Annotated in this window: 85 protein-coding genes and 1 tRNA gene (1 of these 86 running past the window's edge); 39 read left to right on the forward strand and 47 right to left on the reverse strand. The window is 41.8% G+C overall.

Annotated elements, in window-relative coordinates; all coding sequences use genetic code 11:
- A partial coding sequence (locus DUT71_RS08810) for a T9SS type A sorting domain-containing protein (RefSeq protein ID WP_205313891.1) occupies nucleotides 1-1,086 on the forward strand: 1,086 nt, incomplete at its 5' end.
- Between the two features lie 470 nt (nucleotides 1,087-1,556).
- Here the strand turns inward: DUT71_RS08810 and DUT71_RS08815 are convergent.
- Complete coding sequence (locus tag DUT71_RS08815) at nucleotides 1,557-3,137, reverse strand: L,D-transpeptidase family protein (protein ID WP_240186888.1); 1,581 nt, start codon at nucleotides 3,135-3,137, stop codon at nucleotides 1,557-1,559.
- 271 nt (nucleotides 3,138-3,408) lie between these two features.
- Here DUT71_RS08815 and hisG point away from each other — a divergent pair, with 271 nt between their 5' ends.
- The 8 genes from hisG to hisIE all read left to right on the forward strand — a co-directional run bounded on the left by hisG (nucleotide 3,409) and on the right by hisIE (nucleotide 11,692).
- Nucleotides 3,409-4,260, forward strand: a complete 852-nt coding sequence (gene hisG, locus DUT71_RS08820; RefSeq protein WP_113662179.1) for an ATP phosphoribosyltransferase — start codon at nucleotides 3,409-3,411, stop codon at nucleotides 4,258-4,260.
- Between the two features lie 327 nt (nucleotides 4,261-4,587).
- Nucleotides 4,588-5,874, forward strand: coding sequence for a histidinol dehydrogenase (gene hisD / locus DUT71_RS08830; RefSeq protein ID WP_113662181.1), 1,287 nt, complete (start codon nucleotides 4,588-4,590; stop codon nucleotides 5,872-5,874).
- A 91-nt stretch (nucleotides 5,875-5,965) separates the two neighbouring features.
- A complete protein-coding gene (hisC, locus tag DUT71_RS08835; RefSeq protein ID WP_113662182.1) occupies nucleotides 5,966-7,006 on the forward strand; it encodes a histidinol-phosphate transaminase in 1,041 nt (346 codons plus the stop codon).
- On the forward strand, nucleotides 7,006-8,139 hold the full coding sequence (hisB, locus tag DUT71_RS08840) for a bifunctional histidinol-phosphatase/imidazoleglycerol-phosphate dehydratase HisB (RefSeq protein ID WP_113662183.1): 1,134 nt from the start codon (nucleotides 7,006-7,008) through the stop codon (nucleotides 8,137-8,139). Before hisC ends, hisB begins: the two co-directional genes overlap by 1 nt.
- A gap of 515 nt (nucleotides 8,140-8,654) precedes the next feature.
- The gene (gene hisH, locus DUT71_RS08845) at nucleotides 8,655-9,269 is read left to right on the forward strand and encodes an imidazole glycerol phosphate synthase subunit HisH (protein WP_113662184.1); all 615 of its coding nucleotides are present in this window, start codon (nucleotides 8,655-8,657) and stop codon (nucleotides 9,267-9,269) included.
- A gap of 88 nt (nucleotides 9,270-9,357) precedes the next feature.
- The gene (gene hisA / locus DUT71_RS08850; protein ID WP_113662185.1) at nucleotides 9,358-10,107 is read left to right on the forward strand and encodes a 1-(5-phosphoribosyl)-5-[(5-phosphoribosylamino)methylideneamino]imidazole-4-carboxamide isomerase; all 750 of its coding nucleotides are present in this window, start codon (nucleotides 9,358-9,360) and stop codon (nucleotides 10,105-10,107) included.
- Between the two features lie 117 nt (nucleotides 10,108-10,224).
- Entirely contained in the window at nucleotides 10,225-10,980 is a 756-nt protein-coding gene (hisF, locus tag DUT71_RS08855; RefSeq protein WP_113662186.1) for an imidazole glycerol phosphate synthase subunit HisF, read from the forward strand.
- 106 nt (nucleotides 10,981-11,086) lie between these two features.
- A complete protein-coding gene (gene hisIE / locus DUT71_RS08860) occupies nucleotides 11,087-11,692 on the forward strand; it encodes a bifunctional phosphoribosyl-AMP cyclohydrolase/phosphoribosyl-ATP diphosphatase HisIE (protein WP_113662187.1) in 606 nt (201 codons plus the stop codon).
- 176 nt (nucleotides 11,693-11,868) lie between these two features.
- Here the strand turns inward: hisIE and DUT71_RS08865 are convergent, their stop codons facing one another.
- From DUT71_RS08865 to DUT71_RS08900, 8 genes are all read right to left on the reverse strand, one after another.
- Nucleotides 11,869-12,570 carry a lycopene cyclase domain-containing protein gene (locus tag DUT71_RS08865; RefSeq protein ID WP_113662188.1) on the reverse strand — a complete coding sequence of 234 codons (702 nt, stop codon included), beginning with the start codon at nucleotides 12,568-12,570 and terminating at the stop codon, nucleotides 11,869-11,871.
- Entirely contained in the window at nucleotides 12,567-13,049 is a 483-nt protein-coding gene (locus tag DUT71_RS08870) for a sterol desaturase family protein (RefSeq protein ID WP_113662189.1), read from the reverse strand. Before DUT71_RS08870 ends, DUT71_RS08865 begins: the two co-directional genes overlap by 4 nt.
- Before the next feature lies 1 nt (nucleotide 13,050).
- Nucleotides 13,051-13,515 (reverse strand): SRPBCC family protein, encoded by a 465-nt coding sequence (locus tag DUT71_RS08875; RefSeq protein ID WP_113662190.1) that lies wholly within the window; start codon nucleotides 13,513-13,515, stop codon nucleotides 13,051-13,053.
- Entirely contained in the window at nucleotides 13,512-14,045 is a 534-nt protein-coding gene (gene idi / locus DUT71_RS08880; RefSeq protein ID WP_113662191.1) for an isopentenyl-diphosphate Delta-isomerase, read from the reverse strand. Before idi ends, DUT71_RS08875 begins: the two co-directional genes overlap by 4 nt.
- Nucleotides 14,042-14,545: a hypothetical protein gene (locus DUT71_RS08885; protein ID WP_113662192.1), complete on the reverse strand. Its 504-nt coding sequence runs from the start codon at nucleotides 14,543-14,545 to the stop codon at nucleotides 14,042-14,044. Before DUT71_RS08885 ends, idi begins: the two co-directional genes overlap by 4 nt.
- Nucleotides 14,535-15,389 (reverse strand): phytoene/squalene synthase family protein, encoded by an 855-nt coding sequence (locus tag DUT71_RS08890; RefSeq protein ID WP_113662193.1) that lies wholly within the window; start codon nucleotides 15,387-15,389, stop codon nucleotides 14,535-14,537. Before DUT71_RS08890 ends, DUT71_RS08885 begins: the two co-directional genes overlap by 11 nt.
- A 4-nt stretch (nucleotides 15,390-15,393) precedes the next feature.
- Nucleotides 15,394-16,878, reverse strand: a complete 1,485-nt coding sequence (locus DUT71_RS08895; protein ID WP_240186889.1) for a phytoene desaturase family protein — start codon at nucleotides 16,876-16,878, stop codon at nucleotides 15,394-15,396.
- Between the two features lie 130 nt (nucleotides 16,879-17,008).
- Nucleotides 17,009-17,890, reverse strand: coding sequence for a MerR family transcriptional regulator (locus DUT71_RS08900; protein WP_113662194.1), 882 nt, complete (start codon nucleotides 17,888-17,890; stop codon nucleotides 17,009-17,011).
- A gap of 115 nt (nucleotides 17,891-18,005) precedes the next feature.
- Between DUT71_RS08900 and DUT71_RS08905 the strand changes: the two genes are divergently transcribed.
- Nucleotides 18,006-18,932, forward strand: a complete 927-nt coding sequence (locus DUT71_RS08905; protein WP_240186890.1) for a WD40 repeat domain-containing protein — start codon at nucleotides 18,006-18,008, stop codon at nucleotides 18,930-18,932.
- A 3-nt stretch (nucleotides 18,933-18,935) separates the two neighbouring features.
- Here DUT71_RS08905 and DUT71_RS08910 read toward each other — a convergent pair whose 3' ends face one another.
- The 7 genes from DUT71_RS08910 to DUT71_RS08940 all read right to left on the reverse strand — a co-directional run bounded on the left by DUT71_RS08910 (nucleotide 18,936) and on the right by DUT71_RS08940 (nucleotide 33,711).
- Nucleotides 18,936-19,838 (reverse strand): PorP/SprF family type IX secretion system membrane protein, encoded by a 903-nt coding sequence (locus DUT71_RS08910; RefSeq protein ID WP_162795996.1) that lies wholly within the window; start codon nucleotides 19,836-19,838, stop codon nucleotides 18,936-18,938.
- A gap of 25 nt (nucleotides 19,839-19,863) precedes the next feature.
- Nucleotides 19,864-21,858 carry an InlB B-repeat-containing protein gene (locus DUT71_RS08915; protein WP_162795997.1) on the reverse strand — a complete coding sequence of 665 codons (1,995 nt, stop codon included), beginning with the start codon at nucleotides 21,856-21,858 and terminating at the stop codon, nucleotides 19,864-19,866.
- Nucleotides 21,859-21,871: 13 nt separating this feature from the next.
- Nucleotides 21,872-22,810 (reverse strand): DUF5017 domain-containing protein, encoded by a 939-nt coding sequence (locus DUT71_RS08920; RefSeq protein ID WP_162795998.1) that lies wholly within the window; start codon nucleotides 22,808-22,810, stop codon nucleotides 21,872-21,874.
- Between the two features lie 12 nt (nucleotides 22,811-22,822).
- Entirely contained in the window at nucleotides 22,823-24,412 is a 1,590-nt protein-coding gene (locus DUT71_RS08925; RefSeq protein ID WP_113662199.1) for a RagB/SusD family nutrient uptake outer membrane protein, read from the reverse strand.
- Nucleotides 24,413-24,423: 11 nt separating this feature from the next.
- Complete coding sequence (locus DUT71_RS08930; protein WP_113662200.1) at nucleotides 24,424-27,561, reverse strand: SusC/RagA family TonB-linked outer membrane protein; 3,138 nt, start codon at nucleotides 27,559-27,561, stop codon at nucleotides 24,424-24,426.
- Nucleotides 27,562-28,174: 613 nt separating this feature from the next.
- Nucleotides 28,175-30,142 (reverse strand): FG-GAP repeat domain-containing protein, encoded by a 1,968-nt coding sequence (locus tag DUT71_RS08935; RefSeq protein WP_205313893.1) that lies wholly within the window; start codon nucleotides 30,140-30,142, stop codon nucleotides 28,175-28,177.
- A 2-nt stretch (nucleotides 30,143-30,144) separates the two neighbouring features.
- A complete protein-coding gene (locus DUT71_RS08940) occupies nucleotides 30,145-33,711 on the reverse strand; it encodes a T9SS type A sorting domain-containing protein (protein WP_113662201.1) in 3,567 nt (1,188 codons plus the stop codon).
- A gap of 394 nt (nucleotides 33,712-34,105) precedes the next feature.
- Here DUT71_RS08940 and DUT71_RS08945 point away from each other — a divergent pair, with 394 nt between their 5' ends.
- Nucleotides 34,106-34,315: a DUF3820 family protein gene (locus tag DUT71_RS08945; RefSeq protein ID WP_113662202.1), complete on the forward strand. Its 210-nt coding sequence runs from the start codon at nucleotides 34,106-34,108 to the stop codon at nucleotides 34,313-34,315.
- A gap of 323 nt (nucleotides 34,316-34,638) precedes the next feature.
- On the opposite strand, the gene DUT71_RS08950 is transcribed toward DUT71_RS08945, so the two are convergent.
- A complete protein-coding gene (locus DUT71_RS08950) occupies nucleotides 34,639-37,035 on the reverse strand; it encodes a TonB-dependent receptor (protein WP_113662203.1) in 2,397 nt (798 codons plus the stop codon).
- 649 nt (nucleotides 37,036-37,684) lie between these two features.
- Here DUT71_RS08950 and DUT71_RS08955 point away from each other — a divergent pair.
- From DUT71_RS08955 to DUT71_RS08965, 3 genes are read left to right on the forward strand one after another with little or no spacing between them, the layout of a single operon-like run.
- The gene (locus DUT71_RS08955) at nucleotides 37,685-38,269 is read left to right on the forward strand and encodes a DUF1572 domain-containing protein (RefSeq protein ID WP_113662204.1); all 585 of its coding nucleotides are present in this window, start codon (nucleotides 37,685-37,687) and stop codon (nucleotides 38,267-38,269) included.
- Nucleotides 38,266-38,655 carry a DUF1801 domain-containing protein gene (locus tag DUT71_RS08960; protein WP_113662205.1) on the forward strand — a complete coding sequence of 130 codons (390 nt, stop codon included), beginning with the start codon at nucleotides 38,266-38,268 and terminating at the stop codon, nucleotides 38,653-38,655. Before DUT71_RS08955 ends, DUT71_RS08960 begins: the two co-directional genes overlap by 4 nt.
- 56 nt (nucleotides 38,656-38,711) lie before the next feature.
- Entirely contained in the window at nucleotides 38,712-39,104 is a 393-nt protein-coding gene (locus DUT71_RS08965; RefSeq protein WP_113662206.1) for a VOC family protein, read from the forward strand.
- A 121-nt stretch (nucleotides 39,105-39,225) separates the two neighbouring features.
- Here the strand turns inward: DUT71_RS08965 and DUT71_RS08970 are convergent, their stop codons facing one another.
- Together DUT71_RS08970 and DUT71_RS08975 are read right to left on the reverse strand one after the other, a co-directional pair.
- Nucleotides 39,226-39,765, reverse strand: coding sequence for a hypothetical protein (locus tag DUT71_RS08970; protein WP_113662207.1), 540 nt, complete (start codon nucleotides 39,763-39,765; stop codon nucleotides 39,226-39,228).
- Nucleotides 39,766-40,083: 318 nt separating this feature from the next.
- On the reverse strand, nucleotides 40,084-42,765 hold the full coding sequence (locus DUT71_RS08975) for a valine--tRNA ligase (RefSeq protein ID WP_113662208.1): 2,682 nt from the start codon (nucleotides 42,763-42,765) through the stop codon (nucleotides 40,084-40,086).
- A 785-nt stretch (nucleotides 42,766-43,550) separates the two neighbouring features.
- Here DUT71_RS08975 and aqpZ point away from each other — a divergent pair.
- Nucleotides 43,551-44,240 carry an aquaporin Z gene (aqpZ, locus tag DUT71_RS08980; RefSeq protein ID WP_113662209.1) on the forward strand — a complete coding sequence of 230 codons (690 nt, stop codon included), beginning with the start codon at nucleotides 43,551-43,553 and terminating at the stop codon, nucleotides 44,238-44,240.
- A gap of 155 nt (nucleotides 44,241-44,395) precedes the next feature.
- Here aqpZ and DUT71_RS08985 read toward each other — a convergent pair whose 3' ends face one another.
- Nucleotides 44,396-46,264 (reverse strand): TonB-dependent receptor plug domain-containing protein, encoded by a 1,869-nt coding sequence (locus DUT71_RS08985; RefSeq protein ID WP_162795999.1) that lies wholly within the window; start codon nucleotides 46,262-46,264, stop codon nucleotides 44,396-44,398.
- Nucleotides 46,265-46,401: 137 nt separating this feature from the next.
- On the opposite strand from DUT71_RS08985, the gene DUT71_RS08990 reads away from it, so the two are divergent.
- The 3 genes from DUT71_RS08990 to ettA all read left to right on the forward strand — a co-directional run bounded on the left by DUT71_RS08990 (nucleotide 46,402) and on the right by ettA (nucleotide 50,592).
- Entirely contained in the window at nucleotides 46,402-47,877 is a 1,476-nt protein-coding gene (locus DUT71_RS08990) for an aminotransferase-like domain-containing protein (RefSeq protein WP_113662211.1), read from the forward strand.
- Nucleotides 47,878-48,044: 167 nt separating this feature from the next.
- Complete coding sequence (locus DUT71_RS08995; RefSeq protein ID WP_113662212.1) at nucleotides 48,045-48,623, forward strand: hypothetical protein; 579 nt, start codon at nucleotides 48,045-48,047, stop codon at nucleotides 48,621-48,623.
- A gap of 289 nt (nucleotides 48,624-48,912) precedes the next feature.
- Nucleotides 48,913-50,592: an energy-dependent translational throttle protein EttA gene (ettA, locus tag DUT71_RS09005; RefSeq protein WP_113662214.1), complete on the forward strand. Its 1,680-nt coding sequence runs from the start codon at nucleotides 48,913-48,915 to the stop codon at nucleotides 50,590-50,592.
- A 5-nt stretch (nucleotides 50,593-50,597) separates the two neighbouring features.
- Here the strand turns inward: ettA and DUT71_RS09010 are convergent, their stop codons facing one another.
- On the reverse strand, nucleotides 50,598-50,786 hold the full coding sequence (locus DUT71_RS09010) for a hypothetical protein (protein ID WP_113662215.1): 189 nt from the start codon (nucleotides 50,784-50,786) through the stop codon (nucleotides 50,598-50,600).
- A 94-nt stretch (nucleotides 50,787-50,880) separates the two neighbouring features.
- Between DUT71_RS09010 and DUT71_RS09015 the strand changes: the two genes are divergently transcribed.
- On the forward strand, nucleotides 50,881-51,456 hold the full coding sequence (locus DUT71_RS09015) for a MarC family protein (protein WP_113662216.1): 576 nt from the start codon (nucleotides 50,881-50,883) through the stop codon (nucleotides 51,454-51,456).
- Nucleotides 51,457-51,483: 27 nt separating this feature from the next.
- A complete protein-coding gene (locus DUT71_RS09020; RefSeq protein WP_205313894.1) occupies nucleotides 51,484-52,074 on the forward strand; it encodes a hypothetical protein in 591 nt (196 codons plus the stop codon).
- 497 nt (nucleotides 52,075-52,571) lie between these two features.
- Here the strand turns inward: DUT71_RS09020 and DUT71_RS09025 are convergent, their stop codons facing one another.
- The 8 genes from DUT71_RS09025 to DUT71_RS09060 form a co-directional block, all read right to left on the reverse strand.
- The gene (locus DUT71_RS09025) at nucleotides 52,572-53,747 is read right to left on the reverse strand and encodes an RsmB/NOP family class I SAM-dependent RNA methyltransferase (protein ID WP_113662218.1); all 1,176 of its coding nucleotides are present in this window, start codon (nucleotides 53,745-53,747) and stop codon (nucleotides 52,572-52,574) included.
- Between the two features lie 109 nt (nucleotides 53,748-53,856).
- Nucleotides 53,857-55,182 carry an ABC transporter substrate-binding protein gene (locus DUT71_RS09030; protein WP_240186891.1) on the reverse strand — a complete coding sequence of 442 codons (1,326 nt, stop codon included), beginning with the start codon at nucleotides 55,180-55,182 and terminating at the stop codon, nucleotides 53,857-53,859.
- Nucleotides 55,139-56,665 (reverse strand): glutamine-hydrolyzing GMP synthase, encoded by a 1,527-nt coding sequence (guaA, locus tag DUT71_RS09035; RefSeq protein ID WP_113662219.1) that lies wholly within the window; start codon nucleotides 56,663-56,665, stop codon nucleotides 55,139-55,141. The genes DUT71_RS09030 and guaA overlap by 44 nt, the downstream gene beginning before the upstream one ends.
- Nucleotides 56,666-56,887: 222 nt before the next feature.
- Complete coding sequence (locus DUT71_RS09040) at nucleotides 56,888-57,361, reverse strand: sensor histidine kinase (protein ID WP_162796000.1); 474 nt, start codon at nucleotides 57,359-57,361, stop codon at nucleotides 56,888-56,890.
- Between the two features lie 35 nt (nucleotides 57,362-57,396).
- Nucleotides 57,397-58,830: a hypothetical protein gene (locus DUT71_RS09045; protein WP_162796001.1), complete on the reverse strand. Its 1,434-nt coding sequence runs from the start codon at nucleotides 58,828-58,830 to the stop codon at nucleotides 57,397-57,399.
- Between the two features lie 140 nt (nucleotides 58,831-58,970).
- Nucleotides 58,971-59,399 carry a deoxycytidylate deaminase gene (locus DUT71_RS09050; protein WP_394341142.1) on the reverse strand — a complete coding sequence of 143 codons (429 nt, stop codon included), beginning with the start codon at nucleotides 59,397-59,399 and terminating at the stop codon, nucleotides 58,971-58,973.
- 110 nt (nucleotides 59,400-59,509) lie between these two features.
- Nucleotides 59,510-60,799: a sugar MFS transporter gene (locus tag DUT71_RS09055; protein ID WP_240186892.1), complete on the reverse strand. Its 1,290-nt coding sequence runs from the start codon at nucleotides 60,797-60,799 to the stop codon at nucleotides 59,510-59,512.
- A 150-nt stretch (nucleotides 60,800-60,949) separates the two neighbouring features.
- Nucleotides 60,950-62,380 carry a sugar MFS transporter gene (locus tag DUT71_RS09060; protein WP_113662223.1) on the reverse strand — a complete coding sequence of 477 codons (1,431 nt, stop codon included), beginning with the start codon at nucleotides 62,378-62,380 and terminating at the stop codon, nucleotides 60,950-60,952.
- A gap of 341 nt (nucleotides 62,381-62,721) precedes the next feature.
- Here DUT71_RS09060 and DUT71_RS09070 point away from each other — a divergent pair, with 341 nt between their 5' ends.
- Both DUT71_RS09070 and DUT71_RS09075 read left to right on the forward strand, forming a co-directional pair.
- Entirely contained in the window at nucleotides 62,722-63,342 is a 621-nt protein-coding gene (locus tag DUT71_RS09070; RefSeq protein ID WP_113662225.1) for a LysE family translocator, read from the forward strand.
- A gap of 14 nt (nucleotides 63,343-63,356) precedes the next feature.
- Nucleotides 63,357-63,614 (forward strand): hypothetical protein, encoded by a 258-nt coding sequence (locus DUT71_RS09075; protein WP_113662226.1) that lies wholly within the window; start codon nucleotides 63,357-63,359, stop codon nucleotides 63,612-63,614.
- On the opposite strand, the gene DUT71_RS09080 is transcribed toward DUT71_RS09075, so the two are convergent.
- The 5 genes from DUT71_RS09080 to DUT71_RS09100 all read right to left on the reverse strand — a co-directional run bounded on the left by DUT71_RS09080 (nucleotide 63,611) and on the right by DUT71_RS09100 (nucleotide 69,703).
- The gene (locus tag DUT71_RS09080) at nucleotides 63,611-64,090 is read right to left on the reverse strand and encodes a hypothetical protein (protein WP_113662227.1); all 480 of its coding nucleotides are present in this window, start codon (nucleotides 64,088-64,090) and stop codon (nucleotides 63,611-63,613) included. The genes DUT71_RS09075 and DUT71_RS09080 overlap by 4 nt on opposite strands.
- Nucleotides 64,091-64,220: 130 nt before the next feature.
- Complete coding sequence (locus DUT71_RS09085) at nucleotides 64,221-65,252, reverse strand: FAD:protein FMN transferase (protein ID WP_205313896.1); 1,032 nt, start codon at nucleotides 65,250-65,252, stop codon at nucleotides 64,221-64,223.
- Between the two features lie 239 nt (nucleotides 65,253-65,491).
- On the reverse strand, nucleotides 65,492-67,687 hold the full coding sequence (locus tag DUT71_RS09090) for a PepSY domain-containing protein (protein WP_113662229.1): 2,196 nt from the start codon (nucleotides 67,685-67,687) through the stop codon (nucleotides 65,492-65,494).
- 3 nt (nucleotides 67,688-67,690) lie between these two features.
- Complete coding sequence (locus DUT71_RS09095) at nucleotides 67,691-68,176, reverse strand: DUF2271 domain-containing protein (RefSeq protein WP_113662230.1); 486 nt, start codon at nucleotides 68,174-68,176, stop codon at nucleotides 67,691-67,693.
- Nucleotides 68,177-68,206: 30 nt separating this feature from the next.
- The gene (locus DUT71_RS09100) at nucleotides 68,207-69,703 is read right to left on the reverse strand and encodes an ankyrin repeat domain-containing protein (protein WP_113662231.1); all 1,497 of its coding nucleotides are present in this window, start codon (nucleotides 69,701-69,703) and stop codon (nucleotides 68,207-68,209) included.
- A 332-nt stretch (nucleotides 69,704-70,035) separates the two neighbouring features.
- Here DUT71_RS09100 and DUT71_RS09105 point away from each other — a divergent pair.
- Together DUT71_RS09105 and DUT71_RS20455 are read left to right on the forward strand one after the other, a co-directional pair.
- Nucleotides 70,036-70,111 (forward strand) — tRNA-His (locus DUT71_RS09105).
- Between the two features lie 188 nt (nucleotides 70,112-70,299).
- Nucleotides 70,300-70,374 (forward strand): hypothetical protein, encoded by a 75-nt coding sequence (locus DUT71_RS20455; RefSeq protein WP_240186898.1) that lies wholly within the window; start codon nucleotides 70,300-70,302, stop codon nucleotides 70,372-70,374.
- Nucleotides 70,375-70,579: 205 nt separating this feature from the next.
- Here the strand turns inward: DUT71_RS20455 and DUT71_RS09115 are convergent, their stop codons facing one another.
- Nucleotides 70,580-72,355 (reverse strand): M1 family aminopeptidase, encoded by a 1,776-nt coding sequence (locus DUT71_RS09115; RefSeq protein ID WP_113662232.1) that lies wholly within the window; start codon nucleotides 72,353-72,355, stop codon nucleotides 70,580-70,582.
- Nucleotides 72,356-72,763: 408 nt separating this feature from the next.
- On the opposite strand from DUT71_RS09115, the gene DUT71_RS09120 reads away from it, so the two are divergent.
- Complete coding sequence (locus tag DUT71_RS09120) at nucleotides 72,764-73,585, forward strand: alpha/beta fold hydrolase (protein ID WP_113662413.1); 822 nt, start codon at nucleotides 72,764-72,766, stop codon at nucleotides 73,583-73,585.
- A 147-nt stretch (nucleotides 73,586-73,732) separates the two neighbouring features.
- Here DUT71_RS09120 and DUT71_RS09125 read toward each other — a convergent pair whose 3' ends face one another.
- Nucleotides 73,733-74,386 (reverse strand): DUF2711 family protein, encoded by a 654-nt coding sequence (locus DUT71_RS09125; protein ID WP_113662233.1) that lies wholly within the window; start codon nucleotides 74,384-74,386, stop codon nucleotides 73,733-73,735.
- 6 nt (nucleotides 74,387-74,392) lie between these two features.
- The gene (locus DUT71_RS09130; protein WP_113662234.1) at nucleotides 74,393-75,370 is read right to left on the reverse strand and encodes a GlxA family transcriptional regulator; all 978 of its coding nucleotides are present in this window, start codon (nucleotides 75,368-75,370) and stop codon (nucleotides 74,393-74,395) included.
- Nucleotides 75,371-75,505: 135 nt separating this feature from the next.
- On the opposite strand from DUT71_RS09130, the gene DUT71_RS09135 reads away from it, so the two are divergent.
- The 7 genes from DUT71_RS09135 (at nucleotide 75,506) to DUT71_RS09165 (ending at nucleotide 88,300) form a co-directional block, all read left to right on the forward strand.
- Nucleotides 75,506-75,928, forward strand: coding sequence for an SRPBCC family protein (locus tag DUT71_RS09135; protein ID WP_113662235.1), 423 nt, complete (start codon nucleotides 75,506-75,508; stop codon nucleotides 75,926-75,928).
- Between the two features lie 2 nt (nucleotides 75,929-75,930).
- Complete coding sequence (locus DUT71_RS09140; RefSeq protein WP_113662236.1) at nucleotides 75,931-76,299, forward strand: DoxX family protein; 369 nt, start codon at nucleotides 75,931-75,933, stop codon at nucleotides 76,297-76,299.
- A gap of 5 nt (nucleotides 76,300-76,304) precedes the next feature.
- Complete coding sequence (locus DUT71_RS09145) at nucleotides 76,305-76,754, forward strand: SRPBCC family protein (protein WP_113662237.1); 450 nt, start codon at nucleotides 76,305-76,307, stop codon at nucleotides 76,752-76,754.
- Between the two features lie 10 nt (nucleotides 76,755-76,764).
- Nucleotides 76,765-77,163: a VOC family protein gene (locus tag DUT71_RS09150; protein ID WP_113662238.1), complete on the forward strand. Its 399-nt coding sequence runs from the start codon at nucleotides 76,765-76,767 to the stop codon at nucleotides 77,161-77,163.
- A 280-nt stretch (nucleotides 77,164-77,443) separates the two neighbouring features.
- On the forward strand, nucleotides 77,444-82,993 hold the full coding sequence (locus tag DUT71_RS09155; RefSeq protein ID WP_113662239.1) for a hypothetical protein: 5,550 nt from the start codon (nucleotides 77,444-77,446) through the stop codon (nucleotides 82,991-82,993).
- 11 nt (nucleotides 82,994-83,004) lie between these two features.
- Nucleotides 83,005-87,588 (forward strand): hypothetical protein, encoded by a 4,584-nt coding sequence (locus tag DUT71_RS09160; RefSeq protein ID WP_162796002.1) that lies wholly within the window; start codon nucleotides 83,005-83,007, stop codon nucleotides 87,586-87,588.
- 16 nt (nucleotides 87,589-87,604) lie between these two features.
- Entirely contained in the window at nucleotides 87,605-88,300 is a 696-nt protein-coding gene (locus tag DUT71_RS09165; RefSeq protein WP_113662241.1) for a hypothetical protein, read from the forward strand.
- A gap of 185 nt (nucleotides 88,301-88,485) precedes the next feature.
- Here DUT71_RS09165 and DUT71_RS09170 read toward each other — a convergent pair whose 3' ends face one another.
- The 5 genes from DUT71_RS09170 to DUT71_RS09190 are packed head-to-tail and all read right to left on the reverse strand — an operon-like array spanning nucleotide 88,486 to nucleotide 98,577.
- Nucleotides 88,486-90,840, reverse strand: coding sequence for a GAF domain-containing protein (locus DUT71_RS09170; protein ID WP_113662242.1), 2,355 nt, complete (start codon nucleotides 90,838-90,840; stop codon nucleotides 88,486-88,488).
- Between the two features lie 3 nt (nucleotides 90,841-90,843).
- Entirely contained in the window at nucleotides 90,844-94,434 is a 3,591-nt protein-coding gene (locus DUT71_RS09175) for a metallophosphoesterase (RefSeq protein WP_113662243.1), read from the reverse strand.
- A 3-nt stretch (nucleotides 94,435-94,437) separates the two neighbouring features.
- The gene (locus tag DUT71_RS09180; protein WP_205313897.1) at nucleotides 94,438-95,325 is read right to left on the reverse strand and encodes an SdiA-regulated domain-containing protein; all 888 of its coding nucleotides are present in this window, start codon (nucleotides 95,323-95,325) and stop codon (nucleotides 94,438-94,440) included.
- Complete coding sequence (gene ppk1, locus DUT71_RS09185) at nucleotides 95,322-97,370, reverse strand: polyphosphate kinase 1 (RefSeq protein WP_240186893.1); 2,049 nt, start codon at nucleotides 97,368-97,370, stop codon at nucleotides 95,322-95,324. The genes DUT71_RS09180 and ppk1 overlap by 4 nt, the downstream gene beginning before the upstream one ends.
- The gene (locus DUT71_RS09190) at nucleotides 97,354-98,577 is read right to left on the reverse strand and encodes a Pycsar system effector family protein (RefSeq protein WP_113662245.1); all 1,224 of its coding nucleotides are present in this window, start codon (nucleotides 98,575-98,577) and stop codon (nucleotides 97,354-97,356) included. The genes ppk1 and DUT71_RS09190 overlap by 17 nt, the downstream gene beginning before the upstream one ends.
- A 298-nt stretch (nucleotides 98,578-98,875) precedes the next feature.
- Here DUT71_RS09190 and DUT71_RS09195 point away from each other — a divergent pair, with 298 nt between their 5' ends.
- The 4 genes from DUT71_RS09195 to rnhA all read left to right on the forward strand — a co-directional run bounded on the left by DUT71_RS09195 (nucleotide 98,876) and on the right by rnhA (nucleotide 104,743).
- Nucleotides 98,876-99,895 (forward strand): SDR family NAD(P)-dependent oxidoreductase, encoded by a 1,020-nt coding sequence (locus tag DUT71_RS09195; RefSeq protein WP_113662246.1) that lies wholly within the window; start codon nucleotides 98,876-98,878, stop codon nucleotides 99,893-99,895.
- A 21-nt stretch (nucleotides 99,896-99,916) separates the two neighbouring features.
- Nucleotides 99,917-100,756, forward strand: a complete 840-nt coding sequence (locus DUT71_RS09200; protein WP_240186894.1) for a helix-turn-helix domain-containing protein — start codon at nucleotides 99,917-99,919, stop codon at nucleotides 100,754-100,756.
- A gap of 123 nt (nucleotides 100,757-100,879) precedes the next feature.
- Nucleotides 100,880-104,116 (forward strand): S41 family peptidase, encoded by a 3,237-nt coding sequence (locus tag DUT71_RS09205; protein ID WP_113662247.1) that lies wholly within the window; start codon nucleotides 100,880-100,882, stop codon nucleotides 104,114-104,116.
- A gap of 153 nt (nucleotides 104,117-104,269) precedes the next feature.
- Complete coding sequence (gene rnhA / locus DUT71_RS09210) at nucleotides 104,270-104,743, forward strand: ribonuclease HI (protein WP_113662248.1); 474 nt, start codon at nucleotides 104,270-104,272, stop codon at nucleotides 104,741-104,743.
- A 176-nt stretch (nucleotides 104,744-104,919) separates the two neighbouring features.
- On the opposite strand, the gene DUT71_RS09215 is transcribed toward rnhA, so the two are convergent.
- From DUT71_RS09215 to gloA2, 5 genes are all read right to left on the reverse strand, one after another.
- Nucleotides 104,920-105,438: a DUF2911 domain-containing protein gene (locus tag DUT71_RS09215; protein ID WP_113662249.1), complete on the reverse strand. Its 519-nt coding sequence runs from the start codon at nucleotides 105,436-105,438 to the stop codon at nucleotides 104,920-104,922.
- A gap of 84 nt (nucleotides 105,439-105,522) precedes the next feature.
- Entirely contained in the window at nucleotides 105,523-106,572 is a 1,050-nt protein-coding gene (fbp, locus tag DUT71_RS09220) for a class 1 fructose-bisphosphatase (protein WP_113662250.1), read from the reverse strand.
- Between the two features lie 23 nt (nucleotides 106,573-106,595).
- Nucleotides 106,596-107,087, reverse strand: coding sequence for a metallophosphoesterase family protein (locus tag DUT71_RS09225; RefSeq protein WP_113662251.1), 492 nt, complete (start codon nucleotides 107,085-107,087; stop codon nucleotides 106,596-106,598).
- A gap of 372 nt (nucleotides 107,088-107,459) precedes the next feature.
- On the reverse strand, nucleotides 107,460-108,164 hold the full coding sequence (locus DUT71_RS09230) for a tRNA1(Val) (adenine(37)-N6)-methyltransferase (RefSeq protein ID WP_113662252.1): 705 nt from the start codon (nucleotides 108,162-108,164) through the stop codon (nucleotides 107,460-107,462).
- A gap of 1 nt (nucleotide 108,165) precedes the next feature.
- Nucleotides 108,166-108,549 carry an SMU1112c/YaeR family gloxylase I-like metalloprotein gene (gene gloA2 / locus DUT71_RS09235; RefSeq protein WP_113662253.1) on the reverse strand — a complete coding sequence of 128 codons (384 nt, stop codon included), beginning with the start codon at nucleotides 108,547-108,549 and terminating at the stop codon, nucleotides 108,166-108,168.
- 174 nt (nucleotides 108,550-108,723) lie between these two features.
- On the opposite strand from gloA2, the gene purL reads away from it, so the two are divergent.
- The 3 genes from purL to porU2 form a co-directional block, all read left to right on the forward strand.
- The gene (purL, locus tag DUT71_RS09240; RefSeq protein ID WP_113662254.1) at nucleotides 108,724-112,389 is read left to right on the forward strand and encodes a phosphoribosylformylglycinamidine synthase; all 3,666 of its coding nucleotides are present in this window, start codon (nucleotides 108,724-108,726) and stop codon (nucleotides 112,387-112,389) included.
- A gap of 115 nt (nucleotides 112,390-112,504) precedes the next feature.
- Entirely contained in the window at nucleotides 112,505-113,428 is a 924-nt protein-coding gene (locus DUT71_RS09245; protein ID WP_113662255.1) for a glycosyltransferase family 2 protein, read from the forward strand.
- A 34-nt stretch (nucleotides 113,429-113,462) separates the two neighbouring features.
- Nucleotides 113,463-115,343: the beginning of a putative type IX secretion system sortase PorU2 gene (gene porU2 / locus DUT71_RS09250; protein ID WP_162796003.1), read on the forward strand. Its footprint extends 2,994 nt past the window's final position; the window shows 1,881 of its 4,875 coding nt (coding positions 1-1,881); the start codon lies at nucleotides 113,463-113,465; the stop codon falls past the right edge of the window.

Consider the following 115,343-nt stretch of genomic DNA (forward strand, 5'->3'; position numbering starts at 1 on the left):
ACCGATTTTAACGGCTGCCAGATCACCAGATCGGTGACCGTTGGACAGCCGACGGCGGCGCTTGGCGGAACAGCCTCCAAAACTGACGTAAGTTGCAACGGTGGATCAAACGGTACCGCTACCATCCTGGCAACGGGAGGAACAACCCCATACTCCTACTCCTGGGCCCCGTCCGGTGGCAGCAATGCTACAGCTACAGGACTGGCCTCAGGCACCTACACCGTAACCGTAACCGATTTTAACGGCTGCCAGATCACCAGATCGGTGACCGTTGGACAGCCGGCAACGGCTGTAACTATGAGTTACGGTGGCAGTACTGCCATCAGTAAAAATGCAGCCTTTAGCTATACCTTTACGGCTACAGGCGGCACTCCAAGCTACATCTATAGTACTACGGGAACTAGACCTACCGGACTAAACCTTTCTGTGGGCGGCGTACTATCGGGCACTCCTACCGCAACAGGAACATTCAACTTCAATGTCACTGCTACGGATGCCAATTCCTGCTCCTGGTCTGTACCGGTCACGATCACCGTGGTAGACCCACTTCCGGTAACGCTAACCAACTTCGCGGCCAAATCCGTTTCTGGAGGTGTAGAAGTTTCATGGAATACCGTTTCGGAAACCAACTCCTCGCACTTTGAACTGCTGCACGCTACAGAAAATGGAAAGTTCAGCATCATTAACAGACAAGATGCCCTTGGCAACTCCAATACTGGAAAGCGCTATTCGTTTGTACATAAACAGCCAAGCAACGGCAACAATTACTACCAGCTGTTGCAACTGGACAATAATGGGGACCGCAAGGACTACGGTATCAAAACAGTATATTTTACTGCGGTGACCAAGGATGGTGTGACCTTGCATCCAAATCCGGCAAGACATACGGTAACGATAACTTTTGAACCAAAAGCCTATACCCAAGTACAGTTAACAGACATGCTGGGCAAGGTGGTGAGAAGTCAAAAGATTGGCACGGCCGATACCGAGCAAGCCATTGATGTAGCGGCGCTACCTCCTGGAACCTATACGATTGTGCTTATCGGCGAGGGTAAAAAGAGTGTACACAAGCTTATTAAACTTTAAGTAGCAGGCCCAAAACAATCCAAAAAGCCCCGCGGTATTTTACTACGGGGCTTTTTAGATGGAAAAATTTCCAATATTCTGTCTTTGGTGTTGGTACGGGTAATTTTCTGACGTGCATGTCGCTAAGTAAGCATGAGAGAAGGCAGGGATACCTTCTTTTCGCTGTCCTAATTATAAATCACTCTTACTTCACTTTTTGCCATGGCTGTGCATACACCAAAGAGTCTACATAAGTGGATAAAGCACTTTTATGATAAATTCAATATTCACCTCAGAAAGCATGGCGAACAGGGAGTGTATTCCATGAAAATTTTAATGGAATGAGTTCGTGGTAAGCCTTTAGTGATTTTTCATCATCTCAATCCGTAGCAAAGCTTCTTCGTTCTACTAAAATCGAGCTTGCAATGCCGCAATGTGGCTATATTGCTATTCAATAAACTACATAGACACATCATGCCTCAATCTAGAAATTACATATATCTTTTCAATGCCTCCCAAAGAATTGGATCGTACTCGTAAACGTCTGGCCTGAATTGGACATTTCCTTTACCATCGGCCCATGCCGTATAATACGCAATAAATACACCAATACTCTTGCGGGGCGAATACCAAGTGGGTTTCAACTGGAACACATTTAACGTATCCGTTTTCTTGGCTAATTTCTTTTTAAAGATCTCGTTTTTGGTGGTATCAATCGGCGGCAAATCCACGTCCATACGTAATTTATCGTATTGATACTTGTCTTTTACCATCAGCTCTGCAAATTTTAAAGGTTGCTCAATACGCACACAACCATGGCTAATGGCACGATTGGCCAACTTAAACCCGTATTTGTTGTTGGTATCGTGCAGGTAAATGCTCGAACTATTGTCGAACACAAACTTGAACTTGCCCAATGCATTGCCCTCTCCAGAACCTTGCTTAAATTTAAATGGCAGTTTTTCGCGTGGATATTTGTTCCAATCAATGGTATCGGGGTCGGCCACTAATTTGTCTTTGTAATAAACCTTGATGTTGTTATTCGAAAGATAAAAAGGGTCTTTTCTGGCCATCCAGTAAATTTCGCTCTTGGCAATACTCACCGGAATGTTCCAGATGGGGTTTACCTGTATGGCATTAAAAACACTGAACAGTTGGGGCGTTTCGTGGTTTTTAGGTTTATCGTCCAACTTGCCCGATTTCAAAAAGACTTTCATCTTTTCGGCATAGGTTGCTTCACGCTTAGCTCCTACACAAACATTCATATGCGCCAAGGTATCGCTTTGTTTAAACCAGGTGAGCGTAAAATCAGGAATATTTACCACCACCAACTCCTCCGTTTGTAGCGGCAAACGCCAGCGCATGCGCTCCAGGTTCATCTTAATGGCTTTTACTGGTGGCGCGTCATCAGTACCCAAGCTATCGCGATAACGGGCCAATGCTTGTTTAAGCGCCAAATAAGCGCTCGTAGCAGGCTGTGCCTTTTTTAATTTAGCCACCAAATTGTCGGTGTTCAATACCGAGTCCATTTTCAGGCTATCAGGACGTTGTACCTGAATATAAAACCGGTTAAAGAAGTTTCGCGGATTGATACTTCCATAGCCCATAAAATTGGTGTACTTGTTTAAAGCATAGGCAGTGCTTAATTCAAGATCAGCTACGGCACCATAAACCTCATCAATGTTTTTAAACTGGTTTCGGTTAAGTACTTGCAATTGCTTCTCGTAAGCAGTGTAGTTAAATATCTCTGGATTAAAACCATCCAACTTGCTATTGAATAGATAGTTTTTCAAACTGTCTAACTGTCCGTTCACGTAGAAACGGGTCACTAATTGGGGCAAATATTCATGCTTTTCATAAAAGGCAGTAATGACCTTAGGATTCAAAAAGCCTTTGCGCTGTGCTTCTAATTTTGCTTTAAAGATGGGCTTATATACAGCGGTGTCAAATTTGTTGTACAGCTTATTGTTAAAATGTTCAGTCAGTACTACAGCAATTTCCGGTTTTTCCTTAAACCAGCTACACGCACATAAAACACTGCAAAAAAGAGAAATAAGTAGCGTTTTCTTCAAACTTAGCGGGGGATTAATCAACATTAATTTATCTTAGATGAGCATTCAATACAAATAAAATGCCATTATTTTTTGCATTGTATACTAAACTAGTATATATTTGCCGTACGTTCCTGCAAAATTAAGGAAAAGAAAGTTAGTATAATGATTCAATTTTTAAACCATCACGTACATTACCACCATCGCCATTGCGGCGATATGTAATGTGATGTTCTGTACTTCAGAGCGGTTTAAAATAGATTTTATATTTCTTATCCTTTAATTTTAGCAAGTGAAAACTCTTAAAATAGCTATCCAGAAATCGGGTAGATTAAACGAAAAATCAGTAGAAATTCTTAAAAACTGTGGTTTATCTTTCGAAAACTATAAAAGCTCGTTGATTTCAACAGTAACCAATTTTCCCTTGGAAATTCTGTTCCTTAGGGATGATGATATCCCCGAATACGTGCAAGACGGCATTGCCGATTTGGGCATTGTGGGCGAAAATGTGATTGTTGAAACAGAAGCCAAGGTATCTTACCTTCAAAAGCTAGGTTTTGGCAAGTGCACGCTAAAAATTGCCGTTAAAAACGACAGTGAAATCAATAGCGTAGCGCAGCTAGACGGCAAGGTAATTGCCACTTCGTACCCCGTGATTTTGAAAAAATTCCTAAAAGCTAATCAAGTAGAAGCGCAAATCAGGAATATTTCGGGTTCGGTAGAAATTGGTCCGGGCTTAGGCTTAAGCGATGCCATTTTCGACATCGTATCTACTGGCGGCACCTTAAAAAACAACGGCCTTAGGCCTTTCACTAGCGTGATGGATTCGCAGGCGGCACTGATCTGTACACCAGGCCTGGAATTCAATACCGAAGTATTAGAATTGGTGCAAAGAATCCAATCGGTGCTAAGGGCCAGAACGACCAAATATGTGGTGCTTAATGTGGAGAAGAAAAACCTTAAAGCAGTAGTTGAATTATTACCTGGGGTAAAAAGTCCAACGGTAGTTCCCTTGTTCGAGGACGATTGGGTAGCCGTTCATTCGGTAATTAATGAGCAAGATTTTTGGGTAAAAATCAATAGCCTAAAAGCCGCAGGGGCACAAGGTATCGTGGTGATGCCTATCGAGAAAATCATTACGTAAGTTTGAAATATTGGAACCACATAAACGCATAGAAAGCAGTTTCAAAAAAGGAAGCCAAACTCGTTTTTCTTCCCGTGTTAGTTCAGAAAATTACAGGCTAATGAATAAAGAAACAAGTATCGCTTTTCGTCATTTCGAGCGTAGTCGAGAAATCTTTGAACAAGAATTTAAACCCATTTTCAAAGATTTCTCCACTCGCTTTGCTGCGGTCGAAATGACGACCGACTTAAAAAAAATGACATGCCTATATGTGTTAAAAAGGAATAAAACCACTCAAAATATTTAATTTTTACTATTAACTATTAGTTAATTTAAAATTTTAAAACATTGAAAATCTACAACTTTAAAGATTTAACTCAACAAGAACTGAAAGAACTGTGCTCCCGAAGCATTTCCGACGACAATTTGGTTAAATCGAGGACAGAAGAAATCATCAACAACGTAAAAAGCAATGGCGACAATGCCTTGTTCAGTTACGCTCAACAGTTCGACAACATTGAACTTTCTTCGCTCTTTATCGACAAAAACGAACTGGCCGAAATCGCGAAACAAATTCCTTCATCGGTTAAAAATGCCATCGATACCGCCTACCAAAATATCCACACCTTCCATGCTTCACAACTTAGGCAAGAGAACAAAGTAGAAACCATGCCAGGGGTAATTTGCTGGCGTGAGGCAAGAGCAATTGAACGGGTGGGCCTGTATATCCCGGGCGGCACCGCGGTATTACCAAGCACTTTCTTAATGTTGGGCATCCCCGCTAAAATTGCGGGCTGTAAAGAAATTGTGGTTTGCTCCCCACCCCAACAAAACGGCAAGGTAAACTGCTACATTGCTTATGTGGCTACCCTACTCAACATCGAAAAGGTTTACCTGGTTGGCGGCGCCCAAGCCGTAGCAGCTATGGCCTACGGTACCGAAAGCATTCCCCAGGTTTACAAAATTTTCGGTCCCGGAAACCGATATGTTACCGAAGCCAAAAAACAGGTCCAAAACAGCGTTGCCATTGACATGCCTGCTGGCCCATCAGAGGTTTTGGTGCTCGCCGATGAGACTGCCATTCCGTCATACGTTGCCGCAGACCTTTTAGCTCAAGCAGAACACGGAACTGATAGTCAGTCGATTTTAACGATTACCTCAAACAATACTGCAAATAAAGTTATAGCCGAATTGGAAAAGCAATTGCCCGCTTTACCAAGGAAAGACATCGCCGCAGCGGCCATCGCCAATTCTTATGTAATGCTGGTTGAAAACCTTGCCCAAGGCATGGAATTTAGCAACCTTTATGCGCCAGAACATTTGATATTGGCCACAGAAAAATACGAAGAGCTCATCCCAGCCATCAGTAATGCGGGCTCTGTATTCCTGGGCAACCTAACCCCCGAAAGCGCAGGAGATTATGCTTCGGGAACTAACCACACCTTACCTACAAGTGCCTTTGCTAAAGCTTACTCTGGGGTTTCTGTTGATACTTTCATGAAGAAAATCACGTTTCAACATCTATCTGTCAATGGTTTAAAAAATATTGGCGGTACGGTTGAAGTACTTGCAGAAGCCGAGGGCCTACAGGCGCACAAAAATGCAGTGAGTATTAGACTTAAGAGCAAAGAATAACGAGCAAAGAACAAAGAAGTAGATACTGGACAAATTATTATTTCAGTCTTTTATCTTTTTCCTTGCTCTTTAATCCCAAAAAACAACCCACATGGACATAAGAGACCTACAACGAGAAAACATTAAAAACCTTAGCCCCTACTCTACCGCCAGGGACGAGTTTAAGGGACAGGCCAGTGTTTATTTAGACGCCAATGAGAATAGCTTTGGCTCACCACTGCCCGCCGACTATAACCGCTATCCAGATCCCCTGCAATTGGACCTAAAGGATGCCATCAGCAAAATCAAAGGAGTTCCCATCGAAAACACCTTTTTGGGCAATGGCAGCGACGAGGCGATTGACCTACTTTTCAGGGCTTTTTGCAACCCTGGGAAAGACAATGTGATTATCCTACCGCCTACCTACGGCATGTACGAAGTGTCGGCAAACATCAATGACGTTGAAGTGAGAAAAGTGAACCTTACTCCCGATTTCCAATTGGACCTGGAGAAGATTGCCGAAACGATTGATGCCAACACCAAAATCATTTTCATTTGCTCGCCCAACAATCCTACAGGAAACTCTATAAACAGAAGCGATATAGAGACGATTTTAGCCAACTTTAAAGGCCTGGTGGTGATTGATGAGGCTTACATCAATTTTGCCAAGCAGAAGACCTTTATTCAAGAATTAACGGAATATGCCAACTTGGTAGTACTGCAAACCTTTTCGAAAGCCTGGGGCCTGGCGGCTCTACGTTTGGGCATGGCATTTTCTTCGACCCATGTAATTGACATCCTGAACAAGGTAAAGCCTCCCTACAACATTAACCAAGCTACCCAGGATTTGGCCTTGGCAGCATTGGAAAACATCCAACAAGTAAATGACTGGATAAGATTAACGGTAAACGAGAGAGAGCGATTAAGCAACGCATTGGGCAGATTACCAAACGTTAAAAAAGTTTACCCCTCGGATGCTAATTTTATTTTAGCACAAATTGACCATGCACACTGGACCTACCACCAATTGGTAGACCGGGGCATTATTGTACGGGACCGCTCCAAAGTAGTGCTTTGCGACGACTGCCTGCGCATTACCATTGGCACCATTGAAGAAAACAACCAACTTTTAACCGCATTAGAAAAACTATAATGACCAAAATCCTATTTATCGATAGAGACGGCACCCTTAATCTTGAACCTGAAGATGAACAGGTAGACAGTTTCGCAAAGCTGAAATTTTACCCTAGGGCGTTATATTACCTTTCCAAAATTGCCAAAGAGCTAGACTATAAATTAGTGATGGTAACCAATCAGGATGGATTGGGCACCCTGTCGCATCCTGAAGAAAATTTTTGGCCCATACATAATTTTATTGTAGATACTTATGCCGCGGAAGGTGTAGTATTTGATGAGATTGTAATTGATAAAACTTTTGCGAAAGACAATGCGCCAACCCGTAAACCAGGTACTGCCCTACTGACCAAATATTTTGGAGCAGAGTACGATTTGCCAAACTCCTTTGTGATTGGCGATAGGCTTAACGACATTGTGCTGGCCAAGAATTTGGGTGCTAAGGGGATTTACATCCGCAACAACGATGGATTGGGGTCTGCCGAGAATTTGGATAAATACGAAACCTTAAGCGACATTATTGCTTTGGAAACCAAAAACTGGGAAGATATTTACACTTTTCTGCGTGGTGGCGCCCGAACGGTGAAGCATGAGCGTAAAACCAACGAAACGGATATTAGCATCACATTAGATTTAGATGGTACGGGCAAGGCCAAGATTGACACGGGTTTAAACTTTTTTGACCACATGCTGGACCAAATCGCTCGTCACGGAGGAATGGATTTAGAGATTATTGCCAAAGGCGATTTACACATTGACGAGCACCACACCGTGGAAGATACAGGCATTGCCCTAGGCGAAGCCTTTGCCAAAGCAATAGGCAACAAATTAGGCATAGAACGCTACGGCTTTTGCTTACCTATGGACGATTGCTTGGCCCAGGTGGCCATTGATTTTGGTGGCAGGAACTGGATTGTTTGGGAGGCCGATTTTAAACGTGAACGTGTAGGAGATGTGCCTACGGAAATGTTTTTCCATTTCTTTAAATCGTTTAGCGATGCAGCTAAATGTAATTTGAACGTTAAAGCCGAAGGGGAAAACGAACACCATAAAATTGAGGCGATTTTTAAGGCTTTTGCCAAGGCAATTAAAATGGCGGTTAAACGTGACGCAGAAAAAATGGTGTTACCGAGCACGAAGGGAGTGTTATAGAGAGTAAGGATTAAGGAGTAAGGAGCAAGGAGTAAGGAGCAAGGAGTAAGGAGCAAGGAGCAAGGAGCAAGGAGCAAGGAGCAAGGAGCAAGGAGTAAGGAGTAAGGAGTAAGGAGTAAGGAGTAAAGAGCAAAGAGTAAGAACTTCCTTTCCCAAATGCTTTTCTCTCCTCTTTGAGGAGAGAGGAGAACTAACGATAAAGATGGCTTACTGAAACTTTGTCGTCATTGCGAGGAGGCACAACGAAGCAATCTTACAACGATAGTTATTAAACGCTTTAAGATTGCTTCGCAAAGCTTGCAACGACGGACTGATTAGAGGCAATACAAGGCACTGAAAAAAGTGAATTAAACCCGATAGTAGCGGAAAGTTTTAGGTGGCCACTTCCGGTTAAATAACATAAAGCAAATGAGATCCCCCGTTCCTCGGAATAACAAATAGCCTTAAAACTTATAGCGGATAGCGGGGCTACAGAAGCTATAAAATACAAACATTCGTTTTCAAAAACTGAAAAAATGAACGAAAACACAACAAATAACAGCATCGGCATTGTAAGTTACGGCGCTGGCAATATTTTCTCCCTAACGGCAGCCTTAGACCGGCAAGGGATCAGCTACGGAATGGTTAACACAGAAGCCGACTTGGAAAAGTACAGCCACATCATTATTCCGGGGGTGGGGCATGCTGGTGCGGCCATGCAAAAACTGCAACAAACCGGATTAGTTGATGCGATTAAAGCCCTCACCAAACCCGTGCTGGGCATTTGTGTGGGCATGCAGCTCCTTACCAGCCATTCTGAAGAAGGAAATGCGGATTTATTGGACATTGTGCCCTTAAAAACTAAATTGTTTGACAGGGCGCTGGGAATAAAAATACCCCACATGGGATGGAACAATGTAAATTTTGCAAACAATCCGTTGTTTACCAATGTTAAACCTCATGCACAATTTTACTTTGTTCATTCTTATTTTATTGAATATAACCCTATTTTTGACATCGCTTCGGTAACTTACGGCAATAAGTTTTCGGCAGCGGTACAAAAAAACAATTTCTTCGGCGTTCAATTCCATCCAGAAAAATCTGGCGAAGCCGGAGAACAGTTATTAAAAAACTTTTCAATGATCAGATAATTGGCTGACATGATAAATTTGAGGATTAGCTAATACCAGACAACCACAACCTTTTTAATTTTAGACTTTTAACTTTAACTTATAGAAAATGTATATCATTCCTGCAATTGATATTTTAGATGGCAAGGTAGTTCGCTTGCGTGAAGGCGACTACAACCAGAAAACTGAATACAACGTTTCTATCGAAGACATGATCGAGCAATATCGGTCTAACGGTACAGATTTTATCCATATTATAGATTTGAATGGCGCCAAAGGCGATTTCAGCAATCAAAAAGCATTGTTCGAAATCATCAAAAAAACCGACATGAAAGTGCAATATGGTGGTGGTATCCGCACTATTGAGCAGGTTACCAATTTGCTGGATGCGGGAATACACCGTGTAATTGTAGGCACCCAAGCCATCAGCAACCCTGATTTTTTACCGCAACTAAGCGAGGCTTTTGCCAAAAAGGATGACTATGCCAACCGCATCGTGATTGCCATTGACGTATTAGATGAAGTGATCAAGTACTCTGGCTGGATGGAAAGCTCGCCGATTAAACTCATGGACTACGTGGACAAGTGCCTTGCTTTAGGCTTTTTCCGCTTTTTATGTACAGATATCAATAAAGACGGCAAGTTGGGCGGTACTGCCGTAGCGCTTTATAAAAAACTGCTTGACCACTCGCCCATGATCAAACTCATTGCTTCTGGAGGCGTTAGTTCTATGGACGACATCAGGGAATTGGCCCAGCTACCCATCAGAAGTGTGGTAGTAGGCAAAGCCATTTACGAAAACCGAATCACCATTGAGGAAGTAAAGCAATGGAATTTGAAGGAGTTGAGTTCGATATAAAATAGATTAAAAGATATTAGTAGTTAGTAGTTAGTATTTAGACTTTGTGCTATACCACTCACCACGGCAGCCTTTGCTGATTTCTAAATACTAATATCTAAATACCCAAACACCTCTATGCTTTCTAAACGCATTATCCCCTGCCTGGATGTAAAAGATGGGCGAACCGTAAAAGGTGTAAACTTTGTTGACTTGCGAGATGCTGGCGACCCTGTAGAACTGGCCGCACAATATGCACAACAAGGTGCTGACGAACTCGTATTTTTAGATATTACCGCTACTCATGAGCGTCGTAAAACGATGATTGAGATGGTGAAAGCCGTAGCCAGGCAACTGAATATTCCTTTTACCATTGGGGGTGGCATTACCGAGATTGCAGACGCCGAGGCTTTGCTCAATGCAGGTGCCGACAAAATCAGCATCAACTCTGCAGCGGTGCGCAAGCCCAAACTGATCGAGGAACTGGCCAGGGCTTTCGGAGTGCAGTTTGTAGTAGTTGCTGTAGACACCAAACACATAGACGGAAAAAACTGGGTGCATTTAAACGGTGGACGATTGATTACTGAACTGCAAACCGAAGATTGGATTAAACAAGCCGAGGAATTAGGTGCTGGTGAAATACTGTTGACTTCAATGGATCACGATGGCACCAAGGCGGGCTTTGACTGCGATTTATTGAAAAAAGTAAACGAAATGATCAATATTCCCATCATCGCATCGGGCGGAGCGGGAAATATGGCACATTTTACGGAAGTTTTCCAAAAAGCAAACGTTGATGCGGCCTTAGCGGCTTCGGTGTTTCATTATGGGGAGATTTTAATCCCAGATTTAAAACAGGAATTAAGCAAACATCAGATACCAGTAAGAATATAAAACTGTACCGTCATTGCGAGGTACGAAGCAATCCTAAAGCGATTAAAATACGCTAAAGTTATGAGATTGCTTCGTACCTCGCAATGACGACCTAACAAAACAACAAATGAGCAACATCAATACCAGCCAAATAGATTTTACCAAAACGGACGGCTTAGTTCCCGTAGTAGTGCAAGACAACCAGACTTTAGAAGTGCTGATGCTGGGCTATATGAATGCCGAAGCTTTTCAAAAAACACAACAAGAAGGGAAAGTCACCTTTTTTTCTCGCTCTAAAAACCGTTTATGGACAAAGGGCGAAGAAAGCGGTAATTTTTTATTTGTCCAGTCTGTTGCTTTGGATTGTGACCATGATACCATATTGATTAAAGCGAATCCTGTTGGACCAACTTGTCATACTGGCTCAAGAAGTTGCTTTAAAACAGCATTCAACCAAAACTTCATCTTCGAACTGGAAAACATTATTAACGATAGGTACGAAAACCCAGTGGAGGGTTCCTACATTAATAAGATGCGGGGAAAGGGGTTAAATAAAATAGCCCAAAAAGTTGGCGAGGAAGGTGTGGAAACCGTGATAGCTGCCCTGGCTGAAACGAGGGAAGATTTGATTAACGAGGCTTCAGACTTGGTTTTTCATTTAATGTTTTTACTCAAAGAGAAAGGATTAAGCATTAAGGATATTGCTGAAAATTTAGAGAAAAGGCATAAGTAATCCATTTAGATAAACACAGGCTTTTCGTCATTTTGAAGTAGTTCGTCATGTTATCAACTAAAGGATAATTGAAATAAGAAAAGCTCATGCTAACGATATGTGTATTTACTAATCGTTAGATTTAACTTCGTTGATTTTCCATTCTACTTATTCTTCATCGAAATGGACGCAGATAGCTATTTTACTCCCCTACTGCGCTTTAACAGAAACTTCTCATAAAGCAGAATATTCAAACCGATAAGGCTCATCCCATAAAAAACGTCTTCAAAAGGGATGGTTTTTATACGCAACCCGATGATTTCACTGCTATTGTACCAAACAATGGGTGCCTCCAGCCCTGTTCCTGTCAACACGCCATTCACAAGCAAAAATGGAATGATCATGATGAGGTAGGTGAAATAAAATTGCCCCAACCAGTTGGGCTTTTTCACAAATGCCAAATAGGAAATCAGCAAAATAAACACCACAAAATTCATCATCGGGTACATTTTATGATAGAAGCAAAACAACATCACCACTCCAAAAAGTACCAGAAGAATAGAAATTGCTTTGGTGGGATATTTTCTCAGTGATTGTTCCTTCCAAACGCCAAAACAGTGGTATGAAAATAAGCAGGCATACGGAATGCACAGAAAAAACAATATTTCTTCAATGGGCAGGCCCCATATAAAAACCCCAATCACATAATCGGGATTAAAGCCCCACACGCCTTTTTGAGTAAACCAAACATCCCAAACTAAAAATAAAACCGTAGTGATGATATTGGCGGGCAAAAAAGCCTTCACATTTTTCCAAAACATCAATTTCGGATGAAAGGAACACAAAAATGGCACAATCACCGAAAAGAAGTTAACAAGCAAATAGGTATATGGTTTCATGAGGTTTTTTGCTGCATTTTCTGTTGGCGTACAGCTTCTTTAAAATATTTAAAAGGCACCCAAAGCATGCCGAAACATTCGCCATGGTGTTTGCCCAAATGTTTATGGTGCATTTTATGTGCTCTTCTAATGGCCTTCAAATAAATATTATTGGTATTTCTGAACCATTTAAAACGTTGATGGATAAAAATATCATGCACCAGGAAGTAGCAAAAGCCATATAAGGTAATGCCTGCGGCGGTGCCTATCATCACGGCGTTGCCCCAAATGGAGCCAAATAAAAACAATAAAATTCCAGGTGTGGCAAAAATCAGGAAAAAGAAATCGTTTTTTTCAAAAACCTGTCCATCATCCTTTTTGTGATGATCCTTGTGCAAACTCCACAGCCAACCATGCATCAGGTATTTGTGTGCCAGCCAGGCCACACACTCCATTGCCACAAAAGCCAATACTACACAAACAATTATTGTTAAAACCATTTTATTTCGATTTAAAGATGGCCTTGACCTGTTCTGTTCTATAATCAAAAATTTGGTCCAGTTTTTTGCGCACTATCAATTGATTTATCAACTGTCCTAGCCACCCCAAAGAAATGGCATAGGTCACCTTGTCTTTCATCAAAACGGAACCGCCTTTTTCTTCAAAAATATGCTCGTGATGCCAATACGCATAAGGCCCTTTCAATTGTTCGTCTACAAATGAATAGGGTGCGTTTACCGCCCTAATCTGGCTGATCCATTTTAACGGAATACGTGCCAAAGGCCTCACCAGGTATTCGATGACCAGGCCGTTGTGTATATGCGCAGGCAAATCTTTTGTCATCACCTTAAAATCCATCTCTACCGGCGTAATTTTGGCAAGGTTACTTGGGTTGCTAAAAAAGTCCCAAGCCTCCAACGAGGTAATGGGCAAAACGGTTTCTCTATATAATTCGTACTTTTTCATGTGCTAAGCAAGCCATCTAAAAGGTTTTTCTTCAATACTTCTGCCAAAATGATCTTGAACCAAGGGGTGTATTGGCCTGGATTGGTCATTACATCAGCCTGCAGCTGGTCCAAGGCTACATACTTCCAACCCGCTACTTCAGTGTCATCGGGTTGCGGTATGCCTAAAAATCTTCCCAAAAACACATGATCAAATTCATGTTCAAATAATCCACCGCCCACATCTGCCTGATAAATGAAACTGTAAACCCAACTTGTTTCGCAAGCAATTCCCATTTCTTCCCGTAAACGTCTGTTCACGGCATTCTGCAAGGTTTCTCCCGCCCTTGGGTGGCTACAACAGGTGTTGGTCCACATGCCGCCGCAATGATATTTATCAAGCGCACGTTGTTGCAGCAGCACTTCATTTTTATCGTTCATTAAAAAAACAGAAAAAGCACGGTGCAGTTTGGCCTCCTGATGAGCCTGCATCTTCTCCATCAAACCAATCTCTCTATCTTCGGCATCAACCAATATTACTTCTTCTTTCATTTGGTGGCTATGGCTAATAGTTGTTGCTCTTGGGGCGTTAATTCTTGAACTTTCATAAACGAAATAATGGTTTTGGCCAGTTGTTCATCTATTTCATGATTGCCCAAGCTATTTAAAATTTGCTTTTTATCCATGTTGATATGGCGATTATAGCCCAATATGGCCGGCGCAGATACTTGGGTGGCATACCTTAAAAACACCAGTTCTACGTTATCATTATCTTTTGAAATGGCCGTGTTAAGCATTTTCTTTCCGGCATTAAAATAGCTCAGCTTTGTAAAGGGGTTGAAAACGTGTTTAGCCATCACCATTTTGGTTGCCCCACGATATCCCAGCACAAAAGCACTCTGCTCTTGTTTCTCTAAAATTGAAAGCAGATTTTGCGCCATTTGCTTACTATCTACCGATTTAGCGTACATTGACCTGATGTTCTGCTTTGACGAATCTGCCAAAAGCGAAAAAAAAGCCGAAATCAATAAAACAATTGGTTTAACCCACATTGGCAGATAATTTTCCGGTAACCTGCGGCACAAAAAAAGTGTTCAACATCAACAAGGCCTTTTGAAAATCAGGCACCCTTACCCTTTTTTCCATAATGTGCTTAGCAGGAATTCCCTGTATTTTCCTAAATAATGATTTATAGTAAACGTAGGCCAAATATACGCCCTTTTTTGCGCAACGCGGCAATTTGGCAATACCTATCAGCGCCTCGTCAAATTCAGCTTTAATTTCCTGTTCAATCAGGGCCTTATCTTCTTCAGTAAAACAATTAAAATCCATATTAGGGAAATACATCCTGCCCAACTCCAGATGATCAGCTTTGATATCCCTTAAAAAGTTCACTTTCTGAAATGCCGAGCCCAATTTCATGGCAGCATGCCTTAAAGTACGATATTCATGGGCATCGCCGTTGCAAAAAACCTTCAAGCACATTAGGCCCACTACTTCGGCCGAGCCAAAAATGTATTTTTCATACAACTGCTTGGTGTAAACCTGCTTTTCTAAATCCATTTCCATACTATCTAAAAAGGCTTCGATCAGTTCTACGTCAATTTGATATTGATGTACTGTTTGCTGAAAACTATTGATGATTGGATTTAAGCTGATTTTACTTTCCAAGGCTGCGTATGTTTCCATTTTTAACTGCGCCAATAAGCCTTTTCTATCATAGCCTTGAAAAGAATCCACCACTTCATCGGCCAATCTCACAAAACCATAAATGGCAAATATAGCCGGCCTGATACTAGGTGATAAAAATTTAATTCCCAGCGAAAAGGACGTGCTATAACTTTGCGTGGTAATTTGACTACATTTGGCCGAGACTTGGTCGAACAGTGCTTTCATCTACTTATTTTTGATGTTTTACAATATAATTGGCTACCACTTGTCCAGAAATAATGGCTGGCGGAACACCAGGCCCTGGCACAGTGAGCTGCCCCGTATAGTATAAGTTTTTGATCTTTTTGTTTTTGATAGATGGTTTTAATAGGGCAGTTTGCGCCAGGGTATTGGCTAAACCGTAAGCATTCCCTTTAAAGGCATTGTAATCATTTACAAAATTGGTATAGGCATAGGTAGTTTTGCTGACGATGTTTTCGCGGAACTTCTCGCCACAAAAATCCTCCAACCTGTCTACCAGTTCTTCGAAATATTTAGTCCTGATTTCTTCGGTATCTGTTAGCCCCGGTGCAACGGGAATAAGCATAAACAAATTCTCCATGCCTTTTGGGGCTACCGAAGGGTCTGTTTTTGATGGGCAGCACACATAATAAAGAGGATTTTCAGGCCATTCTAGTGTTTCATAGATTGCTTGAGCATGTTTTTCAAAATCAGTTTCGAAGAAGAGGTTATGGTGCTGTAGTTTAGGCAGTTTTTTATTTACACCAACGTAATATAGCAAACATGAAGGCGCCATTACCCGTTTATCCCAATAACTTTCTGTATAGTTGCTCAACGTTTTTGGCAACAGCTGTTGATCTATGTGGTGATAATCGCCCGCTCCTATTACCATATCTGCGGCGATCTCTGTATCGGCAGTGATCACTTTTTTCACTTTACGATCAAACACCTCGATAGCCGTTACGGCGGTTCCGGTTTTAAAGTCAACTCCTTTTTCTAACGCTAACAGATGCATGGCTTGGGCCAATTTGCCAAAACCTCCCATTGGATACCAGGTGCCCAATTTAATATCGGCATAATTCATCATGCTGTACAAAGCAGGAATGTTTTTGGGAACCGCTCCCAGGAACAATACTGGAAACTCCAACAACTGCAACAATTTGGGCGATTTGAAATAGCGCCGCACATGCTTGGCAAAGGACTGTAGCAAGTCCATTTTGGATGCGGCTTTCATTACCTTAACATCCATAAATTCGAATAGGCTTAAACTTGGTTTGTGCACAAATTCGTTAATGCCTACTTTATATTTATACTCGGCCTCTGCCAAAAACTTATCCAGTTGAGCTCCACTACCCAATTCAATTGTTTCAAAAGCGTTTCTTAAGGCTTCGTAATTGGCAGGTACAGATAGCACGTCATCTTTACCATAAATTACCTGATAGGAAGGATCAAGCCGTTTTAGCTCGAAATATTCTGACACAGATTTCCCAAATTGATTGAAAAATTTCTCCATCACATCAGGCATCCAATACCAACTGGGCCCCATATCAAAGGAAAAACCATCCTTTTCAAAAACTCTGGCCCTGCCCCCTACTTCCTGGTTTTTTTCCACTACGGTAACCTTATAGCCTTTATCGGCTAAAGTAATGGCCGCACTTAGTCCGGCGAAACCAGCTCCAATAACAACTACATGTGGGGGATTTTTAACCATCATCTTTCAGTGAACAAACTTAACTTTATTTTGTTTAACTTTTTTAAAAAAAAATTAAACAAAATAAAGAACAACAATATTAGCCGATCAACGAATAGCTGAAACGTAAAACAGTTAGGATTTTTAGCGGGCTTTAAAAGGCTGCTGCCAATTGTTTTAAACTGGCAAAAAGCTGAAAGTTTTGGGGTAACTGGGGGGCTAACTCAAAAATATTGGCGCTGGCGATATACACCTTTTTACCAAGGGGTACCACTTTCAGTTTTGAGATAAACAAATCTACATCGCCAATTGTCATGGGATTGGATACATTGCAAATCAAAATATCTGGATTACTTACTTCCAGGATTTTTGGGAGGTCTGTTAAAGGAACCGCCTGCCCAAGGTAGATGGTTTTATAGCCTTTATTTTTTAACAGATAACAAAAAAAGAGCAAGCCCAGCTCATGGAGTTCGTTTTCAGGAAGGAACAACAATACTTTTTTAGACGTTGGATTGGCAGCTACGTGAATATGATCAATAGCCGAAATAAGCTTTTGCCGCACCATATTGCTCATAAAATGCTCTTGTGCAGGGTTAATGGAATCAATTTGCCACATGATCCCGATACGGCTAAAAAAGGGAAAAATGATTCGGTTAATCGTATCTTCAAAACCTAGCCTGGCAACTGCTTTATAAAATGCCTGCTGGAACAACGTTTCGTCCAGATCAATCATACTGAGCATTAGGCCATCAAAAAGATCATCATCGCCGCTTCTGATAAAGCTTAAATCTTTCACCTTTTCGGTAATTTCCTGATGGGTCATTTTGGCAATGTGCGATATTTTGATCCCATTACGGTTAAGCACATTGATGTTGAGCAATAATTTAAGATGCTCATTCCCATAAAAACGAATATTGGTTGGCGTTCTTAAAGGTTTAACCAGCCCATACCGTTTCTCCCACATCCTAAGGGTTGCCGCTCGAATGCCGGTAAGTATTTCGAGATCTTTGATAGAATATTTTGCGACGACCCCCATAGCAACATCACCTTTTGTTTAAGTAATTAGAATACAAATTTAGACAAAAAAAGTTTGATTAAATGCCTGCATGAAATGACAAAGGCTTGTCAAAAACCTTTAATGCCTTAAATTTATGAGCAGAGAAAGTTATTTTTGTGCTATGCTAAAACACCTACACACCTTTACCGGACATCAAAATCCGGTGTACGCCCTTGTAAAACCCGATATGGATGGGATTTTTTTTACCGCGGGCAACGACAAAGGTGTGGTAGAATGGTCGCTGGCAAAAATGGCCTTTCAATCGGTTAAATTACCCGTGCAAAGTTCGGTGTATTACCTGCATCTTAATCAAAATCAATTATTTATAGCTGAAAGAAGCGGCGCTTTCTCTATTTTCGACCTACAAAAACAAGCGGTTATTGCTAGAATAAATGCGCACACCAAACCTATTTTTGGTATGGCAACCGTTTCACGAAAAAATGAGCTGCTAACGAGTAGTGAAGATGGTACCGTGGCGATATGGTCTTTAAATGATTTTGAGGAGCTTTATCGTTTGCCGATCTCTCATGATACGGTGCGGTGCATTGCTGTTTCTCCCGATGAGAAAGAAATTGCTTTTGGTTGTAAAGACAGCGCCATCCATATTTATCATGCCGATGATTACAGCTTAAAGGCCGTTTTAAAAGAACATACTTTAGGCATAACTTCGCTGGCCTACCACCCTAGTGGAAAGTATTTAATTTCGGGCGGCAGGGATGCGCAGCTTAAAGTTTGGGATGGTATCAGCTACCAACCTAACACCAGTATTCCGGCACATATGTTTGGTATTTACGACATTGTTTTCCATCCGGTTTTGCCCTACTTTGTTACGGCAAGCCAAGACAAGAGCATTAAACTTTGGGATGCCGAAAATTTTAAGCTCTACAAAATTGTGAGCATAGAAAAAATGGGCATTGGACACACCCATTCCATTAATAAAGTTGCTTGGAGCCACGACGGCAGTAAGTTGATTTCTACTGGCGACGATAAAAAAGTGATGGTTTGGGCGCTGGAAGCCTAATTGCTACAACAGCCCTCCAAAACCTTTGCCAAAACGGTAAGTCAGGCTAAATTCGTAAGTATTATTGTTAAAAGTTCGTGTAAGCGGCTCACTGCTGGCAGCAAATTGATACCCAAAGCCAATATTCAAATTCTTGATGAACAAGCTAGCCAAAGCCGCAATTTCGCCCGCTGTTCCAATATTTGCGCCCAAACCAAAGGTTTTCTTCACATAAACCATTGCCGAAACATCTGCTTGTATGTCTAGGTTTTTGGCATAGCTCACCAAGGTTGCGGGCTTTAAATCAAAATCTGTCCCCAAAGAAAAAACCGCCCCTGCCGTGAAATGATACAAAGTACTGGCATCGTAATTCAGCGAGCTGGAGCCTAAGCCCAGTTTCGAAAAAGTTAAACGGGGAACTGAAAGTCCGGCATAAAATTTATCGGGACGATAATACATGGCACTTGCGGTAAGCATGCCTTCGGTTTCCCTTAAATCATTGCTAAATAAAGGGTCTGATGAAGACAGTTGCGAAAAATTACCGTTATAATAGCTCACCCCGGCCCCCAACGAAACTGCCAAATAATCCTTTCCTGAAAGCTGTACCTGCTTGCCCACAAAAGCCAAGGCTTCGCCCAATTTCTCTACAGAAACGTTTTCATGCCTGATGTTTAAGCCTACCCTTAGATCTGATTTTCCAATGGGCATACTGGCGGCCAAACGGTAAGCCGTAGGCGCCCCTTCTAAATCAACCCATTGATAGCGCCCAATTAAACTTACTTGTGCATCTTTATACAGAAAACTTCCCGCAGTATTCACCGGGATTACGGTGTTACCGTATTGATTATAGTTGGTATTTTGTTGGGCCTTAACGGCTAATTGAACAAAACAAAAGCCCAGTATCGTAAAAATATATCTAATCTTCATTTTCTTAGTTTTGAAATTGACGGCATTAGTTTTTAAGGAATAGATAGCCCTTTTTTTGTACCCATTGGCCATTTTGCTTATACTCGATGGAATAATAATAGGTTCCATCGGGCAGCTTGTCGCCGCCGTTACTTTTTCCGTTGAAAACAATATTTTCGTTGTTGTAACCTTTCTGTTCGTAAACTTTTACTCCACCCCTATTTATGATTTTCACCTGGTTTTCGGGATAAGCTTTGATGCCTTCAATCACAAACACATCGTTAATACCATCGCCATTGGGCGATAAAGCCTGGGCAACCAATATTTGCGAATTTCCCGCCGTATGAATTAGCACTTCCCTTTCTATACTTGTTGCTGGCAAATAAAATTCGTTACCGGCTTGTGACGCTGTGATCTTGATTTTGCCCAGGCCTTTCACCAGCAGCTTTTGATCGGCGGTAATCAGCCCCACACCAGGTTCGCTGGCCGAAAAATTAACAGGAAGCCCCGATGAACTTGTTGCCGCCAAAGTAACCACTCCGGCATATCGGCTAATAGGCGTAGGCTGATCAAAAGTGATCGTTTGGGAAGCTTTACCAATGGTAAAACTAATTTCTACGGGGGTAGCGGCATTATAATCAGCATTGCCTGCTTGGGTGGCTTTAATGGTGGCCAAGCCTGTATTGATAATGGTTACGGTTGAACCACTGATGGTAATATTATTGGTTACGGCCTCATAAGCAACCGGTAGGCCTGAACTGGCCGTTGCGTTTAGGGCAAATGGCGCTTCTCCATAAACCTTGTCGCTAATGGCAGGAAAGGTAATGTACTGCCTTGGATCATTCCATTTGGCGTACAAGGTGGTATTTCCTGTTACCACATCTGAGGCAAAATTCCATGGGGTGGTTAAGGTGGCTTCTTTGTACCATCCTCCAAAAACCACATCGGTTTTGGTGGGTTCCGTTGGTGCGGCAAACGTGCTATTGTAATTCACTTGCACCGGGCTTACCGCTGTACCGCCATTACTTTCAAAACCAACCGTGTAAGTAATGGGGTTCCACTTGGCATAAAGCGTTGTAGGAGCAGTAACTACATCGGCAGCAAAGTTCCAAGGTGTGCTAAGTGTTACGTCCTTATACCATCCGCCAAAGGTATAACCGGTACGAGCTGGATTGGCAGGTTGGGCAATAGTTTGGTTGGGATTGGCATAAATCTCGGGCACTGCCGACCCTCCGTTGGTATTAAAGGTTACAAACAAGGGCAATATCGACTCGTCGTACACATTAATATCATCAAAATATATCTGCAGGATATTGGTAGTAGTGATATTGGAGTGGAAACCAACTCTAAATTGATTGAGGGGTACCGCAGGGCCAAAAGCTGCCTGGTTGCTGTACACCTTGGTGGTTCCTACCCATAAATCCCATTTATCGTTCTCCAAACTTACAAAGGAAGCATCTGGCGCCTGATATACGATTGGATTATCAGAATTATTCACCACAAAGGTGATTTGCTGTTCGCCGGAAAACAATTGCGTTGACGACTCGGGCGCCTTGGTTTGCCCGTTTAAAGCCGACATGATGTTGACCGAAAACGAATTGCCCGAAATGGAAAACCCGAATTTACTATGCGCATTACCGGCAGTAGCAATGTTGTCGGGCAAATTGGCACTGTTTTCAAATCCGTTTCCGATAAAGAAATGACCTTGATTGGTAATGGCGGTTGATGGATTAACCGCATTGGCGACCTCAAATTTAAATTTCACAATGGCCACTTTTGGCGTAGTGGCAAAATTCACATTTCTTACCGCCTGTGCCGAGCCTGTTCCGTTTTTGTTAATTTTTAGTCTTCCATTATCGATCACAAATGGCGAAGAACCAAATGCACTGAAGAAGGTAAATTGCCCTGAGTTTGGCGTAGTTGCATTTACATAGCTCGATGCGGTATTAGCACTGCTAAAGTTTTGTGAAAAAACCTGCGCAAAGCTGTTGCCTGTTCCCGCACACAACAACCATGACAATAAGTATGCTATTTTCTTCATCTGTAAGCGTTTTTTAGGGTTCAACATTGATTTCAATTTGTTTCACCACTTCTTTACGGCCGTAAACACTGCTATTGGCCACTACAAAAGTTGCGGTATATTTTCCTGCAGTTTTATACACATATTGATAGGAAGCTGACTCGGGATCGGATACCACCTTGATTGGGTTGGGTTTGTCGAGCCCTAGATTTACCTGTGCCGATTTGTACAACGGTGCGCTAACGGCCCATCCTTCCTTAAAGGTATCGTTGGCAAATGTGCCTGACCATAAGATGCGTGTGGAGTTGATATTTGGTGCGGGAGATACGGTTACATGATCAAAACCCTCGCCTAAAACCAATTTAAAAGCGCAATCTACAAAATCGTACACTACCCCAGATAAGCTGGGATCCTGGGTAACTACGCCTTGTATCTTAAATTCGGCTACCTGGAATTGGGTGCGTTGGGAATTGGCCTGAGTGGTAAAAAACCAAGCGAAATAAATGGGCTTACCATCGGCAGGAAACAAATTAGAGATCTCGAGATCACCTGAATTAGAAAACGTTGCACTGGTACCTACAATGGGCGGTATGGTAAACTGATCGCTAATATCGATCCAAGTAGCAGCTCTTATAGATTCCCTATCATACTGTCCATTAAAATCTGTGGAGTATTTAAGACGGGCACAATCAGTGTTGTTTCCCGCATATTTTGCAGATCTGAAATTTAGGACATTGTTGGACTGGTAAATTCTTTCTTTGTTGTGGAACGCATAATCCATTCCTGTTTCGCCCGAATAGAAAGAAATGAAATCGGCATTGCCATCAAAATTAAAAACAACTACTTCCCCAGCCTTTACGGTGTTTTTGACCACGTTGATCTTCAGTGTAGGCTCTTGCACCTGATACTCTTTAGCGCATCCAAGGGCTAAGAAAGCCAAAAACATTCCTAATTTGTACTTAAAAATCTTCATATCCTTAAACATTTACCAGCCTACATTTTGTGTAAGCTTTCTATTTACGCCCATTTCATAGGTTGGAATTGGCCATACCACGTCGCGAGGCATGGCATTTCCATAATACGATCTGGCACTTACCAGATAGGAAGAAGTACCAGCAGGCACCTGTCCCAATACGAATTTCATGTTGTTATAAAAATCGCCCCAGCGCACTAAATCACTTTTTCTTAAAGCTTCAAAGCACAGTTCTCTAGCTCTTTCCTCCTTAATTTCGGCTTTGAAATCATCGTATAGCAGATTGTTCACATCTACCTGCGCATTTGGTGTGTTAACGGGTAAGCCCGCTCCCCTGCGCCTTACTTGGTTAATTGCTTCATTTGCTTCGGCATTTGGCCCATTTAAGGATTCGTTGATTCCTTCGGCGTACATCAGCAGCACGTCTGAATAGCGCAATATGGGGAAGTTTTGCGGCGTGCTGGTGGTACTTTTAGGCAACAATACTTCGCTTTCCCGTCTAAATTTGCCGCAATAACGTTGAAATGGTGTTCCGCCGGTATAAAACGTTTTTACGCGGGGTGTGCCGGTGTAGTAATAATTAGCAATAGCCCAATCTCTCCTTACGTCAGTGCTTTCATACACTTCATACAGCCAGGCACTTGGCCTAATGGCGCCAATGGAATAACCGATATTGGTGTCGTCGGCCGGATAGTTGATGCCGTTGTTACGACCTACCATGCCGCCGGTATTGGTATAGATACCTGTACCATTTCCCCAAAAATCTACTTCAAAAATGCTTTCCTTGGTATCGAATTTATCGGTGGCCAAATTCACAAAAACCTGCTGATAGGAAGCATTTAAATCGTGCTGACCGGTTTCCATTACTTTTTTGGCCCAATTCGCTGCTTCAGCATACCTGGCAGTTTCGTTTAATGGTTGTCCGGCCATGTATAGACAGGTTCTTGCCAAGATGCCCCAAGCGGCAGATTTGGTAGCTATAGTACCTGCCGCTACCTGCGTAATGGGCTTTAGCAAATCGGCTGCGGCATTTAAATCATTTAAAACCACCTGATAAACATCTTTTAGAGACGAACGTGGAATTTGCAGATCTTCTGTTTTGGCAGAGCGTGTGGCCTTCAGTTGCACGGGTACGCCACCAAACCTGGTAGCTAACATCAAATAGTAGTAGCCCCTTAAAAACAAGGCCTGGCCTTTGATGTGGTTTCTTTCTGCCAAAGCAATGTCAATGGTTGGGTCATCAACGCTTTCCAAAAGCAAATTGGCCCTATTGATGCCCCTGTACACCGAGCGGTAATAGCCTAATATTTTCGAGTCGCTGGCAAATACGGTGTAATCGCCTACGGTGGCCAGATCCGATCCGTACGATTCGTAGCCTTCATCGGTTTCCAGGCCCAGGCGTCCCAACATGTTTCCGCCATATAGGGTTCCATCGGCCAGTATGGCGTAAGCGCCCCTTAATGCCGCGTTCAACTGTTCTTCCGTTTTATAATAATCATCGGCTACAATGATATATTCCTCTGGTTTTACGTCCAATATCTTATTACAAGATAGGCTAAGCATCAATCCGAAAAGTAGGGATAATCTGTTTATCGTTTTCATGTGTTATCTTGTTAAAAAATTACCTTGAGTCCAAAAGTAGTGATCCTGTTTCTGGCGTATGCCGAATAGTCGAAACCAGGTGTAAGGATAGAGTTACGGGTAGACACTTCGGGGTCCATTCCGGTGTAGTCTGTCCAAGTGAATAAGTTTTGACCCGATACATAGAGCTGCAAAGCGGTAAGTGATTTGATCATTTTTTTAGGGAAACTATAGCTTAATTGTACGGTTTTCAACCTTAGGAAAGAGCCATCTTCTAAAGTACGGGTCGAATAAACGCCCCTAGGGCCGGCGCCATCAATACCGTAATAGGTATTGTTTTGGTTTTGTGGGGTCCAACGGTTGTTGTAGCTGGCAAACTGGTTAAGGTTTGGCCTGTTTGCTGGATTACCCTCGAGCATTAATCTATTGGCGTTCATGATATCATTTCCGTAGCTCCACTGAAAAAATACATTGAGACTAAAGTTTTTGTAGTTAAAGTTATTGTTAAAACCTCCGATGTGCTTTGGCAAGCCCCTGCCAATGATAACCATATCTTTTTCATTTACTACGCCATCACCGTTCTGGTCTACATATTTAATGTCGCCGGGCTTAATGGTGGCACGGTCGTTCCCATTGGTGGGCACGGTTGCTTTTAAGGTGTAACTGCCATCAGCTCTCTTGTCAAAATCTGAATATTGATAATTTCCGGCCCATACTACCCCATAAAAAGAGCCTACGGGCTTGCCAACCTGTGCAAAATAAAGGGGCGTACCATTGTAATCTCCGGTAAACGAAACATTGGTCAACATGCTCGATTCGCCATCGGCCAAGGCCAATACTTTATTCCTGTTGAAAGAGATATTGAAATCACTTGACCAAGAAAAGTTTTTGGTTTTGATGTTTACCGTATTCAGGGTAAACTCCAAACCCGTGTTCTGTATTTTACCAATATTCCTGACCACGGTATTGAAACCAGAGCTTAAGGGTGCATTGGCGTTCAGCAACAAATCACTGGTTACTTTTTTATAAGCATCAACCGTTAGGCTTATCCTATTTTTAAACATAGAAAGTTCATAACCGATATCTAACTGTGAAGTGCGCTCCCACTTCAGCTCGCGGTTGCCCAAGCTGTTGATTACCATGGCATATTTTGGGGTTTCGCCGTTAAAGGAATAGTAGTCGCCGGCATCCAATGACATGTAAGGCGCAAAATCGTTGATACGGTTATTTCCGGTTACCCCATAACTGATCCTTAATTTTGAATCAGATACAAAGTTCAGCTTACGCATAAAGTTTTCTTTTCCCAATTGCCACGCAAAAGCGGCAGAGGGGAAATAGGCCCATCTATTTTCTGGAGCAAACTTAGAAGACCCATCGGTCCTGATTGAGGCGGTAAACAAATATTTAGATTTATAGTTATAGTTTATTCGGCTTAAAAACGAAACCAAGGTATTTACGCCGGCAGACGAAGTTACGGAATTAGGAATACCTAACTGCAAAGCTCTTAATCCGAGCTCTTCGTTAGGGATGTTGATGGCTACAAAACCATAATTATTTACGTTGGTTCCCTGAGCTGTTGCCCCTAATAACACATCAAACTGATGATCTTTATTGATGCGCTTTTTATAGGTCAAGATGTTTTCGTTCATCCAATCGTTCAGGGTAATTTCACCAAAGGAGCCATTTACTCCCAACAGGTTATTGGGCGTAGCAAAACCCCGGTAGGTTTTTGAGTTGTTAAAGCTTTCGTTTCTGGTGATGCGGGTGTTATACCCTCCGCGGATGTTCAGCTTAAAGTCTTTCCAAAAATCGTAGGTAATTCCGGCATTAATGTTCAAGGTGGTTCTACCCTGCTGGCGGATTTCGTTTTTGGTAGACACGATAGGGTTCATGACCAGAACCGTTGCCGAACTCACGTCATCATCAAATAAATCTTCAAAAAGATCCACATCGCCTGTGTTTAGCGGCCTGTAGCCCCAAACCCGGTACATCAAATAGGTTGCATAGGCATTGGCACTTGAGGCCTGGCTGGCTACAGTTTGGCCGTAGTTTTTATCGTAAGCATAATTGATGTTTAAAGAAGCCTTTAATTTAGCGTTGATGCTTTGGTCAATTGACGCACGCATTTGTTTGCGGTTTAAACCAGATTTGATGATTACCCCGTCCTGATCTACAAAATTAGCGGAGAAGGCGTACTTGGTTTGTGCGCTGCCGCCACGGAGCGACAAGCTGTGGTTATGGGCCAAAGCATTTCTGAAAAGGTGGTCCTGCCAGTCAATCTGATCGGCATTCCGATAATCTTCCAAGGTAAATCCAGGCTTGGTTAAGTACATTTCGGTCATGTTTACCGGGTCTCTATCCAATTGATAGCGCACAAAATCATAGGGTGTCATCATATCCATTTTTTGGGTAGCTTCGTGATAGCCTACAAATGCGTTGTATGAAACCTGGGGCTTTCCTATTTTTCCTTTTTTGGTTTCCAGAATGATTACACCGTTTGCACCTCTGGTACCATAAATCGCTGTAGCCGAGGCGTCTTTGAGCACGCTGATGGATTCGATATCATCAGGGTTGATGGAACTTGCGTTAAAATCTTCGATAGGAAAGCCATCTACCACATAAAGCGGTGCATTACTTTGGGTAATGGAGTTTCCCCCTCGGATCACAATATTGATATCGTCACCGGGCTGCCCCGAATTGGACGACACCTGCACCCCTGCAATACGCCCTGCCAAAGCCTCTTCAAAGGAGGTTACCGGCGCTTTGGTCATTTCCTCAATTTTTACCTGCCCTACCGAGCCGGTAATATCTTGCTTATTTACTTGTCCGTAACCAATAATTACCACTTCTTGCAGTGCTTTTGGATCCTGCTTTAGCTTGATGGGTTTATTGCCCAGGTTTTTAGCCAATATTTCTCGTTGCAGATAGCCAACCATGGTAAACACAATCGTTTCGTTATCGCGGGCACGTAGCGAGAATTTACCGTCTTTATCAGAGGCTACCCCACGTTTGGTATCTTCTTTAACCCGCACGTAAACGCCTACTAAGGTTTCGCCTTCGTCGTCGGTAATGGTTCCGCTAAATAGCTTTAAATCCTGTTGCGCATAGGCACTGCCGAAACAGCACAATAATAACAACAAAAGCTTCGTAGTTTTTAAAAGGTACTGCATTATCGCTTCTATTTAAAATTCATATCTGTCTATTGCCAATCCATGTTTCGGGACAAAAAAAGCTTGCGCCGAAATGAATTAACTCATTTGGTTATTAAAATTTACTGGAGAGATCGTTGTGTTTTGCTGCTGGTTTGCCTAAAGCAATAGTTGGACGTTCATACCCATTAATTTATCTTCAGTTTATTGGTTGTTTGTTTAGTTTGCCAAGGAGATTTTAGTGTCTCATGGTTGTTTGGTTACATATTTGGTTTTTCAACATGATAAAGATAGCTGATTACTTTACACCAATAATTGTGATTATTAGCTATTTGTTGTAGCATATTATCATATCGCAACAACTCGTTATCTCATGTTAAAAGCATAGGTATTTGCTATTACAACAATAAAACAAAAGTTTGCAAAATACAATAGCGTTAAAAAGTATTTGTGGCTATTTGGCAACATATTTGATAAATCATCTTGGCTTGCGATAAACACAGCTCCAAAAGTTCCATATGCTGTGGCTACGACAAGGGCGTTAAAAAAACAACGCCAATCCGCATGGAACTATATTCTTGGCCACGGCCTGCCTATTCCCGATTATTCTTTAACAGGGTGGTTGCTAACTTTACTATTTCCAGGAAAGGTCTTTCCTGTCGTAAAACATAAAGGTGCCATACTCCGTACCTACCACCAGGTTTAGTGTTTTGCCATCGCCACCGATGTAAGCCGTAGTAGGGGCACACTCATGTGCGCCCAAAAGAATATCGTTTCCTTTAAACTTCATCATCTTTGGAAATTCATACAGGGGTTCGGCATCTGTACCTGCATTACGCATAAAAAGTACGGCTGCGCCTTCGCCTTTCTTTTTACGGAAATAAGGCAGGCCATTTACTGGATTCGGAATTGCAGCTCCCCTGCCCGTTCCAATGAGCAAGTCTTTTACTCCATCGCCGTCCCAATCTACAATTTGGGTTTTGGCACGGCCTACCTGCCCGCCTTTACGCCTGTGACCATTGATAAAAGTGCCGTCTGTTAATTTGAGTTTACCTCCATCGCTTACATTATAGGCATCGATTTTATAATAGAGATGAAACTGATTATCAGAATCGAGAATGATATAGGCATCTTTCCCGGCCATGCTGCCCACACCTGGAATAGAGCGCCAACCACCGTGCACATTTAATCCTTTATAGAAAAGTGGCTTTTCCACATCCAGTTCGGGCTTGGTTTTGGTGCCAATATTGAGGTACACCATAAACTTCCCCCTACTGTCGCCCGTAAGGATATCCGGTAAACCATCGCCGTTCCAATCGTAAACCACAGGACAAACATAGCCCCAACGAGCTTCGTGCGGTCCTTGAATATCTTCGCGGTAGCCCGGCTGTACATGAATATCAAAACCACCAGCTTTTAGCGCCACTGGATCTTGATATGCTGGTTTTTGATTGCTCCCCGTATTTTTGAAGAACAGAATATTGCCCGCCGAATTTCCAGAAACCAGATCTATTAAGCCATCGCCATCCCAATCGGCTAAACTAGGCACCACCAATGAACCACCGTACAACAAAGGATTTTCTTGCTTAACACTGATGGCATCGCCAAAAACCAAATTGCCTTGTTTGTCCTTTTGTTTGGTGTTTGGATAATAAACAATTCCTCCTTCTCCAGAAATGAAAACGCCTTCGGTTTTACCTTCTATTTTAAAATAAGCGGGAAAGGCATTTACCGTTGGACTACGCCGCAGGATGTGCTTTTGATCAACCACATACTGGTGAGGGAACAGTTGTTCGCCATTTACCCGGTAAGCATGTATATTGCCCATACGTGTGCCGCAAAGCACATATTGTTCTTTATCGCTAAATTGGAAGCTGGTATAGCCACTAATTCCAAAGTAAGTTTGATCTAACTCGGTTAATGGCTTTGCTTCCAGTTTGCTGAGGTTCTCCAAATTGTCTGCTACAGCGCCGTAAATTCCCACTTCTGTCAGCGCATTTGGCCAATATCCCTCAGGGGTATAATAGGCACTGTCTACGGCAATTTTCACGTAGTCTTTGCCTGGCTTTGGTACCGTAAATAGAAATAGATATTTTCCCTGTAAGGTCCTGATTACGCCGTAGGTTGACATGCCCCAAGGCAAACCATTAATGGTAATGTTGCCTAAGCCTTCGAAACTGTTGCTTTTTGAATTGAAGGTAGCTTTTTTGAGAAGTTTACCTCCAAAGCGCCAGAAACCAAAAATCATTTTATCGGGGTTTTGGAAGATAATGGCTTTATTTTCGCCCGTATCTTCAAAAGGTAGGCCCAGCTTAATCCCCTGTGAAAAAACAGGCGCTCCTTTTTCGGTAAGTTTCTTGAAATGGTAAAGGTAGGTTCCTGGCGCCCTAATATCCGATTGCACAAACAGATCTGGGAAATCATCATCGTTTACTTTAGCGGTTCCCATCACCATTCCGGTTAACGAAGGTGCTGCAAAATTGCCAATACCGCTAGCAGATCCGTTTTTGATAGGCTGACCACTTACCAGAAAATCGCTTTGCGCCCTAACCGCAATGCTGCTTAGGCTTAATGCCAGGAAAAAAATACTACGTTTTATCATTACTATTGCTTAATGAACTTACTGCTGATGATTTGCTGCCCTTCTACCCACAAACTGGCTAAATATACTCCCTTATTTAAAAATACCGGCAGGGTTAAACGTTCTTCGCCGCCCACCAATTTAATTTTTTGGTGCCACATTTTTCTGCCTACCATATCATGAATTTCGATGATTGCGTTGCCACTTATGGAAGAAGTAAAGATATTGACCACCTCTTGCTGTGCTGGGGCATTAACCTGAAAATGGTGCTCGCTCATTTTAACAGTTACGGCAATAGGTGTTGAGCGCTTACTATTTCCATTAAAATCTACTTGCCTTAACTGATAATAGTTTAAACCTAATGCAGGGTTATTGTCGGTATATCTATATTCGCTTTTTTGCGAAGTGCTACCTTGGCCACTTAACTGCCCCAATGTGGCAAATTGCCCTCCATTAATGCTGCGCAGGACTTCAAAATGGGAATTATCCTTTTCTGCCGAGGTTGACCATTGCAGTTGCACCACGTTTTTATTGGCCTTTCCAAAGAAACGAAGATCATTTACGGGCATCACTTGCTCATCGTCAACCACTGTTCCGGTAAAGGTTAATACCGTTCGGCCAGCTGTACTATTTTCGCCCTTGCCGAAACCAAAGCCTCTTTCTGAATCGGTACTTCCGGCATCAGCGCCCCAAGCATAAATCCTAAGGTAAACATTGGCCGTACCACTCAAATTCTTCAATGCGTTAATGTGCTTTAGGCTAATTTCCGGTTGGTCTTCACCCTGTGCATCTGTTAAACCCATGCTCTGGTTGCCGGTGTTAATTTCCTGATAGTTGATATTATCCAAACTGTAATACCATTTATAGTTTTTCACGGATTTGGCATTGGAAGTCCTGAGCCTTGCTTTGATACTGCTCAAACTTACCTGTTTGGCGGTGTTTAAATGGAGTGCCGCCTGAAAATAAGCGCCAGTGCTTTGTGCAGTGGCAAAATTAGCACCCGCAGCAAAAGTGGCGACATAAGATAGTGTTGAATTGTTGACATACGGAGCACCTGCACCTCTGCTCAAGGTTGCTTGTTGCACATCTGGATGGATGATATTGGCGTTAATTGCCGAGTTTTTTGCAGCCAGATCATAATTCCAATTGGCCAAATCAACGCCATTATACGTGGCACTACCGCTCACGGATAAACTTGGTGTGGTGTCTCCGGTGCCATATCTCCCGATGCCCAATCCACCGGCACTGGTGGTAGCTCCCCAGCCATAAATCCTAAAGGTTACGGTTTTGGTGTCGTCTAAATGCTGTAGTTCTGCAATGGCAGATAAATCAACGGTAGGCTGTAAATCACCTTCGGTGTCACCGGCAAGGATATTTGTACTTTGGGTAATTTCCTTGAAATTGACGCCATCAAGGCTGTAGTACCAACTAACCATGGCTGGCCCGTTCCCATTTTTACGAATTTTGGCGTTAAGCGTAGCCAAGGAGACCTCCACATCAATTTTTGGCTTTATCGTAAAGGTGTAGTAATCATTATTGGCAATGGCCGTGGCCTTTGAGTTGGCAGAAGAACCTGCCGTTCCATAGGCGCTTACGGTAGAATAATATCCTCTTGCCAAGCTCAAGGCGGTTAATCCTGCTCCCCTTGAGAGTACAGAAGTATTTAGGTAGCTATGATTGGTTGTGGCGTTTAAACTGCCCGCTACCACTCCCGAAACCGTGCTGAACTGCCAGGCTAACAAAGTGGGCGCCGCTGGCGGGATGGCCTTTACCTCTCCCCCTACCACCAAACTGGGAGTGTTGTCTCCTGATGGATATCGCCCGAGGGCAAAACCACCGCTTGAAGTAGTTGCTCCCCAAAAATAGATACGGAAAGTTGCTTTTTGCGGCGCAGCTAGATTTTGTAATGATGCCAATCCACCTACATGAATAGTTGATTGCACCACTCCTTCGCTATTATTATCCGTAAATGGAATGTTGTAATCGCCTATTTCTGTAAAGTTGGTTCCATCGGTACTATAGGCCCATTTATAATACACTGCACCGGCAGCGTTTCTTCGCAGTTTTGCATCGATACTGTGTATAGCGGCCATATAGCCCGATTTAGGCGAAACTTCAAATTCCAGGTATTGGTTATTGCTGATGGCCGTGGCCAACGAGCTGGCCGGAGAGGGTGCTGTGGAATTAAAAGACCGCAATAAGCCGTTGGTATTGGTTAAGCCCGCTCCACGGCTTAACGTAGAAACATTTAGGTTGGTATTGGTAAAAGTTGAAGTACTGGTGGCTTGGTTCCCGGCAGCGTCGGGATTACTGAACTTCCACGACAGAATCGCTGTAGATTGGGTTTGTGGCAATAAATCGGCGGGCGAATCGCTCAATTGTTTTGTTCTGAAGTTGCTGATGCGGTGAAAAGTAATCAGGTTGGCATTATGGTAACGCTCGCCATACCAGGCCGTACGACTAACGGCTACAATATCATTACCCTGAAACTGCCAATCGGCGTATTGAAAACCAAACACATCCCAGGTTTTTACCGGATAACCCTCATTCCATTTTATGATGTCATATTTGTGGTCCCAGGTGACCAAATCGGAAGAAGAATAAAGCGCCAAAACATTTCGTTGATGCGATGGCAAATTATAGGTTTCCCAAGTATCGGTAAACACGCTGATTTTACTGACAATGGTCCAGTACTTACCTGAAGTAGCATCGTAGCGAATGGTAAATTTAGATTCTGAACCTGGGAAATGGGCATATTCGGCAGCCGTATTGCCAAACGAAACCGTGCTACCATCAGCACTTACCGAAATCTTCGCCGCCACCTCGTAACGTTGCAAGCCCGTAGCTCCGCCAGTAGTGATCGGCATTCCACCACCCACGGCCTGCCAAGTTTCCAAGCGCATAAAATCTACGACATCGCCCGTTGGTGTAACGACAATATTTCCCTCAAACCAATTAGGACGTTTGGCGTTGAGCCAGCTTTCCTCAAACCTGAGAATATTAGATTTTGTCCAGTTGGAAGCATCCAATAAATCTGCATTGGCGGGTGCCGAAAGCACGAAAGCGTGAAAATCTCTTTCATTATCCGGATCAGGGCTTTCCTCATAAGCTCTCCAAATTCGACCATTATGTACCACTACCGGCACAGGTCCCGTATGGTATCGTCCGCTCAGCAATAAGCCCGAGGTGTTGTCTACCGCTCGTGTCCAGCTGTAGCCGCCATCCAACGACTTATAAATCACCACATCTCCAAAGGATTTTGCAGTTCCCATTAAGTAAAGCGCACTGTTGTGCACAAATAAAGTAGCCCAATGACAGTTGGGTACTTGTGTGGTAAGGCTCCAGGTTAGGCCGTTATCTGTAGAACGATAAATAGAACTTACGGTACCGGTATAATCATGAGAAACCACATAACTTCCATCGGGCAATACCGCAATACTTGGCGAGGCATAGCTGCGTGAAAGTGGATTAGGGCTTTGGGCAATTACGGTACCTGGAAAGGTGGTTTGCGCTTCGGCAAAAAAGACAATATTTAACAAAGAAACAAAAAGGCAAATGACCACGCATTTGATAGTGCTGATCTTCTTCATACGGTTAAGCTAATTTATTTGGATAGTTTACCCAAAATTAAGCTTCATGAGGCCGCGTAAAGTCCAACTTGTTAGCTAATTAGTGTAGGATGTTAGCGTTTGCAATAACAAACTGATATATGCTAAAACGAATCAATATATGAATACAAGTAAAGCTGGCGAAGAGGTTATAGGAAAAAAAAGCGAAACGATTAAAGCTCTATGCATTAGAACCAACCACCCAACTAATTCCTAATCCCTGGCCACTAAAAACACAATAACCGACCTCCAAAGATTTAACTTCGTTGAGCTTCGGTTCTCCGCTACGGTCGAAATGACGAAAAAAGGTAGGACAATGCACCTTGACTAACTACTAACTACTAATTCCTAGTTCCTAAAAGCTTACCTTTACACAATGAATCCCGAGCTTTTAAAAGATTTAGTGCAGATGCGTATGCCCTACGGTAAATATCAAGGCAAGCTGTTATGCGATTTACCCGAATACTATTTGGTTTGGTACCATCAAAAGGGGTTTCCTGCTGGAAAATTGGGAATGTTGTTAGCTACCCTTTATGAAATTAAGCTGAATGGCTTGGAATATTTATTACAGCCGTTAAAGAAATAAGCTTTCATAAAAAAACCTCGCAACCTAGGTCCGATAATTAAAGTTGTGAAAAAGACACATTAAAACTGATGCGGAAATAAATTCAGCATGACGGAACGTCGATTTAACGTCACCCTGACCTGTAGCGAAGCGGAAAGCTATGCAATAAATTTATTTCAGGGTCTGTAATTAAAGAAAGAATCCACATAACTGCAAAGCAACCAAATAACAACCTAACTCAGGTTACAAGATCTATAGATTCCACTTTAATTAAACACAAAACCTCGCAGGTTTTAAAACCTGCGAGGTTGATATGTTCTTTGTTTTCACTAGAACAATAAATATTAAAACTTCAAGTTCAAGCTTAACAAGAAATTACGTGTAGCTTGCGGGTAAAAGTATTTATAGCGTCCAAAATCTCCGTTAGATAAATAAGCACCACTGCCACCGTTTGATTCATATTTTACATCAAAGATATTGTTCACCAAAAAGTTTAAGCCAATATTTTTAACTCCTGGTAAAGAAAGGTTATACGTCAAACGTAAATCATTAATGAAGAAAGCATCCAAAACGCGATCACTCGCAGAGGTATTATCCAGGTTCTGCTCACCTACATATTTACTGATCAAGGCTATTCCGGCATTTTTGTACGAGTAAGCAAACTCGTTTGAAGCCACAATTTTTGGCGAGTAAGCAATATTGGTATTGTTGTAATCGAAAGTCAACAAAGCCCCATCTATTACGTCATCATAAACATACTCCGTAAAATTCTTGATTCTACTTTGACTTAACGTAGCCGTTGCCGACCACGAGAAGTTCTTTACAACCTGCCAGCGGGCATCCAACTCTAAACCTATGCGGTAGCTATCGGGCACATTCTGACGGGTTTGTCCTCCTACTTCGTTCAACTTACCAGTATTGATCAGTTGGTTTTTGTACAACATGGCAAAACCATTGGCGCCAATATTAAAGTTAGCTTGTTGGGTCCTATAGCCAAACTCAATATCTGTTAAGCTTTCGTGTTTAGGTCGTGTTCCCGTGTTCGAATCTGTAAAGTCTCTGCGGTTAGGCTCTTTGTTGCCTACAGCCACCGAAGCATACACATTGTTTTTATCATCCAAGTTATAGCTCAAACCAAATTTAGGGTTAAAAAACTCCAAACGGGCATTTTGTTGCGCAAAGTTATTCGCATCAACTTTCCCATAAAATGAATAAAAAACATTGCGATACTGCAAATCAGCGAAGATATTAAGTTTATCTAACTGATAGCTTACCCTACCAAAAATGTTAAAGTCACTTTTAAAAGCATCGTTATCATCATATCTGTGGCGTATAGAGCCCGAACCATCATAATTGGCATACTGTGCCCAAACCACCTCATCAAAATGATTGCCCTCATAACGGTTATAAGCACCGCCCAAAGTAAAGTTCAAGTTGCTTTGTGGCGTGTACGACAATGAATAAGTGGTACCGTAAAAATTGTTATCCAACCATAACCGACGAACCAAATCAGACTTGTCAATGGTTTTAACTGGCAAATTGGTGATAGGATCTAAAATCACCACAGGGTCAATTGAATATTTCTTCAATGATTGTGCCGTTTTAAACTCCTCATAATAACCTCTACCATAAGTGTAGTGCAAAGCGGCATTGGCCACCAATTGCTTGGTAATGTTACGGGTGTAAAATAACTGATAATGATCTTGCTGATAGTTATCGGTTTGATTGTCGTACGTGAAATCATTATGACGGCGATTAGTTTCCAACATTTCTTCGCTAATACCATTCCAAGCCTGATAAGTTTTCTCTGTCCCGCTAAATACGTTCAAACGTAAGATGTCGTTTTTACCATAATACGCACCCGTCACAAAAAATGATTTCAGGTTAGACGATGCCCTGTCTACATAACCATCAGATTTAATTCTCGATAAACGAGCGTCAAAGCTAAACTTGTTGTTAATCAAACCCGTTCCTGCACTTACTGTGTTTCTCCAAGTTTGGTATGAACCAAAAGTATTGTTCAATTCGGCGTAGGCCGAGTCTCTCCTGGTGGTGGTTTGGATGTTTAAACTGGCTCCAAAAGCACCTGCACCGTTGGTTGAGGTACCTACCCCACGCTGTATCTGGATATTATCTACCGAGGAAGCCAGGTCTGGCAGGTTGATAAAGAAACTACCTTGGCTTTCCGCATCGTTCAGCGGAATACCGTTTAGGGTTACGTTGATACGGGTAGCATCACTACCTCTAATTCTTATTCCCGTGTATCCAATTCCCGCACCGGCATCCGAAGTAACCACTACCGAAGGGGTTTGGTTCAGTAAATACGGCAAATCCTGTCCCTGATTGGTTTTGTCCAAATCGGCTTTGCTTAAATTTTTATAGGTAAACGCGGCATTTTTAGTTACCCTTGTAGCGCTTACCACTACCTCATCGGCCACAAAAGATAACTGCTGCAACACAAAATCCAGTTCGGCATTAGCCGTTAAGTTTACTTTTTTCTCTTGCGTAGCAAAACCTACGTAACTGATGGCCACGGTATAGCTACCGGCAGGCAAATTTGCAAACTCGTACACTCCGTTGGTGTTACTGGCCGCCGTAAATCCCTTGCCTTTTAATTTCACGCTCGCACCAGAAAGTGCTTTTCCATCTCCTTCGGTTACCTTTCCCGAAATCCTGAACTGTGCCATCGCCAAAAACGGGCACAACAATGCAGCCAAAACTGCAAATCTTAATTTTTTCAACTTTTTGTTGTTTTTTAGTTAAACCCATCGGTAAGTAGGGGTTACTCCCGACTTTAGTTAAACTTCATAAACCATCCCTACGCCAGCATTACCTGGATCAGGTGCATTTGAGGTTTTAAGTTTTAAGCTGTAGGTTCTAAGTTATACGTCTTCCGACTTACTACTTATTACTCTCAACTTTTAACTTTCCACTTCAAAATGGGTATGATCTCAGCCTTTATTTGTGTTTTATGCAAAACAAGGCACCCCTTATTGATGCTGCAAAGCTATATTTTTTTTTTGAAAAGCAAAACCCGTAGCACTATTTACCGAAAGTCCTGCTTTCCGTTGCAATCTTTTTGTTCCGCTCCCATAATGCTTTCATCCCCAGGAACGAAGGATCTACCAATGTACCACTTAACCTACAAATCCTTCACTAACGTTCAGGATAACAACAGAAAACAAAAAGTATTTCCACTTCAATCAGGTTTAACTGGCAAATCCATCTTACCAACTTTGCGTTCTTCGCGATTACTTGGCCAATCTTTGCGGTGAAATTTCTAATTCTTTTAATAGATTACCGCAAAGGAATAAAGAGTTACGCAAAGAACGCAAAGAGGCATGAAACCAATCCAAATTCATCCTATCTTTAAATTACAAAACAACCCTCATGACCAACGATTATCTCGACAGCATTAAAAAGCAATTTCAGTATTACAAACAGCTGGGCGACAAAACATTTGCCCAATTAAGTGACGATGCCTTATTTTGGCAATTCAACGAAGACAGTAACAGCATTGCCATTATTGTAAGCCATCTTTCTGGTAATATGATTTCTCGTTGGACAGACTTCCTGTCTTCTGATGGAGAAAAAGATTGGCGAAACAGAGATGAAGAATTTGAACCACAGATCACTTCAAAACAAGAACTCATAGATAAATGGGAACAGGGCTGGAATTGTTTATTCAATGCCATCAACCCATTAACAGCACAAGATTTAAACCAAATCGTTTATATCCGTAATCAGGGACATACCGTTCTTGAAGCGATTAACAGACAATTGGCCCACTACCCCTACCACGTTGGTCAAATTGTAATGCTGGGCAAAATGTTGGCAAAAGACGGTTGGCAGTCCCTATCCATTCCCAAAGGGAAATCGCAAGCCTATAACCATGATAAATTTGCTCAACCCAAACAAAACAGGCACTTTACCGATGAGTATTTAGATAATTCAACTAAAGAACAATCTTCATGAAACAAGAAATACAAGATTACAACAATCTGCAAATTGAAGCAGACAAAGCCATTTGCGATTTGCTGGCCAGTAACATTAATCAGTACCTCCCCGAAGCCGAAAACAAGATATGGCATGGACATCCGGTTTGGTTTTTAGCAGGCAATCCCATTGTTGGCTACAGCAAGCTCAAAAACTGTATCCGCTTGTTATTTTGGAGCGGGCAATCTTTTGAAGAACCTGCTCTACAAAACGAAGGAACTTTTAAAGCCGCCGAAGCCCGTTATACCGAGGCTGAGCAAGTGGCTATTGATGACCTGAAGCGCTGGCTGGAAAAAGCAAGGGATATCCAATGGGATTACAAAAATTTAATTAAACGTAAGGGTAAATTGGAAAGGTTGAAGTAAACGCCCATTCATGTTCACATTATTGCCTTAACTTTGAATATCAAAATACAATTACCATGGTTAAATTTGGATACACCATTCTTTACGTTAACGACGTTACAAAATCAATCGAGTTTTATGAAAAGGCTTTTGGCTTTAACAGAAAATTCATTTCTCCCGACAATGATTATGGCGAACTAGCTACTGGCGAAACTACCATTTCATTTGCGTCCCATACTTTGGCCGCATCCAATTTAAAAGATGGTTTTACGCCTAGCGGACTTAACCAAAAACCTTTTGCAATTGAGTTAGGCTTTATTACGGATGATGTAGCCGCCATATTCGAATTAGCTGCCAAGCACGGTGCAGCCCAAGTTGCGGCGCCTAAACAAAAACCGTGGGGACAAACGGTTGCCTATGTAAGGGATATCGATGGGTTTTTAGTCGAAATTTGCACCCCAATGGGATAAACACGGGATTAAAATATTCCTATCTTAAAATGCTACATTAGATCAGGGACATCAAAAAATACGGGAAATTTAAAGCAACTATCCCAGGATCATGATAGAACGACTAGCAAACCGTAGTGCGCTACAGGGGTTTTACCTTGGTAATGGAAAAGGTGTATTTGCCCAAGTCGTAACCATTAAAATCAGCCACTTTAATTACCTTAACGTCAGCACGTTTACCTTGCTTGTATAGCATTCCAGTAAGATGATAGTTTTTATCTTTATGCAAGTCTTTTAATAAATCATTTGGTACAATGCCGTCAATTTGCAATTGAATATAATTTAGCAGGGACCCTGCCGGACGAGTGTTATCGTTATAGCCAGTAAAAGTTGCAATTTTAAAGCTCTGCCCACTTAGCAGGGTATCTCTTAAACCTTTAAATTGCAGGGGCATTTCATTAAGAAACTGTTCTTCGTTACTCCATCTGATCGCTTCTTTTTTAAACTTTTCAGTAATTTCCTCGTTAGCAGTTTCACCGCTGGTCCACTCGGGATGCTGGGCTACAAACTCATTTACCTTTTGCTCTACAAATACATTGGAAGTTGCTACAGTTTCCTTAGGTTGATTGCTTGTACATGATACTGCAGCCGCAGCTATTAATATGAGTAATAATCTTTTCATATTTGGCAATTTTAATTGTAATCATAAAGAAAGTAAGTTTCGGTTAAAAATTGGCGCTTTACTTGTAAAAGGTTTAATACGTTTGGTACTTTGGCGTTTTTTAGGCCAAGGATTTCTCCTACTTAGCTCGATTGTCCATCATCGCCCAATTGGCCGCCAATCGTAATGCCATAACAGAGATGTACAACCTTTAAGGTTCCACCTGTGGCCGGAACCATGCATTGCAGAGCGGCTGTATATCGTAAAAAAGCCTTTCAGTATCAACTAAAAGGCTTCAATTTTATGAAGTGCTACAAAGGCCTGTAACCTGCAACCCAACTACAAAGCGGCTAAGCTTTCTTGAATGGTTGCTATTTTCGACTCCGCATCGGCTTTTTTGTTGCGCTCGTTCTGGATAATCTCAGGCTTAGCATTCTGTACAAAACGTTCGTTATTCAACTTGGCATCTACCGATTTCAAGAAACCTTGCAAATATTCCAGTTCTTTGGTTAAACGTTGCTTTTCGGCGTCTACATCAATATTTTGGCTTAACGGAACAAAGAATTCATCTTTATCCACCATAAAGCTGGCCGCCCCGGTTACTTTATCGGTTACTACCTCAGCCTTGCTGATATTGGCCAATTTGCAAACAATGTTCAGCCATTTATCGTAAGCTACCTCAGAATTAATCTTGATATTCAGTTCCAAAGCCTCTTTAGGGGAAATTTGACGGGTATTTCTTACATTCCTGATTTCAGAAACCAAACCTTTTACCAACTCTGCTTCTTTTAATAAAGTTTCGTTGGTTTCTCCAACCGTTGGGTAGCTGGCCACAATACAGCAATCCATTTCCGCACGTTCACCAAACAGTTCATCATGGTAAAGTTCTTCGGTAATGAATGGCATAAACGGATGTAAAAGCTTCAAGATCTGCTCAAAGAACTTCACCGAAGCTGTCCTGGTAGCGGCATCAACCGGCTGTTGGTAAGCAGGTTTTACCATTTCGAGGTACCAGGCACAGAAATCGTCCCAAACCAATTTATAAGTAGCCATTAAAGCTTCTGATAAACGGTATTGTTTAAAGTTATGCTCAATTTCGGTTAAAGCTTCGCTAAAACGGCTTTCGAACCACGCAATGGCCTGCTCATTAGGATTAGCCAAAGAAGCGTCAACCTCCCAGCCTTTTACCAAGCGGAAGGCATTCCAAATCTTGTTGGCAAAGTTTCTGCCCTGCTCACAATACGCTTCATCAAACATCAAATCATTACCTGCCGGCGACGACATCAACATGCCTACCCTCACGCCATCGGCACCGTATTGCTCAATCAAACCTATGGGATCAGGTGAGTTCCCCAATGATTTAGACATTTTACGGCCCAGTTTATCACGAACAATACCCGTTAAATAAACATTGGTGAACGGCTTTTTGCCTGTAAACTCCTTTCCGGCCATGATCATACGGGCTACCCAGAAAAACAAAATCTCCGGGGCAGTTACCAAATCATTGGTTGGGTAATAGTAATTGAAATCTTTATTGTCAGGATTCTTAAAGCCATCAAAAACGGAAATTGGCCACAGCCATGAAGAAAACCACGTATCCATTACATCTTCATCTTGTGTAATAAATTCTTCGGCCTGTTTCCTAAAGCCAGCCTTGCTCTCTTCGCTCCATTCTCTACGTTCAGGCACACGGTTAATGAGTTCCTCAATTGCCTCTTCCTTTGTTTTGGCAACTACAGGTTCTTCATGCTGGAAATACCATGCAGGGATGCGTTGCCCCCACCATAATTGGCGGGAAATGCACCAGTCCTTTACGTTTTCCATCCAATGGCGATAAGTATTGATAAACTTCTCTGGAATCAACTTCACCTCGCCATTCAACACCTCTTCCAAAGCTGGTTTTGCCAACTCTTCCATTTTACTGAACCATTGTAAAGATAGTTTTGGCTCAATTACCGCATCGGTACGTTCCGAGAAACCTACCTGCGATTTATAGTCTTCCACTTTTTCCAGATGCCCTGCTTCTTCCAGCATTTTGGCAATCTTTTTACGGGCAATGAAACGGTCTTCACCAATTAAAATCTCTGCCTTATCGTTTAAGGTACCATCGTCATTTAAAATGTCGATAACAGGCAAATGATGTTTCAATCCAAGCTCGTAGTCATTTAAATCATGGGCAGGTGTTACTTTCAAACATCCCGTACCAAAATCCATTTCTACATAATCATCTAAAATGATTGGAATTTCACGATTAATTAAGGGAACATACACTTTTTTACCATGCAGGTGTTTGTAACGCTCGTCGTTAGGATTGATACAAATAGCGCTATCGGCCATGATTGTTTCCGGACGAGTAGTGGCAATGGTCAAAAAAGTGGTATGATCCAAAACATCTTTAGCGGTACCTGCAATATGATAATGGATGTAGTACAGTTTCTGGTTCACTTCTTTACGGATTACCTCTTCGTCAGATACCGCAGTTTTACCTGCCGGATCCCAGTTCACCATACGTACGCCACGGTAAATATTTCCTTTTTGATACAAATGGATAAAACTGTTGATCACCGCATCCGAAAGGTCTTCTTCCATGGTGAAACGGGTTCTGTCCCAATCGCAGCTGGCGCCCAGTTTTTTTAACTGCTCTAGGATAATACCGCCATATTTTTCTTTCCACTCCCAAGCATACTTTAAGAACTCCTCACGAGTGATGTCCTTTTTATTGATGCCTTTTTCCTTTAGCATAGCAACTACCTTGGCTTCCGTAGCGATAGAAGCATGATCAGTACCAGGAACCCAGCATGCGTTTTTGCCCTGCATACGGGCCTTACGAATCAATACATCCTGAATGGTATTGTTAAGCATGTGGCCCATGTGCAACACTCCCGTAACGTTTGGTGGCGGGATGACGATGGTGTAAGGCTCACGCTCATCAGGCTCTGAGTGGAAAAAACGTTTGTCCAACCAGTAACTGTACCATTTTTCTTCTGTTTCTTGCGGATTGTATTTTGTAGATATGCTCATTTATATGGTAAAAAAAATTTACTGCAAAAATACGGTTTTTAAAGCAGATTTTAAAGCGCTTGGAAGCTTTGCATTCCCTTTGCCACGCCATTTTCCAGCGGTGCAGCAACTACGAAACAAATTTATTTACAGAGCGTAATGTTTTAACAGATTGGCAACGTAATTTCCCTGCTTAAGCACAGATTTAAAAATCTACTTCGTTTTAAGATTCGGCATGCACGGGAATGCCCCCAATTATCGACCTGAAACAAACCCCATAAACACAGCCTCCACGTTCCATATCGGCAAAACAACCACCTGGTTGATAACCCTGATCTATCAATAACCAATTGACAGCAAAAACATTAACCAATTATATTTTGATAAATAAAGACATTTTTTCATTAAATTTGGTTAAACCTCATGAATTAGCAATGTACTTAACCAAATATACTGCACATCAAAATATATTGGGGGCTATCCGCAACAATGGCAATCTCAATGTCCAATTTGGAGATCCACCATTTCGGCATCCGCTCATTTTGTATCAATACCTACATGTTCCATAAAATGTATTTCTAGCACCATTATCGCCTACCGAAGCTTCCCATACCAACCAGTATCAGCACATTCATTTGCCATTTTCCTTTTCAGCACTGGTTTAAGTTAACCTCCCTTTTTTCAAGCTGTATCCGCTTATTTATCTGATTGTAATACCACAAACATAAGTGGAGACCAGAACCCACTTAAAAAAACGGGGCGTACCGAAAAGCCTTACGATTAGGAAAACTCAATAATGAAAAACTATGAAAAAAAGTTTAGCTGAATTTTTAGGCACCTTTTGGTTGGTGCTGGGTGGTTGTGGTAGCGCCGTATTGGCCGCTGCCTTTCCAAACGTAGGCATTGGCCTACTTGGTGTGGCCATGGCCTTTGGTTTAACCGTACTTACCATTGCCTATGCGCTGGGGCATATTTCCGGTGCACATTTAAACCCCGCAGTAACCATAGGTTTATGGGCAGGTGGCCGCATTGGCTTTAAAGACGTGCTCCCTTACATTATTTCACAAATTTTGGGGGCAATTGCCGCAGCGGCAGTTTTGTACGTTATCGCTACAGGCAATGGAAGCAGTATTGGAAATTTTGCGGCAAATGGTTATGGCGAACATTCACCAGGGGGCTACAACATGAACTCGGCCATGATTACAGAGCTGGTGATGACCTTCATGTTCCTGATCATCATTTTAGGAGCAACGGATAAAAGGGCTCCAAAAGGTTTTGCGGGCATAGCGATTGGCTTGGCACTTACCCTAATCCATTTGATTAGCATCCCGGTAACCAACACTTCCGTAAATCCGGCAAGGAGCATAAGCCAGGCCGTATTTGTGGGCGATTGGGCCTTATCACAGCTTTGGCTATTTATTGTTTTTCCTATTTTGGGAGCCCTTATTGCCGGATTTGTTTATAGATTTTTTAACAGCGAGGAATCCCTTGATTAATCGCTTAGGGCATCAGATAGACCTGCGGAGTTTGATAAACTCCGCAGGTCTTCGTTATAGTTTCCCTAGCATTACCAACCGTTATCAATTGCTTTCTATGATTGGATAGTTTTGTTGCGAGCCCCCCTGGAATGAACCAACAAACAAGTCAACCATTATAACGTAAAACGATAATTGGTTCCTAAGGCAAACCAACGCTTAGGCAATGGTACTGCCGCTACTTCGATATAGTCCTTATTTAAAACATTGGTTACCTCTGCATAAACATTCCAGTTCTGTTTTCCGTACAGTAAACGCACATCAGCAAGCAGGTATGGGCTTTTCAGTTCTCTTTCAATCCATCTGCCAGCTAGGGTTAATTGCCAGTTGGTGTATTTATAGATCAACCTGCCCAAAGCCTGATGTTTCAGGTTCTCAAGCACATACTTTGAAGTTACATTATTGGCGTAGCTCAACTCGCCCGCATGCAGGTAGTTGTAGCTCAACTGGTAAGTCAAATTGCTTCTGTTGTTTAAATCCAAAGACTGTCCCAGGCTCAGGTTAAAACCCTGGATTTTATGGTTTCCAAAGTTTTGTGGCTGATAAGGCACCGTGGCCGAATTTCTAACCCAATCAATAAAATCGGAAATATTGCGATAAAAATATCCGCCCTGCACATTAAAATGCGCTGATTTATACTGCAGGGAAAGCTCGTATTGCCAAGCATTTTCGGAAGTTAAATTGGGGTTCCCGATATTTCCCGGGCGCTGGTTAAGGTACAAATCTGTAAATGAAGGGATGCGCTGACTAGAGCCTACATTAAAGGCCAGCTTCCATTTGGGGGCAAATAAGTAAGCGGCATCCAAACCTGGAAAAGCCTGCCAACCATACTGTGTATTATAGTTTACATAGGTACCGATATTTAAAAGCAGATTTTTGAGCGCTTCGGTTTTATACTCTACATAAGCGCCATGGTTATACCTTTCCCTATCGCCAATATTGGTACTGTTAATATCTTCTGAACGGCTTTCTACGCCAAAACCAAAATCGCCGATGGCAGAGTGCAAAGTGCTGTTTAGCTCGGCCGACCATACCCCAGTTTGATGTAACGACCTGGCCTTGGTTAAGTCATTGCGATAATAGCGGTAATCGTCCCAGTTGTAGCGGGCACTGATGCGAGGACGCAGGCTAAAGTTTTTGCTTAACTGATGTGATGAACCTACGGCGAGCAAAGCGGTTTCCACAATTTCAAAAGCCTCTTTATCGCCCGGTGCAGCATAGTAACCGCTAGCGCCAAAAGCATTGTTGAGGTAGCCGCCCATCAAATTCAACTTATTATTTTCATTGAAATCGATATTCCCTTGATAAAAGAACTTATGGTCGTAAGTACTGCTGTTGTAACGTTGTCCGTTGTAATCGGTAACGCCAAAGCCCACCAAATGCCTACTATTTTTGCCTGCCATATTAATGGCCACTTGCGCCGCTGCTCCACCATAAATGCCACTGCCATCACCCACGGCCTTATCTTTAAAAGAAGAACCTGCTTGAAGGTTTACCTCGATAGCCGATTGTTTATCGGCCTTGGTAACGATGTTGATGGCTCCGGTTAAAGCGTTGATCCCGTACACCCTTGCCGCAGGGCCTTTTAATACTTCTATACGTTCAATGGCCGACAGTGGCACTGGAATGTTCATGGAGTGATGGGCCGTTTGAACATCGGAAATTTTCACGCCGTTCAGTAAAATGAGGGTCTGCTCAAAACTACCGCCGTCTATACTGATATCCGCCTGCGTGCCAAAGGGGCCACGTTGGCGCACATCTGCTCCGGCAATAAAGCTCAATACCTCGTTGATAGATTTTACGGGCATTTGGGCAATTTGTTCTTTGGTAATCAGCTGAATGTTACGAGCCTGCTTAGAAAAAGGGCTTTGCAACCTGTTTTCGGAAATGATGATTTCATTTAGCTTGGTGGTATCTTGCTTAACCTGCTGGGCTACGGCAAAGGAAAACGAGAGTGTTAACGTAAGTAGAAGGTATTTACTCATGATTTGATAATTGTTTGGGTTGTTAAATTGGCGCCTGGTGTTAGTTACTGATCTTTGAACTTCCAATGCTGGCCATCTAAATTTCTCCGCAAAACTCGTATCTTTCCGGAACATTAAAGTAGTCCAGTTTTAAGAATATGAATAGTCCGGTTAAAATTCCCTTTCTAAGTTTTATACAATTGGACCGTAAAGCCAAAACTCCCATCTTTTTACAGTTGGCACAACAACTTATCAATGCCATACAAAGGGGATATTTAATGCCTGGAAGTAAAATGCCTGGCAGCCGTACCCTGAGCGAACTCCTGCAATTGCACCGCAAAACGGTTATTGCCGCCTATGAAGACTTGCACCACCAAGGCTGGATAGCCATACACCCCAACAAAGGTGCCTATGTGATGGACAACAAAACCAAAAGTGAACGGCCTTACGATGCTTTGGTTTCCTTGGCGCATTATCCGGCTCAAACAGGGTATGCCTTTAAGCAATCGAGTATTTTGGATGATCCTTTTGAACAAACGGCCTGCAACTATCAATTTAACGATGGGGTGCCTGACATACGCCTCACCCAAATACATTACCTTTCTGGACTTTACAGTGCTTCCATGAAGCGAAAAAACATCCACCAGAAAATGGCGGGAAACAGTTTGCAGGACGGTCTATATTTCAAAGAGCAGCTCAGTAATTACCTGAACAGTTCCCGCGGCCTGCACATTGCCAAAAACAACTTGTTAATTACACGTAGCACCGAAATGAGCCTTTATATTATTGCGCAGCTTTTAATTGCGCAGGGCGATACGGTTTGGGTTGGGGAGCTGGGCTTATTTACCGCTAACATGATTTTCCATAAAGCTGGCGCTAACCTTAAAACCTTACCTGTTGACGAAAATGGTATTGATGTAGATTATTTGGCCGAAAAACTGAAAACTACCCCAGTGCGCATGGTGTATATTACCCCCCACCACCACTACCCTACTACCGTAACCTTAAGTGCACCACGAAGGGTGAAACTGCTTCAATTGGCACAGGAACATGGTTTCATTATTGTTGAGGATGATTATGACTACGATTTCCAATACGACAAAAGCACGGTTATGCCCCTGGCCAGCGCTGATTTGGCCGGAATGGTAATTTACGTTGGTTCATTTGGCAAATCGTTGGCACCTTCCTTTAGCACTGGCTTTGTGGTGGCGCCCCAAAACCTGATCAACGAAATGCAGAAATATATGGGCATTTTAGACCGGCACGGAGATTTGGTGATGGAGCAGGTTTTAGCAGAAATGATTGCCGAGGGTGATATCCACCGCCATTTGAAGAAATCGCTAAAGGTTTATCAAGAGCGAAGAAATCATTGCTGCATGCTACTGGCCCAACATTTTGGGCATCAGCTTTCATTTGCTGTACCTAGCGGTGGCCTGGCCGTTTGGGCCCAATGGAATATCCCCGTTTCTTTATGGAAACTGGCCAAAGATTGTAGGACCAAAGATTTGTTCATTCCAAAGAACATTCTTTATCAAAACAAAAATTTGATTGCCATGCGCATTGGTTTCGGGCACCTTACTACTGATGAAATGCAAAGGAGTTTGGAAATTATGAGCGGTTGTTTGGTTCAATAGTCCGTTGGTGTGCACTAGCCCGTTATCTCGACGGCAACGGAGAGATCTAAGCGAATTAACAATATAAAATAACCGGCTAACAACATCGATTTCCCCAAAAACATTCTCCAAAAATTGCGGGTTTAAGATAAAAATCAGAATATCGTAATTTGATACACGTACAAATCATGAACAGCTTTAAAAACCTCTCTTTTTCCCTAAACATGTTTGCATACATTAGTGCGCAGTATTATGCATTAACACGCCTTTGTTATTGGCTTTTTAATAAGGTTGATCTTATCTATACCGAAATGAGCGATTTCAAATTCTATGCTTTGTTGATCATCGCCGGGTTAATTGCTGTTTCGGTTTTGGATGTCATTATTGTGCGCATCTCTTTTTTCTGTATTTTAAAAATTAACAAAACCCTGCCCGATTTACGGTACGCTGTACTATTCACCAAGATTTATTCCGTGGGTTTCTGTGCTTTTTTATTAATGTTTTTATTTAGCGACACAGATAGTATGAAAAAGATGGTGGTGTTCCTATCCATGGCCATCGTGTTAATTAGGGTGGCTTATCTCAACATCATGATCACCAAAACAGACCTGGAGATTAAATACCATGCTATAAAATTGGGAATAAGTGAACAGGAAATAAGAAAGCTGGTTAAGCAAGCAAGACAGGATAGGAAAAGAAGCGATTTAATCATTAGGAATATCAAGAACAAAGTTCACGAGATAAGCAAAAAAGATATAGATTTTTAGCGCCCGTTGGGTTTGCTGCGAGTACCAACCGTACATGAATTGGCGGCCAAAAAGGCACCTAAATAGTACAAAAGGTTTTGCCCGCTAAACGGGATAGCAGCGAAAATCCTTTTTGTTTTTGGGTTTAGGCCTGGGGCACAAAAAGATTGCAGCGTATAGCCCGGCTTGCGCAAATAGTTGCACGCAATTGCTTTTCTAAAAATCAAACTCCACAAACTTCCCTACATCGGCGTTATGGCTTAGGACTTTCCAAAATAAATGGCATCTTTGCACAAACAAAATTTTTAGCATGTCAGACGAAAAAATAATCTTTTCAATGGCGGGAGTGAGCAAGATCTATCCGCCACAAAAACAGGTTTTAAAAAATATATACTTATCCTTTTTTTACGGAGCAAAAATTGGCGTTGTAGGTTTGAACGGTTCGGGTAAATCATCCCTATTAAAAATCATTGCTGGCTTAGATAAATCGATCCAGGGCGAGGTGGTGTTTTCTCCGGGCTATTCTGTAGGCTATTTGGCACAGGAGCCAGAGTTAGACCCCGAAAAAACCGTACGTGAAGTAGTGGAAGAAGGTGTGGCCGAAATTACCGCCATCCTTAAGGAATACGAAGAAATTAACGAGGCATTTGGACTAGAAGAAAACTACTCGGATGCCGATAAAATGGACAAGCTGATGCAACGCCAGGGCGAGCTGCAAGATAAAATTGATGCTTCCAACGCCTGGGAACTGGACAATAAGCTTGAGCGTGCCATGGATGCCCTGCGCTGCCCTGATCCCGACACTAAAATCAGTGTACTATCGGGAGGTGAGCGCCGTCGCGTGGCCATGTGCCGTTTGCTGCTGCAATCGCCAGATGTTTTGTTGCTGGATGAGCCTACCAACCACTTGGATGCCGAAAGTATCGACTGGTTGGAGCAGTTCCTGCAAAACTATGAGGGAACGGTAATTGCCGTAACCCACGACAGATACTTCCTAGATAATGTTGCAGGCTGGATTTTAGAACTTGACCGTGGCGAAGGTATTCCATGGAAAGGCAACTACTCCTCATGGCTTGACCAAAAAGCAAAACGTTTAGCACAAGAAGAAAAAACCGAAAGCAAACGCCAAAAAGCATTGGAACGTGAGCTAGAATGGGTTCGTATGGCCCCCAAGGCACGTCATGCCAAATCAAAAGCACGTTTATCCAACTACGACAAACTGGCTAGCGAAGACGGCAGAGAACGCGAAGAAAAATTAGAATTGTTCATCCCAGCGGGGCCGCGTTTAGGCAATGTTGTCATCGAAGCCAACAATATTTCCAAAGCTTACGATGGCAAATTGTTGTTCGAAGACCTGAGCTTTTCCCTACCGCCAGCGGGCATTGTGGGCATTATTGGCCCAAATGGTGCAGGTAAAACTACCTTGTTCCGTTTAATTACCGGCCAGGAGCAGCCCGATAGCGGTGATTTTAAAGTAGGCGAAACCGTAAAATTGGGCTATGTAGACCAAATGCACAACGACCTTAACCCCGATAAAACGGTTTACGAAAACATTACCGACGGGCTGGACAACATGCTGTTGGGCAACAAACAGGTCAACTCCAGAGCCTACGTTTCTAAATTCAACTTTAACGGTGCCGACCAGCAAAAGAAAGTTGGCGTATTATCAGGTGGCGAGCGCAACCGTGTCCACTTGGCCATTACCCTGAAAGAAGGTGCCAATGTGTTGCTGCTGGATGAGCCTACCAACGATATCGACGTAAATACCCTGCGTGCTTTGGAAGAAGCCTTGGAAAACTTTGGCGGCTGCGCCGTGGTGATTTCGCACGACAGGTGGTTTTTAGACCGTATCTGTACGCACATTTTAGCTTTCGAAGGCGATTCGCAAGTGTATTTCTTTGAAGGCAACTACTCTGATTATGAGGAGAACCGTAAAAAACGTTTAGGTGACGTAACCCCTAAAAGGATCCGATATAAAAAACTGGGATAAACCACTCACCAAGGCGCCTTTTCAAGGGCGCCTTTTTGCTGCATTAAATATTTTAGGCATTTTACATTATTTGAAGCGCAAAACTCCAGCAAAGCACTCCCGGTAGTCCCGCCATCCATTACAAGTCCGCACTCGCTACGCTCCCTTGCGGGCTTTCCATTACTGTCGGGGCTATCCCCCAGGGCCAACCTCATGAGCCTGCACACCGCTTTAAAACCAAGCAGGTTTGCACAGATTTTTGTTTACGTAATTAACAAATAAGCTGTACTTTTACAAAAAAACAAATCTATGGACAGCCTGTACTTCGATTTCAACCAGATCTTATCTACCTCCATGATTTTATTTGCCATTATTGATATTTTGGGCTCCATCCCGGTGATCATATCATTGCGCAAAAAAGCAGGGCATATCCAATCTGAAAAAGCAACCATTGTGGCCACGGCCATCATGATCCTATTTCTTTTTGGCGGCAAAGCAGTATTGAGCATTATCGGTGTAGATGTGCAGTCGTTTGCCATAGCAGGTTCGCTGGTAATTTTCTTTATTGCCATGGAAATGGTTTTGGGCATCCACTTTTTTAGGGACGATGCGCCCGAAACCGTGTCTATTGTGCCATTGGCATTCCCTTTAATTGCCGGTGCAGGCTCACTAACCACCTTGCTATCGCTAAAAACCGAATACCGCACAGAAAATATTTTGGTAGGCATTATCCTTAACATGGTATTTGTATATTTTGTACTTAAAAATACCGCAAGGCTCGAAAAACTTTTAGGAAAAACCGGATTAAACGTATTGAGAAAAAGTTTCGGGGTAATTTTGCTGGCCATTGCCATTAAGCTTTTCAGAACCAATACCGGACTATAGCTTCTTCCAGCCATTGTTTACCAAACAATGGCGAAAATAAACCACTACATGAACAATTGTATCCAAATTAAAATTTCCCTGGCACTATTTGCGGTTTTTATCCTGAACACGGATTGTTTGGCGCAGCAAAGCGATGATCGCCTGCTATGGAATGGCAATTACCAACTTACCGTTAGTGATTTTGGGATAAAAACAAATTCCCTCGAAAATTCTAGTTCCTTTGCACAGTTTTCGTTGGATTATCAGTTAAATGGATTTGATTTCATGGCCCGAAATTTCAACAAGAAAGTTCGCAATTACCTCATTAGGTCTGCTTCATGGATAGACACCTCGGCCAATATACCACAGTCGCTCCGTTACCAACAAACGCTTTTCAACATCAGTGAAATTTATACCAGGCAATTCCGAAAAGCTTTGCGAGAAAACCGCAAAAAAATCATTATGGGAACGCAAATTGCCGAGGAATTAAATCAGAATATAATGGCCGAATTCTCTAAAAGAAGAATGGATTACATTAGGGAAACAGATTATGGAAAAAATGAGATCAAACAAAAAGAATGGGAAGCGCTAATTCAAAAGGAAATTGCTGCATTAAACAACTTTGCCTTTGATAGGTAATGGTTTCCATCATCAAAGCCAACAGCGCGTTTGCACTAGGTACAACGAATAAATATGTGGTGCGTGTAACATTAAATCTGTATATTTATCTAATAAGAAAACCCAGTAGATGAACTTATTTGAACAATTTACGGTTTATATTGGCGCTTTGGCCATTTTGCTTGAAGCCATCAGCTACTTGCGTGGCAAACTAAAGGGCAAGCATTAGCTTATCGAAACTATTTAACGCAAATAATGTCACCGCTTCGCGGTTTTATCAAATCTGTTTTTTTATCCTGTGCCAGTCCTCCGCAATGAATGGTGGCTAACAATCTCCTCTTGAGCACCACACTACAGCATCAAAATGGTGAAATGATTATCGCCCCATTAAACAATGCGCCCAAAACCCTGAAAGGGTGGCACAAGCATGGATGTATCCCCGTTAATAAGATTACGGAAAAGGCAAGCCAATTAATATTGCCATAACAACATGAAGGTGGCGGGCCTGCAATTAGGAATCAGCCCTGATCATCCGTTTTGACCAATCTGGCCACAAACATGCTATCCGCTTTGTCACGGTACCCGCTAATCAGTTCTTGGCTTTCCAGTTTTAAGGGGAAGTTTTCTAATAAATGGGCAACTACTTCTTCATTTTCTTCCTTAAATACTGAACAAGTCATGTAAATTAGCGGTTTGCCCGGCTTCAGGTATTTCACTACATTTTCGGCAATGGCCTTTTGTAACTTGGCGTAGTTGGACACTTTATGCTCCTCAAAAAAATAAAGCATTTCAGGTGTACGGCCCCAAGTACCTGCACCTGAGCAGGGTGCATCCAGCAAAACCCCATCAAATTCATAATGGTGTAAGATCTGGTCATTGTTCTGCAACAGATCAATCACCTTTTTCTGGTAATCCTTAATTCCAGCCAATTGAAAACGCTCCTGCAAATTTCCCAAGCTGGTTTCCCGCACATCGCTTACCAGCAATTTCACCTTTGGCTCCAAGCTGTGTATCAATAAGGATTTACCTCCCGATGCGGCACAGCAATCCCACCAATATTCATAGGGCTTAGGCTCAAAGTAATTTCCCGTTTTTTGCGACGAGAAATCCTGTACCTGATACAAGCGGGCATCTTCAATCACCTGCTCCAGCTTGGTTCCATTGGGTAAGGCTAAGGTAGTTTCAGAAAGTTCTTTCACCATTACTCCCGCATTTTCCAATTTAGCTTTAATGGTGGGTAAATGAGTTTCTTTTACACGGATGAACAGATCAGGCTGTGTAAATAGCGAAAGTAAAAACTGGTGCGTGTCAATCCCCTCCGACAGTTGTTTATTAAAAGGGAAAACATCCTTTAGCTGAAAAGATGGAAACTGTGCTTTAACAATAGCAAGCTTATTTTCAATTGGGGCCGCAATTTGAGTTGCCGCGGCGGGAAAAGCATGTTCGGTAATCAAACTGAGCTCATTGTTGCACAAAAAATCCGCTACCGCCAACCGCTCTATTGTGGGCACGTCCAACAGTGCTTTTCCCAACCTAAAGTAGCTGTAAATATACCTACTGGCCCACCTCCTATCCGATGAACCCATCTGTTTGTGCTGCTTAAAATAAACGATCAAATGGCGGTGCAGGGGCAACTTGCCATCGTAACTTGCTAAAACCTGCTCAAACGCACGGATATGATGATGTACTTTCATGAATAGTTGGTTTTTAGTTGTGGTTCATTAGCTCATTAGTCCATTTGGGACAGATAACTGGCAACCGCCGGTAACTTATTCCCAATTACTAACCGCTAGTTGCTAGCTCCTAATCTATTTGGCTCAATGATGTATTCCTGTACTGCAACAGCATCAAATGTTTGTTATAATAACCATATTCGGCATCATAGCCAAAATCAAAATCATTGTGCAGCCCTTTATAGTTTTCCTTCACTAAAAAATCGAGATAGTTTAGGCCATGTTTAGCCATTAGTTTTCCGAAATAATAACCGGTATCAAATCCTTTAAAAGCATATTCGGTAGGCTCAAATTCGTATTTGGCTCTGTAAGCTTTGATAAAATTTACCACTGGTTGGCTTTTATAGTCGATATAGTAAGAAGTAGTCAATACCGTTTGCAGATACTGTAACTGCTCGATATTGTAGGTTTGTTTAACCCAGTTTGGGTGTCCAAACAATTGGATGGGATAACCCGCTACATTTTTCAATCGGTAAAGTTTGGTTAAACTTGGGCTTACAAAACGGGTGTCGTCAGCGCATAATACCACTACATATTTTTTATCTTTAACCATTTTGGTCTCTAAAATATAGGTAGAAGTAAATTCCTGTACCACAAACCCTGGATATTGCTTAGCGAACCGTTTTCTGATGGGTGCAGCAAATTGCTCGTCAGACGATTTTTTGGTGTTGATCAATACTACGATACATTGATCGGCCTTGTACTGTTTGGCGATATAATCAGCAATTTTAACGCCGTGCTGATCAATGTTATTGACTATTGAAATGAGATAAGGATTGTTAAATTCCGCAGGTTTTGATGCCGCCAAAGGCGATACCATAGGCATTTTGTGCGCTTCGGAAAATTGCGCCATGTATTTCACTCCATCAGGAAAAATGGGGCCAATGAGCAAATTGCTAGCCTTTACCGCCTCTTTTTTACTTAAGGCTGCCAGTTGGCTGTTATCGTCCCTGCTATCGAAAACATTTACTTTAAAATTCAATCCTTCATTGGCAGCGGAGTCTATGCCCAACATTAAGCCCTGATAAAAATCAAGTGCCATATCGGCCTTGCCAATTTGAGCTTTGGTAACCGTTTTTAAATTGAACTGGTTAAGCTGAAAGGGGATAAAAACACTGATGTTGCCCTGCGTAAACTTGGCAACTGGCTTTTGTTCAACTGGTTTAGCCGGGGCTGTGGCCACCGGCTTAGTTATTTTAGGCGAACAGCTCGCCAATACTGCAATAAAAGTTAGGAAATATAACCCCAGGTTTTTTTTAGCCACATAGCCATACCGAACTGTTTTAAAGAACATTTTTATTTTGTTAAACACCTCAAGGTGATGATGTGGTTTGGATTTAAATCCTAAAAGCTTATTCCCATTCAATAGTTGCTGGCGGTTTCGAACTAATATCATACACAACTCGGTTAATTCCTTTTACTTTATTGATAATTTCATTGGATATTTTAGCGAGCACTGGGTAAGGCAAATGGCACCAATCAGCGGTCATCCCATCTAAAGATTCAACAGCTCTTAAAGCAATTACATTTTCGTAGGTACGTTCATCGCCCATTACCCCTACCGAACGTACCGGTAAAAAGATGGCTCCTGCCTGCCAAATTTGGTCATACAAACCAGCATCTTTCAAGTTTTGGATATAGATATGGTCTGCCTCCTGTAATATCGCAATTTTCTCAGCAGTAACCTCTCCTATGATACGGATTCCTAAGCCTGGGCCCGGGAACGGGTGCCTGCCTAAGATAAACGATTCTAAGCCCAAAGTGTTTCCTACCCTACGTACTTCATCTTTAAACAAAGTTTTTAACGGCTCTACTACTTTAAGTTTCATAAAGTCGGGCAAGCCGCCTACGTTATGGTGCGATTTGATGGTTGCCGATGGGCCTTTAACAGAAACCGACTCGATCACGTCAGGGTAGATGGTACCTTGAGCCAGCCATTTTACATCCTGTATTTGGTGCGCTTCATCATCGAATACCTCAATAAATACACGACCAATAATTTTACGTTTCTTTTCTGGGTCTTCTACACCTGCTAGTGCGCTTAAAAACCTGTCTTTAGCATCAACACCTTTAATATTCAAGCCAAAGTCCTTGTATTGCTCTAGTACATTTTCGTATTCGTTTTTACGCAATAAACCATTATCCACAAAAATGCAGTGAAGGTTTCTACCAATGGCTTTGTGCAACAATACCGCAGCTACACTGCTATCTACCCCGCCCGAAAGAGCCAAAACAACTTTATCATTGCCCAATTGAGCTTTCAACTCGGCGATAGTGGTTTCTACAAAAGCATCCGAAGTCCAATCTTGCGCACATCCACAAATACCTACCAGGAAATTATTCAACAAGGTTTTTCCATCAATGCTGTGGGTCACCTCTGGATGGAACTGGATGGCGTAGGTTTCTTCGCCCTTTACCTGATAGCCGGCTACCTTTACTTCTGGGGTACTGGCAATAATTTCGAAATGCTCAGGCACCTGGGTAATTGAATCACCGTGGCTCATCCACACTTGCGAGTCTATCAAAATACCTTTAAACAAAGGGTTTTCGTTATTTACGAAACTTAAATTAGCCCTACCATATTCTCTGGTGGCTGATGCTTCAACATTTCCTCCGCTTTGTTGCGCTATAAATTGTGCTCCATAACAAACCGCCAATAATGGGTAGCCTTTAAACAGGTTCAAGTCTACAAATGGCGCATCTTCTTGGCGTACCGAGAATGGGCTACCAGAAAGGATTACTCCTTTAACTGTAGGATCTAGTTCTGGAATGTGGTTAAATGGATGAATTTCGCAGTACACATTTAGTTCGCGGACACGACGTGCAATTAGCTGTGTAAATTGCGAACCAAAATCGAGGATAATGATTTTTTCTAGCATGCGCAAAGGTAAGGAAATTTACGATTTTAGAGGTACGATTTTAGTAGATATTAGTATTTAGATGCAAGTGCCCCATATTTACCTAGCATTTACTTTTTTGAGGAGCAGTTTTAGTTTTGGAATATTTAAGCATCATCTCCTTGTTAGATCTCTCCGTTGCGGCCGAGATGATGGTTTAGTGCACACCAATGAGCTATTTGAACCGATGAACCAGCCAAATAACTACAACGGCAATGTAAAACAAAAAGTAGTACCTCCAGTTGGATTATTTTGGTACCAGATTTCCCCTCCGTGTGCGGTAATGATCTGTTTACAAATGGAAAGCCCTAATCCATAAGATTTTTCACCTTTAGTACCAAAGCGCTTAGCTGGTGTAAATAGCTGGAAAACATCTTTCCCTATTTTATCGGGGATACCGATACCTTGATCTATAATGCTCACCAGTATCTCTTTTTGACCTTTGGCCAACCTAATTTTTATTTCCTTTCCCATTTCACTGAACTTGATGGCGTTGCTAATCAAATTGCCCACCACCCTTTCTATTTTTTGCCCGTACACATTGATGTCCAACTGTTGGATATCGGTTTCCAGATTGATCGTCTGTTTCTTTTCGTCAGCTCTGTATTTGGTTAGGGTTATGGCATTTCTTACAACCGCCACCAGATCCTGTTTCTTCTTTTTCTGCGAAATATCCAAGCCTTCTTTATTTTCTGCAGCTTCGATAATATCGTCTATGAGGTGCAGGGGTTGCTACAGGCACCATCTATCAACTTAAGTTTATCCATGTTAACGTGGTCCACGTCCTCCAAAATCATCAATTTGGTTAAACTAGAAATACCCACCACGGGGTTTCTTAAATCATGAGCAACGGCCCTTAAAATGGTATCCTTTTCCTGATCACTCAGCCCTAATTTGACTAAGGCTTCCTGTAGTTTGTCTTTCTGTCGGGAAATTTCATTGTTGAGTGTGGTAAGCTGTTTTACGTTGCGTTTAGATTTTCGCCAGTAGCTATAAATCAACACTACAATGGAAACAGCCATGCAAATGAACAATAACGTAATGTAGAGGTAGCGCTGCAGTATTTCGGCTTCTCTTTTCAGGTTGGATATCTCATTCTCATTGTTCAAATTACGGAAACGTTCATCAATATTGGTGGATTTAATCTTGTCCAGTTCCTTTTGCAAGGAATCTGTTAAGTTAGTGTAACGGTACAAATGATCAAAAGCTTGCCGGCTTTGGCCTACACTACTCAGATACTTGGCATTTAAGAGGTGGAAGGCTTGAAGAAAATCAGGCATTTTAAGCCTTTTACTATCTTTCGCTAAAATTTGGAGATATTTAAATGCCGAATCGGTTTTACTGGTTTCTAAATAAACTTTGATCAATTTTATTTTTGCGGTAACCGCATCTACGGTATCGTATCTCGGCTGAGCGTTAATGGCTATGCTCTGTTTCAATAGTTTTTCAGCTTCTTCAAACTTTTTTTGCAGCAGCAGTTCGCCGCCCATATTTCCGTAAATTACGCCTCTTGCAGATTTATAGTACCAATTTCTACTGGGAACGGTATCATTTTTTTCTACAAACACCAATGCTTTTTGATAGAAAACCAAAGCGCTATCCGCATTGTTTAATCGGGAGTAGCACAGGGCAATATTATTGAACAGTTCCTGTTGCTTATAAACCTCCTGAAAGTTCTGTTTACAGGTACGCACTTCTACCAAGGTTTCCTTAAAGTAGTGGATAGCTTCCTTAAATTTTGATTGCTTATACAAAATCATCGCAATGCGATAGCTATAGTTGCTATTGGCGCATTGATCAATGATAACTGGTTGCAGTTTTTTGGCCAGAAAGTAGTTTTTATAGGCCTCCTCATAGGCCCCGAGCCTGAACAGGACATCGCCTTTGCAATAATAGGCCGCAGCAAGCTCCTTAATGTATTTCTTTTTGTCTTTGGTGGCCTCAATTACATTAAGCATGCTATCGGTATAGGGCAAGGCCTTCTCATATTTCCTGCCAAAGAAATAGTAGAAGTAAAAGGCGTTATAAATATCAAATCTGGATTTTGCGGGAAGCTTTACATCACCATCAAGTGCTTCCTTTAGGGTTTGCAGGGCCTTAGTTTTAACTTTTTCATCGTTATACCCCCATGACGTTTTATTTGCCACAGAGTCTATCAGATGATTAAGCTCTTTATGGGGGGTATCCTTGCAAGAAGCAAAAACAATTAAAAGGATAGGCAACCAAAAGAGCTTACTACGGGGTAATTTTTTAGATGGTATGATTTGCACATTCGAAAATAGCAAAATTAATGACCATTCAAAAGGGTGGTTTTAACGCCAAATCTGTTCAGAAAATCAACACCTTCATCGCTGGCCAAGCCTTTATAGGCGGCATAGGAATCTCTATAAAAAACTTCTTTAATACCCGAAGACAAGATTAGTCTGGCACAGGCAATGCATGGAGACAGGGTAGTGTACAAAGTGGCGCCTTCAATTTTGGAACCATTTTTAACCGCATAAAGGATGGCATTTTCTTCGGCGTGCAAAGCGAGGGAGCAGCTTCCCTTACTGTCCCTATCACAGCCCGTTTCAGGCCATTCTTCATCGCAATTGTGTGTACCTGGCGGCGGTCCGTTGTAACCTATGGAGATGATACGGGTATCTTTAGTAAGCACCGCTCCTACATGGGCCCTCACACAGTGTGAACGTCCAGCCAGATCCGATGCTAAGTTCATATATATCTCGTTAAATGATTTTGCCATGGGTCAATGAAAATGAAAATCTCCCTAACGATACGCCAGAGAGATTTCAAAATTAACATTTTTTAATGATTATTAAATGGCCGTTAACGTTTAGCATTACCTGCTTTATGACCTTTTGAAGCAAAATAAATGATATACAAATAGCCTGGAACCATGGCATATAAAAACGCATGTTGAAAGTCAATATGCAATTTGTCTTTCATGAAACCGTAAACCAATGGCCAAACTGCACCGCCAGCGATACCCATGATCATGATGGCAGAGCCTGTTTTGGTAAATTTGCCCAATCCTTTAATGCCCAACGGAAAAATTGCCGGCCACATCAAAGAATTGGCTAAGCCTAACAGGGCTACAAACCAAAATGAAATTACACCCGTAGTAAAAACCGACAGAAGGGTAAATAAGATCCCTACGGAAGTACATACCCTAAGCGCTGCCTGCTGGCTAATAAACCTTGGTATGGTGATGATACCGATAAGATATCCCACTAGCATAAATCCTAAGGTAAAGGCCGTTGCGTTATCTCTAAAAACGGTAGGAACCGTTCCCAATTCCCTGGCATAGGTGCCGATGATATCTCCCGCCATTACTTCTACCGCTACACAAAAAAAGATGGCAAGTGCGCCCAAAAACAAATGCGGATAGTCAAATATCGATTTTTTAGAAGCTTGGCCATTTGCCTCTGCGGCCTCTTCTTTCTCCATATTTACCTCTGGAAGCTTCACAAACTTAAGTACTATGGCAAATAACCCTAACACTATGGCCAAAGCAATATATGGTGCATGGAGTTGTTGCAGCAAATCGTTTAAAATGGTTTGCTTTTCTGTTTCCGAAACTGCTTGTGCTAGTTTTGCTTCGGCCTCATTGGCACCTTTTAGCAACAAAGTGCTTAAAATGATAGGTGCGGTAATACCTGCGGTTTTATTACAAAAGCCGGCAATGGATATACGTTGTGCCGCACTATCAATTGGTCCGATAATACTAAGGTAGGGATTAACGGCTGTTTGCAGCAAGGCCATTCCGGAACCTTGCACAAAAATTGCCGTTAAGAAAAGAACGTAGCTGCTTTTTTCAGCGGCGGGAATAAATAACAAAGAACCTACTCCCAAAATGACCAAACTGGCTACCAACCCGTTATGGAAACCAATTTTTTTCAGGATCCACGAACTTGGGATAGCAAGAAAAAAGTAAGCAATATAAGATGCAAACGTTACTAAATAAGCTTGTAAATCAGTTTCTAGGTCAAAGGCTTTTTTTGCAAATGGAATTAACGAGCCGTTAGCCCAGGTAACAAAGCCCAGAATAAAAAACAAAGCGCAACAAATTACCATTGGGCCAAATGCCGTTCTGTTTTGGGGTTGGTTTGAATTCATTATTTCAGTTTGGTTTAATTTTCGTCTAACTTAAGCAAAAGCACTAGCATTTTAAATATTTTTAATAATTAAAAAGTCGCAAACGTTTGTGTAGGGTGCAAAAAAAGAGCCCCGCACGTGCGGGGCTCTTCGTTATAAAATGCTTTAAGCTTAATGGCCGCCCGAAACTTTTTGGTCGAAATTGATGCCCTGTGCTTTTAAGATTGCACTTGCTCTTAGGGCATAAAACACCAAATAAGCGAAGCATAAAATACCTACTACATAGCTGTATTGGATCCCGATCATTTCGGCTACCAAACCTTGTAATGGACTAATGATAGCGCCGCCCATAATCATCATGATCAGGTAGCTACTTCCCTGACTGGTGTTTTTTCCTAAGCCACTTACCGCTAGCGTAAAGATACACGGCCACAAGGTACTACAGAACAAGCCTACACTGGTAAAAGCATAAACACTCACCATGCCGCTGGTGAACATTCCTGTTAATAAAGCTAAAACACCTATTAAAGAGAAAATCAACAACATTCTGGCCGGATTGCCCTTACTTAAAATATCTGCTACAATTAACACCAGAATGATCAAGCCGTATACGTAAAAAGGCGCCAAATCATGGTTAAAAAATGCATTAACGGCCAAAAACACACCAAAAGCCAAGTATGGGGCCACAAATCTTAAAATTTTCCTTAATTGGACTTTATCCGTAAAGGCCTCAACTGCCCCGGTCCACCTACCAATCATCATGCTGGCCCAGTACAAAGAGATATAAGGCGCAACTTGCCCGGTGGTAAACCCTAAATGTTTAATCATATACTCGGGTAAATTACTGGCCGTGGACACCTCTACCCCCACGTAAACGAAGATAGCGATCATCCCCAAAACCAACTGAGGGTATTTAAGTGCAGAGCTTTTACCTCCGGAAACTTCTGTTTCAGCCTCTGCAATGGCAGGCTTATCAGGCAGCGGCGAAAACTTAAGGAAAATGGCTACCACTAAAAAGGCTGCCCCTAATACCAAATATGGTATTTTAACGCTCTGAACATCCAAGGTATTGCTGGCGTGCACCGCTGAGCCAAAAATGGCAATATTAACAATTAGCGGGCCTATTGTAGTGCCTAAATTATTAATACCGCCTGCCAGAGTTAAACGTTGTGATCCGGTGCTTACCGGGCCCAAAGCAATGGCTAAAGGATTGGCCACGGTTTGTTGTAACGAAAAACCCAAAGCCACAATGAACAACCCAGACAGCATTAATGGAAAAGAACCTGAATTTGCTGCCGGGTAAAATAACAAGGTACCCACAGCGGAAATGCTTAAGCCTAGGGCCAAGCTATTTTTATATCCTATTTTGTTGATCAAATCTGTTTTCATGACTGCCGAAATACCGATGTAGATCAATGAGCCTACGGTATAGGCGATATAGAAAGCAAAGGAGACCAATTGACTTTCAAATTGCGATAATTTAAATGCTTCTTTGAAAACGGGGATGAGTATATCGTTACTCGCCGCTACGAAGCCCCAAAAGAAAAACACAGTTACTAAGGGGATAAACTGCGCCCAATTGGTTTTTACATGCTGTTCCATATTTGGTTAAAATTTAAGGTTTGAAAAAATTTGCGCTAAACATAGCTATTTTTTTTCAAAGTGTACTTAGTACACTTTGAAAAAAAAGCCATCGATTTGTGTGGCGATCTTCGCCAGAAAGCCTGTTTTCTGGAAATGCAAAAAAAACACAAATTGGATAAAAAACAGCAACCGTTTTTATGCGTAGATTTTGAAGAAGAGATCGCTCCCTGCCATGATATCAAAGGAACTGCACCCTCACCATTCATATACTTCTGCTATTGAAGTTAAAGAGTTTATAAATAAAAATTGGCCTTTTAGCTGTGAAAATTGCATATTAGCAGAAATTACAGGAACAATAAATGTTTGAGGCAATCATTTTGGGTATTGGGGCGGGTCTGATTTCATCTTTTGTAACGGGCCCCGTGTTCTTTGCCATGATTAAAACCAGTATCGAGCGGGGCTTTAAGGCAGGTTTTTCTTTAGCCTCGGGTGTGATTGTAAGTGATCTTATTTTAATCAGTGTTGTACTTTTTGGTTCCCAATTTTTTAAATACCAGCAAGAGTTTGACAAATATGTGGGCATTATTGGTGGTATTTTTATTGTTGGCGTGGGCATTTATTACCTGTTGTCTAATGTAAAAATCAACTATACCGAAGGCGACCATATTAAGGTAAGCAAGCGGGGCTATATTTTAAAGGGATTTTTAATGTGTATCCTTACTCCTTCTACCTTGATGTTTTGGGTGATTGTAAGTGGCATTATCTCGGTAAAGCTGAATAGCCTTCCCGAAAAGATCCTCTGTTTTTTAATTGCTATGGCGGTACAACTCTCTGTTGATGCCCTCAAAACCTATTATGCCAGCAAACTCCGCTACCGCATTAAGGAAAACACCTTAAAGAAACTCAACAAGGTGGCCGGTGTAATCATCATCGGCTTTGCCATTTGGCTAATTATCAAAACTTATCTGCAGTTTTATTAAGCCTACTCCAAAGCATGGCCAAACAAGTTCGCTTGCTTATTGTTAAACCTAAAACCAATAGCATGATGGAACCTTTCGAAATTAACTTGGTTGGACAGGTATTGACAATACAACCGCGATTGAACGAAACTTACGACGTTTTTGATGGCAACGAAAAATTGGGCGAAGTACATTCTATTTCAGTTAACGGCGGTACACGGTGGACTTCAAAAGAATTGAATGATGATTACGCTGCTCAAATTGGCGAATTGATTGACGAGCACCAACTTTAGTTTTTCTTACTTCTATCTCCAAATAACCTGTTGATAAACTCCTCGGTCATGCGCTCTATCCTACCGGAAATTTCCCCTTCTTTAATGGTTACCAGCACGTTAATCGACACCAATTCTTCTTTCTTCCCTTTGGTAATTGCAGGTTTCCAGCCCCTAAAATCATTCAGTGCCATTACAATTTTATCTGTAACGATATGCCCTTTGGTTTCAGTGTGGCTTAACACGCAGCTCTGCCCCAGCGAATCGACCAATACCTGTACCATAATGCTGCCTTTTAGGTTATTCACGTAAGCTTTTGAGGTCACCTCCTTAAACATTACCGCAAAAGCCGTACTGTCTACCGTGACTTTGGTATCGCCACAATCAAGACAAAAGCGGGAAGTATTGCAGTCCTCGTATTTTTTGGGAAAGATATTTTGGGCAAAAGCACTTGAAAACAGTAACAATAGCGAAAGCGATAAATAGATTTTCTTCATGATCCAAGGAGTTTCAAAGCTAAAAGCGAAGATAAAAATATTTGTGGGTTAAACATTAGGCATATCTTTCTAATGCTATTGCATCTCCTATATGTCTACGTGATTAAACCGAGCAAGTTTACCTTTATTATCATTTTAGTTTCTTCCTTATTTTGCCTTTGAAGTTTTCAGATTTAATCACTGCACCTTCATCGGTAACCATTACGCAACTGTAATCTGGAAATTGACTCAGCATAGCCAATCCTTGTTGCTTACCCAAAACCATGATGGAAGTGCTGAAACCATTGGCCATTTCGGCACTTGGGCCCAACACCGTTACACTGATTAAACCAGTAGCCGGATAACCCGTAACGGGGTTAATGATGTGTGCGTAGCGCTTACCGTTAAACTCTACAAACTTTTCGTAACTACCAGAAGTGGTAATGGCTTCCCTTTTTAAAGCAACAATACCAATGTAACTTTCCTCGTCAAAAGGATTGGTAATTCCCACGTGCCACGATTTGCCATCAGGTTTGGTTCCCCAAGTGGTCATATCTCCTGAAGCGTTCACAATTCCGGCCTTTACCCCTTTGGCTTCCATCAGTTCACGACCTTTATCTGCCGCATAACCTTTGCCCATGGCTCCAAAACCAATTTTCATGCCTTCTAGCTTTAAAAAGATGGTACAGGCAGCACTGTCGAGTTCAATATTTTGATAGCCTACTTTGGCTACTGACTTTTTGATTTCGACATCGCCAGGCATGGTTTTCATTGAACCATCAAATTTCCATATCTTATCCATGGCAGCATAGCTGATATCAAAAGCCCCCTTGGTAATTATTGAAAAATATAAGGTGCGCTTGGTGAGTTCAAAAACTTCACGATCTACTTTTACGGCTTTGATGCCTGCATTACGATTTACCTCTGAAATTTGGGAACTTGACTTCCAGTCGGAAATGAGCTCTTCTATTCGGGACATTTCTGCAATGACTTCGTCAATGTGCTGATCAGCGGTTTGCGGGTCTGCAGCCACAATGCTGATATCGAAACGGCTGCCCATAAGCGTAACTGCTCGTTCCTTTAGCACTTGTGCATTTGCATAAAAGGTGAAGAGAAAGAAGAAGGTAAAGCTTAAGGATTGTCTCGTTATTCTTCCTCGCAATGACTGGCTTATTTTCGTCATTGCGAGTTTACGGAGCAATCTCTTAAAATGATGTATGATCAAAATATTCAAATTAAAACTGATAAATAAACGAATGATTACCCAAGAGATTGTTTCGTCATGCTTACTCGCAATGACGTGCCTATTTTCGTCACTGCGAGTTTACGAAGCAGTCTCTTAAAGTGATGCATAGTCCAAAGATCTAACTTCGTTGTGCTTTCGTTTCTCTGCACTCGAAATGACGACCATAAAGCCAACGCTTAATAACAATCCGTTAGCAACTGGCCCTTTTCTTTATAATACGTTAAACTTTTACCATTTATTTTCACACAAATTTCGTTCAACACCTTCTCTACGTCCTGCTGCATCTGCAAGGATCCACAAATCATGACCACACCGCCATTGCTTAACAAAAGCGCTAAAAAAGAAGCGTCATTGTGGATCAAATCCATCACGTAACAATGGTTTTGTTCTCTTGAAAAAGCAATTTGGTAGTTCTTCAGCTTATGATTATGTATCTGCTGATCGAGAAATAGCTTATGTTGCTTAATCATTTCTGTTTCTTTACGGAAACCTACATATAAATGGTTATCAGCATTTTTACGGCTCTGCAAAATCATTCCCAAAAAAGGCGCAATACCTGTTCCATTGGCAATCATGGCCAAAGGTTTGTTTTTAGGCTGATGGAAAGATTCGTTTGCCACCATTCTGGCCTTAAAAGTATCGCCTACTTTTAAATTGTTCAGATAACTGGATCCTAATCCAGATGGATGGAGTTTTACCACCAATTGTACATTTCCTTGGCACTTCGCTACCGAATATAGGCGTTCCCTGCTATCATTTGCGGGATAAATGGCCAATAAATCGCCAGAAGTAAACTTGGTACGTGTTGGGGTTCTAATGGTGAGGATAAAGGCTTGTTCAGTTGCTGAAACCTCTGTCCGATCCAATACCATCATCTTTTGCAGGCCTTTGGGCTTTTTGGCATACAGCGCTGGCGTAGTGGCCAGTTCAATAGAAGCTTGTTCACTCCATGTTCTTACCCACTGTACAAATTGAATAGGCGACTTATCGTCTACCGTGTGAAGTTCCGTTAGCGGTTTAGCCCAGGCTTGTGCAGCCAATTTTTCGTCAATCTGTTTGGCAAACTCACAAAAATCGGGGTAGGCACGCGAACCAAACCCTATAACCGAGAAATTAACGGGATGCTTTTGTGTGAATTTATCAATCAGTTGCAATGCTTTATTCGCATTTGAAGGTGGATCGCCCAAACCATAAGTGGAAGTAAATACCAAAAGATGTTTCGCTTTAGGGAAAACCTGATATTGGTTCAACTGCGCCAAATAAGATGTTTTTCCTTGGGCAATCAACTGCTCGTGAATAGCATTGGCAAAACGTAAAGTGCTGCCATTTTCAGTGCCTACCAACAGGATAAATTCCGCATCGCTGGTTTTATGCTTGTTCTTGATTTTGGTTGCCCTACGTTTTAAGGTAATGGCAAAGCCCGAATAGATAAAAAACAAAATGTTGAGACAGGCAATGCCCAAAATACCCGCCCAAACCATATTGGTACGGCCGGTATGCAAATCGAGGCTTAAATTTTCAAGCACCAACGTGGTAGGGTATTTTACTTCGCTTAACACCTTACCGCTAAACTGATCAACCATCAGTTCCCGATCGCCCAATTTAAAATTATAGTACTCTTCAGGATCTTCCGCAAAAGGGAATGCTATCTTTTTAACCTCAGCTAGCTTCGTATTTTTGAACAAAGCAAAATCTTCTATTTTTTGCTGAACAGGTGTTTCATTAGGCGCTTTAATTTCTTGATGCTCGGCCTTATGTTCAGGAAAGAGCTGAAACCTTACCATGCACAAATAGGTTCCAGTAAGGGCAATAACCAGCACCGGAATAAGCATTAACCTACCTGTAATGACGTGATAATACTGCGCAAAATATTCCTTTACCACTTTAGTAAAAAACTTGGCTAAACTGCGTTGTCTTTGGATGATTAACGCCACACCAGAAATGGCAATCAATAATAGCAAAAAGGAAACGGCACCTACCATAAGCCTACCTGTCTCCTTTAAAAACATAGAACGATGCAATGCCGTAATCCATTCTATAAAAGCACTTTTTTCGATAGGCTTACCCAGAATTTTACCCGTAGTGGGATCTACATAAGCATCTACCTCGTTACCTTCTCCATCAAAACCTTTTAAGCGAACGAAACCGTTATGATCTACTTCAAGTTCACTAAGCTCAGAGAAGTTTTTTTTGAGCACGGGAATGGTTTGCGCTACGGTAATTTCGTTGAAATTAGCAGCACGGTAAGAAGGCATTTTTTCCTGGATCGCATCAATAGCAAGTATGGCACCGGTAACCGATGCCATGACTAGAAAAAGCGATGAAATTAATGCCAATGCCAAATGGGCGTAGCGCCAAATGGATAGGGTCATTCTTTATTGCGGTTGAACTTTACTAAATCTAATGTATTTGATGTATCCTTTTCCATCGGCTTTGCCTGCTAAAGCTTCTGTAGTTAAGGGAACCTCTACATCTGATAAATAATACTTTTGGTCTTCTACAGATGATTCGAAACGTAGCTTATAGCCTTTGTTTACTACCGCATCATCAATATCCAAATTCACCATGGTTCTGTCGCCACCACCAACAGAGGCACCGGTTTTAGCATCCAACTTTTGGGTTTTAGAGAAAAACTTGAACCACTCTTTAAATCCGTTGTACCATTTTTTGTCCTTACCCATCATGTACAAGGTTTTTTCATACTCTCCTTTGGGATTAATTAAGGAAACCACAATGTATGCGCCTTCACCTGTGTAGGCATTCATTTGCAGCATACATTTATATTTTGAAGTTTGTGCCATGGCTTGTGAAGAGAAACTCAACAACAAACCTAAGACAGCTATTTTAAGAAAAGATTTCATGGATATATCTACAGTATTAGTATTGGGAAGTTAGTTTTTAAGGAAGTCTACAGAAATGTTCTTTTTAGATAGGAATTCATTTTCCGAAGCTAGATCAAAAGCAGTTTCGTCGAATTCTGTTTTCAAGCTTTTATCGGCACCCGAAGCAATCAGATATTTAAGGATTTCGTCGTCTTTTGAAATTAGAGCAGCTCTGTGCAGTACGGTTAAACCTTCTTTGTTTTTGGCATTGATATCGATTTTTAGCGCTGCCAATTTTTTCAATAAACCTAAATCAGCTTTTGCAATGGCGATGTGGTATAAAGTGCTGCCATCTTTTTGAGGACCTTCCACGTTTAGTCCCTTTGATTTTAGCAAGCTTAGTTTCTCTGCAAACTCATCTTTGGCATTGGCACCAGCTTGAGGACCTGCAGGTCTGTAGTTTTGTACCACAAAGTAAGCGAGGTTATGTCCAGCTTGGTCTTCAATTTTTACGTTAGCCCCTTTATTTAGCAAAAAAGCAACCACTTCTGGAGAACCTGTAGCTACCGCCGCTGTTAAGGCAGATTCGCCTCTTTCGTTTACGGCGTTGATGTTTTTAACTTTTGGAGCCAACAATTCTACCACGGCTAAGTTTTTACCGCCAGCAGCATTCATAAGAGGTGTTACTCCTTCTGCATCAGTTTTATTTACATCAACTCCTTTTGCCAGAAAATACTTGATGATTTCCTCTTGATTGGGTTTACGCACAATGGTGTGTAATACATTACCGCTTTTGTTCGCAAAGTTTGGATTAAGTTTAAGCTCCTCTACCAAATATTGATAAGACGCTATTGGTGCAGCAGTACCACGTCCGCCTTGCGACATAAAAATTAAAGCGGCATTGGTAGCTTTCACGCCTTTACCTAATAAGTTCTTCAATACTTCTACATTACCACTTTTAGCCGCATAGTCGAATGCAGTGGCTCCTTCGGCATCTACATCTTTTAAGGAAAGTCCTTTAGAAATCAAGTAGTTGGCAATGGCTAAATCACTATCATTAGCAATACCTAATAACAATAAATTGGCGCCATTTTTATATTTCTTTTTAAGATCAATACCACCTTTTACGAAAGCATCATAAACCGCTACGTTTTTTTGTCCGCCTGATATGGCAAAAACAATAGGTTCACTTCCGTGGCTATCTGGCGTTTGCAGATCTGAACCTTTCGCAATCAAATATTCTACCAGCTCTGCATTGCCTCTTAGCGCTGCCCAATGTAAATAAATACGGCTATCATGCGTAATTTTAGCTACGCCATTCCCTGGTTGTTCTACCAAAAATTTAATGGTTTCAGTAGGCGCATTGTTATTGATGGCCATGGTCGTGGCATCAAAGGCTCTAGGATCTAGCGCCGCTGGATTGTTTCCCTTGGCAATTTCGGCCTTTACTGTTTCTACCGTAGGGTTTTGTTTCCAAAAATCAGCTTGTAACAACGTATTTTTATTTTGTGCCTTTACTGAGCCAAGCCCAAGAACAAATGCGGCAACGAACATTACTTTTTTCATTTTGAAGAATGGGATTATGAATTCGCTTGCGAAATTACTTATTTAGACTAAGTCTACATAATAATCTCGTATTTTTTTTAGTTTTTACGTCGTTATTTTATCCACTATCTAAATAAATGGCCAAAAAATCGCTAAAAATTTCACTTACTGTGGCTCCACGTAATCCTTTGGATTTGTTAAAACATCGCTATGGCGCATTTAGGGCCTTGCTTTTTTCCGCCTCCTAAACGCAATTATTTGAAAAATAACCAATTGTATTTTTTTACACCTTTTAGCAGAAAAATATTTGTTTGGAATATATAAAGTTGTACTTTTGTAGCTCTCAAAAACACGGTGGTTTTAGCTCAGTTGGTTAGAGCGCCTGATTGTGGTTCAGGAGGTCGTGGGTTCGAGCCCCATATTCCACCCAAACGCCTTTCAAGTTATCTTGAAAGGCGTTTTTGTTTATAATAGATTTTCTAGCAGTAGAAAATTTTAGCGTAGCGAAAATTAGTAAGACAAAATTGATTGCTAATTTTATCGAATAATAGCTTAGCTACATAAAATGGATTACGTGCGAGCGTCCAAAAATTGATCGAATTGCCTGTCGGTGGCTGATCTTGCGTTTTATTGATCGCAATGCCGAAATTATCTATGCGCCTTATGGAGAAGTACTGACGAAAGCTGCATAACCTGATGCCATACCTTTGATTTGCCAGGCGTAGAATATTCCCATTATGATGACCGATGCACCTTTGATTACTTTAGCTATTGCGGCCGCTTTAGGACTTGTGATGAAGACATTAGTATAATTTTTTCACCATAATCTATCGGCAAAGATTTCCTTGAGATATAGATGGCGTATTACTTTGGATCGCATCCACATTTATGGAGTTGTTAATTTTTCCTTCCACCCGTAGGCTCAGCTAATGTTATTTGGTGCAGAAGTTTTTGGTTAGGATCAATGACCCAACTTTCCATCTCTCTTTCCGCTACTTTTAGCGATCGTTTGCCAGATCTAAAATCAAGCGTTCTACTTAGCCTAACGCCACTTTTTAGCAGTATTTGTACTTCTAGTTGAAACCATAAGGGTTCGCCTTCCTGTACGATCTCAATCCCAGATTTAATTTTTTGGATTTTCAAATGGGGAATGTGTTTGCTTTTCAGCCACGAGCTTATAAAAGGCTCCATGTCCTTGTTGGCAGCCCTGCTCATTTCCCTCATAAATGCGTGGATGGTATGCTGCTTACTACCGACAAACCCCCTCATTCCTTCTGAAAATTTTTCTTTCCCTAATTGCGTTTCCAACATATAAAATAGCCATGCCCCTTTGGAGTAAGATATCCCACTATTGCTGTAATCTTCCCACAAGCTTTTTTCTCCTTCAAAATTCCCATTAAGATAGTTTTGCTTTTGCGATTGGAAAAATGGCGCCACAATGGAATCGCCGTAAACATTTTTCAGCAAAACAGACTCTGCATACGTAGCCCACCCCTCCATCAGGAAATTAGTGGCAGGTCCCGTTGGGCTTGTCCAACCATGGGCAACCTCATGCCCAAAAATAGCCCTCGGATTTGGCTTGTTGGTGATCAGGTAACTTCCGCTTTGTCCAGCAACCACCACACTATTGGCTCTATTTTTCCACCCATTTCCACCGGTACGATCTTGTACAATTCCTAAGTAATTGCTAACAGGCTTTCCGAAAGTTTTGTGCAGGATGTCATAACTTTTTGAAAACTGATCATACAACAACTGATCGCCGGGAGCGAAATCTGGAGTTGCGTAGACCACCATATCAATCTGGTCTTTTTTAAATGTCCTGAGTCTCCAATCTCTATCGTAATAAATAGACAATCCAAATGTCGGAATTTCAGATTTTCCCGTAATTATCCTGTCATCTCCTGAGAGAAGATCTTTTTGCGGCAAACTTGTAGCAAGCTGGAAAGATTTTGGCACTTGGCAACGAATTTCGAAATCAGCCCTATCGTTAGCACTGGAAAAACTGAAGAAAGGATGCCAGAAATATTGATTCCGGAGATGACCGTAAAATGGTCCGAAGTAACTGGAATTGGTATTATTATCGTCCCGCTCTACTGCAAGTGAATATTCAATGATCAGTTGTTGATCTTTCTGAAGTGGTGAACCTAGCCAAAGCATGCCACCACTAAATAGGTAATCAACCGATGAGTTATTTAATAAAACCTTTTGCAATGCTGCCTTATGGTTCAATTTAGCGGCAAATCCCAGTTGGTCGTTAACATCAATCGTCAAGGTGTCGATAATTTTCACGCCCGTTCCAGGATTAACCGCTAGGTAAAGACGCTGTTTGTTGATCTTGTTTGAACGATCGATCTCGATCCGCTCCATTAAACGCCAAGATCCTCCCGTTAACGCAAACCTATAAATACCCGTGTACTTTGTAGATAGATTGGTTTCGTCTCCCGAATTACCATAGCGGAAAATGCCACTGATCAACACGTAAGCCGTATTTCCCTGAACAGCTATGATCTTAAACTTGCCAGGCTCTCTTTTTATTTCTTCTTTCACTACCGCAGCAAACAGCTCCCTCATACTGCCCAGTTCCACTATTTGGTTGAAACGCTGTACGTCTCCTACAAGAAAAGCCGAGTCCAAACGGACAAGTTGCCTGGTAAGGTTTTCTGAAGACGACATCTGTTGAGCCAGGCAAAAATTAGGTAGAGCCAGGCTAAATGAAAATATAAGCAGATGATAACTAATGCTTAACAAAAAAAAGCGATTATAAAGATGATTTGCCACTGGTGATTGCAGATAAATGTGATTAAACTATGAATTTTCCAAAATGACGCTAACATTCCCATAAACGTTGCATGAGTACAGCTTTTTATCAAAAACTAAAGGTAATTGAATATCGAGACCATTGATATAAGACAAAGTCTGATGGTCTTTGCTGCTCACTTGTTGGCACTCACAAACACGATTTTTTTAAAACAGAAAAGAGTAGATTTTAACATAGATCAAGATTTATCAACTTTAGCAGGACTACTTTTGTTAAAGAAAAAAGACAACAACATCATTGACCATAAACAAAAACTTAAAACCATGAGTACACTAAAACTAAAAGACGGCACAGAGATTTTTTACAAAGACCAAGGCCAAGGACCAACTTTGATGTTTCACCACGGCTGGCCCCTATCGTCCGACGATTGGGATGCACAGGTGATTTTCTTTTTACAAAGAGGTTATCGCGTAGTGACACACGACAGAAGAGGTCACGGCCGTTCTAGTCAAGATATTTACGGACATACGATAGAGCAATACGCTTCGGACGCTGCTGAGCTGGTAGAATTTCTGGATTTGAAAGACGTGGTTCACATTGGCCACTCTACTGGTGGTGGCGAGGTGATTCGTTACGTCAACAAATATGCTAATGGCAGGGCTAAGAAAGCGGTGTTAATTAGTGCTGTTCCGCCGATCATGGTAGCTAGCGACAGTAATCCTGATGGTGTCCCGATGTCGGTTTTTGACGGCATAAGAGAGCAAACGCTGAACAATAGACAGCAGTTTTATATTGATTTGACCATTCCTTTTTATGGATATAACAGAGAAGGCGCTGAGGTAAAAGAAGGCATCCAAAGAAACTGGTGGAGACAGGGAATGATGGGCGGAATTGTGGCTCATTATGACGGGATCAAAGCATTTTCGGAAACTGACTTTACCGAAGACTTGAAAGCGGTGGATATTCCAGTTTTGGTGCTTCATGGCGAGGATGACCAAATTGTACCTTATGAAAATGCAGCTTTGAAATCTATTAAATTATTGAAAAATGGAAAGCTGATCACTTATCCTGGCTTCTCCCATGGCATGCCAACTACCGAAGCGGCAACCATTAATAAAGATCTTTTGGAGTTTATCCAAGCTTAATATTGATCATTTAGGAAATGATCTAATTTTCAAGGTCATTTTTATAAAAAAAGCAGCTCTTTTCGGAACTGCTTTTTTTATTTGAAGTGATTCATGGTATCACAAGCGTACGCTTGCGCTAGAATGGGCTTTTATTTAAGATAATTGCTATTTGGTGCTCCAATATATATCAGTTTTCTCATTACAGTAAAAACCTTCAAAAGGATGCTTGGCTAATATATTTTCAACGGTATTCTTGTCTGAACATAACAAGGTAAAATGACTGTCCCAATGAGTAGTGTATAAAATCTCATTGTTAGTAGTATACCAATTCATTTCTGGCCCATACTCTAAAAGCGTGTTGTCTTTTCCGTCTATCACTTCCTGAATATAACTCCGTTTACGTTCAAAGCCCCATTCATCACCCATGTACATATAATGGTGCCCTTGATCCTGTAAACTCTTGAGCATCTCATTTTTAAGCGTATCTTGAAAATTACCTTCAGAAGGAAACCAAAAATCATGTAATTCAGCTAACTGGCTTAAGATGTCGGCATCTTTTTTGTTTTCATACTCTCTACGCAACCCGCCAATACTAGTTCTTAACGCTATATCTAACTGATTAATATCTTTAAATCCAGCGAGCATTTGAATCTCCTTCCATGTCATTACTTGCGTAATTTTATTGTCCTTCTCTTTAAAGAAAGGATGCAACATTACATACACCGTATCAAAATATCCTTTATAAAATTCGAGGATAGACATATCTGCATAAGCACAAATACAATTATGAGTTGCTGAAAAAGGCGGCCTATCTTTCATATTTCATCAAACCTCATTCACCAACCTCGCAAACTTATTCCTATACTCAATTGGGGTAAGTCCAGTAAGCCTTTTAAAGGTTTCCCTAAACGATTTGGTATCGGTATAACCTACATCAAACATAATTTCCGTAACATTTTTCCTCGAAGCTTCGAAGAACGTTTTGGCGGCTTCTATCCTCACCCTTTGGATATACTCCAACGGCGTATTATTGGTGGCATCCTTAAACCTTCTTTCAAAAGTTCTGCGGCCTGAGTTAATCAGCTTGGCTAAAATTTCTATGGATATTTTATCGCTGTAGTTTTTTTCGATGTAATCCTGTACCTGTTGAATATCCTCATCACCATGATTTCGCTGGCCTTTGAATATGGCAAACTGCGATTGACTGTCTCGGCCGATATCCAAGGCAAAATATTTGGAAACCATGACGGCCACTTCCCTATCCGAAAATTTTTCGACCAAGTATAAGATCAAGTTCCACAAACTGCTTGCACCGCCACTGCTGTAAATATTATCATGTTCTGTGATGATCGCTCCATCTTCTACCCCAACATCTGGATATCTTTCCTTAAACTCATTAATATAGGCCCAGTGCGTGGAACATTTTTTACCGTTTAACAAGCCTGTCTCGGCCAACAGAAAAGCGCCGATGCACAAACTGGCCAAGCTGGCACCTTGCTCATGCAACTTTTTAAAATATGGAATGGCTTCGGCATTGGCCTGAATTCCCTTGGCGGTATCCCCAAAGGTAGGTGGTATAATCAATAGGTCTGTTTTGGTTATATCTTTGAGTAATCGATTCGTTTTGACCATATACTCGCCATTGTTGGCAGGCACATACTCATTTAGCCCCACATATTCTACTTTAAAAACAGGCTTTTTACCAAACGTAGCTAAAAATTCATTGGCGGTGTGAAAAGTCCTAAAAGGTGGGGTTACCGCTTCAATTACCCCGTATTCAGGCACAAAAACAGAAATCTGCATCTCAATTACATTTTATGGTAATACAAGGTAGAAATTATTTTGTCACAATTGCCCCTTTATTTGTCGTTTTTGCAACAGCCAGATCTTTCACAACCGCCCTATCTTTGAAATATCAAATCAATCTAAAAACAAAGAATGACACCATCATCAAAAATTACGGTAGAAGCAACAGTGAATGCTCCCGTAGCAAAAGTATGGGAGACTTGGAATACCCCAAGCGATATTATGCAATGGAATACGGCTGATCCCGCTACCTGGCATACCCCAAGCAGCGAAAACGACCTAAGGGTTGGCGGCAAGTTCAAAAACAGAATGGAAGCTAAGGATGGCAGTTTTGGTTTCGATTTTGAGGGCGTTTACGACAGCGTGATTCCTCATCAAGAAATTACCTACACCATGGGTGATGGCAGACAAGCAACCACCTTGTTTACCGAGAAAGATGGCAAGACCCATTTGGCCACCACTTTTGATCCTGAAACTCAAAATGATCCCGAATTCCAGAAAGCGGGATGGCAAGCGATCTTAAACAACTTCATTAAATACGTTGAATCGAAATAGCCATGAAAACTCGCAAAATTATCTTTTGGATAGCCACCATCATCATTGTACTTTGGGAAGGCGTAATGCCCTTGAGCACTGTTTTATTTATGCCCGAATATGTAACCGCAGGCACCCAACCATTAGGTTACCCCGAATACTTTGCCTACGCCTTGATCATTTGCAAAGTACTGGGCTGTTTGGCTATTGTATTTCCTAAAATACCAGGCAGGTTAAAAGAATGGGCCTACGCAGGGCTTACCTTCAGCTTGGTTTTTGCCTTCATCAGCCATGCCTGTGTAGACAAAAACATGGCCTATATGCTGATGCCACTGGTGGTGCTGGCCATTCTCATGGTTTCCTACGTGTATCATCGTAAACTTAAATCTTAATCGAAATGAAAAGTAATTCAGTTTCCCTACATCGGGTAATTAAAGCAAGTCCTGAAAAAGTATTCAAGGCCTTTGCAGATCCTTTAGCACACGCTACCTGGCTACCACCCTACGGTTTTATTTGTACCGTACAACAAATGGATTTTAAAGAAGGTGGTCAATTTAAGATGACCTTTATCAACTTCAGCACAGGCAATAGCCATTCTTTCGGCGGAACTTATCTGGAGATTAAACCTAACGAATTTATCAAATACACCGACACTTTTGATGATCCTAATTTGCCTGGTGAAATGACCACCACCATATGGCTCAACAAGGTAATTTGTGGTACAGAATTGAAAGTGGTGCAGGAAGGAATTCCCGAAGTGATCCCTGCGGAAATGTGCTATTTAGGCTGGCAGGAATCTTTAGAAAAATTGATGAAGTTGGTTGAGCCTGAAATTCCAGATGCCTAACACTTTTGCCATGACCGCAGCTAACCGTAATTCGTTTGTGAGTGCTGTTTTCCTTACCTTTTCTGGAAACTGTAGGGAAGCACTCACATTTTACCAAACCTGCTTTGGCGGTACGTTGCGCCTCGAGATTTTTGAAAAACAATTACAAGGCTGTGCAGAAAAACCGGTGATCAGTGGATCGCTCGTTTCCAACACCGTCGTTATCCACGGTTCAGACCTGGTGCACAACGAAGGCCGAATTCTTGGAAACCATATCTCAATTTTCATACAATGCTCCAACATGGAAACCAGAAAAGCGCTTACCGAAAAATTGGATGCTCACAAAAAAGTTCCCTTTACCGGAAATCTCGACGAAAAAATCATCGAAATTACCGATGCTTTTGATGTAAGATGGATGTTGTACGTTTAACCAGAATCCAACAGAACCGCCACGCTACCCACACAAATGCGCCCCAACACCAAACAGCACACTAACAACTAGCACACAACAAGTTACCTACCAAAATACCAACATTTGAGTATTGTATAAACCAAATGTTATGGCTAGCTTTAGGTTAATTAACTGCTCGGACTTTCAAAGAAATTACCGAACTTTTTATGGGCATAATCATAGCTACCTAATAAAATGAAAAGTGCTGTTCCCCATGTTTTACTGCTGAGGTTTGCCCCCATCTTAAACATCTCAAAAAATGGCACAGGACAGGCGAACCTTTATCAAAGTCATTAGTATAGCATCTGCAACACTAGTCCCTGTGGCTGGAGCGTTGGCTAAAGTTTTCGATAAAAATGAAGAAGAACTGGCAGCAGTTTTGGATGATTCATTCAATAGTGATTTTGAATTCCATTTGATAGACAACAACCTCCTCAATCTTCATTTTTATTTTATTGGCGCAAAAAAAAAGGGGAACTACATCCTACCCGTGCCCCAAAGCCCTAATTCATTTATGGTGGTACGCTTGCCCCAAATGCACGTGAGCGAAAAAGGGTTTTGGCACGACGACTGGAATAGCGACCAAAAAAAACTGCCTGATGCCAACCTATCGGGATATTCCTACCTGGCTTTTCAACTTTGGCCCAACCAATCAGGCGATAGCAACGGGGCTGATAAAGAAAGAAAGCTGAAATTCACCCTAGATAATATACTGAACTGGAACAACGAGCAAAATTTTGACCTCATTACGCTAGTGGAATGGCTTGATCTCAAAAATACTGATGCACTGGCCTTTGCCGACTATAAAAAATGCAACGATTTCCATCAGAAAAAAATATGGAATTTATCCAACAGTGAAGTTGAAAAGGAATTTGCCGAAAGCTATTATCACAAAGAAAAACATGAGCCTAAACAAAGCTTTAGTTACAAAAAGTACAAATCTCTGGTCAGACACTTCCTCGACCAAAACCTAAAACCTTCAGTAAGCGTAAATACCTTTGTGCCCATTACTTTCCTGGAATTTCCGCAGGGTGTGGCCTTGGTGCCCATTGCCAGGGACAAAATGGGCCTTTTAGCCAAAAACGATCAAAAACCGAGCAAGCAATTTTGGCAAAACTTCCTGGTTAACCCGGAAAAAGCCAGCGAAGGATTTAGGAAATATGAAGTGTGGAACAATACACTTTTTTACAAAACCAAACTAGACAAAAAAACAGACCAAGGCCCAAACTTCAACATAGAAACACCCTCCTTTAGGATTATTGGCCTCATTACCGATCAAAAGATAGATTGTCGTGACAACGAAAATAAAGACTGTAAACAGGTATACGAAGAAGGCAAGGCTAAAAATTTCCTGCCAAGTTTGCTCGACAAGAAAGAGTTAGCTTTTTTAACGCAATTTGCAAAGAGCGAAGTAGCATCTCAAGATATTGATTTTACGAACAAAAAATTTGACATCAAAGAATCGAACGGCCTTTTCTTCACCGGACTTGGCGTAATTAGCCACCTGAAATATTATAACGAAGATGCCCCAGAGGGAATTGACCTAATCGAATATGAGCACACCATTACCCAAGGGCGCGATATATTTATCAAAGTAGCCAGAATTGGCGTACATAACAAAAATGGAAAGCGGTACAAACACGTTATTGAAGGGAAAAGAAAAATAGAAAACAAAATAGGTGCGTCCACAATCCCCGAACCTACTTCTTTCATCGAACTGAAACAATATTGCGAATGTATAGAAAAGATCAAAAACTACGAATTTCCCGACAATCCTAGCAAAGCCGAATGGGATGCCGCCCAGTTTAAAAGCCCGTTGCCTGCCAGTGCCAAGCTACATCCAATATTCCAGCCAGCCCTATCCAATGCCTCACATTACCGTAGGTATCCGTGGAAAGAAATCCGTACCACGGAAGAAGAAAGAATTCCCATAGACCTATTACAAGACCAAAAAGGATCAACCCCCTTGGATAATCCGGCCTGTGCACTGTGGTTCTGGCCGGTTCACGAAGGGACACTTCCCAACCCAAAATACCTATTATCTAAATTTGAGGCCGAAGATTGGGACAACGGCCGGCTAAACTTGGAAACGCCCTTTATTTTTATCCGGAAATCACTACTCGAATCAAACGATACCAAAGAAATTGATCGGCTCACCGAAAGCTATTTCCAGCTTTCGTACGATGATCCAACCGCCCACACCAACCTCAGGAGAAGGATTAACATCAAAGATCAAAAAATTGCGTTTACCAAGCCACTTCCAGCAACCAACGCCAATTCACTGAAAAAAAATGCGTTGGAAAAGGCGGTTAACCCATCCAATAGCAAAACCCACATCTTGGAAACGGCATTTATAGAAACCTATTTTGATTTCACCCAAAAAGACATTATCGCCAAACAAACCTTTGCCAAAACACGCTTTCCAATTTTGCCACAGGTATTAAGGGCTAAAGTATATATCGACCATATCAGGGAACTTACACTCGAAAAAATCCCCTCAGTGGTGGAATATCAAGCAGACTATATTGCGCATGGTTTCAAAGAAATAGTTGATGAAGCCTCAAACACCTACGCCAATGCCGCCAAGCTTATCCTGGCCAATACAAATGCTTTTATTGAGGCCAAAGAAGAACAGGCCAACCAAACTTATCAGCAAATCAAAACAGCCCTACAAAGTGCGAAAGATAAATTGGGGAACCTTGCTGTGCCTGATATTATACCCGACGCTATTTCGCTAGAAAAATTTGGGATCACCCTGCCTAAGGACATGGGCAATTCGATCAAGGAAGGACGAACTGTTTTTGACAATAAGCTTCGCCAAATCCAGAGTTTTAACCCACGGGAGCTTTTAAGGGGTAAGCTCTCAAATGTTTGCGGGCTAGATTTAACGGCTATATTGGATGAGCTTATTCCTGCTACGCCCAATGACAACAAAACCCCTTTATTTGAGATCAACAAAATGCTCGATAAGATTGAGGGCGAAGTTTTAAACTCCCCTATCTACCAAAAAATTATAGCATTTGAGATTTACGATCCACTATCTGGCGACAAACTGCCTCCAGACCAGCTCATCAAAAGGTATAACGACAAAATTGCCGAACTGAGATTGAGCCTTGAGTTGGCCAGGTTGGAGCTGAACAAAAAAATCAAGGAGCTTAGCGATGAACTGCCCAATGCCGAAGAGCTAGATTATTTGGTTAAGAGCCTTTTTGAATATTATCGAACACAGGCCTTTCAAACGCTACTTCCTGAAATCCCTTTTGAAAAAATTGAAGGTGAGATCAAGAGCATCAAAGATAGGGCTAATGCTTTTTTTGAAGATGCAAAGCCTGTGTTGTTGGAAGAAATGAACGTGATGAAAGCAAAACTCACTGATTTCTTCGAAAATTACGGGAAAGAGCTTAAGATATTAGGCAAACTCCCCGACGAAATCAAAAAAATAGAAGGCATAGATATAGGTAAATATCTGGAAGATAAGCTTAACCCCTTTTATAATTCAGTTGATTTTTGTGGATTTCCTGCCAAGTTGAACGAGCTGTACAATACCGTTCAGGATACGCTCAAAATAACCGTTAGTTTCCAAGTAGGCACTCAGGTAAAAAATGAAACCTTATATTATGTCGCAGACCAAAGCAAATCATCATCATCTATCACTTACGAGCTTACCGATCAAGCCAGTAAGGGTTCCCCTCTTTTGGTCTTTAATGATACCGCCAATGTAAAACTGCTACAGCTCGAAACCAAGATCGAACAACTCAAGAAATTTGTGATCAGAAACATTGACGGCAATGACTTTCAGAAAGCGGCGGCAAAAAAACTACAGGAACTTCTCCAAAAGTATAATCCAATACTGGAAAACCTCCAAAAAAAGGCGGTTGATTTTCAAGAGGTGCAGCTGGGCAAAATTTTGAAAGAAATAGCCGTTTGGAAAATAAAAACCGATAGCTATTTAACTACGCAGCAAAACCTCACAGCCGAAACCATTGACGCACTGATCAAAATACAAGGGGTTATTTCCAATGCCGGCTCTTATATTGACCTTCTCAGAAAATGCGATCCCTACTTTTATTACAGCCAACAACAGCGCCTTCAAAAAGAGATAGCAGATATCGAAACACGGTTCAAAAAGGAGTATTTCAATAAGTATGTAGCTATCAGGAGCCAGGTAAGCGGCATGGTAACGGAATATGCATCAAAAGCAAAAGCATACGCTAACGCCATCAAAAGTATCAAAACAATTGGGCAGGAAAAACTAAACGAGGAAAGAGCAAATTTTATCGCCTATCGGCGCAGCTTTGAAAAGGAACTGGGCGGCAAATCTGGCGAAATCATTCGTTCGCTGATCAACGATCCTAAATTCAGCAAGCTAAAAGAGATCTATGAGGTTATTCACAAACCCAGCGGTTTAATGAAACAAGTAAAAGATTATCAGGAAAACCTTAAAAAATACCTGGATAACCTAAAGCTGGTATTTGAACAGCAAGCTGCCGATTATGTAAATGAGTTGGACAAAAAAGTTAAAACATACCTCGACGAGCAGGAAAAAGAGTTGACAAAAGCAATTGGCCAACAACAAATTACGCAAATCCAAAACCAGATTAATGAAGCGAAAAATATTTACCGCCTGCTTACCGCTGTTAAACAACAGAGCCTAAGCTACCAGTGGAGTACAGACAATTTCAGGGACGTCAATTTAGGCATCGTTTCCTTTAAGAAATTTTCCAATCCCAATACTACCCTAAAAGTAGATGTAAGAGCAACCACGCATTTCACTTCCGGAAAATTCCCGCCAACAATAGAAAAAGTGGTTACCTATTCAGAAAATAGATTTACCAATTTTGGCATTGGATTTTTGAATTGTATTACCGTTGGATTTAATGAAATTACCTTTATCGCCGGCTCCCACAGCCCCACCCACTTTGATGTCAAAATCAAAGACGTAAAATTTGATGGGGCCCTCTCTTTTGTACAAGCTTTTGAAAGTTGGCTCAAAACCATGGGCAAAGGCCTGATCCTTCAAGTAAACAGCGACCACGCCGCCCTGGGCTATTCACTCCCCATTCCTAACATCAACACCCCAGCGTTTAGCTTTTTTAATTTATCGCTGAATTTTGACCTAAGGGTGTATTTCGATAAAAGGCCACTAAGATTTGGTTTTTCATTGGCAAGGCCAGAATCAAAGTTCGGTATTGCGGCTGGAATTTACGCGGGTTTTGGCTTCTTCAGCATTGTAGCCGATCCCAAAAAGGGCATTGTTGAAATTGACTGTGCGCTTGAAGCAGGGGCCTGGGCAGGCATTCGTTTTGGCCCGTTCTCCGGCGAGGTAAAGCTTGCTTTCGGTTTCCGCTACACCAAAAATGAATTTGGGGTACGGCTTGAAGGATACATCGTGGCCGAGGGCAGGCTATCATTCTGGGTGTTCGAGGTATCCGCAAGAATTTATCTGGGCGTAGTGAGCTACAACAACTATGTGGAGGGCATGTGTACGGTAACCTATTCCGTAAAACTAGGTTTCGTAAAACGTTCGTTCTCGGGAACTTTCCGCAAAAAAATTGCGGGTGCCAAAAGCAACAACAATGATGCTGCCAACAAGGAAATAGCCTTGGCCCATCTCCAATATAAAACTAACCTTTACCATGCTGCTCAAGCCAAACTGAAAAGCGAAACGGTTGATACAAACAGGGAAATATCACGAGCCGAGATCATCAATCAAATTAGCTTAGCACTTGAAAACTACGAAGATGAAGAAATCATCATCATAGAAGCGGTTGAAAGAAAAGAATGGGAAGATTTTGTAACCTTATTTTAATGCCATCGAAAATGAACAATGTAAACCCCAGGAAGATACGCTTTATTGGTATGGCCATACCAGCTGGCATCCCAAAAAATGATAAAAATGAGCTGATTGTTTCGGTATGTTTCAATATCAACAAATATGCGGCAGATTTTGCCGACAGTGAGGATAAATCATCAAATAGATACCATGACTTTATAAACTCCCTGATCGCATTTCAAGACAACAATTTGGCCATTCAATTCAATGCGGATAAAGTTGCCCTGCCCGCCGAGCCAACGGCCCCTTTTGAGCACTTTATGAAAAACGACATCAAGATGACCGCCAAGCAATACCAAAGCATTAAGGACGACCTGTGGGCCAAGATATTTCAAACCTCCAGGGATACCGTTTCGGGCAAGTCCTATTTCAGCAAAGGTAAAAGTATCCATCCCGAAAGTACCGTAAAAACGCAAAACCATCCCAAACCCAAAATGCTTGTTGAAGATTCGGACTACGAATACTTAAGAGCCTTTGATTTTAATGTAACCAAAAACCTGGCTAAGCTGAGCAAAATTACTGAGATAAAATCTGGTGTAATGCACAAACTTGATCTGATCCATCAATTTGCCGCGGATAGAGCCCCCGTAGCAAACAAAGAGGCACAGGCCTTTTTTGTGCGGCAAAAAATGAACACTCTGCTGGAAAAACTCAGTAAAAGCAAAAAAGCATCCCTCGAGGAAGAGCTCAATATCAATCCGCAAAAAGCCTATACAAAACTTTATGTAGAAGCTTCAGATGAGATCGAGATCGACGAAATTGTGCATAGTTTTTCTAAAATTGCCGATGATCCAATACTCGCCAGATTGATGGGGCTCACCATTGACTACAAATTGAATTTAACCTCCATACCTGCCGGCAACTTTTTTACGCTCAGCGCCACATCCATTAAGGACGATCTTTACTTTTTAAAAACGCCAATTACCGTGATAAGCAATGCCGCAAAATCCAAGTGGGCCTATCTGGTAAACAACCCGGCAAAAAAAAACCTATATTTTGAAAAATCTATCCTAAAAAAGGAGCATGTGGGCTTTCAAACCACAGATTTAGTTTCACAAGTACTCAAGCAGGATAACCACACACAAAAAGCGAAAAGAGGTGAATCGATCAATTTATCGGATACGTTAGATGACTTGACCAGGGGCATTATCCTTACCCACGAAAAATTGGATGAGATTATACAACCGCTGGAAATTGTAAATGACATTAATGCTCCAACCCAATTTACAGATAGCGCACTAACGGATGAATATTTTGTAAGGGGCCACCGAGTTTATATCTCCTACCTTAACGAAGAAAAATTCTACCCGCTCACCAATCGATCAGTCAGGATCTCGTACCTTGGCAACAACTTTTACGCCAACAAACAGGTTGATTCTTGCCTCAATTTTGATGCGCCAATGTCTTACATGCAAGAAGACGGGCAAATCAAATCTGCCACCAGCAATGCCATGTTCGAATACAGCGGCGAACTGCTCACCCTAAAAACTGCCTTTGCAAAATCACAGGTGATGAGCAAAAAAGAGTACATCGCCGACTCGGTAAACCATAACGACGATGGTGGCCTATCCAAAATGGAAGAAAGATGGCAAAGTTTGATGAATTTTTATGTCTATCCGGCTAGGAAGGCTAAAATAGAAGATCAACAAAAATATCTCTTCTTTTATGATATTCCAAAGTTTACAGCCCCCGAAAATTTCCCCAAACTTAGGTTCCATAAACAATACGAATTTTTGATCAACCAGGAATATCTTAACGGATGGGGGCTGCCTTTAGAGGAGTTAAACACTTCGCCCATTCAGCTTACCCTGGCCGATATTCTCCGAGAAGGACAGGAAACGATCAAAATGGATGCACCTTTTCTTCCGGCGGAAAACAAAAAGGCACCAATGATTGTCCATCAGCGAAAAGTCTCCAAAGAATTTTCCGACGGTATCTTAGAGAAACCTTCGCTAGAGCATTTGGTGGTGAGAAGCGATACCCCAAGCGATCCCAGGCCCTTTATCGATAAACGATCAGTGGTGCTTCCGAAAATAAACCTGGAAACGGCCTTTTTTTACGGTTTATTATCTCCCGATAAGCTTAGTGCAGAAAAATCATTTGACTTGAAAACAAGATCAAATTGCCCTTATACCGATGAAGCGCATCGAAACTCGGATGTAGGTAAAAACGGGAAAAAGAAAAGATGTACTGAATGCAAAAAACTAGGCTATTGCGGTGGCACCCAATTAAAGGAATATTACCCCAAAAAATCATTCCTCCCACCCTTTATTACCGACCCAACCATAACCGGGCTTCAGGTGAGGCTATTTTGGAAATGGGATGCTGATGAAAGCCGGTGCACCCCGGTAAATGGCGTTAATCCGCAGCAAATGGTGTTTGAAGGAGAACCAGGCATTGGCCGGAAAAGTTATTTATTAGAAGCCAAAGGTGCCAAATCTGAAACCTTTATGAAAGACCAGCCTTCGGAAAACTCCTTCATCTTTAACCTAAAAAAAGGCGCTCAACTATATGCCGAACTCACCAACATGTTGGATAAAGGGGAACCAAGAAACCTTATCAATGGAATTGCTTTGTTACAGTTAAATAAAGTGGTGGCGAAAAACAAGGTTTTGGATTTATTAAAGCAAAAATCTAAGGAAACTACGTTAACCGATACGGAAAAGCAAATCGTAAAGTTAAAAAACGCTCCCAAAATAATCAGGTTAACACATGCCGTAAAGGAACCTTTGGTTATGCCCAGGATCTTAAAGCTTTTCTCCACATCCAACGACAGGAAACACATCGAACATATCGAAAACTGGCTTGGCCTAAAAGCTTATCAACCATATAAAATTGGCTTAAACGTAATTGCCAACCGGGTGAACAGAGATGACCCCAGCAAACCCGAAATTGACTCGTCTCATACCCAAGTGGAGCTTAGCGCCCACTTTGAAAGATTAGATGCCATGGAGAAGATCAATTTCCTCAAAGAAGTGATCCCTACGGGAGGTTTAGAACTTTGGATGAGGAAAGAAGAATACATTGATGACCCTGAGCAGGCTGTGCTTACCGCCGGATCGGCAAACAACCACCTCCCAGACCAGCCAGTGGTAGATTTTTCAGATCCAAAAAATGTGTTCAACTTGGACCATAAAATTGAATTTTCAAATGAAATGATGGCCCAATTGAAGGACATCAAGAATGTACAAGACATCAACCATGTTGACGACGTGTTCCGCTCACTGATCACGAAAATAAAGTTGGCTTACGATTTTAAAACAAGAAAATTCGAAGAACGTCAGTATTACTTAAAGAACCTATCCAAGTTTAGGGGCTTTTTCACCAACGAAGCGCTGCCTGACCTTGCTGACCAAAAAATGTTGGAGAAATTAGAAGAGTTTTCACTCCCAAAACTTAAAGATGTAATGACAAGCATCAAACAGCGTAAGAACGGACTGGTATTCAGCATTATTACCCTAAACAATAGCCAACCTGCCAAGCCTACGGTGGCCTTTGCCGTAACTACTATACAGGAAACCAGGTCGCTTCCTTCAAAAAAGAAAACAGTGGCCATCCAAAAAGGGAATATTGTGACCATTTATTTAAATCGTGGCAGGTTATCATCTGGAAAAGATGAGCGGGTTGGCCTACTGGTAGATGCCCATAGCCTGTACAATAAATTACTCAAAGACAGCGGAATGCTTTCTAAAGCAGGCAAAGATCTTGTTTCAGACAGGTACGCCAACAGAAACCAATACCTGCAATATGGCGATGTGGTTATTCCAAAGAACAACGAATATAATGTTGGCTATGACAACGAACTGGGCATGTACCACTTTCTGCCAAAATTTGATATAGCCAAGCAACTTTGGAAATTTGAGGTGGAACTGGACATCAAAACCCAAAATGGGAAACAGCTGCATAACCCGTTTATCAATTTTTCACTGGTACATTTCCAACCCTTTTCCATCAATTACAACGATAAAACATCAGATGCCAGTTTACTGGATATCAAGAAGGACTGTAGAATTTCAGAGGTAGAAAACTCGGTATGGTGTTACCTTTTGCCGGAAAGGAAATTATCCGTTTATTTCGATAAGCCCAATTGGCTGTTTGACAGATTTGGAGAAGTTGACCTCACGGTTTCCTTCGATCATGAGTCGCTCCACCATTTCAACTCGAATATAAATGAATGGAAAATACGCTCTAATTTCATTGTATCTATACAGGGAAGTACTTCTGGCCAGCCTTTCGACTGGCACCCGGTGGATTCTTGGGTAGATAACGGAAAAACTACCCCTATGGATAGCAAACCCCATCATCCACTGCTTTGCGAAAACGTGCTTGATCAAAAGCAAAATATGGCAAGGCTTAAACTGAAATTTACAAAATGGGCCAAGCCTGGTAGCACGGGGCATTCAGCCAAGTACACCCATTTTAGGGTACGCTTTATAGAAGTAGAATGGTTTAAGAACGAAACCTGGGAAGCGCTGATGACAAGATACGAAAACCAACAACCAAAACTGCTTGATACCGATGTGGTAGACAACGAGGAAATGAGGGTCAGATTTGTTGAATTAATTTACTAAACCAAACCCATAAATCATGAGCAAAAAAACAAAAACAACATCAATTGCGGTTAGCAATGATATTCTGAAAACCGAAAATCGTCAGATGGCGGTAGCAAAAGGGTTACTGGAAACAGGGAGCGACAACTGGCTTCAGGTCAAAAAATCTTCCAATAGTGCCATCATATCCATCCCTAAATACTGCCGGGTAAGCAATGTTTCCTTTAGCGGCACTGGCACAAACAAAAGAGAGGTTTTCACGATCGTGGATTGGCCTTATGTGAATGAAGTTTGCAGCGTTGCGGCCCTGCCAGATTCTCGTTCCAGATTTGGGAATGTAGACTACAATGTGGGCAGCATTGTTACCTATGACCACAAGGCCAAAACGTTAACGGTCAATCCTGGTGGCATTACAGTAAAGGCCGGTATCGACCCCAATAATCCAATGTCAAATGGAGAGTATCTTTTGCGGCTGCCCGATGCTCCGCATATCTATGGTAGGCCATATTTGGATAGAACCAGTTTTGCACTAACTTGGTTTTTTATTGAAGATACCGATCACCTGGACAGGTACCTGCACACAGGCAGTGTTAGCGAAGGATGTGTTACCGTAGGTTTAAATGGAGGAGAGGCTGATTTCGTTAAATGGACAGATATTGCCAAAATCCTGAGTACCCAAAGATTGGCTTCAAACAATGCTTTTGTTGGGAAATTGGTGGTAAAGGGATATTAAACCATTCAAAAACCCCGATATGCCCCAGGCAATTCTGATGTTGCTTGGCCCTACTGTTTGGCAGTGGGGCCAGGAATTAACGATTTTTTTGATTAGCAGGCCCATGGATACAAATATGCAGATGAATAGAAATTCACCTCCAATCTTTCATCGTCGTTTCCAGGAATTCCTTGTTGCTTTACCAGTTACATCACTTGTTTTTCAGCGTCGTAATTTACGCCAACCCTTAGCGCCTTCAATCCACTTACCCCTTGCAATTCTTCCAGGTCAAGCATTTCTACATCCAACATTAAAAACCCTTGTTCCTGCAAATAACTGATATACGCCATATACTCATTAGCCTCAAAGGTGTTGTAATAAATCATGGCAATTTTTCCTGGCTGGGTTAACCTTTCATCTTTATCCTTGATTTTAACCTTATCTATCCGTTTTTTGATCACCTCATAACGGATATTGTAGGTACCTTCCACATCAAAGCGTCGCTCATCGTTTCTAAAGCTAATGTCTATGGGATTGGAATGAATAAAAATGAGCTGTGTAGTTAGCAATGGCTTCTCCATTTTGTCTACCAAACGGTTGGCCAAACGTGCAATTTCCGCCATGGATTGCAGTTGCCAAAGCCGCATGTTTTTAAGGAAAAGCATATCAAATGGGATATCTGGGGCAATTTCCTGTCCAATGTAAATGTCATATTCAACTCCATCGGTACGGAATTTCGCAAAATAAAACGGAAAGGTCTTCTGCAATTCCTCTTGGGCGCTTTCCAAATACTCTCCTACCGAAGCATTGATGAACTGCATAGAAGCTTCCAAAGTTCTTCTGTTTTCAAAAGCTTCTCCAGTTTCAGGATTGATGCTTTCAAAATATTCACTTACAATTTCTTTGGTAGTGGGATGGTTTTTCTCTACGTGCTTAAGCACCGGATAAACCTCAAGCTCCAGAAATTCATTCAATGAATCTTCTTCGCTCGAACTGATAAAACCATCGGTCCGCTGCATCCAATTTTTACAACTGTGCAGAATTTTGTCGATCAAATCCAGTTTGATTGATTTTTTCAGGGCAATTAACGAAGCACTTAGCTTATCGAGCTGTATTTTTAGATCTTCCTTTAGTGCCTGGTTTCTTTCAATGGTAGAGTTTCTGATATCAATGGCGCCAAATAAAGGGTACAGGTTTTTGAAGGTAACCGTTTCAATATCCTGCGCATTTTTGTTGCCTTTATTTTTCTTGATGAACTCCCAAACCTGCTCATTGAACTTCCACTGTACTGAAGGTTGCAATGCGGTAAACTTATCCATCAGTACTTCGTCCATTTTGGTATCGAATTCTTCTATACGATACTGGAAAAGCTGTCCCAAAAGCGGCATGGCCGAATGCAAACGTGAAAGTAACATGTCATCAATCAGCACTTCTTTTTTCGAATATATTTCCAACATCCCTACCAGTTCCCCATTATAAAAAACGGGCAAAATAGAATACGATTGAATACCACTTTTACGGATAGCTTCCATAAATGGTCTTTTCTCTATTTGCTCATCCGTAATTTTATTAAAGAAGATGGGTTGGGGATTATTCTTATATAACTCGAGCTGTTCGTAAAAAACACTATGGTCTATCCCAAAATGCCTGCCCGCATTAATCAGGATACTGGAACCATCGTCAACATCCAGTACGGGCTTACCATTAACCGTAATTAGGGGCAATAAACCAAATTCAATATCGGCATTTCCACCTAATGTCCTGAGCGTTTGAATAACGTGTTCATAGGCCTCCGTTTGGTAGTTGTGGTTAACCAACGACTCCCTAATCCCATCGATGGCGTGTTGCAGGGTCACATCAGTGATCGAAATCACGGTAAAGCCATCAAACTTGAAATCATTTAGGGGCAATACCTCATTTAAAAGTTCCAAACCACGTTCATCATTCACAAAGCCCGAAAACTGCTCAAAATTGAGTACAGGCAGTTCTTTTTTATGATAAGTGATGTCTACAAACTGCGTGTCTACATTTACATTATAGTACTGCGTAAGCCCGGTTTCCGGGTTGTTGTAGGCAAAGCGCATTTCGTTATCGGTTAACGCCGAATAATTGTAATATCTCTTTAAAATAACGTTATAGATGAATTTGATTTGGTCTTTCTCTTTTTTCTTTTGATATTCTCCACCGGCCTTGCCATGTTCTTCCACATTTTTCTGGATGAAATTATAAAGCAAATCAGTACTGAAGAAAATCTGGTCTGGAACGGGTGTGCTCAATGCCCAATACAATTCTTTTTCATTGGCCATTAAAGGTGTTAAAATAGTGAAGATGAGTTCCAACGTTTCTTTATACTGAGCCAAATCCTCAACCATTAGGTTTTTAGCCAACGCCCCTTCCTTCTCTATCTTTTCAAGCAAAAACCTGTAAAATTCCTTCTTAATGGTTTCCTCTGTTTTCAACCTTCTTTTTAAATAAGCAACCAGTGGCCTAAAAGATAGGCTCCATTCTATCTGACAGGCGATACATTCGTTCTTATTTATTTTTATAACGTTGGTATTCATTACTTAAAATCTAAAATTCATTGAAAATTGAGGGTACCAGCCCTCTTTTGAATAAGCCGCAATTGCCCTTAAAATGGTTAGCTGGGCAGGTGAGAAATACAAGCCGCCACCCACACCGTGGTGCCAATTATCGGACGAATCTTTTCTTTCCCATACCCTTCCCACATCATACAAACCCATCAGTCCTACTTGGCCCGGCAATACGTAACTGATAAAATCACCTAGTTTTAGCCTTAGCTCCAAATTGTTGTAAAAACTATGCTTTCCCGCAAAACGATATTGTCTATAGCCCAACAAAGTTCCTTCACCACCCAAATACGCATATTGATAAAAGGCCGGATTACCTACCGTTACAGCCCCGCCAAACCTATTGGCCAGCACCAAATTGGCACGTCCATCTAAATTTTTGTACAAGGCGATAGCGCCATTGAACTGTGCAAATGACCTTGCGGCGCTGCTTATTCCTTGATAGCCTAACAACTTAAAATCGATATAACTCCCCAAAGTTGGCAGCATTTCGTTGTCTTTGGTATTATTAATAAAGTTAACCACGGCCCCCACATACAATTTTTCACGGTCAATCACGAAACGATCTGAGGAATTTAATTCGGATACGTTATTGATGAATTTATTTTGGTTGTCCTCTTTATCGAAAGTATAGAATTGGAAACTTGGCCCAATACTAAACGTAGATTTAGGCCTGCGCCAACGTAAATTGGTTTCCAACTGAAAAAGGTTCATTCGGGTGCGGTAATATCTGATGTTTTGGTCAAAAGAGGTTTCGTTACCTACCCCAAAAAAGTTTCGGGTATTGTCGGGTGCCTGCACATTGGCATGCACCACCACATCGGCATTGCCCAGGGCCTTCAACCAATCGCCGGTATATTTAAACCTAACCGCCGACGTAGCAAAGGCATATAACAAACTGAAAGATTGGGAATTGCCATAAGGTTGTTTCCGGAACCCCGGATTGGTAATATTCATGAAAGCCCCCAAAGAAAAACCATCATCCACATTATAGCCCACATTTGGGTATAAAGATGTTCTGCTATACAGGTCTTTCCCTAAATAAGTGGCATTTCCCGTATCGGTAGAGAGTTTGGTGCGTAGTTTATGAGCAGCTTCCCCTTCAAATATATTTTCATCCCTTAAACCAAACAAGCGAACTGATTGACGAGAAGCGGTTACATTGTACACTTTTTTCCCATGCCCAGCAATGATTTTCAAAGTAATGGGCGAAGTTTTATTGTTGAGGAATACACTGTCATTTCCGTCTCGCATGTATAAGCGGATTTGTTTGGTGATTTTAGGATCGAAAACGCGGCTGAAAGTTACATCTTTTACCTGTCCAGATTTGTTGATTTTGTACAGTTCTACTTTCAAATGACCATTGTCTAAACTGTTAATCTCGGCCTTCTCATTTTTGTGGCTCGCTTGCACATCCACAATACGATTGAAAAAGTGGTAGTATTCGTTCATCACCTTTGGAATAGTGGCCTTACGTTGCTTAAGCTGTGCCAAAAACTGTTCGTGCCTTAAAGCATAGCTTTCCTTAGGCAATCTTTTTAAAGCTTCCTCAAAAATTTCATCCGTAAAAAGGTCACAAAACTCCTTCACGTCCTTGTCCCATTGTTCTTCGGTATATTGCGACAACAATTTGCTGTTCATGGCCCTGCCTTCCCATAAAAACCAGTTCCCATCTTTCAAATCTTTTTCTATCCCCTGCATCATGGGCAATAAATCAGATTTTTGGGCAAAACGCTGAATTTTGCCATCGGCCCTAAAAAACACCTGGTCGCGGTCTCTTGGAATGGCAATGTATTTCAGCCCCTTTTTGGTACTATCCGCTTTCCAACGCCATTGGTCTTCGTGCCGGTCCCAATCGCCAAGCAATACATCCAAGGCCTTAGCTCTCAAATACAGTTTCGCATCATAAGTGTTATCGTTATCCTTATCCAACTTTTTAAACATCTTGGCCGTGTTGTCCGAAGGGCCCAATGGGTTTCTTTCTTCCAACAAACAGATGGTATTTTCGAATAACGAAGCATAATCACCTAGGTTTTGATCTGGCGAAACCAAACCGATGATGGGATTGCTATGGGGTACTCCCGCAGCTTTAGCCAAAACCGGCACCACCAATGCCGTAAACGGATGCTGCGAAGCCATATTATCACGCATCACGTCTTTTGCAAAAGTGTTTCTCAACCCTTGAGGAAGCAATACTTCGGGGTATTTCTCTACGCTACGCAGCACATACTCCTTACCATTTTTATCCGCTAACCGTAATGATCGGGATTGGTTTCCGCCGCCCAACTGCGTTGGTTTTAAGCCACCGCTAATTTCCGAAATCCGGATGACGGGCAGTTTGGTATCCGTAGCATAGTCTTTCCGATAATTGTCGCCAAAGAGGTAACGGTGAAACCTGCTTACGCTATCAAACGAAGGCTTTACCTTCACCATCACACTATCGGCGGTAATTACACTGGCTAGCTTTGAGGGTATATTTGCTACTTTTCGAAAAGGCTGCGTATAGCTAAAAACCTTGTTCACGCCTGTATCGCTAAAGGTGTAATATTCGTAGCGCATGTCGTTGTTCATCAGCTGATCGGCCACTACGTAACCATTTTCGAAACTATGGAACAATGAATTTTTTCCCAGCTTATTGGGCGAGTGCTTTGCTCCTGCACCGCTTACCACCTGCAATTGTTTGCTTTTGATTAATTGCAAGCCATGTTCATGCCCTGCCGCGTAAACCACATTGGGCGCATCGCCAAAAATGCCATTTACCTTTTCAATCATCTCCTTATACAAAGGGTGTTTCATGTCCTCTGGATTTAAAAAGGTAGTTCTTAAAAAAGGATATAAGGAACCTATAAGGGGTAAAGGGATATATAAATTTTTATTGAGCGAGGTGAGTGGGAAAAGGTGGTTTTTAAACGTAAAATAACCACCATGCGCACCATAACTTTGGAAAGGATGGTGAGAAGCCAGGATAATCATTTTGTCCTTATTTTGATCAAATAGCTCCCGCATTCGCATGATCACCTCTTCCTTGCTATTGCATTCGCAATCTGGATTAGTCTTATCGTAAGGGAAAAGCCACCATTCACTGTCATAAGCAATAATGGTCAATTTATCGGTAAGGTTAATCGCTACGGGATTGGGGCAACCATTATCGGGAATAAGTTTGAGCAAAGGATCATTAAAAGAAGCCAAAAACTGTCCCTGTGCCTGAATTTTAGCCAATCCGTTGGGGCCAGATTTGTCCCAATCGTGATTGCCGGGCACAAAATAAACCGCAGCACCATTGGCCCGCATGGGCTCAAACTGCGATTTTAAGATCTGCTCGGTTTCCTTAAGGTTGTTACTTCCTGGCAAGGCCATGCCTGTGGGATAAATGTTATCTCCCAAAAAAAGCGTGGTTGTTTTTCCTTTGATCACGTGGTTTGCGGCACTTTTTAAGGAAGCGAGTTGGCCGGTATTCATTTCCCCGGCATCGCCAATCAATATCACACGGTATTTCACCTCTTGCTGTGCAAACACAAACAAGTTAGTTAGGGTAAGTAGAACGATTAGCGTAATTTTTTTAAGCATAAGCTACTTTTTAGTTCCTTTATAATCAAATCTCAAAATATTTCCATATTGGGCATCGCTGCCTTCGTTAGAAATAAATAAGTTGCCTTGTTTGTCGAAGGCAATTCCTTCTGGTTGATTGAATGTATTTGAGCTTAAATGATAGGCAGCCTTGATTTTCCAATGCTGATCGGCCACTACCAATGCTTTATTAATGGCCGAAACGATGTACCATTCTTTGGTGATAGGATGTTGGGCCAAAGCCGATGGATGAAACGTCCCCTTTTTACGTCCGGTTAATTTTTCAAGAGAGCTGGCATCTACATTAAAGTTACTGGCCAATACAAAACGGCCATCACCCTGCATGTTGAGGATAAAACCGCTGGTATTTTTTGAACCTTTATCTTGTTTACATTCCTTGCACAACACATAAAGCTGCCCATTGGCCGGGTTGGCATACATGGCCTCGTATTCGCCTTTGGGTAAAAGCGATTTGGTTTCCACCACCCCTGAAGCTTCTTCCTTTTTGGTTTCCGTTATAGGAAACGCATACAGATCGCCGTTACTTTTCAGCACGATGATTTTGTTTTTGGCAATGGCGATATCCTCATAGTCGCCATTTTTGGCAAACTTGGTAGAAGTATATTTTTTTGAACCCAATGGCAGTACAAATACCCTTCCTTCCTCGTCTTGCTCGGCATAAACCGTGGTGTTATTGCCGTTCAAAAAAGCAATTCCCGATATTTCCTGTAGCACATCAGGCATGTTGTACTTTTGGGGCGCCGCCAAATCATAACCCGGCGGATTTTCATTTTTTTTGCGCTTTTCCTGGGCACATGAAAGTAGCGTAATGGCACAGCCCAAGCTGCAGGCCAGCATTAAAAACAGGTATTTTTGGTATATTTTCTTCATGGTTTATTCTTTAAATATTGATAAATGGCATATTGCGACTGAACTGCATTGCCCTGTAAAGGCAGGGGAACATTGTTCATTTCCGAGTCGATATCTACCGCCTGCACATTATCCGCAAGCTGCAAGGCCAGCATTTGCTTAAGTTCATCCTTAATTTCCTGATTAAAAATAGGAAAACAGACTTCAATTCTTCTATAAATATTCCTGCTCATCCAGTCGGCAGAACCTAAAAACATTTCTTCATTTCCGTTATGATGGAACAAAAAAATTCGGCCATGCTCCAAATAGCGGTCAACAATTCTTTTGATGGAGATATTTTCGGTAGGCACCAATCGGCAAATCCCCCTAATGATCAGGGAAATTTTTACTCCTGCACGTGCGGCCTCATATAACTTGTTGATCATGACCTCTTCTTCCAGATTATTCAGTTTAATGGTAATTGCAGCTGGCTTACCCAGGTTAGCATGTTCAATTTCACGCTGTATAAGGGCTAAAAAGCGGGTTTGCAAATTAAATTGCGCCACCAAAAGATAACTGAACCTGATCAAATCAGGATTGGAAGGTTTTTCACGTCGGGCTAAAAACAGGAACAGCAATTCCAACTCACGCAACATGCCCTGGTTTGCGGTCATTAAAATATGATCGGTATAAAAATTGGCCGTGGTTTCATTAAAATTTCCGGTAGCGAACAAGCCGGTATATTGCGTTCTAATCCCTTGTTTGCGCTTTACCAAAGCCACTTTGGCATGAACCTTTAGCGCCGTAACGCTGTAAATGATTTCTACTCCGGCAGCTTTCATCTTTTTGGCCCATTTAATGTTATTGGCTTCATCAAAACGTGCTTTCAACTCTACCAGTACCGTTACCTTCTTGCCGTTTTTAGCAGCGGTAATTAAAGCGTTAACTATTTTTGAATTGCTGGCAACCCGATATAAAGTGGAGTAAATTTCTGTGGTTAATTCATCTGTGGCAGCCTCATTAAAAAAGCGCAATACACTGTCGTACGATTGGTACGGAGGATTGATGAGCAAATCCTGCGCTACAATCTGCTGATGGAGGCTAAGGTCTTTCCTAAATTTAGGATATACAACTTTGGGCCATTTCTCATTGCTCAATGCTGCATCCTTCACCGGAAAATCACCTAAATCCTTTAAATTATGATACCTGCCTCCCGCCATTACATTGGCATGTCCCAAATTTAACTGCTGAATTAAAAGCATCAGCGAAGCGGAAGGGATATTGGGTTCATGTAAAAACCTGGTAGCTAAACCCAAATCGCGTTTTTGGATCTGTTTTTCGATTAAATCAGCAATATCCAGGTTATACTCATCTGCCAGTTCCATTTCCGCATTGCGGGTTATTTTAAAGCTATAACAACCCTTAATTTGTTTGTTTTTAAACAGCAGCGGAAGATTCTGACGGATAATATCATCCATGATCAGTACATATTTTTGGCCATCAACAGTCGTTTCGTAAAAACGGGAAAGTTCATTGGAAGGTATGTTCACCACATAACTGGCCATCTTTCCTTCAGCTTCGGCATTCACCAACAAATAGAGCTCATTGTTATTCGGGAAAAACTCGGTTTTAGAATCAGATATTTCTACGGGCTGAAGAAATGCCAAAATGGTGCTTAAAAAATAATTGCTCAGTTCATTGTCCAGCCTTTCTGGAATGGCCTCGTTATAAACAAAATGAATATGATGCAATTTCAATTGCGGCAAAACGATATTTTTCAGGATATCACCAAACAGTTCCTGTTGCCCATGAATGGTTTCTGTAGCTTGCTTTAATAAATGGTCTTGCTGTTGTATAGGATTGTTTTCTTTTTTGCTCAGCTTTTTAAGGGCCTGCAAAACAGGCATTCGCACACGGTAAAACTCATCCAAATTGGAAGAATAAATAGACAGGAATTTGATTTTCTCCAAAAGCGGCGTGGTGTCTCGTTTGGCTTCGAGCAAAACACGCTCATTAAAAGAAATCCAACTCAAATCCCGATCAAACATAGGCGCAGCCACACTAAGCATATTAGGAGAATTTACCATAAATGGCAGAGAAAATGATATAAGCCAATACTGAAGTGATTAAACCGAACATGAAAATATTGTAGGCAATGCGAATGAGTTTGTACTTACGGCCCAACACTACACCCTGCGAATACACATCCTTAATTAAAGTGCCGTACAGAAAATCCCGATCGGCCATTACCTTTTCCATGCTTTGGTGATATCGTTCCAAAGGCATTTTGTAAAAGTTACCGAAAAAAACCAGGTTCACCCTTTTGCGGTCAACGTCTTCCTGCGTAAAAATCCCCTTTGGAATGCTGGGCCTAGTGGCCAGAATAGAAAAGATGATGCACGATAAACTCACCATCAACAAAATAAAGGTGGGCACCACTAAATAAGTATTGTCTTCTAAACGGCGCAGCAGCAAACTCACAATCAACGACAAAATAATGGAGTTCACCGTAATGAGCAGCTGTGCCTTGTTATCGGCCATGTCGCTAAGCCGTTGGTTATTGGCCGAAGTAATACGGAACATGGTTTCTACGCCTTTGCTCGGCAAGGCTTCTTTGTCTTCTTTGGCAGGCTTATCGGCCTTTTCCTTCTTGTTGTGTTTCAATTGATCCGCTTCTTTATTTGCTAGTGCTAAAATATCTTCGTTAAACTTCTTTTTAAGCTTTGCCAAATTTTTGCTCTTTTGTGCTTCAAGTAATAACCTGGCATAGTCTGTATGATATTGGTGGCTTTCTAAAAATTCAATATCCTTTAAGCGCCAGCTCTTTTTGCCAATTTCTTTATTGCAAAGCAGCTCCACTTCTTTACGTAGAAGTTTTGATCGTTCACTGAAATCTTCACTTCCCAAATGAAATAAATCCGAATCACATAAAATACGTTCATTCAAATCACTAGGACTTTGTGGCAACCTGGTAGATAGAATGGCACTCTTTACCGCAGCAATGATCTTTTCATCCACCTGATGACCGGTTAGGTAAGCGACCGCATGCTCCGCTCCTTTTTCCTCATGCTTTAAAGTTTCGATGAAATATCCAGTGTCATGAAACCAGGCGCTTACATAAACGATAAAAAAGTCATCGTCTGCTAGTTGGTAATGATTGGCAATTTGTACAGCGGCCTGAACCACTCTTTTGGTATGTGCCAAATTATGATAAACAAGCTGGCTATTGTGGTGCTCGTTAAAATAATTCACCACATAGGTTTCCACCTCTTGCTGCAACGGTTGGTAGTTCATGATCTACAAATTTGTTCCAAAAATAAATATTAGGCAGCGATGAAAGCGAAACAAATTACACCTCCAACCAAACCTCCTTAAAATTGCACCTATCAGTCTGCCTTAAAACTAAGTTACCATAAAATATGCTTCAGTGCACACTAAAAGGTAATAATAAAGCAACTTCCTGTAACGTAAACCCATGGACTAACCCGCTTAACAAAACCTATGACAAGCTGAACAAAGCAAGTTGACAGGCTCAACAAAATCCTCGGTTGCCAAGCTCCCTAAATTTGTGGTATCAAAATAAATAAAAGACATGACACAAAACAATTATCAAGGCGCATTGCAGCAACCCATTGGTTCTGGCTTTAACGCAACATCTACTTCAAACGAAGTAATCAAAGGAATAGATTTAACTGGAAAAATTGCCATCGTAACTGGCGGACACACAGGGATTGGCCTAGAAACTACCAAAACACTGGCAGGTGCCGGAGCAACAGTGATTGTAATTGCCAGAGATGTAGAGAAAGCAAAAAGAAATCTGGAAAACCTTAAAAACGTAGAATTGGAAGCCATGGATTTAATGGACAGTGCATCCATAGATGCCTTTTGCACCAAGTTCCTCGCTTCCAACAGACCTTTGCACCTACTGATTAACAATGCGGGCATCATGTGGGTGCCTTTACGCAGAGATGTACGTGGCTACGAATCTCAATTAGTAACCAATTATCTTAGCCAATTTCAGCTTACCGCCAAACTATGGCCGGCACTTAAAAAAGCCAATGGCGCCAGAGTGATCAACGTATCTTCCTTTGGGCATCAAATGGCGCCATTCAACTTTGAAGATCCTAATTTTAACCATCGGGAATACCAAACTTTGGAAGGTTACGGACAATCCAAAACGGCTACCAATCTTTTTGCAGTAGAACTGGACCACCGTGGAAAGCCGTTCAACATTCGTGCTTATTCGCTGCACCCTGGCAGCGTTATCGGTACTGATCTTGGCAGAGAAGAACCAATCGAACTGTTTAAGGAATTGGGCACCCATGATGCCAATGGAGAGCTCAAACCTGAAGTAGCGGCCACCTTAAAAACCATTCCACAAGGTGCCGCCACCACCATTTGGTGCGCCACAAGTCCTGCACTAAACAACATTGGCGGCGTTTATTGCGAAAATGCCGACATTGCCGAATTGGACACCGGCAAGATCGACCATCAATACGACAAGCCCGAAACCCTGCGTGGCGTGCAACCTTACTCGGTAGACCAAGAAAACGCCCAACGTCTTTGGGCATTGAGCGAAACACTTTTAGGTTTCCAGTTTTTGGCTAACTAAGCGGAGCAACAACGATTAGAAATGGAGAAAACAATTAACTTTATGGCAATGGAACATATTTCTAGATATCTCACCCAAGAAATCAAGCTCTCGAGCTATGAGGACAAGCTCTTTAAATCAGACTTGATGTTCGACGACCATATCTTGGTGTGGTTCATTTCGGGAGAAACCAAAATTATCCAGGCTGATCGCACTTTCTTTTTCAAAACAGGCGATATCTTTCTTATCCCCAGAAACCAGCTGGCCACCGTGATCAATTACCCAAAAGATGGACAACCCCACAAAACGGTAGTGATGCACCTTACCATAGAAAGGCTCAAGAAGTTTTACGAGCATATTGACACCAGCGAAAAACACCCGCCGGAACAGAAAATATACAGCTTTAGCAACCATCCGTTATTGGAAAGCTGTTTGGCTTCGCTCATCCCCTATTTTGACATTTCTGGTGAGTTTCCCGAAAGCTTGGCCCACTTGAAGATCACCGAGGCGATCAGCATTTTACGCACTATCGACCCAAAGGTAGACAGCGTTTTGGCCCACTTTGAGGCACCAGGAAAGATAGACCTCATTGGGTTCATGCAACGTAATTTCATGTTCAACATGTCGTTAGAAAAACTAGGCTATCTCTCCGGACGAAGTCTATCAACCTTTAACCGCGATTTTAAAAAGCTGTTTAATACTACGCCACAAAAATGGCTAACCGATAAAAGATTGGAATTGGCTTATCATCATTTATCCCAAAAAAAGCTAAAACCTACAGAAGTTTATTTAGAAGTTGGCTTTGAAGATTTGTCGCATTTCTCCTTTTCGTTCAAGAAAAAATACGGCGTATCCCCAACAAAGCTACTATTAGCTACTTAATTCGAAATATTTACAGCTTTTTGATATTACTATCTAGAAAGGTTAGTACAACACATCAGCATTGTTACCATTTTCCTAAAAAGTATCACTTATTTTAGCTTTAAGATTCAACTAACAAAGTTTATGAAGAAACTACTAACCTTATCTCTAGGTTTTCTCCTGGCATCGCCCCTATTTGCACAAGAAAAACCGCAATGGATGAGATATCCATCCATTTCTCCAGACGGAAGCACCATCGTTTTCACCTATAAGGGTGATTTGTATCGAGTAGCGAGCAGCGGAGGAAATGCACAACAACTTACTTTTCATGAAGCGCATGATTTTATGCCTCAATGGAGTAAAGACGGCAAGCAAATTGCTTTTGCTTCCGATCGCTACGGTAACTTTGATGTATTTGTGATGGATGCGAATGGTGGACCAGCAAAAAGATTAACTTATCACTCAACTGACGAAGTACCTTTCAGCTTTTCCGCAGACAACCAGTCGGTAGTTTTTGGCGCAGCCAGGCAAGACGCCGTTAACCACCGCCAATTTCCTACGGGCTCTCAGCCGGAGCTTTATTCAGTGCCTACTACTGGTGGACGCATTGCCCAAATTTTCACTATCCCCGCAGAAGCCGTGCAAAGCAGCAAGGATGGCTCAAAAATGATTTACCACGACAAGAAAGGTGGCGAAAACGAATGGCGCAAGCACCACCAATCGGCTATTGCACGCGACATTTGGGTGTACGACAAAAAAACAGACAAGCACACGCAAATCACCAGTTTTTATGGCGAGAACAGAAACCCTGTATTTGCGGATAACGAACAAAGCATTTATTATTTGAGCGAAGAAAGCGGCACCTTCAACATTCACAAAATGCCGCTGAAAGAAAAAGCCAAAAATGAGCAAATCACCAAATTCAAGAATTTTCCGGTGAGATTTTTAAGTGCCGCCAACAATGGCACCTTATCTTTTGGTTACGATGGCGAACTTTATACTTTAAAACCAGGTTCAGGCCCTCAGAAATTAAACGTAACCATCAACACCCAAGAAAAAGCCAATAACGACGGCTTCATCACCATTAACGGTGGCGTAAGGGAAATGTCGGTATCTCCCGATGGCAAAGAAGTGGCCTTTATTGCCAGAGGTGAAGTTTTTGTGACCTCGGTAGATGGCAAAATGACCAAAAGAATTACCAATACCCCAGAGCAGGAACGTTTTGTTGAATTTGCTCCAGATGGCAAATCGCTGGTGTACGCCAGCGAACGCCAGGGCAAATGGCGCATCTACGAAACCAGAAAAACCCGTAAAGAAGAACCTTATTTCTTTGCCGCTACACTCTTGGAAGAAAAACCCCTGATCAGCAATTCAAACGACAACTACATGCCCGCCCTATCTCCAGATGGCAAAAAAGTGGCTTTCATTGAAAACCGCCGAACACTGAAGGTAATGGAGCTTGGCAATAAAAACACCGTAACCTTGCTTACGCCCGATCAGCTTTTTTACATGCAGGATGGCGACCAATATTTTACCTGGAGCCCTGATAGCAAATGGTTATTGGCCACTTACAGGCCAACCATGTCCAACGGCGAAGTGGTATTGTTAGATGCTACGGGCAAACAAGCCATGAAAAACCTGACCAAAAGCGGCTATGGTGATGGCAGCGCCAAATGGGTGAACGGTGGCAAGCAACTGATTTGGTTCAGCAATCGCGACGGCATGAAGGCCCATGCCAATAGCGGATCTTCACAACGTGATGTTTATAGTTTATTTTTGACTAAAGATAGCTGGGACCGTTTTAACTTGAGCAAAGACGATTTTGCCTTGCTAAAAGACATGGAAGCTACCGAGAAGAAAGCCAAAGAAGAGGCAGCAAAAAAAGAAGCCAAGGACCCAAAAGCCAAACCTGTAAAACCTGATTCGACCATCGTATTTGATTGGGATGGGCTGGACACCAGAAAGGCCAGGTTAACCATCCACTCATCATCACTGAGTGATGCAGTACTTTCCAAAGACGGGGAAAAGCTTTATTACCTGGCTAGTTTCGAGAAAGGAAGCAATTTATGGAGCACCAACCTGCGTACCAAAGAAACCAAGATGGAGATCCCTTTAGATGGCATGGGCGGTAGTCTTTCGTGGGATAAAGCTCAAAAAAACCTTTACCTGTTAAGTGGCGGCCGTATTTCAAAAATCAACACCGATAACAATAAGCGTGAGCAAATCAATATTGACGGCGAAGTGGAGGTAAACACGGTAGCCGAAAGGGCCTATATGTTTGAACACGTTTGGCTACGCAATAAAGGCATGTTTTACACCCCAACCATGCATGGTGCCGATTGGGATGGCCTAAAACCTGCTTATGCGAAGTACCTTCCACATATTGGCAACAGTTACGAATTTGCAGAAATGTTATCAGAATTGTTGGGAGAGCTGAATGTTTCCCATGCCGGGGCACGTTTCAGCAGAACCATTCCCAATGCCGATGCAACAGCCTCGCTGGGCATTATCGCAAGCTATAAACACCAAGGCGATGGTATTTTGATTGACGAAGTGATTTCTGGCGGGCCATTGGACAAAGCCAAATTAAGCGTAAAACCAGGCATGATCATCGAAAAAATTGACGGTGCGTTAATTGAAGCGAACCAAGATATCGCCAAATTTTTAAACAGAAAATCAGATCAGTTTACCTTATTGGAAATCCTTGATCCCAAAACCAAAGAAAGACAACAAATCACCATCAAACCAATTAGCCTTGGCGCCGAGAATCAGTTGCTTTACAGACGCTGGGTAAAAATCAACCAGGCAGAGGTGGATAGCCTAAGTAAAGGCCAGTTGGGATATGTGCATATTCCAGGTATGGCCGACGGACCATATCGTAGTGTTTATGAGGAAATGATGGGAAAATTTGCCGACCGCAAAGCAGTGATTGTGGATACTCGCTTTAACGGCGGCGGCGATTTGGTATCTGATTTGGCCATGTTCTTCACCGGACAAAAGTTTTTGGATTATGCCACCGAACAACGCTCTGTAGGCTATGAACCAACCTTTAGATGGACCAAACCCACCCTGGCCATGTTCAATGAAGCCAATTACAGTGATGGTCATTGCTTTTCATGCGGCTATAAAGATTTGGGCATTGGAAAAACCGTAGGGATGCCGGTACCCGGAACCTGTAGCTTTGCAGGCTGGGAATCTCTTCCTGATGGAACCCGTTGGGGATCTGTACCTATCAGTGCCAAAAACAAAGCTGGCCAATGGTTAGAAAACAACGAAACCAAACCTGATATCCAAGTAAAAAACATGCCTGGCGTGATAGATAATGGAAAAGACCAACAGCTGGAAGTGGCTATAGCCGAATTACTGAAAGTAGTGAAGTAAAACCTTGAGGGATTGCCTCGCTAAGCTCGCAATGACGCTTCCTTTAACGTCATTGCGAGAAAGAATGACGAAGCAATCTCTTCAAATTCAACAAGCTTCTTTTCCACATCAATACCTAACTATCACTCATAAAACTTAGTTTTGCCAAGCATTATGATAGAAATCTACACAGACGGAGCAGCAAGCGGAAATCCAGGTCCTGGCGGTTACGGGGTAATCCTGCGTTCGGGCAAACATTATAAGGAATTAAGTGGTGGTTTTAGAATGACCACCAATAACCGTATGGAGCTTTTGGCAGTAATTGTTGCCCTTAAAGCGTTAAAAACGCCGGGGCAACAGGTCATTGTCTTCTCCGACAGTAAATATGTGGTAGATGCCGTAGAAAAAGGCTGGGTATTTGGCTGGGCACAAAAAGGCTTTAAAGACAAAAAAAACAAAGATCTGTGGCTGCAATACCTTCAGCAGCACAAAATACACCAGGTTAAATTCAAGTGGATTAAAGGCCACAACGAACACCCAGAAAACGAACGCTGTGACCGTTTGGCCGTGGCGGCTTCGCAAGACAAGGCCAACTGGGCCATTGATAGCGCTTTTGAAGCCGAGCGAAACAGTAACAGCTTACTTTAAATCACAAAACCCCATATCCAAGGACATGGGGTTTTTATTGATGTGCTGTAGCCATTTCGCTTCCTTGCCGAACAACTCCCTTATTAATCCTTTGAGATTGCTTCGCAAAGCTCGCAATGATGGTTAATGAACGTTGTTGCGTCATTAGCGCTAGCTGTTGCAACAACAGGTTAAAGCTACTTGATGACAACTGGAACAGATACCTTATCCCAATCTAAAGAAAATCCTTTGCCGTGTACTTTGTAAACCAACCTTTCCTGGGTTTCTGCCAGGGGTTTAACTTTCACATCCACCCTTAAAGCATCTTTAGCTTCTTCATATTTATAAGCACCCCATTGTTTAGGCTCTTTGTTAAAAATGGCGGTCCAGGTGCCACTTTCTCTAGGAATCAAGAAAAAGCTATATTTTCCAGCAGGCAAGGTTTTACCTTCCACCTTAATATCCTTATCGGTTTCAAAAGTAGTGGCATCATTGGCACCAGCACGCCAAACTTTGTCGTAAGCTTCTAGCCCACCCCAAATTTTGCGGCCCTTTACCGCCGGGCTGCTGTAATTAATGGTAATGGTGGCTCCGTTAACCTTTCCCGTAGCCGTAGCCGCCGGACTAGCTTTAGGCTTAGCATCTTGTGCTATTGCGCTAAAGGAAACCAAGCCAGCAAATAATAAAAAAGTAAGTGATTTGATTGTTGCTTTCATAACTTAATAATTAGAGTATAACTTCCACTAAGTTAATACTTAAAGCAACAGATTGTTTCAAACTCCTGGATATTTTTTACGCACTTAAGCAGATTTGGTAGCGGCCGTATTTTCCTGCTGTTTTTCAACGGGCGAAAACTCCGCCATAAACTCTTCGGCCTTTTTCACCATTTTGGGCGAACCAATAAAAATGGCTACCCGCTGATGAAGTTCCGTAGGTTCAATATCCAAAATCCTATTCAAGCCATCAGAAGCAACACCCCCGGCCTGTTCAATCACAAAGGCCATTGGATTACATTCGTACAGCAAGCGCAACTTTCCTTTTGGCGACGCCGAAGTAGTTGGATACATATAAATACCACCCTTAATCAAACTTCGGTGGATATCTGCTGCCATAGCACCAATATATCTCGACGTGTAGGGCCTGTTGGTAGCTTTATCCTCTACCTGCGCATATTTAATGTATTTTTTTACCCCCTCCGGAAAATGGACATAATTCCCTTCATTAATAGAGTAGATCACGCCATCGTCAGGAATTTTCATATCTGGATGCGACAAACAAAACTCGCCAATAGAAGGATCAAGCGTGAAACCGTTCACCCCTTTGCCGGTAGTATAAACCAACATGGTAGATGAACCGTAAATCACGTACCCCGCAGCTACCTGCTCCGTTCCTTTTTGCAACACATCATCTAAAGTTGCTGGGCCTTCGGTCGATTTTCTTCTGTAAATCGAAAAAATAGTACCCACCGTAACGTTGATATCAATGTTTGATGAACCGTCCAAAGGATCAATGCAAACAATATACCGGGCATTTTTAGACACCGGCGAATCGATACGTACAAAATCATCCTCCTCTTCCGAGGCCACAATACAGCATTCGCCACCACTGGTTAAGGCCGAGATAAATTGCTCGTTGGCATATACATCAAGCTTCTTTTGCCCCTCCCCCTGAATGTTAATGGTATCCGCATCACCTAAAATATCAACCAAACCAGCTTTGTTCACTTCGCGGTTTACAATCTTTGCAGCAATACCAATATCCCTCAACAAACGAGAAAGTTCTCCTTTAGCATACGGAAAATCCGCTTGCTTTTCAATAATAAACTGGCCTAATGTTTTTATACCCGACATTTTTACTTAGTGTATTTTTTACGTTATCTATCCCCTAATTCTATGGCCTCTAAGGTATGGATTTTTTCTTCGGAAATACAAAACCTAATCAAAGTTCTTTTCTTGTGCCAGCCGTGTTTTCCAGCCGCACCGGGATTAATATGCAAACATTGTATTTTTTTATCGAAAACAACTTTCAAGATATGCGAATGCCCGGAGATAAAAAGCTGCGGAGGCTTAGTGTAAATTTCTTTCTTTACCTGCGGCGCATATCTGTCGGGATAACCGCCAATATGCGTCATCCAAACATCCACCTGTTCGCACCTAAATCTTAAATGCTCGGGAAATTGCGCTCTAATATCGGCACCATCTATATTCCCGTAAACGCCCAGTAATGGCTTAAAGGCAAACAGTGGCTCAATCACATTCGGTCCAAAATCACCTGCATGCCAAATTTCGTCCCTATCATCAAAATATTTAAACACCGCATCATCCAAAAAACCATGCGTATCTGATATTAAACCTATTTTTTTCATTTTGCCATTGGAGGTAAGTACTGAGTATCAAGAATTAACACTAAACCTTGCAGGTTTGCTAGACAACAGCACTATATTATTATTTTTTTTTGAAAAGCACTTCCATCGCAACGATGTTAAACCCCTCGGGCTTTTTGCTACAATCTTTTTGTTTTTTTTTGTCATTGTGAACGTCAGCAAAAAACCCTAAGCTATTGCACATCAACAGGATATTCCTCGCCCCGATAAAAAAACAAAAAGTATTTCCGCTTCAATCCCGTTTAATTTACAAAGCCAGTTTTTCAAACGGTGCAAGCGCAGGGTTTGTTATACCAAAAGACTGACGAAGTTTTTGAAAACTTTGTAAGCCCAACAATCAAAATTATTAATCTTTCAATACGCCAAAAAGAAATCTTTAAGCAACAACTCATATGCTTTGGTATATTTCTTCTCGCTTTCGTAGATCGTGAAATCCTCTTCTATCTCAGAAGATTTTTCTCGCCCCAAACAAACAATGCGCCTAAATTCTGGCTTGGTAGCATCGGAGTGCAATTTAACTAAACGGGATGGGAACAAACCTTCCAGCTTAGCTTTGTGCACCAAGTCCTGGGCCTGCTTAACAGGTAAAACTACCCAAAAACAACCATCTGAACTTAGCAACCCGGCCACTTTCTTAATCAAATCACCAAAAAAAGCATCGCTTGCATGCCTCGCCATTTCCTTCTTTTTTTCCACATTTTTAAGATCGTTCACAAAAAAGGGAGGATTGCTTACAATAAGGTCAAACTTTTCTGAACTGGTGTATTGCTCAATTGCCGTATGGTGAATGGACAAGCGTCCACGGAAAACTGAATTTTGAAAGTTTCTTTCAGCCGTTATGGAAGCCTGCTCATCGATCTCTACGGCATGCACTTGGGCCTCGGAAAAACGTTGTGCCAACATTAATGCAATTACGCCAGTGCCTGTGCCAATATCCAATATCCGTTGCGGCCCCTGCTGTTTGGCCATTGCTCCCAACAATACCCCATCTGTATTGATCCGCATGGCACAGCCACTTTGGTCAACTTCAAACTGTTTAAAACGAAAAATATGCTTCATCTTATTTTTGGTAGACTTCTAAAGGCAACCCATCAGGATCGGTAAAAAAAGTAAATTGCTTCCCGGTAAATTCATCAATTCTTACGGGCTCAGCCGCAATTCCTTTCCCATTCAGCTCAGCAACTGTTGCAGCCACGTCATCTACCTCAAAAGCCAAATGCCTTAGCCCTTGCGCCTCTGGCCGCGAAGGCCTTGCCGGTGGATTTTCAAAAGAGAACAATTCGATTTGATAAACACCATTGATGGCCAAATCCAACTTCCACGATTTACGCTCCTCACGATAAACTTCGCCAAGCACTTCAAAGCCTAATTTATTGACATAAAAATCTTTAGACCGTTCATAATCTGAACAAATAATAGCAATATGATGAATACGTTTAAACACTTCTTAATTTACGATTTTAGATTGACGAATGACGATTGAAAGATCCAAATATCCGTTAACTTTCCAACATTATAACTTTTCAATTTTCAACATCCAAATTACACAAGAAATAAACCCAAAAACAGCGAAATTTCTCCTAAAAAAAACCTAAATTTGCGTCTTCAAAAAATAAGCATGATTCATTTCTTTTTAGGTCAATCCGACGAGGTTTTTGTTGTACAAACAAACCATACTTTATCCCAAACTGATACAGAAAAACTAGCGTGGCTTTTTGGCGGAGCTAAATGGAGCGCCGAAAATACTTTAGCCGGCTTTTTTGTTGGTCCAAGAGCGGCCATGATTACCCCTTGGAGCACCAATGCCGTAGAAATTACGCAAAACATGAGCATGGAGGGCATCATCAGAATTGAAGAATTCAAGAAAGTTGATGAAGGTTTTTCGGCTTATGACCCCATGCTTTCGCAAAAATACCAAGGAATTGATCAGGATGTTTTTACCATAAACATCCAGCCTGAGCCTATTTTAGAGATCACGGACATTGCCGCCTACAACAAGCAAGAGGGCTTATCCTTAAGTGACGAAGAAGTAGATTATTTAAATGGATTGGCCAAAAAACTGGGAAGGCCGTTAACAGATTCCGAAGTTTTTGGTTTTTCACAAGTAAACTCTGAGCACTGCCGTCACAAAATTTTCAATGGTCAATTTGTCATTGATGGCGTAGCACAACCAACTTCGTTGTTTAAACTCATCAAAAAAACTTCAGAAACACATCCAAACGACATTGTTTCGGCATATAAAGATAACGTGGCTTTTGTAAAGGGCCCAAAAGTGCAGCAATTTGCACCGTCTAAACCCGATGAGCCATCGTTTTACGAGACTAAAGATTTTGATTCAGTTATTTCTTTAAAAGCTGAAACCCATAATTTCCCTACCACGGTGGAACCATTTAATGGTGCTGCTACCGGCTCTGGGGGTGAAATTAGAGACCGCTTGGCTGGTGGCCAAGGCTCATTGCCTTTGGCAGGAACGGCAGTTTACATGACGGCCCTTTCCCGTTTGGAAGAAAATCGCCCTTGGGAAAAAGGAGTAGAGGAACGCAAATGGCTATACCAAACCCCAATGGATATCTTGATCAAAGCTTCCAACGGAGCTTCTGATTTTGGAAACAAGTTCGGTCAGCCACTTATTACAGGTTCTGTGTTGACTTTCGAGCACGAAGAACACAACCGTAAGTTAGGTTTCGACAAAGTAATTATGCTTGCTGGTGGTATTGGCTACGGCAAAATAGATCAGGCTAAAAAACAAGAGCCAAAAACTGGCGACAACATTGTGGTTTTAGGCGGCGAAAATTACCGTATTGGCATGGGCGGTGCGGCGGTTTCTTCGGCCGATACTGGCGAACATGGCTCAGGCATTGAATTAAATGCCATCCAACGTTCTAACCCTGAAATGCAAAAACGTGCAGCCAATGCAGTACGTGCCATGGTAGAAAGCGACCATAACACCATCGTATCTATTCACGATCACGGTGCGGGTGGTCACTTAAACTGTCTATCGGAATTGGTAGAGGCTACTGGTGGTAAAATTGATTTAGATAAATTGCCTGTGGGCGATCCTACCCTATCTGCAAAAGAAATTATCGGTAACGAGTCTCAAGAGCGTATGGGCTTGGTAATTGGGGAAGAACATATTGCCACCCTACAAAAAATTGCCGACCGTGAGCGTTCGCCAATGTACACCGTAGGAAAAGTGACTGGCGATCATCGTTTTACTTTCGAATCGGCCACTACGGGTGTTAAACCTATGGATTTAGCACTTAGCGACATGTTTGGCAGTTCTCCAAAAATGATCATGGAAGATAAAACCGTTGACCATCAGTATGCAGCAGTAGCTTACAACCAAGATAAAATCAACGAGTATTTAGAGCAAGTGCTTCAATTAGAAGCCGTGGCTTGTAAAGACTGGTTAACAAATAAAGTAGACAGATGTGTGGGTGGCCGTGTTGCCAAACAGCAATGTGCTGGTCCATTGCAATTGCCTTTGAACAACGTAGGCGTAATGGCTTTGGATTTCCAAGGCAAAGAAGGTATCGCCACTTCGGTAGGCCATGCTCCTCTTTCCGCTTTGATTGATGCGGGTGCCGGCAGCAGAATTGCGATTGCCGAATCTTTATCAAACATTGTTTGGGCGCCGCTAAAAGATGGCTTAAAAAGTGTTTCACTTTCGGCCAACTGGATGTGGGCTTGTAAAAACGAAGGGGAAGATGCCCGTTTGTACCAAGCAGTTCAAGCCTGTTCAGATTTTGCCATCGATTTAGGAATCAATATCCCAACAGGCAAGGATTCGCTTTCGATGAAGCAGAAATATAAAGATGGCGATGTCATTGCTCCTGGAACGGTAATTATTTCGGCAGCTGGGAACTGTAACGACATCACCCAAGTAGTAGAGCCCGTTTTACAGAAAGATGGCGGTAACATCTATTACATCAACTTAAGTAACGATGCTTATAAATTGGGCGGCTCTTCTTTCGCTCAAATCTTGAATAAAATTGGCAGTGAAACTCCTGATGTAAAAGATGCTGCTCAATTTAGCACCGCTTTTAACGCAGTTCAGGATTTAATCAAAGCTGGAAAAATTAAAGCCGGCCACGACGTAGGCAGCGGTGGTTTAATCACCACGCTTTTAGAGATGTGCTTTGCAGATCAAAACTTAGGTGCAAACCTTGATTTAACTTCCCTAGGTGAAACCGACGCTTTAAAGGTATTATTTGCAGAGAATATCAGTTTGGTTTTCCAAGCAGATGAAAGTGTGGAAGCTGCTTTAACTGCTAAAGGAGTTAAGTTCCATAAAATTGGAACGGCCACCAACCAATCAACTTTGAATGTGGCAAACGGTTCACAAAACTATTCGTTCGATATTAAACATCTGCGTGATGTTTGGTATAAAACTTCTTACTTGCTTGACCGCAAACAAAGTGGTGAAGTAAAAGCCAAAGAACGTTTCGACAATTATAAAAACCAACCACTAAAATTCAATTTCCCAGCTCAATTTGATGGTAAAAAGCCTGTAATTGATGCGAGCAAACCTCGTCCAAAAGCGGCTATTTTACGTGAAAAAGGCAGTAACTCTGAACGTGAGGTAGCTAACGCGATGTATTTAGCGGGCTTTGACGTGAAAGATGTTCACATGACCGATTTAATTTCGGGCCGCGAAACTTTGGAGGATATCCAATTTATTGGTGCCGTTGGTGGTTTCTCCAACTCAGATGTACTAGGTTCTGCAAAAGGTTGGGCAGGTGCATTTTTGTATAACGAAAAAGCTCGTGTGGCTTTAGAGAATTTCTTCAGCAGAGAAGATACTTTATCGGTAGGTATTTGTAACGGTTGCCAATTGTTCATCGAATTGGGACTGATCAACAAAAACCACGAAGTAAAACCCAAAATGCTCCATAACGACAGCCATAAACACGAAAGTGTGTTCACTTCGTTAGTGGTTCAGGAAAATAACTCTGTGATGTTGTCATCCTTAGCGGGAAGCACCATTGGGGTTTGGGTGTCGCATGGCGAAGGAAAATTCCAATTGCCTTACGAAGAATCGAAATATCAAATCGTTTCCAAATATGGATATGAGCAATATCCCGCCAGTCCAAATGGTTCTGACTACAACACTGCCATGATGTGCGACGATAGCGGAAGGCACTTGGTGATGATGCCTCACATTGAGCGTTCCTTATTCCAATGGCACTGGGCACACTACCCTGCCGGCCGTAAAGACGAGGTTTCTCCATGGATGGAAGCTTTTGTAAATGCCAGAAAGTGGCTGGAAAACCGTCAGAAATAATATTCCATCGCCCGCTTAGCCTGTAAGCGGGCGATTTTTTTTGATAATTAACCTCGATCAAACAAATTAAAAATCTATTTTTAGGTAACTTACCTGCCATAATCAGTACAAAAAAATGGATTTAAGCGTTGTAATGGCTGTTTATAATGGCGAAAAATATATCAAAGAAGCCATTGATAGTGTATTAAACCAAAGTTATACCGGCTTTGAATTCATCATTGTTAACGACGGCTCCAGCGATCGTACCCTAGCAATCATTCAATCATATAACGATCCCAGGATAAAAGTCATCAGCCATGAAAATGTGGGACATGCTAAGTCCCTGAACATAGGCATTAAGGCCGCAAGAGGCAAATATATTGCCCGTTTAGATGCAGACGACAGATGCCATCAAGAGCGATTTTCCACGCAAATGGATTTCCTTTGCAATCATCCAGATCTTGTTTTGCTTGGTACCAACGCCCATGTGATAGATGATGATGGAAATTTTCTTTACACCAGTAAACTACTGCAAACTATTGAAAAGGCGGAAATATTTGAAGACCAAAACCCCTTCATCAGCAGCAGTGTGGTTTTTAAGATGGAAACATACCTTAAATGTGGAGGCTATAATGAAGAGATCATTCATCATTTTGAAGATAAGTTGTTATGGGCCGAGATGTTTCAATACGGAAAATTGGCCAATTTGGACAAAGCGCTGGTAGACTACAGGCTAACTCCTTACAGTGCTTCTAACAAAACAAAAAAGCTATACCGTAAGCAAAAAGAAATAAGCAACCTTTATTTAAAGGGCAAAAGCCTCCAAAAAAACGAACTAGATCAATTCCTATCGCTAACAAAACTAAGCAAACGCCAAAAAAAATCGCTATACCACAATCGTATAGCGGGTATTTATCTTACCCGGCACCAAAACAAGAGATTGGCTTTTCAGCATTTGCTACAGTCTATTAAGGTACAACCTTTTAATTTAGGTGCCATAAAATTATTTCTTTATAGCTTCTTGATAAAGCGAGCTTCAAAAAACCAAAATATTCAATAAATTAGCAGATGGTATGCTATTTAAAAAATCCATTATGAGGCTCTTTCTTTGTTTTTTCCTGCTCCTATTATCCAACATTGTTTTTGGCCAAGGCACGTTTGGGAACGAATGGATTAAGGACGGGCAGAAATATCTAAGGATAAAAGTATCTGAAGATGGTGTGTACCGCATTTCATACAGCCAACTGTCTGGCGTAGGTTTTTTGGCCAACAATCCAAATCCTAAGAATTTCCAGATCTTTTATAGAGGTATTGAAATACCATTGTACATCGAGGGCGAAACCGATAACCTATTTGAAAACGGGGATTTTATTGAATTTAGCGGCAAAAGAAATGACGGAAAACTAGATCAAGCCCTGTACAATCCAAGTAATCAGCAACCAAACCCAGAAATTAGCCTTTTTACCGATGATGCTTATTATTTTTTAACCATAGGCACTGCAAATGGCAAAAGATACACCAACACCTCGCTTGCTGCAGGCAGTTTAACATCCGAATCATTTATTAGTTATACGGCATCTTTAAACCTTGCCCAAAACTATAATCCCGCGGCCCTGCTCATTGATCAGATGTCGCTGTCAGAATATCAGGCGGCAGAAGGCTACATGGGCAACATGTATGCCATTGGCACCACGCAAAGCTACAGCCTGGCAACGCCAAATGCCTACAGTACCGCCAGCCTTACCCCAACACTTTCCTATTATGTGGCCGGAAGGTCAAATGCAAACTCTACTGATCCGGCGGGCAATAATCACCATCTTAACGTAAGTATTGGCAATACCGTTTTGGGCGATGCCAAATTTAAAGGCTATGCTTTTACAACTGCTGTTGCCAACCTTACTTATAACCTCATTGGCAACACTACTAGCGTTAATTTTTCTTCTATCAACGATTTGGGTGCAGTTACCGACTATCAATCGGTAGCTTATGCCCGCATTACCTATGCCCGTGGATTAGATGGCACGGGAATTGGTTTTTTACCTTTTAAAATAGCCACCAACAACCCCGAAGCTTTACTTAATTTCAACAACGCCAATTGGAATGAGGCTTATATTTTAGACGAAGTTAACCAGTTCAGATATATCGGATCAAAATCCGGAGCCACCACAAGCTTTGTGGTAAAGAACACGGCAAGCGAGCTCGTACTATGCAACAACAACGGATATAAAACGCCCGTGGTTGAAAGCATAAGCATGAACCCGATAAAAGCGGCTTCAAACCAGGCAAAGCTTTTGATTATTACGCATAAAAATTTAATGGACGGAGCAAATGAGTATGCGGCATACAAAATATCAAAAGGCTTTAATACCGCCATAGTAACTACCGAGGATTTGTATAACCAGTTTTACTATGGGCAGCACCATCCTTTGGCCATCAAAAATTTTGTACGCTACCTCATGAGCGGCGCAACAATCAGGCCCGAATACTTATTGCTGCTGGGCAAAGGTTACGAATTGCCCAGGCTAAGGCTTGATGACGATCTGGTGCCAACCATGGGCTATCCTCCTTCCGATACCTATTTAACTTCCGAAATTGTGGACAATACCATGGCCCCAGCCTTAGCTACCGGCCGTGTGCCCGCCAAAACCAATGACGATGTACGTACTTATTTAAACAAATTGAAGCAGTATGACCAGCAAGACAATTTTATCTGGAGAAAAAACATCATCAACATTACAGGTGGCGCAAACAACTCGGAAGATATTTCTTTCTCGGGATACCTGAAGAATTTATCTGCCATAGCCGACAAAGAATACTTCGGGGCCAAAACAATCAACTATTATAAATCGGTAACCGATCCGGTAACCGATAACCTCATGGCCAAAATAAGCGGCAATATTAATGATGGGGTGAGCGTGTTAAATTTTTTGGGCCATGGAAGTACCACTACCACGGCAGTATCCATCGGAAATCCA

Source organism: Pedobacter nanyangensis, assembly GCF_003313505.1.
In the GTDB taxonomy this organism is placed as follows: domain Bacteria; phylum Bacteroidota; class Bacteroidia; order Sphingobacteriales; family Sphingobacteriaceae; genus Pedobacter; species Pedobacter nanyangensis.

Coding starts and splice junctions, on each gene's coding strand:
- DUT71_RS09070 (WP_113662225.1), top strand. CDS start 62,722: ATGTTTGAGGCAATCATTTTGGGTATTGGGGCGGGTCTGATTTCATCT.
- DUT71_RS08935 (WP_205313893.1), bottom strand. CDS start 30,142: ATGATAAAACGTAGTATTTTTTTCCTGGCATTAAGCCTAAGCAGCATT.
- DUT71_RS09155 (WP_113662239.1), top strand. CDS start 77,444: ATGGCACAGGACAGGCGAACCTTTATCAAAGTCATTAGTATAGCATCT.
- DUT71_RS08915 (WP_162795997.1), bottom strand. CDS start 21,858: ATGAAGAAAATAGCATACTTATTGTCATGGTTGTTGTGTGCGGGAACA.
- DUT71_RS09130 (WP_113662234.1), bottom strand. CDS start 75,370: ATGCAGATTTCTGTTTTTGTGCCTGAATACGGGGTAATTGAAGCGGTA.
- DUT71_RS09125 (WP_113662233.1), bottom strand. CDS start 74,386: ATGAAAGATAGGCCGCCTTTTTCAGCAACTCATAATTGTATTTGTGCT.
- DUT71_RS08975 (WP_113662208.1), bottom strand. CDS start 42,765: ATGAGCATATCTACAAAATACAATCCGCAAGAAACAGAAGAAAAATGG.
- DUT71_RS09015 (WP_113662216.1), top strand. CDS start 50,881: ATGGACAGCCTGTACTTCGATTTCAACCAGATCTTATCTACCTCCATG.
- DUT71_RS08875 (WP_113662190.1), bottom strand. CDS start 13,515: ATGAAAAAGTACGAATTATATAGAGAAACCGTTTTGCCCATTACCTCG.
- DUT71_RS09030 (WP_240186891.1), bottom strand. CDS start 55,182: ATGATATTAGTTCGAAACCGCCAGCAACTATTGAATGGGAATAAGCTT.
- guaA (WP_113662219.1), bottom strand. CDS start 56,665: ATGCTAGAAAAAATCATTATCCTCGATTTTGGTTCGCAATTTACACAG.
- DUT71_RS09160 (WP_162796002.1), top strand. CDS start 83,005: ATGAACAATGTAAACCCCAGGAAGATACGCTTTATTGGTATGGCCATA.
- DUT71_RS09225 (WP_113662251.1), bottom strand. CDS start 107,087: ATGAAAAAAATAGGTTTAATATCAGATACGCATGGTTTTTTGGATGAT.
- aqpZ (WP_113662209.1), top strand. CDS start 43,551: ATGAAAAAAAGTTTAGCTGAATTTTTAGGCACCTTTTGGTTGGTGCTG.
- hisC (WP_113662182.1), top strand. CDS start 5,966: ATGGACATAAGAGACCTACAACGAGAAAACATTAAAAACCTTAGCCCC.
- hisA (WP_113662185.1), top strand. CDS start 9,358: ATGTATATCATTCCTGCAATTGATATTTTAGATGGCAAGGTAGTTCGC.
- DUT71_RS08900 (WP_113662194.1), bottom strand. CDS start 17,890: ATGGGGGTCGTCGCAAAATATTCTATCAAAGATCTCGAAATACTTACC.
- hisH (WP_113662184.1), top strand. CDS start 8,655: ATGAACGAAAACACAACAAATAACAGCATCGGCATTGTAAGTTACGGC.
- fbp (WP_113662250.1), bottom strand. CDS start 106,572: ATGTCGGGTATAAAAACATTAGGCCAGTTTATTATTGAAAAGCAAGCG.
- DUT71_RS08905 (WP_240186890.1), top strand. CDS start 18,006: ATGAGCAGAGAAAGTTATTTTTGTGCTATGCTAAAACACCTACACACC.
- DUT71_RS09230 (WP_113662252.1), bottom strand. CDS start 108,164: ATGAAGCATATTTTTCGTTTTAAACAGTTTGAAGTTGACCAAAGTGGC.
- DUT71_RS09060 (WP_113662223.1), bottom strand. CDS start 62,380: ATGGAACAGCATGTAAAAACCAATTGGGCGCAGTTTATCCCCTTAGTA.
- DUT71_RS08970 (WP_113662207.1), bottom strand. CDS start 39,765: ATGAAAAGATTATTACTCATATTAATAGCTGCGGCTGCAGTATCATGT.
- DUT71_RS09180 (WP_205313897.1), bottom strand. CDS start 95,325: ATGAAGAAAATATACCAAAAATACCTGTTTTTAATGCTGGCCTGCAGC.
- DUT71_RS09145 (WP_113662237.1), top strand. CDS start 76,305: ATGAAAAGTAATTCAGTTTCCCTACATCGGGTAATTAAAGCAAGTCCT.
- DUT71_RS08895 (WP_240186889.1), bottom strand. CDS start 16,878: ATGATGGTTAAAAATCCCCCACATGTAGTTGTTATTGGAGCTGGTTTC.
- DUT71_RS08945 (WP_113662202.1), top strand. CDS start 34,106: ATGAATCCCGAGCTTTTAAAAGATTTAGTGCAGATGCGTATGCCCTAC.
- DUT71_RS08885 (WP_113662192.1), bottom strand. CDS start 14,545: ATGTGGGTTAAACCAATTGTTTTATTGATTTCGGCTTTTTTTTCGCTT.
- idi (WP_113662191.1), bottom strand. CDS start 14,045: ATGAAAGAAGAAGTAATATTGGTTGATGCCGAAGATAGAGAGATTGGT.
- DUT71_RS09135 (WP_113662235.1), top strand. CDS start 75,506: ATGACACCATCATCAAAAATTACGGTAGAAGCAACAGTGAATGCTCCC.
- DUT71_RS09085 (WP_205313896.1), bottom strand. CDS start 65,252: ATGACGAAAATAAGCCAGTCATTGCGAGGAAGAATAACGAGACAATCC.
- DUT71_RS09175 (WP_113662243.1), bottom strand. CDS start 94,434: ATGCTTAAAAAAATTACGCTAATCGTTCTACTTACCCTAACTAACTTG.
- DUT71_RS09150 (WP_113662238.1), top strand. CDS start 76,765: ATGACCGCAGCTAACCGTAATTCGTTTGTGAGTGCTGTTTTCCTTACC.
- DUT71_RS09195 (WP_113662246.1), top strand. CDS start 98,876: ATGACACAAAACAATTATCAAGGCGCATTGCAGCAACCCATTGGTTCT.
- DUT71_RS08940 (WP_113662201.1), bottom strand. CDS start 33,711: ATGAAGAAGATCAGCACTATCAAATGCGTGGTCATTTGCCTTTTTGTT.
- DUT71_RS08920 (WP_162795998.1), bottom strand. CDS start 22,810: ATGAAGATTTTTAAGTACAAATTAGGAATGTTTTTGGCTTTCTTAGCC.
- DUT71_RS08955 (WP_113662204.1), top strand. CDS start 37,685: ATGACCAACGATTATCTCGACAGCATTAAAAAGCAATTTCAGTATTAC.
- DUT71_RS08890 (WP_113662193.1), bottom strand. CDS start 15,389: ATGAAAGCACTGTTCGACCAAGTCTCGGCCAAATGTAGTCAAATTACC.
- DUT71_RS09095 (WP_113662230.1), bottom strand. CDS start 68,176: ATGAAATCTTTTCTTAAAATAGCTGTCTTAGGTTTGTTGTTGAGTTTC.
- DUT71_RS08960 (WP_113662205.1), top strand. CDS start 38,266: ATGAAACAAGAAATACAAGATTACAACAATCTGCAAATTGAAGCAGAC.
- DUT71_RS08870 (WP_113662189.1), bottom strand. CDS start 13,049: ATGGTTTTAACAATAATTGTTTGTGTAGTATTGGCTTTTGTGGCAATG.
- DUT71_RS09190 (WP_113662245.1), bottom strand. CDS start 98,577: ATGAACTACCAACCGTTGCAGCAAGAGGTGGAAACCTATGTGGTGAAT.
- DUT71_RS09245 (WP_113662255.1), top strand. CDS start 112,505: ATGGATTTAAGCGTTGTAATGGCTGTTTATAATGGCGAAAAATATATC.
- DUT71_RS08995 (WP_113662212.1), top strand. CDS start 48,045: ATGAACAGCTTTAAAAACCTCTCTTTTTCCCTAAACATGTTTGCATAC.
- DUT71_RS09170 (WP_113662242.1), bottom strand. CDS start 90,840: ATGAATACCAACGTTATAAAAATAAATAAGAACGAATGTATCGCCTGT.
- DUT71_RS08865 (WP_113662188.1), bottom strand. CDS start 12,570: ATGAAACCATATACCTATTTGCTTGTTAACTTCTTTTCGGTGATTGTG.
- ppk1 (WP_240186893.1), bottom strand. CDS start 97,370: ATGGTAAATTCTCCTAATATGCTTAGTGTGGCTGCGCCTATGTTTGAT.
- hisB (WP_113662183.1), top strand. CDS start 7,006: ATGACCAAAATCCTATTTATCGATAGAGACGGCACCCTTAATCTTGAA.
- DUT71_RS09115 (WP_113662232.1), bottom strand. CDS start 72,355: ATGTCGTCTTCAGAAAACCTTACCAGGCAACTTGTCCGTTTGGACTCG.
- DUT71_RS09020 (WP_205313894.1), top strand. CDS start 51,484: ATGGCGAAAATAAACCACTACATGAACAATTGTATCCAAATTAAAATT.
- DUT71_RS09120 (WP_113662413.1), top strand. CDS start 72,764: ATGAGTACACTAAAACTAAAAGACGGCACAGAGATTTTTTACAAAGAC.
- DUT71_RS08930 (WP_113662200.1), bottom strand. CDS start 27,561: ATGCAGTACCTTTTAAAAACTACGAAGCTTTTGTTGTTATTATTGTGC.
- DUT71_RS09075 (WP_113662226.1), top strand. CDS start 63,357: ATGGCCAAACAAGTTCGCTTGCTTATTGTTAAACCTAAAACCAATAGC.
- DUT71_RS09200 (WP_240186894.1), top strand. CDS start 99,917: ATGGAGAAAACAATTAACTTTATGGCAATGGAACATATTTCTAGATAT.
- DUT71_RS08985 (WP_162795999.1), bottom strand. CDS start 46,264: ATGAGTAAATACCTTCTACTTACGTTAACACTCTCGTTTTCCTTTGCC.
- purL (WP_113662254.1), top strand. CDS start 108,724: ATGATTCATTTCTTTTTAGGTCAATCCGACGAGGTTTTTGTTGTACAA.
- DUT71_RS08990 (WP_113662211.1), top strand. CDS start 46,402: ATGAATAGTCCGGTTAAAATTCCCTTTCTAAGTTTTATACAATTGGAC.
- hisIE (WP_113662187.1), top strand. CDS start 11,087: ATGAGCAACATCAATACCAGCCAAATAGATTTTACCAAAACGGACGGC.
- DUT71_RS09025 (WP_113662218.1), bottom strand. CDS start 53,747: ATGAAAGTACATCATCATATCCGTGCGTTTGAGCAGGTTTTAGCAAGT.
- DUT71_RS09100 (WP_113662231.1), bottom strand. CDS start 69,703: ATGAAAAAAGTAATGTTCGTTGCCGCATTTGTTCTTGGGCTTGGCTCA.
- DUT71_RS09055 (WP_240186892.1), bottom strand. CDS start 60,799: ATGAATTCAAACCAACCCCAAAACAGAACGGCATTTGGCCCAATGGTA.
- DUT71_RS08925 (WP_113662199.1), bottom strand. CDS start 24,412: ATGAAAACGATAAACAGATTATCCCTACTTTTCGGATTGATGCTTAGC.
- DUT71_RS08965 (WP_113662206.1), top strand. CDS start 38,712: ATGGTTAAATTTGGATACACCATTCTTTACGTTAACGACGTTACAAAA.
- DUT71_RS09080 (WP_113662227.1), bottom strand. CDS start 64,090: ATGAAGAAAATCTATTTATCGCTTTCGCTATTGTTACTGTTTTCAAGT.
- DUT71_RS09050 (WP_394341142.1), bottom strand. CDS start 59,399: ATGAACTTAGCATCGGATCTGGCTGGACGTTCACACTGTGTGAGGGCC.
- hisF (WP_113662186.1), top strand. CDS start 10,225: ATGCTTTCTAAACGCATTATCCCCTGCCTGGATGTAAAAGATGGGCGA.
- ettA (WP_113662214.1), top strand. CDS start 48,913: ATGTCAGACGAAAAAATAATCTTTTCAATGGCGGGAGTGAGCAAGATC.
- DUT71_RS09010 (WP_113662215.1), bottom strand. CDS start 50,786: ATGAGGTTGGCCCTGGGGGATAGCCCCGACAGTAATGGAAAGCCCGCA.
- DUT71_RS09140 (WP_113662236.1), top strand. CDS start 75,931: ATGAAAACTCGCAAAATTATCTTTTGGATAGCCACCATCATCATTGTA.
- DUT71_RS09215 (WP_113662249.1), bottom strand. CDS start 105,438: ATGAAAGCAACAATCAAATCACTTACTTTTTTATTATTTGCTGGCTTG.
- DUT71_RS09165 (WP_113662241.1), top strand. CDS start 87,605: ATGAGCAAAAAAACAAAAACAACATCAATTGCGGTTAGCAATGATATT.
- rnhA (WP_113662248.1), top strand. CDS start 104,270: ATGATAGAAATCTACACAGACGGAGCAGCAAGCGGAAATCCAGGTCCT.
- DUT71_RS08910 (WP_162795996.1), bottom strand. CDS start 19,838: ATGAAGATTAGATATATTTTTACGATACTGGGCTTTTGTTTTGTTCAA.
- DUT71_RS09205 (WP_113662247.1), top strand. CDS start 100,880: ATGAAGAAACTACTAACCTTATCTCTAGGTTTTCTCCTGGCATCGCCC.
- DUT71_RS09090 (WP_113662229.1), bottom strand. CDS start 67,687: ATGACCCTATCCATTTGGCGCTACGCCCATTTGGCATTGGCATTAATT.